Source organism: Brumimicrobium oceani, assembly GCF_003143775.1.
Classification (GTDB): domain Bacteria; phylum Bacteroidota; class Bacteroidia; order Flavobacteriales_D; family Crocinitomicaceae; genus Brumimicrobium; species Brumimicrobium oceani.
Window position 1 is genome coordinate 1 of record NZ_QFRJ01000009.1, and the last position, 115,343, is coordinate 115,343.

84 protein-coding genes (1 of these 84 running past the window's edge) are annotated in these 115,343 nt (G+C 35.9%); 26 read left to right on the plus strand and 58 right to left on the minus strand.

Going from position 1 to position 115,343, the window contains the following annotated elements; all coding sequences use genetic code 11:
• From DIT68_RS11270 to DIT68_RS11295, 6 genes are all read right to left on the minus strand, one after another.
• Positions 1–5,108 (minus strand): fibronectin type III domain-containing protein (locus tag DIT68_RS11270; RefSeq protein ID WP_199223419.1); only part of this gene is annotated, 5,108 nt, incomplete at its 3' end.
• Positions 5,105–5,434 (minus strand): hypothetical protein, encoded by a 330-nt coding sequence (locus tag DIT68_RS11275; RefSeq protein WP_146194199.1) that lies wholly within the window; start codon positions 5,432–5,434, stop codon positions 5,105–5,107. The genes DIT68_RS11275 and DIT68_RS11270, both read right to left, overlap by 4 nt.
• A 687-nt stretch (positions 5,435–6,121) precedes the next feature.
• Complete coding sequence (locus DIT68_RS11280; protein WP_109359911.1) at positions 6,122–6,904, minus strand: SDR family oxidoreductase; 783 nt, start codon at positions 6,902–6,904, stop codon at positions 6,122–6,124.
• A gap of 6 nt (positions 6,905–6,910) precedes the next feature.
• Positions 6,911–8,758, minus strand: a complete 1,848-nt coding sequence (glmS, locus tag DIT68_RS11285; protein ID WP_109359912.1) for a glutamine--fructose-6-phosphate transaminase (isomerizing) — start codon at positions 8,756–8,758, stop codon at positions 6,911–6,913.
• A 27-nt stretch (positions 8,759–8,785) separates the two neighbouring features.
• The gene (locus DIT68_RS11290) at positions 8,786–10,078 is read right to left on the minus strand and encodes a DUF4270 family protein (RefSeq protein WP_158276174.1); all 1,293 of its coding nucleotides are present in this window, start codon (positions 10,076–10,078) and stop codon (positions 8,786–8,788) included.
• Positions 10,079–10,110: 32 nt separating this feature from the next.
• The gene (locus DIT68_RS11295) at positions 10,111–10,935 is read right to left on the minus strand and encodes a glycogen/starch synthase (RefSeq protein ID WP_109359914.1); all 825 of its coding nucleotides are present in this window, start codon (positions 10,933–10,935) and stop codon (positions 10,111–10,113) included.
• 105 nt (positions 10,936–11,040) lie between these two features.
• Between DIT68_RS11295 and panC the strand changes: the two genes are divergently transcribed.
• Positions 11,041–11,895, plus strand: a complete 855-nt coding sequence (gene panC / locus DIT68_RS11300) for a pantoate--beta-alanine ligase (RefSeq protein ID WP_109359915.1) — start codon at positions 11,041–11,043, stop codon at positions 11,893–11,895.
• 13 nt (positions 11,896–11,908) lie between these two features.
• A complete protein-coding gene (locus DIT68_RS11305; RefSeq protein ID WP_109359916.1) occupies positions 11,909–12,490 on the plus strand; it encodes a riboflavin synthase in 582 nt (193 codons plus the stop codon).
• 210 nt (positions 12,491–12,700) lie between these two features.
• Here the strand turns inward: DIT68_RS11305 and DIT68_RS11310 are convergent, their stop codons facing one another.
• From DIT68_RS11310 to DIT68_RS11365, 12 genes are all read right to left on the minus strand, one after another.
• Positions 12,701–16,285, minus strand: coding sequence for a zinc-dependent metalloprotease (locus tag DIT68_RS11310; RefSeq protein WP_109359917.1), 3,585 nt, complete (start codon positions 16,283–16,285; stop codon positions 12,701–12,703).
• On the minus strand, positions 16,282–17,127 hold the full coding sequence (locus DIT68_RS11315) for a T9SS type A sorting domain-containing protein (RefSeq protein ID WP_109359918.1): 846 nt from the start codon (positions 17,125–17,127) through the stop codon (positions 16,282–16,284). Before DIT68_RS11315 ends, DIT68_RS11310 begins: the two co-directional genes overlap by 4 nt.
• 98 nt (positions 17,128–17,225) lie before the next feature.
• A complete protein-coding gene (locus DIT68_RS11320; RefSeq protein WP_109359919.1) occupies positions 17,226–17,798 on the minus strand; it encodes a hypothetical protein in 573 nt (190 codons plus the stop codon).
• 24 nt (positions 17,799–17,822) lie between these two features.
• Positions 17,823–18,791 (minus strand): T9SS type A sorting domain-containing protein, encoded by a 969-nt coding sequence (locus DIT68_RS11325; RefSeq protein ID WP_109359920.1) that lies wholly within the window; start codon positions 18,789–18,791, stop codon positions 17,823–17,825.
• Positions 18,792–19,305: 514 nt separating this feature from the next.
• Positions 19,306–19,851, minus strand: coding sequence for a hypothetical protein (locus DIT68_RS11330; RefSeq protein ID WP_146194200.1), 546 nt, complete (start codon positions 19,849–19,851; stop codon positions 19,306–19,308).
• 13 nt (positions 19,852–19,864) lie between these two features.
• Positions 19,865–20,815 (minus strand): methylenetetrahydrofolate reductase [NAD(P)H], encoded by a 951-nt coding sequence (gene metF / locus DIT68_RS11335; protein WP_109359922.1) that lies wholly within the window; start codon positions 20,813–20,815, stop codon positions 19,865–19,867.
• 73 nt (positions 20,816–20,888) lie between these two features.
• Positions 20,889–21,551: a 2-C-methyl-D-erythritol 4-phosphate cytidylyltransferase gene (locus tag DIT68_RS11340; RefSeq protein ID WP_109359923.1), complete on the minus strand. Its 663-nt coding sequence runs from the start codon at positions 21,549–21,551 to the stop codon at positions 20,889–20,891.
• 75 nt (positions 21,552–21,626) lie between these two features.
• Positions 21,627–22,676: a tRNA preQ1(34) S-adenosylmethionine ribosyltransferase-isomerase QueA gene (gene queA / locus DIT68_RS11345; protein ID WP_109359924.1), complete on the minus strand. Its 1,050-nt coding sequence runs from the start codon at positions 22,674–22,676 to the stop codon at positions 21,627–21,629.
• 127 nt (positions 22,677–22,803) lie between these two features.
• The gene (locus DIT68_RS11350) at positions 22,804–24,693 is read right to left on the minus strand and encodes a TIGR00341 family protein (RefSeq protein WP_109359925.1); all 1,890 of its coding nucleotides are present in this window, start codon (positions 24,691–24,693) and stop codon (positions 22,804–22,806) included.
• Between the two features lie 9 nt (positions 24,694–24,702).
• Positions 24,703–25,422, minus strand: a complete 720-nt coding sequence (gene truB, locus DIT68_RS11355) for a tRNA pseudouridine(55) synthase TruB (RefSeq protein ID WP_109359926.1) — start codon at positions 25,420–25,422, stop codon at positions 24,703–24,705.
• 16 nt (positions 25,423–25,438) lie between these two features.
• On the minus strand, positions 25,439–25,702 hold the full coding sequence (locus DIT68_RS11360) for a DUF3098 domain-containing protein (protein WP_109359927.1): 264 nt from the start codon (positions 25,700–25,702) through the stop codon (positions 25,439–25,441).
• Positions 25,703–25,713: 11 nt separating this feature from the next.
• Entirely contained in the window at positions 25,714–26,604 is an 891-nt protein-coding gene (locus DIT68_RS11365) for a cell division protein FtsX (protein WP_109359928.1), read from the minus strand.
• Between the two features lie 330 nt (positions 26,605–26,934).
• On the opposite strand from DIT68_RS11365, the gene DIT68_RS11370 reads away from it, so the two are divergent.
• Entirely contained in the window at positions 26,935–27,570 is a 636-nt protein-coding gene (locus DIT68_RS11370; protein WP_109359929.1) for a YceI family protein, read from the plus strand.
• 73 nt (positions 27,571–27,643) lie between these two features.
• Entirely contained in the window at positions 27,644–28,270 is a 627-nt protein-coding gene (locus DIT68_RS11375) for an HAD family hydrolase (protein ID WP_109359930.1), read from the plus strand.
• Here the strand turns inward: DIT68_RS11375 and mce are convergent.
• A complete protein-coding gene (mce, locus tag DIT68_RS11380) occupies positions 28,247–28,651 on the minus strand; it encodes a methylmalonyl-CoA epimerase (RefSeq protein WP_109359931.1) in 405 nt (134 codons plus the stop codon). The genes DIT68_RS11375 and mce overlap by 24 nt on opposite strands.
• Before the next feature lie 455 nt (positions 28,652–29,106).
• On the opposite strand from mce, the gene DIT68_RS11390 reads away from it, so the two are divergent.
• A complete protein-coding gene (locus tag DIT68_RS11390) occupies positions 29,107–30,834 on the plus strand; it encodes an ABC transporter substrate-binding protein (protein ID WP_109359933.1) in 1,728 nt (575 codons plus the stop codon).
• A 32-nt stretch (positions 30,835–30,866) separates the two neighbouring features.
• A complete protein-coding gene (locus DIT68_RS11395; protein ID WP_109359934.1) occupies positions 30,867–33,323 on the plus strand; it encodes a TonB-dependent receptor in 2,457 nt (818 codons plus the stop codon).
• Positions 33,324–33,559: 236 nt separating this feature from the next.
• On the opposite strand, the gene DIT68_RS11400 is transcribed toward DIT68_RS11395, so the two are convergent.
• A complete protein-coding gene (locus DIT68_RS11400; RefSeq protein ID WP_109359935.1) occupies positions 33,560–34,690 on the minus strand; it encodes a T9SS type A sorting domain-containing protein in 1,131 nt (376 codons plus the stop codon).
• A gap of 78 nt (positions 34,691–34,768) precedes the next feature.
• On the opposite strand from DIT68_RS11400, the gene DIT68_RS11405 reads away from it, so the two are divergent.
• On the plus strand, positions 34,769–35,071 hold the full coding sequence (locus tag DIT68_RS11405) for a hypothetical protein (protein ID WP_109359936.1): 303 nt from the start codon (positions 34,769–34,771) through the stop codon (positions 35,069–35,071).
• Positions 35,072–35,180: 109 nt separating this feature from the next.
• Here DIT68_RS11405 and DIT68_RS11410 read toward each other — a convergent pair whose 3' ends face one another.
• Positions 35,181–36,578 carry a pyridoxal phosphate-dependent decarboxylase family protein gene (locus tag DIT68_RS11410; RefSeq protein WP_109359937.1) on the minus strand — a complete coding sequence of 466 codons (1,398 nt, stop codon included), beginning with the start codon at positions 36,576–36,578 and terminating at the stop codon, positions 35,181–35,183.
• Positions 36,579–36,849: 271 nt separating this feature from the next.
• Here DIT68_RS11410 and DIT68_RS11415 point away from each other — a divergent pair, with 271 nt between their 5' ends.
• The gene (locus DIT68_RS11415) at positions 36,850–37,974 is read left to right on the plus strand and encodes a glycosyltransferase family 4 protein (RefSeq protein WP_109359938.1); all 1,125 of its coding nucleotides are present in this window, start codon (positions 36,850–36,852) and stop codon (positions 37,972–37,974) included.
• Positions 37,975–38,582: 608 nt separating this feature from the next.
• On the opposite strand, the gene DIT68_RS11425 is transcribed toward DIT68_RS11415, so the two are convergent.
• The 4 genes from DIT68_RS11425 to DIT68_RS11440 are packed head-to-tail and all read right to left on the minus strand — an operon-like array spanning position 38,583 to position 45,145.
• Entirely contained in the window at positions 38,583–42,059 is a 3,477-nt protein-coding gene (locus tag DIT68_RS11425) for an efflux RND transporter permease subunit (RefSeq protein WP_109359940.1), read from the minus strand.
• A 4-nt stretch (positions 42,060–42,063) separates the two neighbouring features.
• Positions 42,064–43,191, minus strand: coding sequence for an efflux RND transporter periplasmic adaptor subunit (locus tag DIT68_RS11430; RefSeq protein ID WP_109359941.1), 1,128 nt, complete (start codon positions 43,189–43,191; stop codon positions 42,064–42,066).
• 14 nt (positions 43,192–43,205) lie between these two features.
• Positions 43,206–44,531 (minus strand): TolC family protein, encoded by a 1,326-nt coding sequence (locus DIT68_RS11435; RefSeq protein WP_109359942.1) that lies wholly within the window; start codon positions 44,529–44,531, stop codon positions 43,206–43,208.
• Complete coding sequence (locus DIT68_RS11440) at positions 44,531–45,145, minus strand: TetR/AcrR family transcriptional regulator (RefSeq protein ID WP_109359943.1); 615 nt, start codon at positions 45,143–45,145, stop codon at positions 44,531–44,533. Before DIT68_RS11440 ends, DIT68_RS11435 begins: the two co-directional genes overlap by 1 nt.
• Positions 45,146–45,384: 239 nt before the next feature.
• Between DIT68_RS11440 and rnhA the strand changes: the two genes are divergently transcribed.
• Both rnhA and recJ read left to right on the plus strand, forming a co-directional pair.
• Complete coding sequence (gene rnhA, locus DIT68_RS11445; protein ID WP_109360025.1) at positions 45,385–45,843, plus strand: ribonuclease HI; 459 nt, start codon at positions 45,385–45,387, stop codon at positions 45,841–45,843.
• Between the two features lie 97 nt (positions 45,844–45,940).
• Positions 45,941–47,674, plus strand: a complete 1,734-nt coding sequence (gene recJ / locus DIT68_RS11450; RefSeq protein WP_109359944.1) for a single-stranded-DNA-specific exonuclease RecJ — start codon at positions 45,941–45,943, stop codon at positions 47,672–47,674.
• Between the two features lie 450 nt (positions 47,675–48,124).
• Here recJ and DIT68_RS11455 read toward each other — a convergent pair whose 3' ends face one another.
• From DIT68_RS11455 to DIT68_RS11510, 11 genes are all read right to left on the minus strand, one after another.
• Positions 48,125–50,632, minus strand: coding sequence for an N-6 DNA methylase (locus tag DIT68_RS11455; RefSeq protein ID WP_109359945.1), 2,508 nt, complete (start codon positions 50,630–50,632; stop codon positions 48,125–48,127).
• Positions 50,633–50,641: 9 nt separating this feature from the next.
• On the minus strand, positions 50,642–50,830 hold the full coding sequence (locus DIT68_RS11460) for a helix-turn-helix domain-containing protein (RefSeq protein ID WP_109359946.1): 189 nt from the start codon (positions 50,828–50,830) through the stop codon (positions 50,642–50,644).
• A 505-nt stretch (positions 50,831–51,335) separates the two neighbouring features.
• The gene (gene msrA, locus DIT68_RS11470; protein ID WP_109359948.1) at positions 51,336–51,830 is read right to left on the minus strand and encodes a peptide-methionine (S)-S-oxide reductase MsrA; all 495 of its coding nucleotides are present in this window, start codon (positions 51,828–51,830) and stop codon (positions 51,336–51,338) included.
• Positions 51,831–52,006: 176 nt separating this feature from the next.
• Positions 52,007–53,674, minus strand: a complete 1,668-nt coding sequence (locus DIT68_RS11475; protein ID WP_109359949.1) for a formate--tetrahydrofolate ligase — start codon at positions 53,672–53,674, stop codon at positions 52,007–52,009.
• A gap of 238 nt (positions 53,675–53,912) precedes the next feature.
• A complete protein-coding gene (locus DIT68_RS11480; RefSeq protein ID WP_109359950.1) occupies positions 53,913–54,749 on the minus strand; it encodes a DUF4190 domain-containing protein in 837 nt (278 codons plus the stop codon).
• Positions 54,750–54,857: 108 nt separating this feature from the next.
• Positions 54,858–55,613 carry a hypothetical protein gene (locus DIT68_RS11485; protein WP_109359951.1) on the minus strand — a complete coding sequence of 252 codons (756 nt, stop codon included), beginning with the start codon at positions 55,611–55,613 and terminating at the stop codon, positions 54,858–54,860.
• Between the two features lie 174 nt (positions 55,614–55,787).
• A complete protein-coding gene (locus DIT68_RS11490) occupies positions 55,788–56,939 on the minus strand; it encodes a mechanosensitive ion channel family protein (protein ID WP_109359952.1) in 1,152 nt (383 codons plus the stop codon).
• Between the two features lie 9 nt (positions 56,940–56,948).
• Positions 56,949–58,976 (minus strand): DNA primase, encoded by a 2,028-nt coding sequence (gene dnaG / locus DIT68_RS11495; RefSeq protein ID WP_109359953.1) that lies wholly within the window; start codon positions 58,974–58,976, stop codon positions 56,949–56,951.
• A gap of 6 nt (positions 58,977–58,982) precedes the next feature.
• Positions 58,983–59,396: a toxin-antitoxin system YwqK family antitoxin gene (locus tag DIT68_RS11500; RefSeq protein ID WP_146194201.1), complete on the minus strand. Its 414-nt coding sequence runs from the start codon at positions 59,394–59,396 to the stop codon at positions 58,983–58,985.
• Between the two features lie 174 nt (positions 59,397–59,570).
• Positions 59,571–60,893, minus strand: a complete 1,323-nt coding sequence (locus DIT68_RS11505) for a 1-acyl-sn-glycerol-3-phosphate acyltransferase (protein ID WP_158276175.1) — start codon at positions 60,891–60,893, stop codon at positions 59,571–59,573.
• Positions 60,894–61,156: 263 nt separating this feature from the next.
• Entirely contained in the window at positions 61,157–62,680 is a 1,524-nt protein-coding gene (locus DIT68_RS11510; protein WP_109359956.1) for a tail fiber domain-containing protein, read from the minus strand.
• A gap of 121 nt (positions 62,681–62,801) precedes the next feature.
• On the opposite strand from DIT68_RS11510, the gene DIT68_RS11515 reads away from it, so the two are divergent.
• Positions 62,802–67,916 (plus strand): HYR-like domain-containing protein, encoded by a 5,115-nt coding sequence (locus DIT68_RS11515; protein ID WP_109359957.1) that lies wholly within the window; start codon positions 62,802–62,804, stop codon positions 67,914–67,916.
• A gap of 194 nt (positions 67,917–68,110) precedes the next feature.
• Here the strand turns inward: DIT68_RS11515 and DIT68_RS11520 are convergent, their stop codons facing one another.
• On the minus strand, positions 68,111–69,157 hold the full coding sequence (locus tag DIT68_RS11520; RefSeq protein WP_109359958.1) for a sensor histidine kinase: 1,047 nt from the start codon (positions 69,155–69,157) through the stop codon (positions 68,111–68,113).
• Entirely contained in the window at positions 69,157–69,840 is a 684-nt protein-coding gene (locus DIT68_RS11525; protein ID WP_109359959.1) for a response regulator transcription factor, read from the minus strand. Before DIT68_RS11525 ends, DIT68_RS11520 begins: the two co-directional genes overlap by 1 nt.
• 245 nt (positions 69,841–70,085) lie before the next feature.
• On the opposite strand from DIT68_RS11525, the gene DIT68_RS11530 reads away from it, so the two are divergent.
• The gene (locus tag DIT68_RS11530; protein ID WP_109359960.1) at positions 70,086–71,297 is read left to right on the plus strand and encodes a porin; all 1,212 of its coding nucleotides are present in this window, start codon (positions 70,086–70,088) and stop codon (positions 71,295–71,297) included.
• Between the two features lie 542 nt (positions 71,298–71,839).
• Here the strand turns inward: DIT68_RS11530 and DIT68_RS11535 are convergent.
• From DIT68_RS11535 to DIT68_RS11545, 3 genes are all read right to left on the minus strand, one after another.
• Positions 71,840–73,975 (minus strand): Na/Pi cotransporter family protein, encoded by a 2,136-nt coding sequence (locus DIT68_RS11535; protein WP_233244188.1) that lies wholly within the window; start codon positions 73,973–73,975, stop codon positions 71,840–71,842.
• Between the two features lie 137 nt (positions 73,976–74,112).
• On the minus strand, positions 74,113–74,565 hold the full coding sequence (locus DIT68_RS11540; protein WP_109359961.1) for a hypothetical protein: 453 nt from the start codon (positions 74,563–74,565) through the stop codon (positions 74,113–74,115).
• 91 nt (positions 74,566–74,656) lie between these two features.
• Complete coding sequence (locus tag DIT68_RS11545; protein ID WP_109359962.1) at positions 74,657–75,430, minus strand: O-methyltransferase; 774 nt, start codon at positions 75,428–75,430, stop codon at positions 74,657–74,659.
• Between the two features lie 50 nt (positions 75,431–75,480).
• On the opposite strand from DIT68_RS11545, the gene DIT68_RS11550 reads away from it, so the two are divergent.
• The 3 genes from DIT68_RS11550 to DIT68_RS11560 all read left to right on the plus strand — a co-directional run bounded on the left by DIT68_RS11550 (position 75,481) and on the right by DIT68_RS11560 (position 78,288).
• Positions 75,481–76,893 (plus strand): DUF4301 family protein, encoded by a 1,413-nt coding sequence (locus DIT68_RS11550; RefSeq protein WP_109359963.1) that lies wholly within the window; start codon positions 75,481–75,483, stop codon positions 76,891–76,893.
• A 167-nt stretch (positions 76,894–77,060) separates the two neighbouring features.
• Positions 77,061–77,630 (plus strand): hypothetical protein, encoded by a 570-nt coding sequence (locus DIT68_RS11555; RefSeq protein ID WP_109359964.1) that lies wholly within the window; start codon positions 77,061–77,063, stop codon positions 77,628–77,630.
• A 46-nt stretch (positions 77,631–77,676) separates the two neighbouring features.
• A complete protein-coding gene (locus DIT68_RS11560) occupies positions 77,677–78,288 on the plus strand; it encodes a hypothetical protein (RefSeq protein ID WP_109359965.1) in 612 nt (203 codons plus the stop codon).
• A gap of 57 nt (positions 78,289–78,345) precedes the next feature.
• Here the strand turns inward: DIT68_RS11560 and DIT68_RS11565 are convergent, their stop codons facing one another.
• The 7 genes from DIT68_RS11565 to DIT68_RS11595 all read right to left on the minus strand — a co-directional run bounded on the left by DIT68_RS11565 (position 78,346) and on the right by DIT68_RS11595 (position 88,397).
• Positions 78,346–79,689, minus strand: coding sequence for a hypothetical protein (locus DIT68_RS11565; RefSeq protein ID WP_109359966.1), 1,344 nt, complete (start codon positions 79,687–79,689; stop codon positions 78,346–78,348).
• A gap of 16 nt (positions 79,690–79,705) precedes the next feature.
• On the minus strand, positions 79,706–81,331 hold the full coding sequence (locus tag DIT68_RS11570) for a cellulose synthase family protein (RefSeq protein ID WP_233244189.1): 1,626 nt from the start codon (positions 81,329–81,331) through the stop codon (positions 79,706–79,708).
• The gene (locus DIT68_RS11575; protein WP_109359967.1) at positions 81,328–82,041 is read right to left on the minus strand and encodes a glycosyltransferase family 2 protein; all 714 of its coding nucleotides are present in this window, start codon (positions 82,039–82,041) and stop codon (positions 81,328–81,330) included. The genes DIT68_RS11570 and DIT68_RS11575 overlap by 4 nt, the downstream gene beginning before the upstream one ends.
• 62 nt (positions 82,042–82,103) lie before the next feature.
• Positions 82,104–83,711: a 4Fe-4S binding protein gene (locus DIT68_RS11580; protein ID WP_109359968.1), complete on the minus strand. Its 1,608-nt coding sequence runs from the start codon at positions 83,709–83,711 to the stop codon at positions 82,104–82,106.
• Between the two features lie 3 nt (positions 83,712–83,714).
• Positions 83,715–85,055, minus strand: coding sequence for an NAD(P)/FAD-dependent oxidoreductase (locus DIT68_RS11585; RefSeq protein WP_109359969.1), 1,341 nt, complete (start codon positions 85,053–85,055; stop codon positions 83,715–83,717).
• Between the two features lie 486 nt (positions 85,056–85,541).
• Entirely contained in the window at positions 85,542–86,651 is a 1,110-nt protein-coding gene (locus DIT68_RS11590; protein WP_146194203.1) for a hypothetical protein, read from the minus strand.
• A gap of 156 nt (positions 86,652–86,807) precedes the next feature.
• Positions 86,808–88,397, minus strand: a complete 1,590-nt coding sequence (locus DIT68_RS11595; protein ID WP_158276176.1) for a S8 family serine peptidase — start codon at positions 88,395–88,397, stop codon at positions 86,808–86,810.
• Positions 88,398–88,562: 165 nt separating this feature from the next.
• On the opposite strand from DIT68_RS11595, the gene DIT68_RS11600 reads away from it, so the two are divergent.
• From DIT68_RS11600 to DIT68_RS11635, 8 genes are all read left to right on the plus strand, one after another.
• Positions 88,563–91,058 (plus strand): S8 family serine peptidase, encoded by a 2,496-nt coding sequence (locus DIT68_RS11600; protein ID WP_158276177.1) that lies wholly within the window; start codon positions 88,563–88,565, stop codon positions 91,056–91,058.
• A 61-nt stretch (positions 91,059–91,119) separates the two neighbouring features.
• A complete protein-coding gene (locus DIT68_RS11605; protein ID WP_109359973.1) occupies positions 91,120–91,563 on the plus strand; it encodes a DUF5606 family protein in 444 nt (147 codons plus the stop codon).
• A gap of 68 nt (positions 91,564–91,631) precedes the next feature.
• Positions 91,632–93,341: a M3 family oligoendopeptidase gene (locus tag DIT68_RS11610; RefSeq protein WP_109359974.1), complete on the plus strand. Its 1,710-nt coding sequence runs from the start codon at positions 91,632–91,634 to the stop codon at positions 93,339–93,341.
• Between the two features lie 250 nt (positions 93,342–93,591).
• Positions 93,592–94,725: a histidine kinase dimerization/phosphoacceptor domain -containing protein gene (locus DIT68_RS11615; RefSeq protein WP_109359975.1), complete on the plus strand. Its 1,134-nt coding sequence runs from the start codon at positions 93,592–93,594 to the stop codon at positions 94,723–94,725.
• Between the two features lie 547 nt (positions 94,726–95,272).
• Positions 95,273–96,100 (plus strand): hypothetical protein, encoded by an 828-nt coding sequence (locus DIT68_RS11620; RefSeq protein WP_109359976.1) that lies wholly within the window; start codon positions 95,273–95,275, stop codon positions 96,098–96,100.
• 522 nt (positions 96,101–96,622) lie between these two features.
• A complete protein-coding gene (locus DIT68_RS11625) occupies positions 96,623–98,155 on the plus strand; it encodes a carbon-nitrogen hydrolase family protein (RefSeq protein WP_109359977.1) in 1,533 nt (510 codons plus the stop codon).
• Between the two features lie 22 nt (positions 98,156–98,177).
• Positions 98,178–99,272, plus strand: a complete 1,095-nt coding sequence (locus DIT68_RS11630; RefSeq protein ID WP_109359978.1) for a mechanosensitive ion channel family protein — start codon at positions 98,178–98,180, stop codon at positions 99,270–99,272.
• On the plus strand, positions 99,269–100,366 hold the full coding sequence (locus DIT68_RS11635; protein ID WP_109359979.1) for a serine hydrolase domain-containing protein: 1,098 nt from the start codon (positions 99,269–99,271) through the stop codon (positions 100,364–100,366). The genes DIT68_RS11630 and DIT68_RS11635 overlap by 4 nt, the downstream gene beginning before the upstream one ends.
• A 194-nt stretch (positions 100,367–100,560) precedes the next feature.
• Here DIT68_RS11635 and DIT68_RS11640 read toward each other — a convergent pair whose 3' ends face one another.
• The 5 genes from DIT68_RS11640 to DIT68_RS11660 all read right to left on the minus strand — a co-directional run bounded on the left by DIT68_RS11640 (position 100,561) and on the right by DIT68_RS11660 (position 106,188).
• A complete protein-coding gene (locus DIT68_RS11640) occupies positions 100,561–101,133 on the minus strand; it encodes a PhnA domain-containing protein (protein ID WP_109359980.1) in 573 nt (190 codons plus the stop codon).
• A gap of 282 nt (positions 101,134–101,415) precedes the next feature.
• Positions 101,416–101,799, minus strand: coding sequence for a hypothetical protein (locus DIT68_RS11645; RefSeq protein ID WP_109359981.1), 384 nt, complete (start codon positions 101,797–101,799; stop codon positions 101,416–101,418).
• Positions 101,796–102,341 carry a hypothetical protein gene (locus DIT68_RS11650; protein ID WP_109359982.1) on the minus strand — a complete coding sequence of 182 codons (546 nt, stop codon included), beginning with the start codon at positions 102,339–102,341 and terminating at the stop codon, positions 101,796–101,798. Before DIT68_RS11650 ends, DIT68_RS11645 begins: the two co-directional genes overlap by 4 nt.
• 549 nt (positions 102,342–102,890) lie before the next feature.
• The gene (locus DIT68_RS11655; protein ID WP_109359983.1) at positions 102,891–104,945 is read right to left on the minus strand and encodes a dipeptidyl-peptidase 3 family protein; all 2,055 of its coding nucleotides are present in this window, start codon (positions 104,943–104,945) and stop codon (positions 102,891–102,893) included.
• A 364-nt stretch (positions 104,946–105,309) separates the two neighbouring features.
• Complete coding sequence (locus DIT68_RS11660) at positions 105,310–106,188, minus strand: bifunctional 5,10-methylenetetrahydrofolate dehydrogenase/5,10-methenyltetrahydrofolate cyclohydrolase (RefSeq protein ID WP_109359984.1); 879 nt, start codon at positions 106,186–106,188, stop codon at positions 105,310–105,312.
• A 419-nt stretch (positions 106,189–106,607) separates the two neighbouring features.
• Between DIT68_RS11660 and DIT68_RS11665 the strand changes: the two genes are divergently transcribed.
• From DIT68_RS11665 to DIT68_RS11675, 3 genes are all read left to right on the plus strand, one after another.
• A complete protein-coding gene (locus DIT68_RS11665; RefSeq protein ID WP_109360028.1) occupies positions 106,608–107,717 on the plus strand; it encodes an NAD(P)/FAD-dependent oxidoreductase in 1,110 nt (369 codons plus the stop codon).
• 109 nt (positions 107,718–107,826) lie between these two features.
• A complete protein-coding gene (locus tag DIT68_RS11670) occupies positions 107,827–108,300 on the plus strand; it encodes a hypothetical protein (protein ID WP_109359985.1) in 474 nt (157 codons plus the stop codon).
• A complete protein-coding gene (locus DIT68_RS11675) occupies positions 108,281–108,673 on the plus strand; it encodes a hypothetical protein (protein WP_109359986.1) in 393 nt (130 codons plus the stop codon). The genes DIT68_RS11670 and DIT68_RS11675 overlap by 20 nt, the downstream gene beginning before the upstream one ends.
• 208 nt (positions 108,674–108,881) lie before the next feature.
• Here DIT68_RS11675 and DIT68_RS11680 read toward each other — a convergent pair whose 3' ends face one another.
• The 5 genes from DIT68_RS11680 to DIT68_RS11700 form a co-directional block, all read right to left on the minus strand.
• Positions 108,882–110,243: an MATE family efflux transporter gene (locus DIT68_RS11680; protein WP_109359987.1), complete on the minus strand. Its 1,362-nt coding sequence runs from the start codon at positions 110,241–110,243 to the stop codon at positions 108,882–108,884.
• A gap of 170 nt (positions 110,244–110,413) precedes the next feature.
• Positions 110,414–111,277 (minus strand): cation diffusion facilitator family transporter, encoded by an 864-nt coding sequence (locus tag DIT68_RS11685; RefSeq protein WP_109359988.1) that lies wholly within the window; start codon positions 111,275–111,277, stop codon positions 110,414–110,416.
• A 63-nt stretch (positions 111,278–111,340) separates the two neighbouring features.
• Entirely contained in the window at positions 111,341–111,757 is a 417-nt protein-coding gene (locus tag DIT68_RS11690; protein WP_109359989.1) for a Fur family transcriptional regulator, read from the minus strand.
• 316 nt (positions 111,758–112,073) lie between these two features.
• A complete protein-coding gene (locus tag DIT68_RS11695; RefSeq protein WP_109359990.1) occupies positions 112,074–114,389 on the minus strand; it encodes a TonB-dependent receptor in 2,316 nt (771 codons plus the stop codon).
• A 2-nt stretch (positions 114,390–114,391) separates the two neighbouring features.
• Positions 114,392–115,343, minus strand: partial view of a DUF4249 family protein gene (locus DIT68_RS11700; RefSeq protein ID WP_109359991.1) — the 3' portion only. It continues 68 nt past the right edge of the window; the window shows 952 of its 1,020 coding nt (coding positions 69–1,020); the start codon falls outside the window, past its right edge — the gene reads right to left on this strand; its stop codon occupies positions 114,392–114,394.

The window sequence follows — 115,343 nt, forward strand, 5'->3', positions numbered from 1 at the left end:
TCAATCCAAGTTAAACTTGTACATGCTATTCGTGTGTCAGTTCCAGTAACGGCATTATTAACCGTTAAGTCTAAAGTTACAATAGAATCACAACCTGCTGCATTTGTTAAAGTATGCATTGCGGAATTGTTTGATGCAGTGTATGTATTTCCATCAATCCAAGTGTAAGAATCACATGCTACTTGAACATCTGTTCCAGTATTTGAATAGTTGAGTGTTAAATCTAAAGTCACAACACTATCACATCCAGCCACATTTGTTAAAGTATGCGTTGCTACATTGTTTGAAGCTAAATAAGTTACTCCATCAATCCATGTGTAACTGTCACATGCTACTTGCGTATCTGTTCCAGTTGTAGAATTATTGATTGTTAAATCTAAAGTCACAACACTATCACATCCAGCCGCATTCGTTAAAGTATGCGTTGCTACATTGTTTGAAGCTAAATAAGTTACTCCATCAATCCATGTGTAAGAATCACATGCTGTAATTACGTCTGTTCCTGTGTTTGAATTGTTGATTGTTAAATCTAAAGTCACAACACTATCACACCCAGCCGCATTTGATAAAGTATGCGTTGCTACATTATTTGACGCAGTATAAGTCACTCCATCAATCCATGTGTAAGAATCACATGCTACTTGAACATCTGTTCCAGTGTTTGAATTGTTGATTGTTAAATCTAAAGTCACAACACTATCACATCCAGCCGCATTTGATAAAGTATGTGTTGCTACATTGTTTGAAGCTAAATAAGTTACTCCATCAATCCATGTGTAAGAATCACATGCTGTAATTACGTCTGTTCCTGTGTTTGAATTGTTGATTGTTAAATCTAAAGTCACAACACTATCACACCCAGCCGTATTTGTTAAAGTATGCGTTGCTACATTATTTGACGCAATATAAGTCACTCCATCAATCCAAGTGTAAGAATCACATGCTACTTGAACATCTGTTCCAGTGTTTGAATTGTTGATTGTTAAATCTAAAGTCACAACACTATCACATCCAGCCGCATTTGATAAAGTATGTGTTGCTACATTATTTGAAGCTAAATAAGTTACTCCATCAATCCATGTGTAAGAATCACATGCAACTTGTGTATCTGTTCCAGTTGTAGAATTATTGATTGTTAAATCTAAAGTCACAACACTATCACAACCTGCTACATTTGTTAAAGTATGCATTGCTACATTGTTTGACGCAGTATAAGTTACTCCATCAATCCAAGTGTAAGAATCACATGCTACTTGAACATCAGTTCCAGTGTTTGAATTGTTGATTGTTAAATCTAAAGTCACAACACTATCACATCCAGCAACATTTGTTAAAGTATGCATTGCAGAATTGTTGGAAGAAGTGTATGTATTTCCATCAATCCATGTGTAAGAATTACATGCAACTTGAACATCTGTTCCTGCTGTCGCGACACATAATGTTGAAAAACTAAAAGGTCCAACCCAAGCACTTTCATCACCAAGACCACAGTCGGCCTGTACGAAAAAGTCATAAGCCGTATTTATGCTCAAACCAGTTAAAGCATAAGGATTACTTGTTGTTGAAACAGAAGTACCACTTCCTTGCGTAAATCCGTCAACACCGTATTCAACATTCCAAGTTGTAGCGGTACCATTCTCTGTCCAAGCTAAATCTGCAGAGGTACCTGTAATGCTTGATGTTATTAATGCAGAAGGATCTGCACAAGTAATGGCTGTTTTAATTTCAAAGTTATTAATGTATATATAATAATCTTCTGAATCAGACGTAGAGCCATCGCTTGCCCAAATACCAAACAAAGTATTCGTACCCGTATAAGCACTTAAATCAATAGAAATGTCATTGGCAGCCAATAACAATGGATTAGCGTTATTCCAAGTATGGATAACTGACCATGTTGTTCCATCATCAGTAGAAACAACAACCTGCAACTTATCATCTGAACCCATTCCACTAAAAGCAGTAGATGAACTCCAATCTGTTGCATTTGTATTCAGCACTAACTCATAACCACCAGCTGACAAATCAAAGGCTGGAGTTAATAACCAATCCTCACGACTATTAGAATATAGATTAATACGGGCGCTACTGCCAGATTGACCCCAATATCCAGTACCTAGCGACGAAGGTCCTGTTGCTGGACTACCTGCACCTGCCTCTTCCCAACAAGAAGGTAAGAAAGAACTGAAATCTGTTGAATAATCAGGTATTTCAGCTGCACATGGTGTTGTAAAGTTAAAAGGTCCTACCCATGGGCTTAAATCTCCACCACCACAATTTGCTTGCACATAAAAGTCGTAAGGGGTAGTTGCTGTTAGTCCTGATAAAGCATAAGGATTACTAGAAGCCGCAACAGTAGTTCCACTACCTTGAGTAAACCCAGACACACCGTATTCAACATTCCAAGCTGTAGCTGTACCGTTTTCTGTCCAAGCTAAATTTGCTGATGTAGCTGTTAGATTTGTTGCTGTTAAGGCACTAGGCGGAAGACAAGATGGTGATTCGTAAATAGAAATATCATCTAAAGAGATATACCAAGGTGAACCGTTAATTTCTCCTTTGATTCCAATGTAATAAACACCAGAGCTTGCTGGCGTAAAAATACCGTTAACCAGTTGGTAGGTTCCGTTTGTAAGCCCTGTAGATGGAACAATTGAGTTGGTCATTGATGCAGCATCATTTGCACTACCATAACTGATGGAGATACTTGCATTACTGGTGGTACTTCCATCTTGACGTGCATATACATCAGCTGTATAAGATGTTCCACCCACAAGATTTATAGGGATGAACATCCAGTCTGTATTACCATATCTTAATGTTGTATTCCAATTTCCACTATATGGCGACCTGTTATAAGTTGTATTTGTTTCATTGGCTGTCCAACTACCTGATCCTGATACCGACTCTTGGGATAAGCAACCATCAATGTCGGCATCGTGGGCGTATCCGTTTTCAAAACCTTCAAAATAAGGAAGGTTAAATGCCACACATGGTGTTGAAAAACTAAATGGACCAGCCCAAGAGCTTAAACCGCTTCCACCACAATCTGCTTGAACGTAAAAGTCATAAGCTGTATTTGCTGTTAAACCACTTAGAGAAAGAGGATTACTAGAAGCCGCAAAAGTAGTTCCAGCTCCTTGCGTAAATCCAGTAGCACCGTATTCAACATTCCAAGCTGTAGCTGTACCGTTTTCTGTCCAAGCTAAATCAGCGGATGTAGCTGTTATGTTTGTTGCTGTTAAGGCACTAGGTGCTATACATGAAGGTGCTTCAAATACTGAAATATCATCAAGAGCAATATCTCCTGCATAACCAGCACCCCTAACTCCCTTAAAACGAACCTTAACTGTCCCTGAATAGGCGCTTAGGACAATATTTTCAGAAATCCAAGCTTCATTTCCTCCGATTTGTTGCTGTCCAGACAAATTAAATTCAGTTGTCCATGTGGCTCCATTATCCGAAGAAACTTGAACACTAAGACTTCCCATATTACTACCATACATGTGATAATAAAAACCCAGAACTGGCACTGTTAAACTTGTCAAATCAATACTAGGAGTGTATAAAAATGCCTCATCTAAAGTAATTCCATTTGAAGCTTCTGTATAAAAGAATTTACTACCACTGTTTGGAGAATCAGGCCCTGTACCTGCTGAAGAAGTTGACCCACCAATATTCCATGCAAAAGCTGTAGAAGTATAACTAGGATTTGAACTCCAACAATCTTCAATTTCTGAACTTGTGGTTGTCGTTGCAGTCTCTACATCGTATGTCCATGGTGCAGAAACAGCTGTACAAAGTGTTGTAAAGTTAAAAGGTCCTATCCATGGGCTTAAATCTCCACCACCACAATTTGCTTGAACGTAAAAGTCATAAGCTGTATTTGCTGTTAAACCACTTAGAGGAAGAGGATTACTAGAAGCCGCAACTGTTGTCCCACTACCTTGTGTAAATCCAGTAGCACCGTATTCAACATTCCAAGCTGTAGCAGTACCGTTTTCTGTCCAAGCTAAATCAGCGGATGTGGCTGTCATGTTTGTTGCTGTTAAGGCACTAGGCGGAAGACAAGATGGTGATTCGTAAATAGAAATATCATCTAAAGAGATATACCAAGGTGAACCGTTAATTTCTCCTTTGATTCCAATGTAATAAACACCAGAGCTTGCTGGCGTAAAAATACCGTTAACCAGTTGGTAGGTTCCGTTTGTAAGCCCTGTAGATGGAGCAATTGAGTTGGTCATTGATGCAGCATTATTTGCACTACCATAACTGATGGAGATACTTGCATTACTAGTAGTACTTCCATCTTGACGTGCATATACATCAGCTGTATAAGATGTTCCACCCACAAGATTTACTTGGATGAACATCCAGTCTGTATTACCATATATTAATGTTGTATTCCAATTTCCACTATATGGCGATCTGTTATAAGCTGTATTTGTTTCATTGGCTGTCCAATTACCTGATCCTGATACCGACTCTTGGGATAAGCAACCATCGATGTCGGCATTGTGGGCATATCCGTTTTCAAAACCTTCAAAATAAGGAAGGTTAAATGCCACACATGGTGTTGAAAAACTAAATGGGCCAGCCCAGGCACTTAAATCCCCACCACCACAATCTGCTTGAACGTAAAAGTCATAAGTTGTATTTGCTGTTAAACTTGATAAATTGTGAGGATTATTAGAAGCCGCAACAGTAGTTCCAGCTCCTTGTGTAAATCCAGTAGCACCGTATTCAATATTCCAAGCTGTAGCAGTACCGTTTTCTGTCCAAGCTAAATCAGCGGATGTAGCCACTAGGTTTGTAACAGATAATGAGCTTGGATCTGGGCAAGCTTGAGATATTCCTATAAATTGAATATTTGGAATTGCTGTTCTCAATAAACCACTAGGCAAAACACCAGAAGGATCTGGGTTGTTGCTATCGCTCCTATAGGTCAAAGCTCGGTTCGAAGAGACTGATGAACAGAGAAACTCATCACTATTACCATCATAACCTGATCCATTTTCATCGACTGCAACAATTAGATTATCAGTTCCATTATAAACAAATGGTGTTGTGAATGTAATTGTTACCTGATCAGCGACAACACTTATCACTCCGTCAAACTTTGAGTTAAACCTGAAACCCAATCTGATGAACTAGTAAAAGAAGACTTGGTTGTATGTCCTAAATAGACCACCCAGTCATTTGAATTTGAAATAATTGTCCCAGCATCTGTATAGAAAGTGATTCCTGTGATTGAACCATTGGCGTTAATTTCTGATGCCAAGTAAATAGATTGTGAATATGAATATCCGTAATATGGCTCTATTGGTAGGGCTTGACCTGTTAGTGTACCTGTCCCAACATTAACTTGCGCATTTGCATTTAATGCAAACAAGCTAGTCATACAGAAAATTAATAATTGTAAAAAGTTTTTCATAAATATGGGTTTATAGGTTAATAATGAATTAGTAAGAAAGTGATTGGGAAAACTTTTCTCCAGCCCCTTTTTATCGGTGCTTATTTGAGAGAATGAGTTGGTAAAAGCATGCTTCATAAGGTGTTAGTTTTAGATTTACAGTATCACAATGTAAAAACAAAAAAATTGTTAAACAAGTGTTAATGCTTTTTTTACTAAAACTACACCCTTGCAAAACAAGCACTTACAAAACAAAAAACAAGTCATACCGCACTACCTAGGACCTTAAAAGCATATTTTTGACAAAAAAGAATTCATAGAAATACCTTAAGGTTAAAATTAAACCCATCTTGTACATATCGCATCTTTACTAAAAACCTACAATAGAGTTAATAAGCTCTTTAAATAATGAAAATTCAACACTAAGGCCCGACTAGACAAGCACTCTAAAGATAAAACTTGAGGAATACAATAAGGTTTAACGTGTAGGTATGGTTACATTTTAAATGCTTAATAAAAATCTTACCAGTGGGGTTTATGTTTTGTGTAAAGAAAGAACAATATACGGCTAGCGCTATTATCTTGAAATTATGGCGGCTTGATTCACAGAAGTAAGATAATAATACCATGAGTAAAAAGTTGTTGCTAAAACAAAAAAGAGTGTACCAAAGCACACTCTTTTTAATACAAAACAAAATATCTAGCAACCTATAAAGACTTCGTTCTTCCTCCGTCTACAGGAACATTTATCCCATTAATATAGCTTGCTGCAGGGCTTGCTAAAAAAGTTACTGCATTCGCAATTTCTTCGGGTTGTGCTATTCTTTTCATAGGTGACTGTGCCGCCATGTTACTCAGAATTTCTTCATAATTTAATCCAGAAGATTGATCTGCTTTATTTTCTGCAATTGACTGAAGTCTAACCGTATTCGTTGCACCTGGCAATACGTTATTTACTGTAATATTATACTGTCCCAGTTCGTTAGCCATGGTTTTACTCCAATTCGCAACAGCACCTCTAATGGTATTAGATACTCCAAGACCATCTAAAGGTTGCTTAACGCTAGTTGAAATTATATTAATAACACGTCCATAACCTTCATCTTTCATACCTGGATAAAGCGCTTGTACCAAAACGTGGTTGCAAACAAGGTGATTTGTGAAAGCAGCAGTAAATTCATCTACCTTGGCTTTTCTGATTGGTCCTCCTTTTGGTCCACCCGTATTATTTAGTAATATATGTGCTTTATTTTTAGTTGCCCAAGCTTTAATTTTTCGTTCTAAATCCAATGGATTAGAAAAATCTGCAACGATGTAGTCATTTTTATCATTAGGAGATAATTCAGCTAGAACCGCTTTTAATTTAGCTTCATTTCTTGCCACTAAAGTAATAGAGGCCCCTTGTTTAGACAATGCCAAAGCTGATTCTTTACCTATACCTTGAGTACTTCCGCACACCACTGCATGCTTTCCTGTTAAATCAATGTTCATAATATTTTATTCTACAGTTACAGATTTTGCTAAATTTCTTGGCTGATCCACATTAGCACCTCTCATTACCGCTACATAATAAGAAATTAATTGCAATGGAATTGTAGCCAATAAAGGAGCTAAATTCTCATCTGTATCTGGTATTTCTATGTAATGATCAGCAATAGCTTTCACTTGTGTATCACCTTCTGTAATAACAGCTATAATTTTTCCTTTGCGGGCTTTAACTTCTTGGATATTACTAACTACTTTTTCATAAGAAGGACCTTTTGTTGCAATCACAAAAACAGGCATTTCTTCATCAATTAAAGCAATAGGTCCATGTTTCATTTCAGCAGCTGGATATCCCTCTGCATGAATGTATGAAATTTCTTTCAACTTAAGCGCTCCTTCTAAAGCAACTGGGAAAGAATTTCCTCTTCCTAAGTATAAGGCATTTCTTGCATCTTTGTAAACTGCTGAAATCTCCTCGTGCTTTTCACTCTGCTCCAGAATTTTTGCCACCTTATCAGGAATCAACTCTAATTCAGTAATTATTCTTCTGAATTTAGTATCATCCAAATTTCCTTTCTTACGTGCAATAGACAGTGCCATCAAAGTAAGAACCGTTACCTGGGCTGTAAATGCTTTTGTAGAAGCCACTCCAATCTCAGGACCCGCATGCGTGTAAGAACCTGCATGTGTAATTCGAGAAATTGATGAACCAACAACATTACAAATACCAAGAATGGTTGCACCTTTTGACTTTGCTAAATTTAGCGCTGCAAGTGTATCTGCTGTTTCTCCAGATTGAGAAATCGCAATTACAATATCATCTTCATCGATAATAGGGTTTCTATATCTAAACTCTGAAGCATATTCAACTTCGACAGGAATTCGGGCAAGGTCTTCAAACAAATACTCTCCGACTAATGCTGCATGCCATGAAGTACCACATGCCACCATTATAATTCTTTTAGCTTTGGCCAATTTAGATTCGTAATCTTTGATTCCGCCCAGTTTTACCCAGCCTTCATCTACGTTTAGTCGACCTCTAAAACAATCTTTAATTGATCGTGGTTGTTCATGAATTTCTTTTAGCATGAAATGCTCATATCCTCCTTTTTCGATAGCCTCTAATTTTAACTCTAGACGCTGGATATAAGGAACTTTCTCTTTATCTTGAATGCTGAATATTCTTAATCCGTCGTTTCTATCAACAACAGCAATTTCTTCATCTTCCATATACACCACTTCATTTGTATATTCAATGATAGGTGTTGCATCAGACGCCAAATAAAACGCTCCATCTTTTCCAATTCCAACTACAAGCGGACTTGATTTACGGGCTGCTACTAGTTGATTCGGATTATCTTTACTCAAAACTACGATAGCGTATGCTCCAATAACACTATTAAGCGCTATTCGCACAGCCTCGGCGGTTTTAACCTGTTCATTTTTCTTAATATCGTCAATTAAATGAATCAGTACTTCTGTGTCGGTTTCACTTTTAAAAACATAACCTCTTGACATTAGCTCTTCTCTCAAAGAGTCGTAATTTTCAATAATTCCGTTATGAATTAGCGCCATTTCTCCATCAGAAGAAACATGAGGGTGGGCATTTATATTGTTTGGTAAACCATGAGTTGCCCAACGCGTATGTCCTATACCGACAGTACCTGTTGAGTCATGTTGTGCTGCAAACTCTTCTAACTCAGAAACCTTTCCTGAACGCTTGTAATTATTTAAACTTGAGTCATCATTTAAGACCGCTATTCCTGCGCTATCATACCCTCTGTACTCTAGTCTTTTAAGACCTTTTAATATAATTGGAAAAGCTTGTTCTTTCCCAATGTATGCTACGATTCCACACATAGTTAAATTTTATTAAGTTAATTATTATCAAAGCATTGTGTAAACAACACTTAATTTAGGCTTCTTTTTGTTTTGGGTGTTGGGACCATTAAAAATAATGCGCTCAACGGTTGTATTAAAGTTTTTAGGCGAAACAAATAACCCTGTGTTTGGGTATATGCCCTGAACCACGTTTTGTATATATTTCCTTAAATCAATAACATAAGATTTTTTTGTACTACTATATAACACACTTGCTGTTCCAGAATAGATAGAGGTTTTATTACCATCACCAGAGACATCTGTAGTTACAAATACTTCAGAACTAGGATAGAAATTACTTCCTTTGTAATAATCCACAGGCAATTCTAAAGTTGCTTGATGAATGATAATATCTTTTGGAAGTGAATCTAAACCACTCATCTCAATTTTCGCTCTTGAAGAAAATGATTGTGCATAAAACTCTTCTTGTCCGAATGAAGGGTCATTAATCACTTGCTCTACTCTTGTTCCTGCATAGTCGGTCTCCACATGATTATAGTCTACAGCAGAACCATTGACAATAAAATCATAGCTACCTTTTTCCCCATTACTGGCATAATACACAGTCAGTTTGGAAGCGGCTCTAGTTGTTGCAAGGTAAAGAACTGTTCCTTCGCCGGCAGACTGAAATCCGTTATTCACCTTAAAATGGAGTCCTTTAAAGTTTTGCAAAAAATCATCATCATTGGTAGCGTTTTGGGCAAGAGTCAAAAGATTTCTCCCGAAAATCGTATCTAATGGAATTCTCAGCTGTGGAGTAAGTGTATCAGAACCTACAATCGCTCCATTTAAAGGGTCAGGCAAGATGAGTCCTTCGTTATTGGCCGTAGGAACTAATTGTTGTGATGCGACATTAGATGTAGCAGACCTAAGGTAAGTAGAATCGCGTGTTAGTTCATCTGTAATTTCATAAACTTCAAACAGTTGCTCGGTTAAATCACCATAATAACCTCCATACTCGAAGGCCATAATTACAGAATCTATAGCTACTTGGTTTAAGTTACCGAAATCAGGGGAAAACCCAGACAATGTTAATTGCGTATAAAAGTTAGCATTAACTTTACCATAAATCTCATCATTATAGCTTCCAAGCAGATTAAAAGGACGATCCATAGAAGGAATGGAGTCTTCCTCTACCGTAGATGTCTTTAGCTGAAAAGTATCTACAACACTTGAATTCATTATATCATCCGAAGAAAGCGCACTCGAACCAACAGGATTTCTTTTCTTTTTACAGGAAGGAAATACAAGGCTTAAACAAAAAAATGCAGCGAAAAGAATTACTACTTTTCGCCACATTTTGAAATTATAAAATTTACTCTTATTTATTTTCATTGAATCAATGCTTCTTCATCTATAACTTTGTCGAAAAACTCACTCATCACTTTTGGCTGAACCTCTTCAGATTCGAATTCCAACTTAAACATTTCTGTTTCGTCAAAAGCTTTTTTCAATTCATCGTTAACAGATGCGCTCCCCATAACCACTCCATCAGAGTGACTTATAGCGGCTTTATTTAAACTGGTATAATCACCATTTTTTATCGAATCGACAATCTCATCGCTAAAGCCTTCAAACTTAAGTTTTTCATCAAACCTACCGCCCCAATTTTTGTTAAACTCATTGTCATAAAGCGAATAAATCACTTTTGTATCAGAAAAATGTGGGTCATTTTTGTAAATATCTTTAACGTACATAGGCATTAAAGAAGTCATCCATCCATGACAGTGAATAATATCTGGTTTCCAGCCTAATTTCTTAACAGTCTCCAATACTCCTCTACAGAAGAACATTGAACGTTCGTCATTATCTTCAAACTCTTCCCCTTTGTCGTTAGAGAAAACACCTTTACGCTTAAAGTACTCTTCGTTATCTATAAAATAAACTTGCATTCGAGCTGTTGGAATAGAAGCCACCTTTATAATTAAAGGATGGTCCATATCATCAACGATAAGATTCATTCCAGACAATCTAATTACTTCATGTAATTGATGACGTCTTTCGTTAATCACTCCAAATCGAGGCATGAAAACTCTAATTTCTTTGCCACTTTCTTGAACCCCTTGTGGAAGTTTTCGGGCTGCAGTAGATACTTCTGACTTTGGTAAAAATGGTTTAATCTCTTGCGAAACAAAAAGGATTTTCTTCTTCTCCATGAAATGTATTTTGGTAAAACGTGTACAAAAATATAAAAAAAAATTCGGAATTTCAGCATAAAAAGATAGTTTTGTTGATTTCGCTTTAATATAGTCTGAGAAATTTTGGTAAAACTACACAGCATAAAAGAACTTGAAGATCAACTTCAACCGCTTAGAGAAAAAGGCTATAAAGTTGGCTTTGTGCCTACCATGGGCGCTTTACATGAAGGACATATTTCATTAATCAAGCAAGCAAAGCTCGAATGTGACCATGTAATAGTCAGTATTTTCGTCAATCCTACGCAATTTAATAACCCGAAAGATTTAGAGCAATACCCAAGAACAGAAAGTGAAGATATAGCGCTTTTAAGGCAAAATGGTTGCGATTTCGTTTTTCTCCCTTCGGTTTCAGAAATGTATCCTGAAGGTCATAAAGCAGAAAAAGTTGATTTAGACCACATCGAAAATACGATGGAAGGGAAACACAGACCCGGACATTTTGATGGTGTTGTAAATATTGTTTCTCGATTTTTTAGACTTGTTCAACCCACAAAAGCATATTTTGGCAGAAAAGATTTTCAGCAAGTTGCAGTTGTAGTGGAAATGGTAAAACAATTAAAAATACCATTAGAGATAGTTGTCGTTGAAACAATGAGAAATCCGAGTGGATTAGCAATGAGCAGCAGAAATTTGAGGTTGAGTGAACAAGAACTCGAACAAGCTGTTGTAATATCACAAGTGCTTCATAAGGGGCAAGCTTGGGCAAAAACATATTCACCTGCGAATACATTGGGAAAAATGAAACGTTATTTTGAAGACAGTGCATTAAAGTTAGAATATCTACAAATTGTTCATCCAGAAACATTAAACGACCTTAATCAATATTGGGTTCCTGGGGCTACAGCTTGTATTGCAGCTTTCTGTGGAGAGGTAAGACTTATTGACAACATGGAATTGGTTCCCTTAGAAGAAAATTAAAACAACAGCGATTATGTTTACTGGAATTATTGAAGATTTAGGAGAAATAAAAGATATAAAGAGAGAAGGAACTAATATTCATTTCACACTTACTTGCTCTTTTGTTGATGAACTGCAGGTAGACCAGAGCTTAGCTCACAATGGTGTTTGCTTGACTGTTGTTCATATCGAAAACAACATGTACACAGTTACTGCAATTGATGAAACTTTAAACAAAACGGATCTTGGTAGCTGGGAAACTGGCGATAAGGTAAATTTAGAACGCTGTATGCCTGCCAATGGTCGTTTCGATGGACATATTGTACAAGGACATGTAGACACCACCGGCAAATGCATTTCGATTGAAGAAAAAGACGGTAGCTGGGTATTCACTTTTCAATACGCTTCTGATGACATGACGGTAGAAAAAGGCTCAATTACTGTTAACGGAGCGAGCTTGACGGTTGTAGATTCAAAAGACGACCAGTTTTCTGTTCATATTATTCCTTACACCTACGAACACACACAATTTCATTCACTGAAAGTCGGTGATACGGTGAATTTAGAGTTTGATATTTTAGGGAAGTATATTGCCAAACTGATGAAGAGGAATTAGGAATTCAAGGGAAAATCATCAATCGAAGATACAATGTAGGGACGATTACTCCCTTTGGTCATGAGATCGCTTCGCTAAGTTTGCAAAACGTCCAACTCCATTGTAAATGACAATCATTATTCAAGGATTTAAGCAATTAAAATAGCATACAAACCAAAAAATGCACACCCCAACCAAGGAATGTGCATTTCTAAATCTTTAAATATTCTTTTACTTCTCTTTATCCACAATTAGTTTAGAATTCATTTTCATAATTCCGTCGTTGTAAAAATTGATGATGTAAACTCCGTTGGTAAGACTTCTTGTGTCAATTACTTGTTCACCTTCATTTTTCTCAATTGCTCCTGATCCCATTTCGCGACCATTCAAATCAAAGATTTTGTAGTGAGAGTTGTTCAGTTCATCGTAAATCTCCCATTTGATGCTTGTGAAATCACTTGCTGGGTTTGGATAAACTGTGATATTGTACATGAGTTCTTCTAAAGTTGGTTCGTTACCTGATGGAGCTGGAATTGTTAACATTTTAGCCATTCCACCGCCTTCTGGCGCTTCCTTCTCGAAACAAATATCATAGAAGAAACACAAAATATTCTCAGCATAACCTGATGCTCTGCTGCCTTTTTCTGCCAAAGTCTCAAGGTATTGAACTTCGGTAGAATCCAATTGTGCTATATTACGCTCACCAAGACTAGATCTGAAAGTGATATAGCTATCAAAATCTTCAATCATATCTAGGCTACTTTGGAGAGTCTCATCATTTTGAATATCTTGCAAAACAGAATCTGCTCTAGACCATTCACTATTTTCTATAAAGAAATCCATCACACCTATTTTATTAGAAATACCTTCTCCCATCAAAACAGTTGCATGTCTTTCTGAATAAGTATGTTCATCTTTAGATTTCTCCAAATATTTAACAAAATTAGTTGCTGTAGCAATTTTAGATTTATAATACATCATTTCACCCTCTAATGTCGTTCTCACTGTTTCAGTATTCCAGTTGTTTCTAACATAATTAAGCATGTATTCTGGGAGGGTATTGTTGGTGACATCATTTAACTCAGCAATGAATTGCTCTCCTTTTGTTGCGTCAGGATTAGCTAAAAGCACTTCCAACAGCATCGCATTAGGCAAAATATTTTCACCCGCTGCCGTCAACAATGCTTCTGTTGAAAGATATGGTGATTCTTGCATCAAATTATTTCTCAATGTCCAAGCATCTGATGACCAATTATTTTCAATTTGTCCTTGAAGGATGTCTGTGTCACCATTGTCTATTAAAGAGATATAATTATAATTGAGAATATTGTAAGCTGCTTTATGATTTACAAGTTCAGTTTCATAATCATTCAATTTTGTCAAAAGTTCATGAAACATTACAACACCAGGTTTAAAACTTGTAGGACAAGCATTCTTGTTATTAACCAATATTTCTTGAACTGGTCCAATCACACCATTCGTCATATTGGGTAAAGTTATTCCACCTGAATGATAATAATTTATCTGATTAGCATAGTCTGCGATGTCAAGAGTATTAAACTGAAATGTATTTCCTGATGATGTTTGCGAATAGAAATCACCTTGGTTTAGCCTAACACCATGACTGTTATCTGAAGAATTAATTGCAATTGCATTTTCATTATTCAAATAATCATTACATAAAAACTGCAACCCATATTTTAAGTCTACGCTGCGATTAACTCTGTTCGATTTTGTTCCTTCAAAAAGGTTGCTTAATGTATTTTTATATACTTTATTGTCTAATGGACCTCCATAATCTACTACAATTCCAGAGGTTTTACCACTACTTAAAGTATTTAATACTGAATTTTCTTCAACGATATACTCAACGGAGTTATCAAGAAAAATTCCATTTCCTGAATAAGTACTATTACTATAGCCACCATTACCAATAACAAAATCATTCCTGTTAATGTTAACATTATCAAACTCCTTAACACGAACTCCCCAAATATTATTGGTAAAATCAGTTTGAGAAATAGTAACTGCTTCCGAAACTCCAGCTCCCGCAACTTGTATAGCATACTCAAGACCTTCGAAACTCGATTTCATCAATAAACCTGTTGGACAAGGCGTTCCATAAGGAAGTGGTGGAGAATCACATCGAGGAACAACCTTAAAACTAGCATCTAAAGTTGAAATTCCTTCGTTTGGAGAACTACTTAAAGACTTATTTGTCGTAACATTGTTAGCGAAGTGGCAATTCTCAAAAATAATACCATGCACCTTCCAAAGCGTTACATAAGGCTGCTGAGGATATCCTTCTATAAAATTATCATCCGTTAAAAACTCAGTATCTGTAAAACTGGAAGTGTTGTCACGATAAGAACCTGGATAATTCGGAGTAAAATTTTGATATTCCATAAATTCAACTCCTCTTCTGTTGTTTCTGAAAACACCGTTTGTTGATTTAATAACACCACCTATTTCACTCCATGATCCTTCATTCCAATTTGTAGCTGCTTTGTGAGCATTTTCTATTGTACCCCCATTTATTAGCTCTAACATTCCTTGGTGGGTTGGGTTGTTAATAGGGAATTGGTGTTGGTTTGATGTACCGTAGACTTGGACGCCTTGCCAGTATGTGTTGAGATATTTCTCGTTTGTAATTGTACCGCCATCAATTATTAATTTCGCTCCTTTTTCAATAATTAATTTCGCCTCTGGAACAAACTGTATTTCACATCTAACAGTAAGCGTAGTGCCGGAATTAATCCGAAGGTTGTTATATAATTTAATACTAAAATCCCAAGTTTCATCTTGACTTACTAATATTTCTTTGGAATCATCAAAATCATGCACTTTTACGTAGTTCCTAATTGAACCTAAAGATATAGCCCTATGCATTCGTTGGACTTGCTTTGGTGAAAAATATTTTGCACCATTGTTTCCACCTAAAATATTATTTGTACACGAATTAGTTGATGAGTATTCATCACAAGACCAACCTGCATCATGAGGACAAATTTTATTATTACCTAATCCAAAAACGTCATCCAAATAGTCAGGATCATTTTCATCACAAGCATTGAAATTGTTAGTGTAAGTATGATATAAATCTAAATTATGTCCAATTTCGTGAGCTAAATGAATGGCTAAAGCATCGGTGACATATATATTACTATCGAAGTTGGATGTGTGGTTCTTATTGTAAGTAACAACATAATGTTCGACATCTTGGTTGAATACCGGGAAACGTCCAAATCCAGTCCAAGGAGGAGTAGCACCTGTTATATGAATTTTAAAATTCTTACTAAAATTAGGGTACAAAGCATTAGCTTCAGAGTTCAGGTATTCAGCATCAGTTGGTCCAGCGATATTTCCTTTACCCCAACAAATAGTATTTTGATTAAAAAAAATACCATTCAATTTGATAACGATTTTTGTAGTTTCATAATCTACAACACCTGGTATTATATCAGAAGGATTTGCTATACTAGCATATATATATGCCACTTTATCCATAGCCTCTTCCATTATATCTCTGTTAAATATATTATCAGCATAATTACTTGAAAAATCATCTTTCTGCCAAACATGAATATCTATAGGTATTTCCACAACATTCCTTGTGTCGTATATATCTTCATAAAAAGTGTATCTTCCATAATATGGGTCAGAAATACCCGAATGATTATCTGAACACGTCGTTGCGCGAGGTGAATTCGATAAACTTTCTCGAACATCTGTTGGACATGAAATAATAGTTTGAGATAACAAACCACCAAAAGCGGCAGTACAAACTAATAAAGTTGTTATTAAAGACTTTCTCATTGCTTTTTGATTTTAAATTGATGAATAATATCCTCATTTATAAGTCGTAAGTTGTAGATACCTTTTTCTAGTCCATCGAATCCAATTTTATTATGAGAAACTTTACCTAGTTGAATTATTTTACCTGTCATGTCTTGTAAAACATACTGACCTTCAAATTCAACATTAACTAAATTATTGATTAAAGGATTTGGATAAATACGAACTTCATCTAAATCATAATTCGAAACATCTAAAGTATTATATCTGTGAAAAACGAATTGGACAACCCCAATTTCCTTTCCATCCTTCTCATAACTTGCTAATTTTCTACCCTCAAAATATAAGGAGGAGTCAATAACCAAACTATTAATGCTCCTAAGCATTATTAATCCTGCTGCGTCGAAGTGATAATGATCGTCCTGACCAAACAGAATTGAGTATTTATGACAGTTTTCTTCAAAAAGCTTATCATTCCAATTGATAGTTATTGGATAATTATCAGACGTAAACTGAATGGAAACCCTTTCAGAATAGTCACTTTCATCACAGTAAGAATTGATAATTTGTTTTTTCGATAAATACGAATTAGGCTGAATCCATTCTGAACTCAATGGTAGCCCTGAATACGTTTTATCACCAACGCGAACTTGTAATCCGTTATTCCAACTTTGATTAAGTAAATCATTTTCTCCAAAATTAGCATCTATACCATTATGTGCTAAATAATCGTAACCAATAGTAACTGAATCCCTGTTCCCCAAAGCATCTTCAAAATAGATCTCAAATTCAAACTCTGAAGTTTGCTGTCCAAAAAGTCCTCCCGACATAAGGAAAAACAGTAAAAAAAGTTTCTTTTTCATAGTGTATAGTTTTAATATTTATTTTAAATATAGATGAAATTATTGCTAAACCAAATATCTCTAAAACATTTAACATATTGAATACCTTGTAAATAGATTTAAAAACGCTTTGTAATTTGATTAACACCGAGAACTGGGAAATCAACATCATCAGTAACACACGACCAGTTTTGACCACCGTTAGTTGTTCTAAAAATACCTGAAGTATTTGTGCCTATCAAAAACGTATTTATGTTATTGGGATCATTATAAATTGAATTTGTCCAACCTCCTCCTTGGCCATGCGAACCATCAGGTAGAAAGCTTGGACCATCACTTGTCCAATTCGCTAGGTCTTCTTCAAAACATTTTAAAGGGCTATCATATATCCCTTTAATTGCATTTGAATATTGCGACAAACTATAGGTTACAGAATCTTCAATGTTGTACTTTGAAAAGACCCTATTCATCCACCGTGATGCTTTTATGTACTCATGATTTCTAATCGTGTCATCTATATAAGGATCCATTTTCATAAAAGCCTCATACACATCAGATACAGAAGGGATTTGACTCAAAGACGCCTTTATTTCCTTGGCGAGTCCTTTAGGTATACTTCCTAAATTTTGAGCTTTAAGGTTTGTAAATAATATAAGATTAATTGCCAATATTAAAAAGGTTATAAGTTTCATAAGATTTGATTTTTGGATTGAGAACTATTTAATAATAATTTTATGTCTGTAATATTTTGAATCACTGATTATTTCAACCACATAAAACCCTTTAGACAAATTAGGTGTTGAAACGTTACAATTATTAACTCCGTTAATGAAATATTTTACTTCTATTTTTTTTCCTAGGTTGTCGTAAACTTTAACTTCGTCAATTCTGGCATTTCCATCAGTTTGAATAGTAAAAATGTTTCCTGTCACAGGGTTTGGATAGATTTTAATATGTGGTTTTTTTTCAGTTTTTATCAAACTAGCCGTTTGACAAAACTGATAATTAGAGTCTCCACCAAAAACCATTGTGTCTCTTAAAACTAAAGTATCCGTAGGGCTTGCAAAAGTTGTCTCATACTTGCAAGTGCAAAAACCAAAAAAACCAGTATTCAAAAGTGGAGTTAAGGGATGTAAACCACCTAGTCCTTCTATTAGATAATCTATCCATTGGTCATCCATAGTATGAATTGAATACCTAACTTTGGTAACATTATTTATTTGAATTGTATCAATGCCAGCAATTGAGAAAGTCACGTTTTTTGATGAATTAGAAAAAGAGAGGGTATCTCCAACAACAGTTGTGTCTAGTACTTCAAAATCATATAAAAGGAAGTATTCATCTAGTGGATAATCTATTGTTTGGTTATAATAAGGAGAAAAAACACTTTGAGATATTACACCAATTTTATTTGAATCAAATTTCAACCAAGTTTTTCGGTTGTCTATCCATAAACTAGCGAAAACAATACCATTCTGATCTCCTACTCTTAAAGTATCAGAGATAGGGTCATCAGAAAACACTGTTAAGTATTCATATTGATCAAGTCCTTCCCAGTCATAAGCATGTGTACAAATTTCAGCTTTATAACTTGTGAGGTTAGTGAAAATACTATCACTTTGTGCACTTATTGAAAACACATTAATAATAGCTACAATCGAAATTAAAATTTTATTAGTATTCATAATAGTGGTGTTTTTTATTAAACATATTAAATTGTTAATACTTTTGAAAATAGATCATTAATATCAAAAAACAAAAATAGTATCACATTCTTTTTGCAATTAAGAATCATTCTCGTTGCAAGTTCAAAGATAAATGATAGCATGTTTGCTTCTCTTCTCAATGTTTTACGCCTAAAGCTTTCACAAATGGAATGGATTGAAAAAGAAAGGAAGGTTTCTGGGTATGTTCATGTTATTGGTAGATAATTACGAATGATTAATTATCAAATACGAATTTCGTTTGACTTGAAGTTGACTCAATTGATAGTTGAGAAATGAAAATTGATAATTTGCAGGGTGTGAAGAGTGTCATTTCAAGAGTTTTAACCGCAAAGGCACGGAGCTTTCGCAAAGTGCGCAGAGAGAAAACCCTCCAAAACTCATGAATTGTTAGCGATTCAAGAAAATCAACCTTATTAAATGGTAGATAAAGCATTTAGCTTTAAGCCTAAAACCTAATGCTTCCCTCCTATTTTCACAACCACTCCTTCTCTAATCTTTTGGCCACTTTTTTGAGTAATTTCTTCATTACAGCATCTTTTGAGCCGATTGTTCCGGTTTTGATTAGCTCATAATGAACTGGCTGCATGTCACGGTAAAATGTGAAAGAAAAAGTTACAGTTGATGCGCTTTCTCTGTACAGTGGATAAAGGTGTCCCGCATTTATTTCTTCTACGATTGGATTTGCATTTTCTGAAGGTTTGAATCTTTTGTTGTACCCTCTAATTGAAACCAATAAATAAGTATCAATTCCCTCAGATTTTAGTTGTTGATGGATTGAATCGTTCAATAAAATCTCATCAGTTCCTCTTTGTTTTATAACATTCAAAGATGCTTTTGACTTAACATTATAATCAGTAAACAATTGCAAAAGCCCAACTTCAAGCGTATATCGGTCAGACAAATCATCTTGTTGTCCAACGATTAAGACATTTTTCAAATTAAGTGGTTCAGCTTCTTGCGCTCCTGCGCTTAAGCTTAGAAACAAAACTGATAGTGTAGCTAAAAATAAATTTTTCATGTTTGTCATAATTTTAAAATAATTCAGAAGCAATTTTTCTTACTTCGGAAGAGTTGGTCATTGTGTAATAATGGATACACGGAACACCTGCGGCTTTCAATTCTTTGGATTGTTGAATTCCCCATTCAATCCCCACTTGTTTTACCTCATCATTGGTTTTACATTTCAATAGCTCTGTGGATAATTCCATAGGTAAATCGATATGGAAAAACTTAGGAAGAAATGAAATATGTCTCAAATTTGAGATTGGTTTTAGTCCTGGAATAATAGGAACTGTAATTCCAATATCACGGCATTTCTTAACGAAGTCGAAATACTTAGCGTTGTCGTAGAATAATTGTGTAACGATATAATCGGCTCCTCTATCCACTTTTTGTTTCAGGTATTGCAAATCTGTTGCCATATTCATCGCTTCGAAGTGTTTTTCAGGATATCCGGCAGCTCCAACACAAAAATCCGTCGGTTCTAAATGAATATCGTCCAAAGTGTATTGACCTTTATTCATATTTTGAATTTGCTCAATTAATTCTACGGCATAATTATGTCCATTCACTTCAGGTTTAAAAGTCGCCTCAGTTTTAATGGGATCACCACGAAGTGCTAAAACATTATCGATTCCTAAGAACTGTAAATCAATCAAGGCATTCTCTGTATCTTCTTTACTAAAACCACCACAGATAAGGTGAGGAACGGCATCCACATGGTATTTATTCATGATTGCGGCACAAATACCCACTGTTCCAGGTCTTTTACGAATAGAAACTTTTTCTAGTAATCCTTTGTCACGTTCCTTGTATACGTATTCTTCACGGTGATAAGTAACGTTGATAAATTTGGGTTTAAATTCCATTAAGGGATCAATTCCATTATATATAGACTGAATACTTTTCCCTTTTAGCGGAGGAAGTATTTCAAAAGAGAACAATGTGTCCTTCGCTTCTTTTATGTGATCAATTACCTTCATTAATGGATATTTTAGCAAACAAAAGTAAGAATAGCCTTTAGAATAACGGTGTTTAATTAAAAAATGAATGCAATTATTTTCCCATTAAAAATTCAACCAATTTTAAATCGATAGGGGTTGTAATTTTAATATTCTCTTCATTTCCTTCCGTAAGAAAAACTTGCCTGCCCATGGCCTCAACCAAACTAGCATCATCAGTAACAGAAGAGGAATATGGAATCTTATATGCTTCATTCAGTAATTCTAACTTAAAAGCTTGCGGTGTTTGCACAATCCAAAATTCTGATCGGTCTTGGTGCTGACTATTTTCACTATTACCTTTCCTCAAAGTGTCTTTCACTGGCAAAACGGGAATTGCTGCACCTTTTACTTCCGCTTGATCAATTACGTTTGAAATTGTTTGAAGGCTCACCAGAGGTCTTACCGCATCATGCACCATTACAATATCGCCTGTAACTTTTTTCAACGCATTTTTTATGGAATGGTAGCGTTCTTTTCCTCCTTCTGTAATTTCATGGGGAATTTTAAAATCATATTCCAAGCAGAGCTTCCTCCAAAGTTCAATAAAATCTTTGGGTAATGAAATTACAATTTGAATTTCGGAATTGAATTGATAAAACTTCTTGATGGTATGCATTAAAACCGGAAGTCCGTTCACAGGGATATACTGTTTAGGCAAATCGCTGTTCATGCGCTTTCCTATTCCACCGGCAGTAATAATTACAGATTGCTTCATGAAACGAAGTTAAAAGAAAAGTCGCTATTCAATATAGAATAGCGACTTAAAATTTTGTAAAATAACTTACGCTTGTTATATGATTAACATCGCGTCTCCGTAAGAGTAGAATCTGTATTTTTCTTTGATTGCTTCCTGGTAAGCTTTCATTGTAAGCTCATGCCCTAGGAATGCAGAAACCATCATCAATAAAGTTGAAGAAGGTTCGTGGAAATTCGTAATCATAGAATCAGCAATACTGAAATCGTAAGGAGGGAAAATAAATTTATTTGTCCAACCTTCATAAGGTTTTAGCATTCCGTCTGTAGAAACAGAAGTTTCGATGGTACGCATTGAGGTTGTCCCCACAGCACATACTCTTTTTCTGTTCTTTTTAGCTTTATTTACGATGTTTGCATTTTTCTCTGTAATTTCAGCCTGTTCAGAGTCCATCTTGTGCTTGGTCAAATCCTCTACTTCCACAGGTCTAAAAGTACCTAAACCGATGTGTAAAGTAATTTCAGCGAACTCAACACCTTTTAGTTCTAGTCTTTTCAACAATTGCTTAGAGAAGTGCATTCCTGCCGTTGGAGCTGCAACAGCGCCTTCCACTTTTGCATAAATGGTTTGAAAACGCTCAGCATCTTCAGGTTCTACCTCTCTATCGATATATTTCAACAAAGGAGTTTCTCCCAATTCGTCAATTTTGTTTTTGAATTCTTCGTAAGAACCATCAAACAAGAAACGTAAAGTACGTCCTCTTGATGTTGTATTATCGATAACCTCCGCTACAAGAGACTCATCGTCCCCAAAGTAAAGTTTATTTCCAATACGGATTTTTCTCGCTGGATCAACCAAAACATCCCAAAGAAGTGACTCTCTGTTAAGTTCTCTCAACAAGAAAACTTCAATTTTAGCGCCAGTTTTTTCTTTATTCCCATACAAACGTGCAGGAAATACTTTGGTGTTATTGCGCACCATAACGTCACCTTCATCAAAATAATTGATGACGTCTTTAAATAATTTGTGTTCTATTTCACCAGTCTCGCGGTTTATAACCATCATTCGAGATTCATCTCGGTTTGGAGCTGGGTGTTTTGCGATGAGCTCTTCGGGCAATTCGAAGTCAAACTCAGAAAGTTTCATTTTATTCAAATCGTACTCTTTTTTTAAAGGGATACAAATGTAACAAATATATCTATGAATCACGTGAATATACCACCAAAAGAATAATGATGCACTCTGTTCACCTGGAATAATGTGCTTATAGTCGCTATCTCTCTACTCTAATTGCTATTTTTAGCGTTACCTCCTCGTTTACCATTTTTTCTATCTCCTCCTTGATATAGTCAATTTCTTCAAGGCTTGGAGTTTCATCAGAGACAAAGTCAAGTGAGATAACCATCGGCTTTCTGGATTCCATCATTACTTTTTCAATAGTAATTCCTCTTATTTCGACGTCATTTAGCGATCGTATAATTTTATTTTCTTCCACAACCCTAAAGAAACCAAAGCCTAATGGAATACTAATTGAAAGCACTACAAACAAGGATACCAAAAGTCCTTTGCGCGCCAACCTGAAAGGACTGTAACCCGTAATTAAAAAGATGAGTGCCGCGGCCAAAACCATACCTGTAAGATTGGTAATGAGAAGAAGAAATGCTCCAAAGAAAATATCAAAATTAAGCCATGCAATACCAATTCCAGAAACAGCAAGAGGCGGAACTAGAGCAACTGCAATGGCCACTCCTGCAAGTGTTTTGGCAATTTCTTCTTTAGAATACGCATAAGCCCCTGCAGCTCCCGAGACAACCGCAATTCCAAGATCGATAATATTAGGCTCTATACGAGAGGTAATCTCTGAGTTGATTTGAGTAATAGGTGTAATAATTGTAAAGATTATGGCCACAATATACCCTACTCCTATCCCCACCATCATGGTGATAAAGCTATTTTTCATGAGCTGTCTATCCTGTCTCAAAACCCCCATAGAAAATGAAATAATTGGGGCCATTAAAGGAGCTAAAATCATTGCACCGATAATTACAGGAGAAGAATCGGCAAAAACCCCTAATGTCGCCAACATTACGGACAAAATCATTAAAACCACATAATTTTGTGTAGGTTTAGCGTTTTCCCTTAGCTGCTTAAACAATTCTTTATACTCATCCGCCGAGGCATGTGTAATGAAGGGTAATTTTTTTCGAACCATCTCCTTAATCAAGTCACCTTTTGGAAGATGCTTCGTCTGGAAAATTTTAGAACTGCTTTTGTTTTTAGTCTCAGATTCATACTTTATCGCATCACTAGGGATCTGCTTAAAAACAGACTTAAATGAAAACTGAAGTTTCGACTCGCTGGACCTTCTTCCGTCGATATGGCATTTAAATTCTTGTGAGGACTTGATGGTTAAATCTTCCGTTCTGTATCGGCTCAGAAAGTTGAAAGCCTTATTTTTTTGACCTGCACCCAAGAGCAATTTCATTATATAAGACCTCACCAATTGCAACACACTTCGGGGGGCAAAAACAAAGGTATTGAAGAGCTTTTCATTCGACAATTCGTTGTCCACATACACCCTTGAAACGACAGAATTATGTGCGTATTGAACAATTAAAATATCTGTAGCTGCGGTATCAATCGAATCTTTATCCTCCGCTGTAATAGTAAATGGCAAAGCTTGAATATCGACAAGACGCTTTAAGTAATTAAAGAACCTGGCTATTCTATAAACAATGCCTCCGCTCCCTGCTTTTTTAGTTAGAAAGGTAACGATCTCACCAATCACAACATAATTTAATATCACCTCATCGTTGCAACTTAAAATGCCAGTTTCCACAACACGTTTGGTATTCAGCAAATCAATAAACGCCTCTTTGGTATCTTTTGGAACTCTATATCCAGAGCGCGTTTGTTGCGCTTCGGGATGAGGCAGAAACCCTACTGAACATTTTAATTCTGCTAGAAGGGGCAAACAATTTTTTATTTCCTCATCGCTGAGATATAAGAAGACCTCATCGCTTTCTTTGAGTGACTTAATTTTAAATGTATGAAAATCTAGAATATTGGGACAATTCTCTTTGATAAACTCTTTTGCACTCTCACTTTCTTGATCTAGCGTTTCTAAATCTGCAAGTAAAAAGATATTTTCCGTTGTCGCCATGTTTAATTCTTAGTTTAACTCATCTATCATCTCATTTGCATCAATAATCTCTGTCCATTCTTCTACAGACTTCGCATTTTCAATTAAAAGCTTTCCCGATTGGGTTCTTCGCAAAGCAATTAGGGTTGCACCAGAATTTAGCGCTTTACCAAAATCATGAGCGATGGATCGGATGTAGGTTCCCTTCGAGCATTTAATCTCAAAATCAACTTCTGGGAAACGAATTTCCGTAATGTTAAAAGTATGTATAAAAATATCATTCTCCCTCAGCACAAGCTCTTCTCCCTTTCTGGCCGATTCATAAGCCCGTTTACCGTTTACTTTTTTAGCCGAAAAAATGGGTGGCCTTTGCTTTTGTGCTCCAGTAAATTCAAGAGCTGCTTTTTTAATCTTCTCTTCAGTGATGTGATCAACAGGGAATTCTTGATCAAATTCCTCCTCTAAATCATAACTTGGAGTTGTTTTACCTAAAAGAAATGTGCCTGTGTAGGTTTTATCTTCTGAGGTTAAATCTTGACTTAATTTTGTGCTTTTGCCTGTACAAATAATCAGAAGTCCGGTCGCTAGAGGATCCAAGGTTCCCGCATGTCCTACCTTAAATCTTTTGATCCCGTACTTTTTGCTTAACTTCCAACGCAGTTTATTTACCACATCAAAGGAGGTCCAGTTTAATGGTTTATCGACCAATAACACTTCACCTTTTCGGAACTCATAAATTTTATTCTCCATTCAGTTCAGTAGGATTTTAATTCTCTTTTGAATCTGTATCCTTTAGACTTTTAGGTTTTTTCATGATACTATAAATAATCACAGCATAACCCGCAAGAATTAAAATTGGAGCTACTGTCAATCGCACAGGAGAGAAAAGCTCATCTGCATTAAAGTCATTCAAGTTTTCTGCTGCTCCACCAATCATCAATAAAAACCCTCCCACATTAAGCACAACACCAATTATAAGTAGGCTATAGTTTGATTTATTGAAGAGAAATTTTGTTTTTTCTTTTTCCATAATACGTTTTTCTAATATAAATTATCGAGTCTTTTTCTCAAATATTTGTTCAATGCAAACCATGTTGAGAGCAGACTAATTAAGACGCCCAAGCAAATTAACACTCCGAACAAGATTAAAAATGTTTCAAAATTATAAGTTGAGCTCACAATGTCCATGTAGCTTTTCAGGGCAAAGAAAACCGCCATAAGCAGCGCCATTCCAATAAGGGCTGACAAAAATCCTTGAAAAATTGAATTCCATAAAAAAGGCCTTCTAATAAATCCTGATTTTGCCCCAACCAACTGCATTGTTTTAATGGTAAATCGTTTTGAATATAGCGCCAACCTTATGGTATTATTTATCATGGCAAAGGCGATAACAGTTAATAAGATACCGATTGCAACAAACAGATATATCCATTGAAGAAATCCCAGATTCACCTGGGCAACTCTATTTTCGTCGTAATTTACCTCTGCCACCTGCTTAGGGTAGGTTTCCAGAATTTTGTGTTTAATCGCGTCTAAACCTTGCTTGTCCACTATGGTTCCAACAGGATTGAATGACACTGAAGGAGGAAAAGGACTTTGATCGTTAAAAATTGCTTTGATTTCATTGGCTTCGACTTCATTGGATTGAAAAACCTCCAATGCGCGTTCGGGAGAAACAAACCAAACTGACTTAATATTATCCCATCCTTTCAATTCCTGCTCGATGAGCTTAATATCGGAGTCATTTAAATCTGGATTAAAGAACAAATCAATCTCAATATTTTCTTTTGCCGCATTCTGCGTATGTTCCAATCCAAAGTAGGCTCCCAACACCAGTCCCAACATAAAGAGCACCAGCGAAATTCCTACTACAACGGAGAGATAGCCTGATTGTAGACCTCGCCTCCCATATTTTTCAATATCTTTTCCCATTTAACGCACGAATTTAGGAAGATTTTTCAGAAATCAAGTTATTGTAATGCGATAAACTGTCCAGAATATCAATTTGGCCATATTTATCCTCAAGTTAGAAAGCTATTGCTTCTATTGCGCAGCAAATCTAAAGAAAGAATATTACAAGAAACCCATTTTGGTGGACATTTCCTATGCGCCATTAGCTGCAAACCAGTTCTATTGAAACAGATTGGTCAAAATTGAAACAATTAGCGTCTTAGTGGCTAGACAATAAACATTTACTGAATTAAATACCTTGGTATATATTTATTTTGATTATATTTGCACAAATTTAAAAAAAGAGAGAAAATGAAAAAAGTATTTTATGGAGTGTTGGCTTTCGCTGCAATTTCTTTAACATCATGTGGAGGTGCAGAAACTACAGAAGAAGTAGCTACAGAAACAGAAACGCAAGAGGTAGTTGTTGCTGAGTATGCATTGGATCAAGAAAACAGCAAATTAGAATGGGCTGGATCTTGGATCGGAGGTGAAAACGATGGTAATTCTCATAACGGAGTAATTAAAATCGCTGATGGACAAATGAAGCAAGATGGTGATAAATATAGCGGTCACTTTACTGTAGATATGAGTTCAATCGACGTACAAGATCTTGATGAAGCAAGTGGAAAACCAAAATTAGAAGGTCACCTTGCAAACGAAGATTTCTTTAACGTTAGCCAATATGCGGTTACTGATGTAAAAGTAATGGAGTACATTGATGGTAACGCTAAAATTATGTTGGTTGTTGGCGGTGTTGAAATGGAAAGAACTGTTCCAGTAACAATTTCAACTGATGATTCTAAAATGACAATTAAAGGTGATTTCTCTGTAGATTTTACAGATGCTAACATGCCAGGAATGCAAATTAAAGAGGACAAGCCAGAAGAAGGTGCTGTTTCTCCTACTATCGATTTCAAGCTTCACGCTGAATTGATGAAGAAATAAGTTTAGACTTTAAATTATAGAAAAGGGCGAACCGGGCAATCGGATTTCGCCCTTTTTTTGTTATATTCGATTTATGAAAATTAAGAATATCATTCTCGATTTAGGTGGGGTTCTTTTAAACTTGAACTACCAGCTAACTATTGATGCTTTCACGAATCTTGGGATAGAAGACTTTCAAAGTTTATATACTCAAGCCAATCAAAGCGACTTATTTAATCTACTCGAAAAAGGGAAGATCAGCAGTGATGAGTTTATAAAGAGAGTCAAAGGCTATTTACCGAATACAACAACTGACAAAGAAATAATTGATGCTTGGAATGCAATGTTATTGGATTTACCGAAGGAAAGATTAGATTTTCTACTTGAATTAAAATCTAACTATCCAACGGTTTTATTGAGCAACACAAACACCATTCACTTGGACTTCTTCCATAATCAACTCAATAGTGTGTATGGAGAAAAATCATTAGCTCCTTTTTTTAAAGAGGTTTACTTCAGCTGTGATATGGGTATGAGAAAACCTGATTCCGAAATTTTTGAAGCTCTTTGCAAAAAAGAAGGTTTTAAACCTGAAGAGACTTTATTTATTGATGACTCAATTCAGCATGTTGAAGGTGCTTCATCAATTGGTATTCAAGCGCATCATTTGGATGTAAAAAATGACAATGTTATTCGCTTAGTCCGTTCTCTCTTGGCATAATTCTACAAGCAGTCCTGCTGTTGACCTTGGATGTAAAAAGGCGATTTTCTTATTGTCTGCACCGTTTTTCGGAGTTTTTTGAATGAGTTGAAAATCTTGAGCAATCAATCTTTCAATTTCAGCTTCAATGTTTGTTACATCAAATGCAATATGGTGCATTCCTACTCCTCTTTTTTCTATAAATTTTGCAATTGGACTTTCTGGATTCGTAGCTTCGAGTAATTCAATTTTTGATTCTCCTACTCTAAAAAATGCGGTCTTTACTCCTTCTGATTGAACTTCTTCAATTTTATAACATTTGGTATTTAATAGTTGCTCGTAGATTTTAATGGCACTGTCCATGTCCTTAACTGCGATTCCTATGTGTTCTATTTTGTTCATTTTTTTGTGTGGGTTTATTTTGTGTTCGAATATAATATGTTTCTTGGGGATTGGTGTGGAAATGGGCAGAACTTTTTTTTGAGGGGAGTCGCTGCGCTCCTGTTTCTAACGTGGATTTTCGTAGGTTTACGCAGAAGTGGTTGGGTGATCGCTAGCGCTCGTTTTCTCCCGCAGATTTTCGCAGATTGCGCAGATGCTTTTGGTGAGCTGTGCTCTTTTTGGCTGACGCTGATTTTCGCGGGTTGTGCAGATGTTTTTTTGGATTCGCTGACGCTTAATTATTTTTTGCAGGCAGATTACTCCAATCTCGTTCTATTTATCACTCTGCAGTTTGATGCGGTTGGAGGAAATAAGGGGTTGATGGTGTAAATAATGGAATTATTATTTAAATTAGGAGTTGTATTTGTTTTTTTCCTATTCGAAAACCATTTAAAACAAACATTACTGCCATTTGTATGAAGAATTTATTAATCGTTTTATTGCTCATTTTTTTCACGTCTTGTAGTGAAAATGTCAAACAAAAAGAGTTTAAATATGCTGGTGGAACATTTAATTTTGCGATCAGTAATGCGCCCACTACTTTTATTCCTAGAAATGTCTCTGACTTATATTCCTCAACATTACTTAATCAAATCTATGAAGGATTGGTTGAGCTTGATCCAAAAACATTAGAAACAACGGCAGGCCTTGCAAAAAACTGGAGCGTTTCTGATGATGGAAAAACAATTAGGTTTGAATTGCGAGATAATGTTTTTTTTCATGCGCACCCCTCCATATCAGAAGAAAACAAGTTTACAGCAGAAGATGTAATTTACAGCATAGAATTGGCTTGTCGACCATATAAAAACGATTTTAGCAATGCTTACTATTCTATTTATAAAGGACTATTGAAAGGGGCTGATGAATTTCACAATTTGGAGGCCGATCATATTTCAGGGCTAACTGTGCGTGGAAATAGTTTAGAAATGGAGCTGTTAGAGCGCGATGCAAACTTTATAAATAAGCTTACACAGACAAATGCATTAATCGTTTCAAAAAAGGCAATAGAAGCTGGTCTTGCAGAAAATTTAATAGGAACAGGACCATTCAAATTTCATGAAAACAGGAAGAAAAACCAGCGAGAAGAAATTGTTTTGGTAAAAAATGAATTCTACTACGGTAAAGACAAAAATGGAAATAGCTTACCTTACTTGGATACTCTCGTAATGAAAATTGAGCACCAAAGAATTAAACAATTAGAATTGTTTGAGAATGAAGAGATTCATTTAATTGAGGGCTTACCTCCTGGAAAAGTTTCTGAAATGTTAGGTGAAGGCAAGATTGGAGATTTTAACAGCACACCACCCAAATTTATACTGGTCCGAAAACCATTACTTGCCACTCAATACTATTATTTCAATCTATTAAAACCAGAATTTCAAGATGTGCGCGTAAGGAAAGCCATCAACTATGCCATCAATCGCGATGCAATTATTTCAACTATTTTGAATTACCAAGCCTTTAAAAAGGGAGACGGTGGACTAATTCCTCCATCAGCGTTTAGCGGATATAAGTCAGAAAGTGTAGCAAAACATGGCTATGATTTCAATGTCAACAAAGCACAACGTTTGATGAGACAAGCAGGTTATGCCAATGGAAAAGATTTTCCTGAAATACGTTTAAAATACAACGAGGGAACCATTCATGCTGATGTAGCGAAAGAAGTTGCCAAGCAATTAAAAGAGAATTTAAACATCAACTTAATTTTACAGGAAGTTTCTTTTGAAGAGAAATTAAAAGATCAGAAATATGCAAACGGAGATTTATTTCGTTCTTCATGGTTTGCACAATACAATAGCCCAGAAAGTTTCTTGATGACCGCTTATGGAAAAACAGTTCCAAAGGATAGCACAAAGCCATCGATGACCAATTATTCACGTTATCAAAATGAAAGATTTGACGCTCTATTTGAACAAGGTAAGAAAAGCGCAGAAATAGTTGAACGATTCAATAGTTTTAATGAAGCAGAAACAATTTTAATGCAGGATTCGCCCTACATTATTCTTTGGTATGAGGAAACAATAAAGATCATTTATTCTAAAGTACGTAACCTGAAACTCAACGCTATGAACAGCTATTCTTTTAGAAATGTTTACCTTAAGGAATGGTCAAAAAAAGAATGGGAATCTAAGGAAAAACAATAAATGTGTATATTTTTAACCCCAAATAAAATACTATGGTAAAGTATCTACTTTTAATTTTCGGATTGGTATCATTTCCTTTGTTTGGTCAAATTTCTCAAACTTTAAAGGGAAGTGTCGTCGATTCTGAATCACAGTATCCATTAATCGGAGCTAAATTGACGTTAATTTCTTCTGACTCTAGCATAATTATGCGCAACATGACAGATTTAGATGGCTTGTACAATTTTCAGGAGGTGCCCATCGGAAAGTATGAACTAATAGCGAGTTACAATTCCTATTTAAATTCTTACACCACTGTTACCGTAAACTCTGGAAGAGAAAGTATTGTTAACATTAAATTAAATGAAGATGTTGTTACGACAGAGGAAGTGAACATTATCGGAAGAAAAGTAGGGCAAGTCAACAATGAAATGGCAACAATTTCTGCCCGACAATTTAGTGTGGAAGAAACAAATCGATATGCTGGCTCCAGAGGTGATCCCGCAAGAATGGCCAGCAACTTCGCAGGAGTTCAAGGCGCAGATGACTCAAGGAATGACATTGTGGTGCGTGGGAATTCTCCAATTGGAATTCTATGGAAAGTGGAAGGAATTGATTTACCGAATCCAAATCATTTTGCGACATCGGGCTCAACAGGTGGCCCAGTGGCTATTTTGAACAATAAGATTTTGGCCAACTCAGACTTCTTCATATCAGCATTTCCAGCAGATTATGGAAATTCAATTTCTGCGGTGTTTGATTTGAGATTAAGAAATGGAAACACTGACAAACATGAATTTACGGGTCAATTTGGATTTTTAGGAACAGAAGTTCTTGCCGAAGGTCCAATTAATCGCGACAAACGTTCGAGCTACCTAGTAATGGGGCGTTACAGCACCTTAAGCATTTTTCAATCAATGAATATTCGAATAGGAACAGATGCTGTTCCTGCTTATGGAGACGGAGCTTTCAAACTTTCTTTTCCATTGAAAAAAGGTGGACATATTGGGATTTTTGGAATTGGAGGAGCCTCTGATATTGCCATTAAAATATCTGATCAGAAAGAAATATCGGAGGAAGCTTTTGGTGAAGGAGATAGAGATCAATATTTCGGAACTGCAATGGGAGTTTTGGGTTTGAGTTATAAAAAACCAGTTTCCAGAAACACTTTCTTTAAGGCAACCATAGCCCAATCATACGACCAGCAAAAATCGCGTCATGATTTCCTAGAGCGAAGTATTGATACGAGCATAGTGGGCGGAGAGGAACAGTATGAAATCAGGACAGACTCTATTTATCAACTGATGGGTTACAAATTTAAAACCTATAAAACTGCTCTTTATGCAAGTATCAATCACAAAATAAACAACAGGAATTTAATTCGCGCGGGAATTAATGTGGATGGCTATTATATTGTAAATAATGATTCTGTTTTAGATGTTACCAAGAGCTTTTTTGAAACACGCCACGATTACGAAGGTTTTAGCACATTAATTCAGCCTTTTGTGCAATATAAATGGAAAATTAATGAGCGAATGGATTTTACCGCTGGAGTTCATAGTCAATATTTTTCGTTGAGCGACAGCTGGAGTTATGCGGAACCAAGATTAGGTTGGCAATGGAGGCTACAAAACGGACAACAGTTTAGCGCTGGAGCAGGACTACATTCACAAATGCAACCGACTTATCAATATACATATCAGCAGGTGAATACCGAAGGAGAAATGCGCAGGTTAAATGAAGACATGGATTTCACAAAGAGTTTTCACAGTGCAGTTGGTTATCAAAAGAATTTTAAAAGCAATTTAACCTTAAAGTCAGAAGTTTATTATCAACACCTCTATAATATTCCAGTAAACACTTATGCTTCCTCGTTTAGCTTAATCAATCAAGGTTCTGGATTCCAACGATTTTTCCCAGATGAATTGGTGAATGAAGGAACGGGTACAAATTATGGAGTTGAGGTGTCAGTTCAGAAATATTTTAATAAATCATTCTTTTTCTTAGCGACCGGTTCACTTTTTGAATCGAAATACAAAGGAAGTGATGGAATTGAGAGAAACACAGATTTCAACGGGAATTACGCTGTTAACTTTCTTGCTGGAAAAGAATTCAAGATTAATGATAGAAATATGATTTCTGCAGGATTTAAGGTGACTGCTGCAGGAGGAAGAAGATATGGTTATGTTGATATTGCAAAAACCGAAATAAACAGCGAACTGGTGTTTAAAGACTCTTTGTTCAACACACGTCAATTTAAAGATTATTTCAGGTTAGATTTAAAAGTGACTTACGTTCTAAATACAGAGAAATTAACGCACGAAATTGGACTAGACTTAGTCAACATTTTAAATACGGAAAATATCTTAGCCTTGAGTTATGCACCTAATTTAGCCGACCCAACTCAAGACCCGATTGCACAAAGATATCAATTGGGCTTTCTCCCGATATTTTATTATAAAGTAGATTTTAGTTTTTCTAAAGGACCACGGGGTGGAAGCTCGCGATAGATAAAAACTAAAATCAATTACGAATTAGAGAAATTACGAATTACGAATTCGGTGTTGTATTGAACCACTGCTTTGTAATGGTTGAGGAATTTTCTAACGAAAATTAAGTGAAGAAGATAGTGATTTTCTTCTAATATTCCAGGAGTTACAAACTCTCAGTAACACTCGCGGCAACATATTCGAAATTCCCCAATACGAAATTCCCGCATTCGTAATTCGTAATTCGTAATTCGTAATTATCTAACTATTGCTTTTTGAGTTGTTACTTTTCCTTTCGAATGAATCTTAACAAAATAGATTCCAGGCTTAACACTTGTGAAAGTAAGTGATTTATCGACATTGTTTAGCGATCTTAATATTTGCCCTTGAGCTGAGATGATTTCTAATTGATCTATGCTTTGATTGATATCGATATTAATGGTTCCGTTGGAAGGATTTGGATAGATGTTAACGATTTTATCTAATTGATTTTCTTCTTTGGCACTTAATAATTCAGCTGAATTAAATTGACTGAAAAATCTCCAAATTACAGTGCTGGCGTCAAAATCGTGATTAGTAACACCAATATCAAAAATAGCGCCTGGCCATGTATGACCTCCATCTACTATTTTGTAATGTTCAACTGTAGCGCCGTTAGTGCCATTTTCGTAGAGATAATGTTCTGCGGTGCAATTATCTGTTGGGTCGATGTCTGGTAGCTGCGTTACTACCGGGGATGTATTGGTGTTTGTTTGAGCCACCCAATGGTCTACCACATTCGGAACCGATGCAAAAGTAATGTTTCCATTATAAGGAACTACGGCGTCATCCGTACCATGAATCGACATTGTTGGAACAGGTTTTGTGGGTGTACAACCCGCTAGCTGACTAGCATCCATCGTTCCTGTCACAGATGCAATTGCCGTTATTTTATCAGATAAATTACAGGCTAAATAATAGCTCATAAAACCACCATTACTCATCCCTGTTGAATAAACACGATTTGTATTGATTTCATAATTCGTGCTTATTTCATCAATTAAATCAGAAAGAAAGCCCAAATCATCTGCTCCAGCGGGTACAAAGAAATTCCAATAGCGCTCTCCCGTTGGGTCCAAAGTCCCGTTGGGAACAGCCATTATAAAATTGGCCGTATCGGCAATGTCCCGAAATTCTCCATAGAAAATTTGTTCTAGCATTGACGAGCCATAGCCATGTAAATTGAGCAACAAAGGATATTCTGTTTGTCCGTCGTAAGCTTGCGGAACATACAAAATATACTCACGATTTATTCCATTATGCTCTAAGGTTAAATTGCTTTGCGTTCCTGTTTGTGCAGAAAGTATATTCGATAAAAAAAGTGAAAGTAAAAGGAGAAGATGTTTCATGTTTCAGTATTTATGGCAGATGAATATACAGCAAAAAATTAAAAATTCCATAGCTTTACGAGAGTAAAACGAAGAAAAATGCAGAAACTTACTTTATACGAAGATATTTTTGATGATTTAGAAAAAGGCAAGCGCACCACAATTCGAAAAGGCCGCAGGAATATTGAACTTGGTGAATTATTGCTTGAAAGTACTGATATCCAACGTAAAAAGATAGTTGACGTAAAAATGGTTTATTACTCACGACTGGAATCTGTAAAAAAGACAGACTTAGAGAATGACGGTTTCACAGACCACCAGGACATGTGGGAAAAAATGCAGCGTTTCAATCCTGATATTGGATTGGAAGACGAGGTTACCGTTGTAATTTTTAATGTTTAATTATTAATGTTTAACGTGGTTGGGGCGGCTGTGTGAATTAAGTATTTTGAATGGTAAATTACGAATTCGTGTTGTTGACCAAAATTCGTAATTTGTAATTAATTACTCTTTAGCACTTTTCACATATAGATTTATCTTTTTCGAGCTCTGTAAAATGTTCTGCTACGAAGTTTTCTAGTTTTTTGAAAAAGAGTAGAATGTCATCATGGCTATTTTGTGCATTGATGGTTACGAATCTGATAAATTCATCCTCTTGGAATCTTCCATAACCCACCATGAGTTCTGCGTGCTCATTGAGCTTTGTACAAATATCTTTTGCTGAAATGTTTTTATAATTGAAACACACAGAAATAGAATCATCATAGCTATACAATTGATAATCTGGATGATTTCTTACGTAATCTCTTGCGGTATCAGCCAAATCGAATTGATGATCAACAATTTTTTCTAATCCTTTTGTTCCCACGCTTTTCCATAAAGTCCAAAATTTCAAAGCATCATTTCTTCTACCGCATTGCAATGAAGTTTTCCCTGGATTAAATTCATCTTCATCGGTTTGGAAAAGGTATTCCGCATCATTTGCAAATGAATCTCGCAGGTGTTTTTTATCTTTTACCACAATAATGGAACAAGTTAAAGGTGTTCCAATCATTTTGTGTGCATTAAAACTGAAAGAATCGACGTTTTCAAGGCCTTTTAGGTGGTGCTTGTACTTTTCGCTAAAAATTACAGAGCCACAATATGCGCCATCTACATGAATCCAAACACTGTGTTTTTTACATACCGCGTCAATTTCTTCAACGTTATCAAAAGCGCCTAAAACCGTTGTGCCCGCAGTAACATTTACCATTACAGGATAAAATCCATCTTCAATATCTTTAGCGATTGCCTTATTTAATTCAGAGGGAATCATCTCCCCTACTTTGTTCACAGGAATATATCTTACATTGTTTCTTCCAATTCCAGAAAAAGAAGCATTTTTTGGAATACTGTAGTGAGATTCAATCGAAGTATAAACGGTCATTTTTTGTTGAACTCCTGCAAAGCGAATTTTCGAATTAAAAGCATCTCTTGCCATTAGCATAGACATAAAATTCGTCATAGAGCCACCTGTAGCGAATGTCCCATCAGCACTTTCGTCCCAACCGATTATTTCACAAACTTTTCGTAGAACAATTTTCTCTACTCCTACCTGAGCACCAGCAGCTTTATAAGTGTACATGCTATTATTGAGCAAAACCGCCAATAATTCTCCTAAAACGGCCTTCTCATTTCTTCCACCATATAATTGATTGAAGAATGCATTTGTTGCTGTTCTTGGAGAAGCCATCACCAGTTCTTTCAACTTTTGAAGATGGGTTTCATCGTCGATTGGTTGGTCTACAAGTGACAAATCTAGTTGATCAAACAATTGATCTGCAGGAATATAATCCACTACAGGATTAACTTTCTCGTCGGCTAATAAATCTGATGCTAATGATTGAAAAACGGCTAATGCTTTTTCCATAATATTTTATGCTGTTTCGGCGGAAACCCAGTAAAAGCTAATGTTTTATTGAATTCTCTCTAGCGAAATTTTAATCGTTATTGGGTTCTCTCTAAAATAAGGCACAAAAGTACGGTTTTTAGTTGAAAAACGATAAAAATAGTTTGTTCTTGAATTGGAATAAAAGTGAATCGCATATTTGTTTATTTCTGTTCTAAGAATAGCTGCTTTTTTGGTTGATCACAAACCCTATACTATTCGTAGAATATTAATATCTTTGCGCACTGGATTTATGAAAATAGGCGTAAACACAAGGTTTTTACTTAAAAACAAAATGGAAGGTTTTGGGTGGTACACCTATGAAACAATGTTGAGAATAACTCAGCAACACCCTGAACATGAATTCATTTTCTTTTTTGACCGACCTTTTGATCAAAAGTTTATTTTTTCAGATAACATTACTCCTGTGGTCGTGAGTCCGCCAGCTAGACATACCATTTTACAGAAGATTTGGTTTGACTACTCTATTCCGAGGGCATTAAAAAAATACAATTGTGATCTTTTTGTTTCTCCAGATGGGTATTTATCATTAAAGACAGATGTTCCACAATTGGCGGTAATTCACGATTTAAACTTCGAACATAATCCGCAAGACGTTCCTAAAAATGTTTTGAGGTTTTACAAAACTCGTTTTCCACTATTTGCTGAAAAGGCTGCTAGAATTTGTACTGTTTCTGATTTTTCTAAGCAGGATATCATGAAAACTTATGGTATTTCTGGGGACAAGATTGATGTGACGCATAATGGAGTTTCGGACGCCTTTCAGCTGGTTGAAGAGCGTAAAAAACAAGAAGTTCGTGCAAAATACACCAATGGAGAACCTTATATTGTTTTTGTTGGAGCTATCCATAAACGAAAAAACGTTCAACGCTTAATTGAGGCCTACAGAAATCTCAAAACAGAACAAAATATACCTCATCACTTGTTACTAGTGGGAGAGCCTATGTGGAATAGTGAGGCCATAAAGGTCGAGGAGGAAATGAAATCTTTTATTCATTTTACGGGGCATGTTTCTTTGGATAAGCTTGCCGAAGTGATGGGAAGCGCGACGTGCTTGGCTTTTGTGAGTTACTTTGAGGGTTTTGGTATTCCGCTGGTTGAGGCTATGCAAGCGGGTGTTCCTATTTTGGCGGGGAATAAAACTTCACTTCCTGAGATTGGTGGTGATGCTGTATTGTATTGTAATCCGCATTCTGTGTCCTCTATTCAAAATCAATTGCATTTACTGTTGACTGATGGAGAGTTGAGGGATGATTTGATTGAAAAAGGTAGGGAGAGAGCAAAGGATTTTTCTTGGGATTATACGGCTAGGGATTTGTGGAAATCGGTGTTGAAGGTGATTGGTGAGGGTCGCTGACGCTCGTGTTTCTCCCGCGGAATTTCCCGGATTTCGCAGATGTTTTTTTGGGTCGCTTCGCTCTTGTTTTTCACGCGGATTTTCGTAGATTACGCAGATGTTTTTTTGGGTCGCTTCGCTCTTGTTTTTCACGCGGATTTTCGCAGATTTCGCAGATGTTTTTTTGGGTCGCTTCGCTCATGTTTTCCCGCGGATTTTCGCAGATTTCGCAGATGTTTTTTTGGGTCGCTTCGCTCATGTTTTTCACGCAGAATTTCGCAGACTTTATTTTGGGTCGCTTCGCTCTTGTTTTTCACGCGGATTTTCGCAGATTTCGCAGATGTTTTTTTGGGTCGCTTCGCTCATGTTTTTCACGCAGAATTTCGCAGACTTTATTTTGGGTCGCTTCGCTCATGTTTTCCCGCGGATTTTCGCAGATTACGCAGATTTTATTTTGTTGGGTGATGGTGGGTTTGTGAAATGTTTTTCGCTCTCTTTTTCTTTCTGATATAGGGTGTTTATCTTATTATAACTCTGATAATTCTACATCAAAAAAAATGCGGTACTCCAATTCGAAGCACCGCATTTTTTGTAGTATAACTTTCAACCTTAAATTCTAAACAACTGAACTACACATTAGTTTTCAGTGTCCATTTCATTTTTTTATAAATCCAAACTTTGAATCTGTAGAGGCTCAAGTACATCGCCGGAACGATAACCAAAGTTAAGAATGTTGCGAATGTTAAACCGTAAATAATTGTCCATGCCATTGGGGAGAAGAACATGTTGTTGTCTCCACCAATGAAAATATTTGGTTTGTATTCGTTTAATAATCCAACGAAGTCGATGTTCAAACCAATGGCCAAAGGAAGCAAACCTAGAACGGTCGTAATTGCAGTTAATAAAACTGGACGTAAACGTACCTCTCCACCACGAATTGTGGCTGCTAAGACTTCTTCATCAGATTCTAAATCTGTTTCTTCAAGTCCGGCTTTATCACGGTTTTCTCTTCTAATGAGGTTGGTGTAATCAATTAATACAATTGAGTTATTTACTACAACTCCGGCCAAAGATATAATCCCAATCATGGTCATCATAATTACGAATGTTTGACCGCTCAGAGCTAATCCTAAGAATACTCCAATAAAGGAAAGTACTACCGAGAAAAGGATAATTGCTGGAGTTGAGAAAGAGTTAAACTGGGCAACGATGATCAAAAGAATTAAGAAAACAGCGATCAATAGCGCGTTACTCAAAAAGGCCATTTCTTCTGCTTGCTCATCTTGTGCTCCAGTAAAGTTGTAAATCACATCTTTCGGCAAGTTGTCTTCGTTGGCATAATCCATCATTTTCTCTTTTAACATGGCTACCACCTCATTTCCGTTAAATCCTTCTGTTACATCAGATGAAATAATCACTTTTGAAGTTTGATCTTCTCTGGCCACTCCTGTATAAGAAATGTTTTCTTCTGGATCTTGAATTACACTTCGAATTGGAATATTCAACAGTACTCCTTTGTTGTTTCTAAACATTAGTTTTTGATCCAACAAGGCATCTAAATCGTAACGGGAATTCTGTTGAAATCTCACGACCATGTCGTAATTTTCTTCATCCTTGGTGTAAGTTGCAATATCCTGACCTAGCAGTGCTTTTCTAATCGCCATTCCCACTTGTGTAGTAGAAGCATTTAGTTTTCGTACTTGATCTCTGTCTACAATAATTGGAATCTCTGGACGAGTAGCCTCCACGTTCAATTTTAATTCGTCGACTCCTTCTACAGCCTCACGGTCTAAATATTTCTTAACATCTGTAGCTACTAAAATCAAGTCTTTGTATTCACCGCTTGCAGTATTTATCAACTCAATATTAATAGGAGCTTGTTGTGGCGGCCCCATTTCGTTTTTCTTCACAGAAATCTGAACGTCTGCCGGTAATATTCCTTTCAACTCATCTTGAAGCTTTTTCAACACATAACCCGTGGCATTAATAGAATCTCTGTATTGAAACTCGGTAAAGTCAATGGTAATTCTCGCCTTGTGTGGCGTATCTCCCATATCCATTCCTTGCTCACTCGTTCCTTTTCCTACTTGTGCAATGATAGACTGAACAAAGTCAGACTTCTTCACATTGTTAAGATCTGTTCCTTCCATGTATGGTGCTAAGATCTCATTGATTTTTTCTTCAATGATTAATGTAGATTTATTCGTCTCCATAATATCTGTTCCAATCGGATGCGTGATAAAGACATTCGCAAACTTGGCTTGGTTAGACGGGAAGAACTCTACCTTTGGTTGATTTAAAGCAAACACTACCACAGATAAAATCAGCATTATAAATGTCCCTACAATGAAAAGAATTGGTCGGTGACCTTTTAGAGCGAAAGTCAAGAAGTTTTTGTACCACCTTTCTAAAACAGGCAACAATTTTTCTTGGAAAGCAATTGTTCCTGGGAAAAATATAAAGGTATTTAACAGTCCGATTAAACCGATCAACATAATTATATTTCCTAACAGAACAGCATCTAACATTACCACAAGGAAACCAACGCCCAAGAATGCGACAGCAGCAATGAAAGACTTCATTTTTTTAGGTTTACTCTGTTCAACCGTCATGTATAGAGCTGTCAGCACTGGATTTATCACCAAAGCCACAAATAAAGAAGATCCTAAAACGATCATAAGTGTGATGGGCAAATATTTCATAAACTCACCAAAAATACCAGGCCAAACCGCTAGCGGAACGAAAGCCGCTAAAGTAGTTGCTGTAGAAGCAATAATTGGCCAAGCTACCTCACTTACCCCATGAATCGCTGCTTTGAATGGTGGGTATTTCTCTTCATCCATGAAACGATAGATGTTTTCCACCACCACAATTCCGTTATCTACCAACATTCCCAATGCGAGAACCAAGGCAAACAATACAATCGTATTTAGCGTTACACCCATTGTTTGCAGAATCATAAAGGACATCAACATAGATAATGGAATCGCTACACCAACAAACATTGCGTTTCTTGCTCCTAAGAAGAACAACAAAACCAATGTTACCAAGATTACTCCAAAAATAATTGAGTTTTCAAGGTTAGAAACCATGTCACGTGTTTGATCCGATTGGTCATTGGTAATTGAAACATTAACTCCTTTAGGAATAACGTTATCATCTTTAGCTTTTTGAACAAGCGCGTTAATTTTATCTGCGGCATCCAACAAGTTTTCTCCACCTTGTTTGATAATATCGAGCATTACAACTGGCGCACCAAACTCACGAGCGAAAGAAGTTGTATCTCCATCACCAAAATAAACATCAGCGATATCCTTCAACTTCACAGGCATATAATCTTCCTGTTTTACGATTACTTCGCCTAACTCTTCGGCACTTTGAAATTCACCATCAATCATAATGGTTTTACGCATTCCATTCATTAGGATTTCACCACCAGAAATTGTAGCATGCTCTGCAGCCACGGCATTTTCAATATCATCAAGAGAAACCTGAACTGCTTCAGCTTTCAATCTATCCACATCAATACGCATTTCTTCCTCTTGAACTCCACGAATATTTACCTCATTAATTTCAGTTAAATCTTCGACTAAGTCCTTTAGATCTTCGGCAATGTCTTTCAACACCTTTGGGCTATTTCCACTCAAGTTAATGTTCATGATTGGAAAATCACTCGGATTAATTTCGAAGATATTTGGTTCAACAGGCAATTCTGGGAAATCTGTTTCAGCTCTCGCTTGATCTACCGCGTCTTTCACCTTATTTAATCCATCGTTGACATCAATTCCGAAATCAAATTTCACACGAATAGTTGTATAACCGTGTTGAGAATCTGAGAGGATTTCATCTACCTTTTTAATTGTCTTTACCTTTTTTTCAACTGCTTCTGCAATCTTTTCAGACATGTATTTTGGAGACGAACCAGGCTTGGCAATTCCTATGTAAATTTCAGGAATTTGTAATTCCGGAAAGTTTTCTTTTGGCATCGATTGGTAGGAAAACATCCCGCCAATAAAAAGGATAGCAATAATTAAGAAAACTACTTTGGAGTTGTTAACCGCCCAATTCGAGATTCCAAAAAGTTTTGTTTTATTTTTCTCTTCCATTACTTTATTTTGATTCTATTCGAACAACATCACCATCAGAAATTCCACGACCTCCAGCAGAAACGATTAAATCTCCAGCGTTCACTTCACCATTCAACACTTCAATTGCTGCTTTTCCATGGTACTGACTAATTAAGTTCACCATTACTTGGTGTGCTTTGTAATTTTCACCGTCTTTTTTCAAAACGAAAATATAACTCTCATTCTTTTGTGTTTTCAATACAGAAACAGCAGGAACCATTAGCGCACTATCGATGACTAAATCAGTAATCAACATTTCGGCTAGCATGTTTGGCAGCAACTCTGTCTCTCCTTCTATATCCGCATTTACTCTGAAAGTTCTGTTTGTTGGATTGATGTATTTCCCCACAGAAGAAATTTTCAAGTTGAACGTGTCTCTTAGAGTGGGAACAAAAATTTCTACCTCAGTTCCTTCTTTAACAGTTTTCAGATAATGCTCAGAAATGTTTCCTGTAACGCGCATTTCATCATTATTCACTAATCTTAGAATTGGAGATTGAGCACTTGCCATCTCTCCAACGAATGTTACAATTTCATCAACGACACCGCTGTATGGCGCTCTCACTGTTGATTTCGAAGATTGCGTTTGAACTGTATTTAATTGTGAACGTAAAGCTGCTACTTGATTTTTAGCTGACTTCAATTCAAACTCTGTTCCTACTCCTCGGTCAAACAATTGATTTTGTTTTTCCAAATTGTATTCAGCAAATTCTAATTGGGTTTGCAATTCTTTAATATTACTTGCCAAGATTTCTGTATCAATTCTTGCTAAAACTTGACCTTTAGAAACTTTTTGTCCCTCTTTAACAAGGATAGATTTTATTAATCCGCTTGCTTCCGCAAAAATCAATGCTTCATTATCCGTTTCTATATCCCCTTGAACATTAATTTTGTGCTTGAACGTTCCCGTTTCAGCAGTCATACTTTCCACGTAAGGAAACATAACCACTTTCGCCGTATCCATGCTTTTAATTTTCTGGTCAAGATCTGCTAATTCAACTTTTAAAGAAGCCCTTTTCTCTTTTAACTTATCCAGTTTAGATTCTGGACTACATGCAACTACTGTTGATATTATTCCTAATACTACCAGTGATTTAAAGTATTTTCTCATCGGTCTTGTTACTGTTATTTTCTGATTAATTTATTGTATAATTTGTCCAACTCAAGCTTCTTGTTAAAAACCTCCACCATTGCGCTAACATAGCTAGTTTGTGCTTGAACCAGTTGATTGTATTTCTGAGTTACCATGATGCTATTTTCCTTCCCTATTTCTGCCATAATCATGGAGTTGTCATGAATTTTACGTGCTAAAGTGACGTTTTGCTTTTGCAGTTCAAGATTTGTTCTGGCGCTTCTTAACTCATTTTTAATTTGAATTTCTTGTCCAGAAAGTGAACGTTGATACTCTTTTATGGTTAAATCATCTTGCATCACGGCTATTTTGGCTTTCTGAATTTTCGCCCATCTCTCACCACCAGCAAAGATTGGTACAGTAAGTTTTACTCCCCAAACGGTTTGGTCAAACCATTTCTCATCAGTTCTGAAAAAATTAAACTCACTTCTAAAAGCATCATATTGGTGTTGAAAGAACGCTGATAATTGAGGGTAATTTCCCATTTTTACATTCTTCAAGTCATATTCGGAAATCATTCTTTGTTTTTTCAGAATATCCAACTCCAAATTATCTTCATAAGAACCAGACAAATCTAATTGTTGATCCAATAGTAATTTATCTAAATCTTCTGTTAAAGTAATCTCACTATCCATAGGATAAGACATTGTCATTTTCAACATGACCAATGCATTTTCATAAGTGGTTGCAGCAGCTACTTGATTTGCTCTTGCCGATAATAATGAAAATTCTGTTTGATCAACTTCTTCTTGCGTAATGAAACCAACATCATACAATTCTCTTTGTTTGTTAATCAACTTCTCTGTCACATCGACCAAAGTATCCACAAATCGCTTATTTCTAGCGCTCACTAAAGCCATTTGATATGCTTGAGTTACATTAGACAAGACATCTTGTTGAGACTTTTTGATACTTGTTGCCACAAATTCTGTGTAGAACTTAGAAACTTGCAGTGCGATAATATAAGAGCCATTAAAAATCAATTGATTTGCTGAGATCCCTGCATTTGCACCGAATTCCTGCCCAAAACTAATTTCGACATCCTGACCTGGTTGGCCCATTAACGCTCCATCCAAGACTTGTGTAGGCAAATTAATCAACTGTTGGTAGTTTACCTCTCCATTAATTTGGGGCAGACCAATAGCACGCGTTTCTACAACTTGTTTTTCTGCCGATTCTAAATCTAATTCAGAACGTTTGATTTGTTCTGCATTTTCCAAGGCATATGATTGGGCCTCAAAAAGTGTGAACTCCTGTGAAAATGCCGATTGACTTATCAACAAAACCACTGTAATCATAAATGTACTTATACGATTCATTACTTTTCTTTGTTTTTCATGTTTTTAACCATTAACTCTCTTCCTTTGTCATTTACTATTCCTCGCAATTGAAATAGAATAATTTGCTCTAATAATTCACCAAATTGATTCGCCTCTACTTCATATACTTTACCTTCAGTTAGCATACTTACAGTCGACAGATGAATTGCGGCCATAATTTTCGGATCTAATTCAGATAGATAAATACCCTCTTTTTGCCCTCTAATAATGTTGTCTGTAATTTGATTAATCACAAATTTCAACCTATGCTCTCTTACGACTTCCCACGCTTCAGGATAGTATTTTTGAAGGTCAAAAAATACAGAAGTATGAATTTCAGTAAACAATCGGGTTGAAAATTCACTAATACTCATTAAGGCTTCAATTGCATTTTCAGACCTCAATCTACTCGCTTCACAAGCCACTTGATTCTGAACTATTAAAGTGCTTACAATTTGTTTCACCAACTCGTCTTTATCCTTAAAATGATTGTAAATCGTTTTTTTAGACATTGACAATTCTCTGGCTAAGTCGTCCATTGTCACAGATTTAATTCCGTGACGCAAAAAAATCATCGCTGATTTCTCAATTATTTCTTTACGTTTTTTATCCATTGGGGTGCAAAAGTAGTAAATTAAAAACGATGGAAACTATTTACACGTTAAAAGTTTCCATCGTTTTAACAATTCTTTTTAATTTTATTTTATTCCCAAAAGAGCAAAACCACTTAACATTGAAATACAACCGTTTAAACTGGTTTCAAACCCACCCACAACATATCAAAAATCCGCTTCTAAAAATAAAATTTAGGAAACCCTATCAAAATTATAGGCAAAAACTTAGATTTGTTCTTATGGCAATTTTAATTTATACGGACGGTTCAGCAAAAGGAAATCCAGGAAATGGAGGTTATGGTGCAATTCTGAAATTCATGGGATTCGAAAAAGAATTATCAGAAGGTTTTCGTTTAACAACCAATAACCGCATGGAACTTATGGCAGTAATTGTTGCCTTGGAAGCGATTAAAACAGATAAACATGAAGTAATCATTTACTCAGATTCGAAATATGTGGTGGATTCTGTAGAAAAAGGCTGGGTTTTTAATTGGGAAAAGAAAGGCTTTAAAGACAAAAAGAATGTTGACTTGTGGAAACGCTATTTGAAATTACACGCTATTTATAAACCGAAGTTTGTTTGGGTAAAAGGTCATGCCGGACATGCGGAGAATGAAAGGTGTGATGTTTTGGCGGTGAATGCGGCGGATGGGAAGAATCTTTTGGTGGATGAAGGATATGAGAATAGTATTAAGTGAAAAGTTACGCTAATCAACTACTTTTCATTTTTAATTTACTAGTTTATCTCAATATTATTCCTAACTTAAATAAGACCACTAATAAAATCACAGAATAATGAATACGAAATGGCTTATTAAAGACGCACCAGATGCGCTTCAGGTTGAAAACTTGAAAAACGAAATGAATGTTTCTGAAGTTGTGGCTTATATGCTAGTTCAACGTGGAATTACAGAATTTGATGATGCAAAGTCATTTTTTCGTGCTACGCTGAAAGAATTACATGATCCTTTTTTGATGAAAGATATGGAGCGCGCAGTTGAGCGGGTGAATATTGCTTTGGAAGAAAATCAGAAAATCTTGATTTACGGAGATTATGATGTTGATGGAACTACAGCTATTTCTATCGTTTATGGCTATCTTTCTCAATTTACCTCATCGGTTGCTTATTATATTCCAGACCGATATGAAGAAGGATATGGTGTCAGCGAAAAAGGAATTCGAAATGCGCATGAAAACGATTTTTCTTTAATAATCACCCTAGATTGTGGAATAAAAGCCAATGAAAAGGTTGATTTAGCGAATTCTTTGGGAATTGACATGATTATTTGTGATCACCATACGCCTGGAAAGGAATTACCAGATTGTATTGTTTTAGATCCTAAAAGAGAAGATTGCAATTATCCTTATAAAGAATTGTCGGGAGCGGGAGTTGGTTTTAAATTAATGCAAGCTTTGGCTCAAACGAATGATTGGGATGAAGGAGCATTGTTTGAAAATTTAGATTTATTGGCCATAAGTATTGCCGCAGATATTGTTCCTGTTACAGGAGAAAATCGATTATTAGCACAATATGGATTGAAACAATTGAACGAAGACACAAGACCAGGAATTGATATTTTATTGAATCTTGCCAAGAAAGAAAAACCGTTGACTTTAACGGATATTGTTTTTACCATCGCACCACGAATTAATGCTGCTGGAAGAATTGACGATGCCAAAAAAGCGGTTGTCTTAATGACTTCCAATGACGAAACTGAATTAAGAGAAATTGCTAAAACAATTCATGAATTCAATGACGAAAGAAGAACTTTGGATAAAGAAATTACGGAACATGCCTTGGCTATTGTAGAAGAAGATCCTGATTTTGACAAGAAATGTACAACTGTTGTTTTTGATGAATCTTGGCACAAAGGTGTTATTGGAATTGTGGCTTCTCGATTAATTGAGAATTATTATCGTCCTACAATTGTCTTAACGCAATCTGAAGATGGAAAAACTTGGACGGGTTCTGCTAGAAGTATAAAAGGCGTAAACGTGTATGATGTTCTAGAAAAATGCAGTACTTATTTGGAGAAATTTGGTGGACATTATTTTGCCGCTGGAATGACTTTAAAAAATGAACAACTCGATGATTTCGTAAAGCGTTTTGATGACGAAGTGCGAAAAGTTATAGGAAGTGAATCTTTAATTCCTGAGCAGATCATCGAAAAAGAATTGCCTTTTGACAGCCTATTCAATATGGGTGAATCTGTCTTTGAAGTTCCAAGATTGATGCGTGTACTTAACCAATTTGAACCGCACGGTCCCAACAACATGAAACCCCTTTTCTTAGCGAAGAATGTCTATGCGCACGATGCCAAACTATTGAAAGAGGTGCATTTAAAAATGAAAGTGTATCAGCCTAATTTCCAAAAACACATCGAAGCCATCTATTTTAAAGCTCCAGAAGCCTTAGAAATTGTTCAGAATGGCCCTTTTGACATGGTCTTCACTTTGGAAGTGAACCAGTTTAAGGGAAGGACTACTCCGCAGTTGATGGTGAAAGATGTTAGGCCTCATCGGGGATGAGGACAAACATCTTTGGGAGAGAATTGTATAGGGAGAGGTTTTTTAGGGAGAGTGTTGTATAGGGAGAGGGATGAGAAATGGTGGGAATGTAATGGATTTATCGAGGGAGTGAAATTAAGGTTTGATGAAGGAATGGACTAACGGCCGTAAATAGGCACATGCGGCTAACACGTGTGAACGTTCGTAGCTTGGGCTTAATGCACCACAACGGTTAGTATATGAAAAGTAGGCGATTTCGAAGCACGAAACTTTCGTTTAAGCACAAACTTTGATACGAGCCAAAACTCTTGATTTTATTACTATTTCGCCTATTTTTTATATACATTGTTACCTGCTGGCTTTATTTTTTCGTTCGTCTGTTAGCGTTGGCAAAGACATACTCTTTTGCAATTTTTGGCTTGAGCATTGGCTGGTGCGAATTGCAAATGTGTATGGCTTTTAGCGTTGGCTTTAGGTTGTCAAATCACCAAGTTCATCTTTTAATTTTTCTAATTGCTCAACTGCTTTCCATTTATTTTGAATAACACTTTTAATTTTAGTAGAAATCATTTTGCGTTGTTCTTTATCTTTTGAAATTGGTAACATTAATTCATTCCATCTATCGCCAATATTAGGCAAAGTTGTTTCAATTAAAACCTTATTAAAAGACTGTAATTGAGTTAAACTATGAGACAGTAAGTATAATAAGTAGTATGAATCTAAATCATATTCGTTATTTTCTTTTATAACTCTTAAAACTAAAATTTCTCTTGTCAAAAGTGATTGAATATCAAATGGTGAAACCATAGCGACACTTCCAATTCTATAACTTCCTCTACGAACATAAACTACATCACCTTCAATAAGGTCTTTCTTTTTACCTTTTTTAGCTAAATATATGTCTTCAGGTATTTTAGAGGTTGGGTCTTTGTAAACTTCCCAATTAACAATGTCTTTTACTCTCACATAGGTAACTTCTCCTCTGCCTTTATATTCTGCTGGTGGCGAACCGTGACCATCAAAACATTTCAATATTTTTTTAGAAATTAAGTCTTTTATTGGAATTAACTGTAAATTCTCTTTTTCAGCAAGATTTTTAATTTCCTCTATTTTATTTTCCCAATAATAACGTGGAACATAAATATGTTTTTCTAAAGTTTTGTTGAAATCAACCTTAAAACAATATTTTTTAAATCCTGTCTTTATTTCCTTAATTACCAATGGTGTATCATCCCAAAGTTCGCTTCTGTCGATAGATTTTGTTTCAAAATCCCAACGATAAATTTCCTTGCCTTGGTGGTTATGACCTATTTCTTCAAGAACAGCCATATTTACCTCTTTTTGTTGTTTTACGCCTTTTTCTATTACAATTGCTAAACACTTTGCGTTATTGTGAGGTCTAAATGAATTGTGAGGTAAATCAATAACCCAACTCAAATTATTGCCTTCTAGCATTTTATGTAAAACATATCTTGACCTTGGGGCGTGAAAAAATGTTTCAGGTAAGACAATACCCATTCTACCACCAACTTTTATTAATTGTAAACATCTTTCAATAAATATAATTTGTGGTGTTTCAACGTCTTTAAGTTTATTAGTTCGCTCAAAAGTATCTCCTGCCGTTTTCCATTTATAACCTAAATCATATTGATTTAATAAGTCTGTGCCTTCTACTTTTATATCTTTTCCAAATGGTGGATTCGCTAATAGTACATCAAATTGACCAAGATTAACATTTTGTCTCGTTTTAGCTTTCCATTCTTTTGGCATATCTAAACTGTTTTCGCAAAAAATACCGCCTTTACCATCTCCGATTATAGCCATATATGCTTTAGCTACTTTGCTTAAAAAACTATCTTTTTCTATACCTCTTATTTTATGAATTGCAGTAGCAGTTTTTTCTTCATTTAACGCTAGTTCCGACCATCCATATTCTTCTGCTTGCTTATCGAGTTCTTTCCACATATATCTTAAACTCTCAACTAAAAAACCTCCTGAACCACAAGCTGGGTCAATAACAAGTTCATCAGATTTTGGGTCTACAATTTCAACTAGTAATTTTACAATGTTTCTTGGTGTAAAAAATTGTCCTTGTGCTCCTTTTAGTGCATATCCAATAAATGTTTCAAAGGCTTCTGCAATTACATCTCTTTCAGATTCAATTAAAGTATAGTTTTGCAGTTCTCCTATGACATAAGCAATAGCGTTTTCGTCTAAACTAATTGTATCACTAACCTCAATTACTTCTTTATATTTGGTTTTTACTTTTTCAAAAATTTCAAGAGTTCTCTTTTTTACTTCTTTTTTATCTTCTTCAATTCCAATGCGGAATTCGACAATATCATCAGGTCTAGTAAATTTCTCATCATATATTTTACAGAAAATTAGGTTGATTAATTCTCTTGCCAATTCTTCATCTCTTGTCGCTCCTGTAAAATTACCTGCAAGGTGATTTCTAATAGTTTTGAAAATCAATTTTAAATTGTGGGGAACAATTAAATCCTTTCGTTTAAACATCCCAATATCTTCAAGCCTTTGACCTGATTTTGGAATATTTGGGATTTCACGAAATAAAACCTTGCCTGACTTTTCAATCTTTTTAATAAATAATCTCTCATCACCATTAAACCAAACACCTAATTCGGCTTTTGAAAGTCTCAAGTAATCTTCTAGTTGTGTTTTCCCGTCTTTTCTTGTCTTTTTTTTACATTCTACAATTATGTAAACATCATCATCTTTTTGACTTTTATCTTTGAAGATTGCAATATCAACAGGATATTGTTTAGTTGTATCAGACGGTCTAGCTTTTACTCTGAATTGTGGTCTAGTTTGTATTAATTCTTTAGGATAACCATAATCTTCCACTAACTGAATGGAAAAAGGTTGTACTGCATCTACCTCTTCTGGTGTAGCTTTTATTTCCTGACCCGATATATAATCAAATAAATATCCTTCCTTTGGTAATGAATCTTCTGTCATTATTTTATTTTATTTTTCAATTAGTAAGTCCTTTGCCGAAACTTTTAGAATTTCAGCAATTTGGTATAAGTCTTCTAAACTAGGTTGTCTAACATTTCGAGCGTACTCGTTAATTGTGGTATAACTTTTCCCTGTCTGTTTGGCAAGCCAAGTCTGTGATATTCCTTTGTCTTTTAGAACTTCTTTAATTCGGTTCATTTGAAACCTAAATTTATTAATTCGGTTCAAATATAATAAAAGTTCGCTATTTTATAATGAAAAAATTCACTATTTTGTCGTGGGTTGGAAAAAGGCAAGCTCTTTTGGTTTTTCAGTTTTGGGTTTTAGCGTTGGCAAAAACCAAATGTGCTTGACCGAGCGTTGGCTTTTTTCAGCTTGCAGGTAACAATTGGCTATACGTATTACGTATATTTCGCCTATACCATTCCCTCCAAATATAACAATAATCCAAACAGAAAGCCTAACCACACCAGCCAATTTCAATAGTTCACAGAAAGAACACAAGCGTTGAATGATTCTCATACCCGTATAATTATACGAATAATATACGTTTAATTATACGGCTAATATTTTAAAACAAATAAAAAATTTAAGGGATTCCGAAAAGCTAAATAGCGCATAATTCTATGGAGAAAAGCAGTGTTGAGTACTCAATACTCCACCTGTGCCGATTTTTATAGGCATACCCTAAACTCATTTCTGACTAAATAAAACTCTCCTCAAACCTCTCAAAATGGCAAGTATATCCATTTGGATGCTTTTGAAGGTAATCTTGATGCTCGGGCTCTGCAGGCCAAAACTTCGTGTAGGGCTCCAATGTTGTGGCTACTTTACCGTCCCATTTTTTGGATGCGTTTACTATATCGATGACTTCTTCAGCTATTGCTTTCTCCTCTTCGTTTTGGAAGAAAATAGCTGAGCGGTAACTTGTTCCTTTATCATTTCCTTGTCTATTGACTGTTGTAGGATTGTGAATTCTATAAAAATAATCTAAGATTTCCTTAAAAGAAGTTTGATTTTCATCGTAAGTGATTTCTATTCCTTCTGCATGTCCAGGGTGATTTTTATAGCTAGGATTTTCATTTTCTCCTCCGATATATCCTACTTCGGTATCCAAAATTCCTTTTCTATTACGAAATAAACCTTCCATTCCCCAGAAACAACCTCCTGCTATATATGCTTTTTTTGTATTGCTCATTTTTTACTATTTAGTCTTGCTTATTCAAACAACTAATATATTATTCTTGTTCGAATTAGAACATAGATGCCAAAAAAGAAATCATATAACCAAAGATGTTTTGTTTCAAAAAATAAAAATGAGCGACAAATCTATATTTATCGCTCATTCGCTTTTAGTCCATCTAAAAACGCTTTTTAAAACAGTCCAGAAATTTCACCTTCTCCATCTATTTCAATCCTTTCCGAAGAAGGAGTTGCGGGCAATCCTGGCATTCTCAACATATTTCCTGCAATAGGAATGATGAAACCAGCCCCTGCAGCTATTTCGAACTCGCGGATATGAATATCAAAATTTTTAGGGCGACCAATTAATTTCTCATTATCGCTCAAACTTTTCTGAGTTTTCGCCATACAAATTGGCAGATTACCATATCCTAAATCTTCAAAACGCTTTAGTTGATTTTTTGCTTTTGCAGTGAGTTCCACTCCATCTGCACCATAAATCGTTTTACAAATCTTCTCGATTTTATTGAGCGGTGCATCTTTTAAATCGTATGTTGGCGTAAAATCAGACGCACAAGACGCGGCTGCTTCAACCACTTTTTCCGCTAAATCGGTGCAGCCTGCCCCTCCTTCGGCCCAACCATTACTGATGGAAACAGGAACCCCAAGTTTTTCACAGTGGTCAAAAATCAATTGCTTTTCTGCATCAGTATCACTGCTAAATGAATTTACAGAAACCACAACTGGTAAGCCAAAACTCTGAATACTTTCAATGTGTTTTTCAAGATTAGGCATTCCTTTTTCTAAAGCTTCAAGATCTTCATTTGTTAATGCGTCAAGTGATTTTCCTCCGTGGTATTTTAATGCCCTAATCGTGGCCACTACAACCACAGCTTTTGGCGACAATCCTGCTTTTCTACATTTTATATTCAAGAATTTTTCTGCCCCTAAATCTGCGGCAAATCCAGCCTCTGTAATTACATATTCACCTAAACTCATTCCCATTTTCGTGGCAATAATGGAGTTGGTTCCTTGCGCGATATTTGCAAATGGCCCTCCGTGAATCAGTGCAGGATTTCCCTCCAAAGTTTGCACTAAATTTGGCTTGATGGCATCTTTTAAAAGCACGGCTATTGCACCAGAAGAATTTAATTCTTTAGCATAAACTGCTCTACCGTCGAATGTGTCACCAATATAAATGTTCCCGCACATTTCCTGAAGGTCGTTTAAGTCTTTACACAAGCATAAAATGGCCATAATTTCAGAAGCTGCGGTGATATTAAATCCTGTTTCACGCGGAATTCCACCTGTTTTACCGCTTAAACCCGAAACGATATTTCTGAGTGCTCTATCGTTCATGTCCATACATCGTTTCCAAATCACCGATCTTGGGTCTATGCCCAAATTTTTGGTTTTACTTTGTAAATTATTGTCAATTAATGCAGCCAAAAGATTATTGGCCATTGCAATCGCATGGAAATCTCCTGTGAAATGTAAGTTAATATCCACCATGGGAATGACTTGACTGTGCCCTCCACCGGCTGCACCTCCCTTCATTCCGAAAACAGGGCCTAAACTGGGTTCTCTAATAACAACAACAGATTTTTTCCCGATTAAATTTAAGCCATCGCTTAAGCCAATAACATTGGTTGTTTTCCCTTCTCCCGCAGGTGTTGGTGTTATGGCGGTAACCAATATTAAATTGCTTTTATCTACTTTTTCTTCGTCGATTAGATCCAAAGGCAATTTTGCTTTTTCGTTTCCGTAATATTCTAATTTATCTTCGGTAATTTCCAGTTTTGCGGCAACTTCTCTTATGTGCTTTGCTGTAACTCTTTGTGCAATTTCTATATCTGTCATGTTCTTATTTTGTATTGTAAAATTGACTTTAGAAAGTCCTCCAACAAAGATAACAGATGATTATATAAGGGAGTTAGGAAAGCCTTTATTGCTCACAAAATATGGTGATGAATCATTTTAAAAAGAAGAAAAACACTGTTTGAAATGAGATAGGTCATATTTTGAGCTTATACTCAGAACGAATAAAAGTTTATACTTAGCTCGCAAACAACAACACGCTTCTGGCTATAATAACAATTTAATACCCTACAAATGCAAGCACCACAGCTAAAATCACTAAACCAACAATAGTTCCTAAAACACCTAACACCGTCCCAGTTATTGCCATTCCCAACCCCCTAGAGTTATGCGCTTTTCGCCTTGAAATTCCAACAATACCAGTTATTAGGGCAGGAACTAAGATGAAAAAACCAAGCACGGGGTTAAGGAGAAGCATGAAAACCATCCCAATTACACCAAGTATTAAACTTATAATAGAAAAAGGTTCTACAGTCACTTTCTCTTCTGCTTGTGTGGGCTCCTTCTTCGCTTCAGTTACCTTCTTCGCTTTGAAAACATCTTTAGCTCCATTTGCATATTTAATCATAAAGACTTCTGCCATTTTTGCGGTATAGCTAGGCCCCTCAAGATGATCACATTTTTTATATTTAATGGTAGATTCCCCAAATTCTAAAATCTTCACTGTTCGTTCATCTCCATTTCTAAATATTAATGTATCACAGCCTTCAATCTTATTGAATATCAATTCATTTGATGTAGGAAAACAATTGGTTTTCTCATGATCAGCTAAGGACATTGCTTTTTCTGCTGAAGATTCATAAAGACCTAGCTCATCTAAACCATCATCAACAGAAAGTTCTCCCGCGTCTTTAAAATTCAATTTTTCATTATGAACTTCAGCTTCCAAATTTAACTTAAGGTCTTCATCGATCGATGCTGCTTGGTTGCTTTTAAGACTTTTGTTGAATTTAAGGTGATAACCTCCTGTATGAAGTCGCTTTTCAATTGAACAGGAAAAGCCAATGGAAACCAATAATAATATGGATAGATAATTTATAAAATTGAAGTTTTTCATAATTGACTTTTTAAATTATTCTCACGAAAACTTTCTGACAGAGAGATTAATGGCACAACTAAATAAGACCCAGCCCTAAATAGTGTGTTTCCTTATTCAAAATGCGTTTTATCCCTGTGAAAGTCCTACAATCAAAAATATCAATCCTAAAATAAGGAAAAGTAGACCTATTAAGATAGAGATGAAAAGCAGTAATAAAAAACCTACAACGAGAAACACGATTCCTACGACTCCCAATCCTGACATACCGTCGGACTGAGCGGTTTGATTAGGCTCAACTGACTTTATAGGTTCTGTTTTTACCTCAGTTGCTTTGGTTTCATTTTCCTCATTGAAAACATCCTTTGTTCCATTGGCATACTTAATCATGAAAACCTCAGAAATTCCAATGGAATATATTGGACCGTTCAAATTATCACACTTTTTGTATTTGATTCTTGTTTCATCTATTTCTAAAACCTTGAGTCTTAACTCGTCTCCATTCTTTTTATAGAGCACATCGCATTCTTCCTGGGAAACCGTTTTGCTTACTTGAGTGGATTCTTTTGGAGGTTCAGCCATAAAATCGCTTAACTTATTTACTGGAGTGGATTCTTCAAAATTTAATTGATCCGTAATTGAATGTTGGACAGTCGAATTTGTGTTTTCGCTTCGCTTCTCAGTATATTGTTTCTGTTCTTCATCACGCTCTGAAAATGCTAAATGATTATTTCGATCATTAGATTTAACATCAGATTTTATTTTGTTTTTATTCAGCTTTACGTGATAACCACCTGTGTGTAAACGTTTTTCAATAGAACAAGAAAAGCCAATCGAAAGAATAAGCAAAAGGACAAAGTAGTTTTTAAGTTTCATTTTCTTCATAAGTTATAGTATAAGTAGGATAAATATAATGAAATTTTAAAACTAAGGTGTGGAGTAAACGCTTAACTTATGTATTAAGAAATACAAATACTTAGCACACTCGAAATAAAGAAATTAAAAGTGCTTTAAAATAGGGTGAAATTTCCTGAAAAATCAGCGTTACGAATCAGAGGCTTAGCCTTCAATTCCTTCTTTGGGTTTATCATAATCTGGTCTATCTTCTGGAGCCATGTGAATCGTCCTTTGAGGAAAAGGAATTTTAATACCATTCTGTTTAAATAAACGGTCTATTTCGAAACGTATTTCCGATTTATAGTATTCTGCAAACCACTTTTGATTGGCCCAAAAAAGCAGTTCCATTTCTAAAGCGTATTCTCCAAAATTCAAGATTCGTACTGTTACAGGTCGTTTCTTACTCACTTCTGGATGACTTAAGGCAGCTTGTTTTAAAAGTTTTTTCACCAATTCGGTGTCTGTTCCATACGCCACTCTCAGCGTGATATGAAAACGTGTATGTCCTGCGCTAAATGACCAGTTTTCTATTTGGTCTTGCGTGAGCAAAGAGTTGGGTATAATTAATGTATTTCCGTCGCGGGTTTCCACTTTTGTTGTACGCACATTTATTTTGAGAATTCGTCCTATAATTTCCTCTCCAGTTACTGGACTGAATAACCTCACAATATCTCCCACTTTTATGGTTCCTTCAAAAAGCAAAACAATTCCCGAAACCATATCTCGGAACATTCCTTGAAGACCTAAACCCAATGCCGCAAAGATAGCAGCAGAACCCACCAAAAGTCCACTTAAATCGGTGAAAACAACTTGTAGCGAAAAGAAAGTGGCCAGCACATAAATGATGTATTTTGCGAATTGAATGTAAACAAATCGCGTTCCCTCATCGAAGTTGTCATTGTCTTTAAATCTGCGATCGATAAAAAGTCTAAAAAGGTTAATTAGAAAACGTGAAATTGCAAAAACGAAAATAATGGTGAGTACATCCATCATGCTCAAATGGAACTGTTCATCGGCTAATTTTGGAACGATGTCATAACTCAAAAACTCTCTGATGGAAATTTCTTCATTTTCTAGTCGAAACGCCTGAAAACCGGCGATAAAAGCTCCAGCAATCAGCACTTGATTCAGTACCTTAAGAATAGTGATTCTTGTTCCCTTAATTTTGATGTTCGGCTTTTTTAAATGCCTTTTGAGCATTCTTTTTATGAACTTATTCAAAATAAGCGTTAGGGCTATAGTAACCAACCAGATCAATACAATCCAGAAGGATGCAGTGTAAGGACCTATTTTAAATTCGAAAAATAATAACATCTTACTAAATTAAACGATTATTCTGCCTAATTGATGTGCGAAGGAACTTTTTATTTTCTCAAGTAACATTTGTTCCTTTAGCAACTCCATCAATTTATCGCTTTCATCATTGCCTATTCCTTTTAGCTCCTCCTGAATATCTTGGATTCTTCGCATGACCACAGAGTTTTTGAAAGCATAAAGCGACTCCTTTACAGCTTGTGCCAATTTATGAATCTCTTCGGTTGTTTCTATTTTGTAGGTGTTTAACCACTGACGGCTTAATTCGTATCTGGGCGACAAAATATCTGTAACGAATTTCACTATCTCAGGGTCTTCATGTCTTAAAAAACGGGCTGCTTCATAGAAAATATTGTCCTTTAGTCCTTGCTGACACAATTGATAAATCTTTTGAAATAATGGATTATGAAATCCTAAATCATCTCGTTCCAATTCTGAAATAATTAACTCCGCAGCACTCACATCAATTGACTCTTGGGCATCACTTTCAGCCTCTCCTTCTATCTCAATGGCACGACTTCCATACAACACCAAAATGCGAATTAAATCTAACTCTTGATCATAGAAATGGCGTTTGTTTGGATCAACTTTTTTTATCGCTTCTCCCGGAAATTCTCCGAAAGCTTCCATGGGCATCTCTCCTTCGTCCTCATAGTTTGGTGCACTTACGGGTGAAGGTGAGGGAGAAGGAGAGGAAGGAGTTGTTCTTTTTCTCGGGTTATTCAGTGCTTTTCGGCGAATCGCATTGAGCTCGTTGAGTAAAGTTTCTTCTTTAAAGTCAAATTGTGCCGCCGTTTGTTTGAGGTAAACAGACCGTGTAATGCTGTCTGGAATTAAGGCAATGGAACCCACAATTTCCTTAATTAAACCAGCGCGCTGAATAGGGTCATTTTCTGTTCCTTTCAGCAGTACATCCGTTTTAAAACCAACAAAATCTTTTTGATTCTCAGCTAAATATTTTTTTAATTCATCTGTTCCCACACTTTTCGCAAAAGAATCAGGGTCTTCTCCTTCTGGAAAAAGGCAGACTTTAACCGTCATTCCTTCTTCCAAAAGCAAATCTATTCCTCGAAAAGATGCTTTGATTCCCGCAGGGTCACTATCGTAGAGAACAGTAATATTTTGCGTATACCGTTGAATTAATTTTATTTGCCCTTTCGTAAGTGAAGTTCCACTGCTGGACACCACGTTTTCAACCCCAGCTTGCGCCATGCTGATGACGTCTGTGTAACCTTCTACCAAAAAACAATTGTCTTGTTTAATGATTTCACTTTTGGCAAAATAAATTCCATAAAGCACCTTACTTTTGTCGTAAAGAATACTTTCTGGAGAGTTAAAATATTTGGCTGTTTTAGAATTGGTTTGGAGTGTTCTACCACCAAAACCCAGTACTTTTCCAGAAACGGAATGAATTGGAAACATAACCCTTCCGCTGAAAAAATCGAAGCGTCTATCATTACTGGTTTTTGTTAAACCAAGTTGTTCTAAATATTTTTGTTTGTACCCTTTTTCTATGGCCGTTTCAGTGAAAGACTTTTCATTTCTGGGACAATAACCCAATTGAAATTTATCGATAGTACTTTCTGTAAAACCTCTTTCTTTAAAATAAGAATAACCTATCGCCTTGCCTTCGGAGGAGCTTTTTATACTTTCTGCAAAGAAATCTCTGGCATAAGAATTAATTATCTGTAAACTTTCTCTTTCGGAAAGTTCTTGCTGCTCCTCTGGAGTTAAAGGCTTTTCTTCTGGTAATTGAATATTGTATTTGTCGGCCAACCAACGCAAGGCTTCGGGATAGCTGAACTGCTCCAATTCCATTAAAAAGGAAACCGCTGTTCCTCCTTTTCCCGTCGAAAAACATTTGAAAATTTGCTTGGCCGGACTTACCATAAAAGAAGGTGTTCGTTCCTCCGTAAATGGACTTAACCCTTTAAAATTTGATCCTGACTTTTTTAATTGCACATACTCACCAATCACCTCCTCGATGCGAGCGGTGTTCATGATTTCATCGATGATATGCGAAGGAATTCTAGACATTATAATTTACAGCTTAGAATAATCTTTAGTTTCGGTTAGCTGGCCTTCCTCGTTATAGAACTTCCAAACTCCTATAGGTTCGTCATTCAAATATTCACCTGAATAATGAACAGCTCCATTTGGATGCTTCACAATGGTATGTCCATCTTTCAAGCCATCCTTATAAACAACGATTGACAATTCTACGCCAAGTTCCGAAAAATATTTCCAAACCCCAACGCGCTCACCATCTTTGTTTTTTCTTCCTGTAATTTTCAATTGCTTATGCCCAGGATACCATTCCGTATACCTTCCATTATCGTCTTGTGAAACCAAAGGTCTTGTTTCCATCTTCACCTCTGGCCTTTTCGGTTTTTCGGCTTCATCAGCACAAGCTGACCAAACCATTAAAATTAACACTAAAAAAAAGTACTTTTTCATCATTTTACTGTTTCCGATTATTGTTTACAAAAATACGTTATTTATTGAATGAACTAAAGCTACATCCTATTTTGCTTAAAAAGCTAAGGTTAAAATGTTCTTTGTGAAAGTGATAATTTTCTAAAAGACACATAGCACTAACGAAACTTTCTCTATGGAAATAATTAGGGTATTCTAATCTTCGAATAATAACTCTTTGACCTGTTTTTTCTCGCTTTGTAATTCATGAAGCGCTTCTTTATGGTCTATCATCAAGAACATATATCTCCATTTATAACTAATATGGGTTAAATATTTAAAAAACCAGTAGGTAAACATTCCGATTAAAGGCATTAATAAAACATAAATAAGCATTAAACCCCATGAAAAGTCAAGTAGATAGTGCACTAAAAGAGCGAATCCTGTGTAGCTTAATGGGTATAGCACTATTCCTACAAGAATAGCCAATGGCGCATAATATTCAATATCTGTAGACAATTTAGGAACCAACCAATCGGTAAAAAGGTATTGCAAATAATTATGAATCAGACCAAAAATGGCCAAAGGAAGCGCAACTAAAATAAAAACAACAGAGGTGAAAATCTGTCTCAAAAAAAGTCTAGATCTGAATTTCCTATCTAGAAAATCGGCTCGAATTTTCATTTTCTCTAACTTCCAATCCATGGATTTAATGCGCTGCTTTAATTCATCTATTCTCCAAGGCTGAACCAACTTCAATTCATCTATTTTATTCTTTATCTCCTTGAGCTCACTCACTTGCCGTTGAACTCCTTTTTCATCTGAAGGAATGTATTTGGTATTCAGAACTTTATAAATATCATCCAATAACTCTTCTTCATCCTTGGTTTCTGTGGTAACCAATACTTTTTCTAATCTGTCTCTAAATTGATCTGTTAAACTGCGCACCGCTTTTCTCTTATCCTTTAAATACAGCTCGTAATGATCCATGACACCTCTGGGCTGGTCGATATCAATCAAAATATTACTTCTGAATTTTTCAGGTTGAGAATAATTAATTCCCACAGCAACAACTTGTAAATCTAGATTACTATCATTTAACCTTTCCGTTTCTAGGGCTATTCTTGCCGTACCAGTTTTCAACTCACGAAGAACCTTCTCTTTGTAGGATGTTCCTTCAGGAAAAATCACTAAAGTTTTTCCTTCGCTTAAGACCTTATAACATTCGCTTAAAGAATCATTATTATCTACGCCATCAGTTACGCCTTCACCTCTTCTATTGATGGGAATCATCTTTAAACTGCGCAGTAATTTCAATTTAAATTTCGAATCAAACAAAGTGGCTTTAGCCATGTAATAAATAGGCTGATTACATATCATACCAATTACCCAAGCATCCATTAAGGTATTTGGATGATTGGCAATTATGATCATTGGCTTCTTTCCGTTGGATAGATTCCCTCTGTTATTCACCCGTATTTCTTTGTAATACAAGCGAATTCCAACACCAATTATAAATTTTAATATGCGATAGAGCATGTGTTTTTTTTTGGACAAGTTAATGAAAAAAATAATTACACATGAATTAAGAATACTCTCAAAAATAGTCTCCATCAAAACATTGAACAAAGAGATAATGTAAGGACGATTCGCAATTGCCCCTTCTAAATCATCAAAGCAAAAACCCAAAAACAAAAAAACCTCCAAAAGCCAAAACTCACGGAGGTTTCTATTATGAAAAAATACAATTTAAAATTATCAATTATGCCACCCTATCGCGTTAAACACTAATAATTAATTATTTACCTAACAATCATCCGCTTAGACATAATCTCCTGTCCATTTCTTGTAAGTGAATAAATAAACATTCCTTTACCAATCTCAGATGCTAAAACTGTAACTTCTCCTTTGTTTTCGTTAATTGGATAATCCTTCACAAATCCTCCATTCAAGTTGAAAATAGTAATTGAAGCTTGATTAACCTCAGCCGCCAATTGATAACGAATCACCGTTCTATCATTAAAAGGATTCGGGATATTTTGTTCCATAGCGTAGTCTGAAACTTCACGACTGTCTTGAACTAGACTTTGTCTAATTTTGTCGTTGGCTTTGTATTCTGCTAATTCTTCGCTAACAGTTGTTAATTCCTCTCGAACTGATGCTATTTCATTAACTAGTTCCGTATTTAACTCTTGAATTCCTGCTGTTAAAACAGAGATTAAACCAGTGTAGTTAATGGCTTTGTAAGAAATATCAGAAGCTATTTTACCATTTTCGTCAAAAATTGGTTGAGTTACGTCTTTCGTCAATTCAGGGAATACCTCTGCCATTTCTTGCGAAATGAAACCGTGTTGGTTTGTCTCAGGAAGTGCGATACCGTCTGTTTTGTTATACGAGTAAGTTACTGGACGCAATTGGGAAATTCTTTCGAGTGCGCTTTTTTCATTATTGATATTGTTTTTCAATTTCTCGTCTGAGGGAAGAAAAGCCCCTGCTGTAGTGACAACATCTCCATTGAAATAACCTGCATGACGATTATTTCCAGATGCTTGAGCATCTCCATAAATTGCAGCACTAAACTGGGTGTTTGGATGTGTTTTTCCAAGAACTCCAATTGAGTTTTGTGAACTACTAGCGTCTACAAATATACCTGTTGAGCTTTGATTTCCATTAACTGCAATAATCATTCCTGTACCAAAATCCAAATGCTCCACTGTAATCTCCGCACCGATATTCGGCGCTCCTAGGCTCGTTTGATTTACACTTCTAATCGAAAAGCCTTTTTGACCGAACTGGGTATCAATACCAACCTTGGGAGAATCCGCCGGGTCGTCGCCAAATGGATTTGATGTATCGATGTTCTCTCCAAAATAAGTGTTTCCATTAAGCGGTGTCATTGAAGCCACTAAAATGTTAACCTGCGGATTATTCGGGCTACCAAAACCTCTCCCCACACGAAATTCTAGATTCCGAGCAGTTGAGCCCCCATTGTGAATCCATTGAATACGAGGTTTAGCTGGACTTGCATCTGTATAACCCGTCACAAATGCACTTTCCCTATACTGAAAGCGAGAGCCATAGAAAACTTGACTTCCAGCATCCACCTGACCTAATGACATCCATTGATTATTCAGACCAAAATCAAAATTAGATCCTTGATTAAGTTGAGTTATTGCTCCTGTTTTAAAACGAAATACCTCCTGAGTGCCTAGAGAAGATCCTAAAGACCCCATAACCTCAGTGATGCTGTTCTGACTTAGATTATTACTTTGACCAAAAGCAAACGGTATTGTAAATAAACTTGTGAATAAAAGTACTTTTTTCATAACATAATGATTTTGTGAAGTCTAAAGCTCATAAAAAAAAAACAGATATAACAAAATAAAAAACGACTATTTATAGTTTTTCCTTTTGCGAGTTCACCAAATTAATACTACATTTGAAGCTATGGGTGTAAATAAACACATACTTATTGGGCTAACGCTACTTGTATTATTGGTTTCAAACAAGCTTGTTGGGCAAGTCGTTATTAGCACACCTATCACGCTTTACCAACAATTCAATGGCAAATACGATTACACCGTAATTGGTAATACTCATAATACAGCAGATAATTGGCAGCTAAGTCCTCCTACTCCCTGTCAAATGTTAACAACGTCCTCTGCATCACTAAATTTATCAACTGGACAATCTGTGGTTGGCGCCTATTTGATTTGGAGCGGTATAGGTGACGGGACGGGAACAACTGTCTCTTTGAATGGCAATTCAATTTTCCCTGATATTTTAAATCTTGGAAATGCACAACCCCCTTTTTTCACATACTTTTCTGCTGTCAAAGACATCACAAGTTATGTTCAGAATTTTGGAAATGGTATTTACCAAATCTCGAATTTTGACTTGAATCCGATTATTAGTGGTTATTGTAGTAATTGGGTATACTATTCAGGATGGAACATAATTGTGGTATATTCTGATAACACCCTACCTAATAATCAATTAAATATTTATGACGGGTTTCAATTACTTTTTGGTAGTTCAAACAGCGCTATTACTTTCCCAATTAACAATCTAAATATAACAAACACCGTCAATGCTACCCTTTCATGTCTTTCTTGGAATGGAAGTCCTAATTTATTTTTTGGAGAATCATTTGCTATCAATGGAGACACCTTGAGTAACGCACAAAACCCTGCCAATAACCTTTTTAATGGCACAGATAGCTTTTCAGGAAGTAATATAAGTTGGAATAGAGACGTCGATAAATTTGATATTAGCAACTCTATCAATATTGGAGACTTATCAGCGACAATTGATGTAACTTCTCTATACCTGCGATTAATCTCCAACATCATTACCTCCATCCCCTCAGAACTCCCAGACGCCACAATCAATATAGACACCATCACCGGTCAAGACCTCTGCAACAACCAAAACCTATCAATAGATTTCAAAGTGCTAAACGTAAATTCCAACGACACTCTGCCTGCAGGAACTCCTGTTTCACTTTATGCCAACAACACTATTTTTTTAGGAACTGTTCTCACGCCCTCAGAAATTCTAATCGGAGACAGTTTAGCCATGTCGGCAAGTGTTACAATTCCTACAAATATTGCTAGTCCTTTTGATTTAAGCATTATCGCCAACCAAAACGCCACACAATTGGGTGTTGTTCCAGAAAGTAATTTAAACAATAATTCCGCAGATACAACCCTAAGTTTAATTCCAGTTTTGATTCCCATTTTTGATTCAATACCGCCAGTCTGTCAAGGAACAAATGTCGCTTTACCCACTACTTCTAATAACGGAATTTCTGGAATTTGGTCGCCTGTTTTTAATTCTCAAGCCACCACAACTTATAATTTTTCGCCTTCAAGTGCATTTTGTGCAGACACCATTCAAATCACGGTTCAAATCGTACCGCAAACTTTACCCACTTTCACTTTACCAGATTCTATTTGCATTAATGATGCATTGACTTTTCCTTTGGTTTCTAATAATGGAATTTCAGGCACTTGGTCGCCTGCTTTTGATAACCAAAACACTACAACTTATACTTTTACGCCAGATTCTTCGGGGGTTTCGGCGGGCTGTCCAGTAAGTTTTCAGCAATTAATTGAAGTTATTCCGCAAACTGTGCCTAGTTTTTCATTTTCTGATACGCTTTGTCCGAGTGCTGTTTTTACTTTGCCATCAATTTCTGACAATGGAATTTCAGGAACTTGGTCGCCAGTATTTGACAATCAAACAACAACGAATTACACTTTTACGCCAAATTTTAGTAATCTTTCAAATGGGTGCGCAGCGAGTACTTCAGAAACAATCACAATCAGTGATTTAATTAACCCAACAGGAACAGCGCCAGCGGATTTAGTTTTGCAGTGTGTTGGAGATGTTCCTGCCCCAGACATAAACGCAATCACAGACGAAGCCGACAATTGCACCACAAACCCAACAGTTACCTTTGTTTCTGATGTTTCAGATGGAAATACCTGCCCAGAAATCATCACTAGAACCTACAACATTGTAGATGACAATGGAAATAATATTGATGTCATTCAAACCATTACAATCAACGATGATACCTCTCCAACAGCAAGCAACATCTCCACAACCGTCCAATGTTTAACCGACGTTCCAGCCGTTGATATTTCAGTAGTTTCAGACGAGGCCGATAATTGCACCGCAAATCCAACAGTCGCTTTTGTTTCTGAAACAACAGACGGAAATTCATGTAACGGAGAAATCATCACAAGAATTTACAGCGTAACTGATGATTGCGGAAATAGCATAAATGTCACCCACACAATTTTAGTAGATTCCTACACGCCAAACTTTACCGTTTCAGGGCAAGGAACAACTTCATGTGATGGAAGTGATGGAACAATTACCCTTTCTGGACTTTCTCCAAACACATCTTATTTGATGAATTATGATGGCGGAACAACAAACGCTATCACCACAAACGCCGCTGGTGATTACGTAATCACTGGCTTACCTGCGGGTTCTTATACCAATTACACAGTAACAGATGCCGATTGTCCATCATGCACCACAACAGAAAATGTTTCGATAAACATCAATGACCCAACTGCCGCAGTGATTGGCGCGGGACCTGATGCAGAGTATTGCGAAGGAACAACGGTGATTTTAAATGCTTTTAATCCTGAAAATGCAAATATTACTTGGGATAATGGCGTAACGGATGGTCTTGGATTTGTGCCACCTGTAGGCGTTTCTTACTACACCGTAACTTCTGAAAGGGTAAACTGTTTTTCTTCTGACCAAGTGATGCTCACCGTATCGCCAGCAATTACAGACATTTCTTGTCCAGCGGATTTAACTACAACTTGCGCTATTTCAGAACAAGCGCCTTATGCTGATTTTAATGCATTTATCACCGCTGGAGGTTCAGCAACAATTCCCGTTGGTGGAGTTATTGATTCTGCTTCTTTTACTTTACTCAGCGAAGTTTCTGATGGAGTAATTTGCCCTGAAACAATCACAAGAACATATCAAATTGCAGATACTTGTGGCGTTGAGTTGACTTGCACGCAGCAAATTGTGATTAGCGAAATTACTCTTCCAACAGGAACAGCGCCAAATGATACAACGGTTCAATGTATTGGCGATGTTCCGCTGCCTGATGTGAATTTAATCACGGATGAAGCCGATAACTGCACGGCCATTCCAACAGTTACTTTTGTTTCTGATGTTTCCGATGGAAATACTTGTCCTGAAGTTATCACAAGAACTTACAACATTGAAGATAAATGTGGAAATAATATTGATGTTGTTCAAACGATTACCATTAACGATACTATTCTGCCAACAGCAAGTAATCCTGATACAATATTCGTAGATTGCTTGGCAGATGTTCCACTTCCAGATATTTCTGTGGTAACAGACGAAGCAGACAATTGCACGGCAAACCCAGCAGTGGCTTTCGTTTCAGAAAATTCAGATGGAAATACGTGTAACGGCGAAGAGTTAACGAGAGTTTACAGCGTAACCGACGATTGTGGAAATACGATTGATGTTACGCAAACAATTGTTGTTGAGGTGTTTGATCCAGTATTTACGCTTTCGAGCACAAATCCAACAACTTGCCAAGGAAACGAGGGAACAATTACAATTTCAGGATTAAATCCATCTTCTAATTATGAGATTACTTACAATAGCGGAACTCCTTTTTCTGTGACTACCGATATTAACGGAGAACACATCATCACAGGACTTATCGAAGGAACTTATACTGGTTTTACAGTAACCGAACTGCTGTGTTCAACGTGTAGTACAACAGAAAACATTTCTATCACTTTAACTGACCCAGTTCCACCAGTGGTAAGCGCAGGAACAGATATCGAAGCTTGCGAAAACTATACCATCACTTTAACGGCGTTTAATCCAGAAAACGCAAACATTTCTTGGAATAATGGCGTAAGCGATGGCGTTGGATTTGTTGCTCCTGTTGGAGTTTCTACTTACACCGTGACTGCGGAAAGAGTGAATTGTTTTTCAACGGATGATGTGCAAGTCACCGTAAATCCGCTTCCAATTGTAGATGCAGGACCTGACTTCACCGTTTGTGATGGCGATGAAACTACACTTTCTGGAAGTGGTGCAGCTACTTATGTTTGGGACAATGGAGTTGTTGATGGCGTTCCGTTTACACCGGGTTTAGGGCTTACTTACACCGTGGTTGGAACTTCAATTGATGGATGTGTAAACACAGACCAAGTGGATGTTGAAGTCATTACTTCACCAGACATTTCATTTACCACCAATAGAACGGTCGGTTGCGCCCCGCAAGAAATCAACTTCATTAGCACTTCACCAGGAGTTGGAAATCAGTGTCTTTTCACTATTAGCGATATTGGTCAAGTTTCGGGCTGCAACGTAAATTATGTTTTTGAAGAAGCGGGATGTTATGATGTCACGCTGCAAGTTGAACTTTCAAACGGCTGTATCGATGATTTTACAGTTTCAGATTACATTTGCATTGACGATTATCCAATTGCAGATTTCACAGTAAATCCAGAAGAAATCACCAACATTTACAACGCGGTAGAGTTCACCAACACATCTTCTGGAGCAACAGCTTATGAGTGGAATTTTGGAGATGAAAACATTTCAAACGACATCAACCCAACGCACGAATATTCGGTAAAGGCCATTAAAGAAAAAGCTATTTTTGATGTTCAACTCATTGCCACGAGCAACTTAGGTTGTCAAGATACTTTCAATTTAGATTTGCCCTTTTTCGAGGAATTGGTCTATTTTATTCCAAACTCATTCACGCCCGACAGAAACAAATTCAACGAGACATTCAAGCCCGTTTTCACCTCAGGATTTGATCCTTTAGACTACAAATTGCAAATCTACAACAGATGGGGAGAACTGATTTTTGAAAGCAATGACGCAAATTATGGTTGGGACGGCACTTATGGAGCGAGTAAGATAAAATTTGCCCCTGAAGGTGCTTATGTTTGGAAAATTAGCTATAAAAAATTGCGAAACGAAGAAAGCAAAGAGATCATTGGGAGTGTGAGCTTGTTGAGATAATCGGATCATCATCCCACCAAATATCATTGATCGAAGAGATAATGTAAGGACGATTTGTAAATCGTCCCCACCACATTATCAAAAAGAGATCATTAATCGAAGAGATAATGCAAGGGCGATTTGCAATCGTCCGCGCCCATCATCAAAGAATAATCCTCTTTAAAAAAGCACTCCTCATTATTTTTACACCACCATCAATTCCTACTACTCTTTTTCAAGGAAAAAGAAAACGTACTTCCCACTCCTATTTTACTCTTCACGGCAATGGTTTCGTTATGCGATTCTATGATGTGTTTACAAATGGCTAAACCCAGTCCTGAACCGCCTTCGTTTCTGTTTCTACTTTGTTCTACGCGGTAAAAGCGTTCGAACAAACGGGGAATATTTTTTTCTTCAATCCCTATTCCATTGTCCGCCACTTCGGTCATTAAGGTGTTGTTTATTTCATAAAACCGAATTGTAGTTTTACCGTTTTCTGATGAATAATTCAAAGAATTGGCAATTAAATTCGTGATTACTTGAGCTATTTTTGATTTATCGGCATTGACATAGATGGGCTCGTATCGCTCTGCCAATTTCACTTCCACTCCTTTCTCTTGGCTTCTTTCTTCAAACGAAAGTATAAGGTCCTTTGTTAAATCAACAATATCAAAAGCTTCTTTTTTAATTTCAACCCTGTTGACTTCCAGCTTCATGATTTGATCGAGGTCTTCTAAAATTTCAGACATTCGTTCCGTTGAGAAAGCGGCACGTTCTAAAAATTTACGGTTAACTTTTTCGTCTTCTAATCCACCTTCCAACAAAGTCAAAATATAACCTTGAATACTAAAAACTGGAGTTTTTAATTCATGGGCTAAGTTCCCCAAAAACTCTCGTCGAAACGCTGCTTGTTCTTTCAATTTAGCGATTTCAACTTTTCTTGCATTTGCCCAATCGACGGAAGCTTTAGCTGCTTCACCAATAGGATCCTGGCGCATTTCTATTTTTGGTTGGTCAACATTGATATTCGTTCCGTGGTCTATAATTCTAAAAATTAAATCTAAGCGTTCTTGAATATATTTCTTAAAGAAATAAAAGCTTAATCCGAAAGAAATCAAACCACTCAAGAGCGCAATAGCCAAAATATTTAAAAGGGGAAGAAAAGCAACATAACTTCGGTAAAGAAACAACAATACAACAAGTATAACTACTTGTGCTACTGCTCCAAAAAACACAATTTGTATTGGTTTAAGATTCTTCATTATGCGTTAAATGTGTAACCTACTCCTTTAATTGTCCGGATATAATTATCTCCAATTTTCTCTCGTAATTTTCGAATATGAACATCCACGGTTCTCTCTCCTACAATGGTGTCATCTCCCCAAACCTCGGCCAAAATTTGATCTCTATTGGACACAACACCTGGCCTTTTCATCAAGAAAGAAAGCAATTCGAATTCTTTTTTGGGTAAATATAACTCATCTCCTTTGAAAAGTAGAAGATAACGATCAGTATCTAAAATCAAATCTGGATTTATCTCAGCCTGCACCTCTGCAGTTACGCCTCCCCCTGCTCTGCGTAAAAGAGCTTCAATTCTGCTCAATAAAACCTTTGGACGAATGGGTTTATTGATATAATCATCTCCTCCGGCATTGAAACCCGCAATTTGTGAATAATCTTCGGCACGAGAAGTGAGGAAAGCAATGAGCGGTTGTGTCTCTAAATCTGTTGCTCTAATTGCTTCACAAACTTGAACACCGTCCATTTTGGGCATCATTACATCCAACAAAACTAAATCTGGTTTAATTCTCTGACATTCTTCCACCGCCTCTTGTCCATTCACAGCAGTTATCACTCGATAACCTTCTCTTTCTAAATTATAGGAAATCATTTCCAAGATATCCGGATCATCATCAGCAAAAAGTATTGTTGCTTTATTATTCATAGCTTTCTCTATTCTTTACAAAAGCAAAGTTAATCTCAAAAATCTGCTCCCGCATGAATTCTATTTTACTCTTAAGTTAACAAAAAGAGACCAATGTTAAGACATTATTAATTCCTAATTAAAATACTATGATTCAGATACGCAAACAGTATATTTGTCCACAAATTCAAAGTACATAGCTTCATAAAAGCATTAAAAACGAGTAGCTTAGTGGAGCTGTTTAATTGTTATCAATTATTTAATATATGTTTAAAATAAAATCCGTTCTTTTTCTAGCTTTCATCACATCACTTACCTTTTATGGCCAAACACAGGTAAAAGAATATAGCTTTGGTGATGGTTTTCGTTTCACCGCCAAAGATTCTACCCTTGGCGTAAAAGTATCGGCTCGTTTTCAAACTTTATTTTTAGGAAATTGGAGTATTCATAACGATGATTTTTCTGATGTAGGCCAATTTAATTCAAACTTCCTAATTCGAAGAGCAAGATTAAAGTTTGATGGATTTGCTTACTCACCTAAACTGACCTACAAAGTTGAATTAGGGCTTTCCAATCGCGACCTTAATCATGGTGGGCCTGAATATTATGGTGAGGGAGGAAATTTAGTGCTCGATGCCTACTTAAAATGGAACTTTTTCAAAGCTTTTTCAATAAAAGCAGGTCAATTTAAACTTCCAGGGAATAGAGAAAGAATTGTTTCCTCTGCAAATATGCAGTTTGTAGATCGTTCGGCTCTTAATAGCAAGTTCACTTTGGACCGTGATATTGGCGCGAGCTTGCATTATGACAAAGTTTTAGGAAAACAGTTTGGCTTGCACCTAACAGCAGCATTGTCGCAAGGTGAAGGACGAAATGTGACCATGGGAAACTTGGGAGGTTATAAATCTTCTTTTAAACTAGAAATAATGCCATTTGGAGCTTTTGCTAAAAAAGGTGCTTATATTGGTGCAGACATTTACCGTGAACAAAAACCTAAACTGGCCTTGGCTTTTATGTTTGATATCAATGGAAAAGCGGTAAGAAGCCGAGGAAATAGGGGCGAATTCTTATCTACCGATGCAATTTATAAAGATCTCTATACTGGCTTTATCGACTTCATGTTCAAATATAAAGGATTTTCTGCCATGGGTGAATACGCCATTAGAAGAACAGCCGATAACAATAGGTCTTTAGTAGACGCTGAGGGAAATTCTGTGGGAGCTTATGATTTTGGTTCTGCAATCAATTTACAGGCAGGCTATTTGTTTAAAAGTAACTATGAAATCGCTGCTAGATTTACAGAAGTATCCTCAATTCCTGGATTTTCTGGATCCCCAAACCAGATTTATTATACACTTGCAGCTTCCAAATACATTAAAAACCACAGTTTGAAGATTCAAACGGATGTGAGCTATATTGAAAATAGATTCTTTGACGATGCCTTGCAATGGCGAGTTCAAATTGAATTTGGGTTTTAACCTTATTTAGAATTGCCCCCCCTTACAAAAGCGATGCATTATGTGTCGCTTTTTTTTTGCGATCTAAATGACCAAATAAACAATCAGAAATAAAAAAACTAACTATCTGTACATCCTCCATTAAACAAATTAGCGACAATTCTTAAGGTTCATAAGTTAACTATCATTCCAGCCAAGATAGAATTCCAGCTATTTTATGTTGTTGATTGAGAAATCTTTCTTGATTCGGCGTTATTCTAATAGCTCATGCCTTATTCAATAATTTTGATGAAGAGGGTGTGAAAAGAGATAAAATTCACTCGGTAGAGCGGCGAGATCTTCCCGGTGTTTCACTTTATTGTTACAACCGGTGATTGGTTTAACAAATCTATCAAAATCAATACATTGCGTCATCATTAAACCGCTAAAACAATAGTTATTTCATATTCTCAAAATTAACTCTAAGAAGGACCATCAGTTATTATTTAAACAAGAAAAAACAAGTGCAATAAAAAAGACTGCTCCGATAACTCGAAACAGTCTTTAAAAAATACTTTAGTTTTTTAAACCTTACCTACAATTCCTTCTGAAACGTTTATGATGTGATCTCCTACTTTTTCTAATGAAGCGAAGATATCGTTATAAATAATTCCTCCCTTCATGTGTACCTCGTCGTCTTTTGAAAGGGCATCAAGGTATTCGCTACGAATTTCATCACGTTTTTTGTTGATGCGTTCTTCTACTTCGTTGGCAACAGTTAAATCTACATCGGCTGAGTGTTTTTTCAGGTTTTCACACATTACAGCAAAGGCTTCATCCACGAGATCAAACAATTCAGCTAGGCGCTCCCTTTGATGTGGTGTAAACCAAATTTTATCCTCAGACTTGCGTTCTAAACTTTTTGAAATTTGGTAGAAAACATCTCCGATACGCTCCAAATCATTCACAATACTGTTCATTCCTCGAATACGAATTGCGGTATCAATACTCAACTCCCCTTCTGATATTTTACCTAAGTAATTCGCTACCTCAACCTCTACTCTATCGGTAATCTCCTCATATTTAGCAATACGGTCAATTAATTTCTTTTGATTTTTTCTACTTTTCTCGAATAACAAATCACGAGAGAAACGAGACATTCTACTTGTTAATTCACCAAACTTAGCGATTTCTTTTTTGGCTTCAAGCATAGATAAATCTGGAGTTGACATGTAACCCGCTCCAATATAGTCCAAGTGAAACTCTTCATCTGCTCCCCCCTTAGATTTTACTGTTCTTTCTGCTACACGAACAATATTTGGAACAAACCAAATCAATATCAGCACATTGAGTAAGTTAAAAGCGGTGTGGAAAATCGCAATACCTGTATTGGCATATTCCTTTGGATTTTCGAATGGGTTTCCTGCTCCAATAGATAGCATAAAGTATTCGATTCCTTGAAGAATAAATGGGAATAGCAGAATAGCCCAAACCACTCCAATTACATTAAACAATGAGTGAATTCGTGCAGATCTTTTTGCGTGAACGTTACCTATCGTTGAAGCCAACTCAGCAGTAATTGTTGTTCCAATGTTTTCTCCTAAAATCATCGCTGCTGCTACTTCAAAAGGAATAATTCCACCTGCAACAAGGGTCATGGTCAAAGCCATTGCCGCGGAGGAAGATTGTACAATTAGGGTAACTAAAGTTCCTAAGAACACAAATAAAATTGTACTTAAAAATGGAATATCTTTAAAATCGATAAAAAACTGCACCAAAGCAGAATCGGGTCCCAATTCAGGAACAGCATCTTTCAAGAAACCTAATCCCATAAACAACAAAGAGAATCCAATTATTGCACTAGACCAGGCCTTCAATTTTTGCTTACCAAAGAACATCATTGGTGCACCAATGGCTATTAAAACTAAGGCATAAGAACCAATACTTACTTTAAATCCAAAAATATTAATGATCCAACCTGTAATTGTGGTTCCAATATTTGCTCCCATCATAACTCCTGCTGACTGCACCAAAGTCATTAGTCCGGCATTCACAAAAGAGACGGTCATTACAGTCGTTACTGAAGAGGATTGTACAATGGATGTGATTCCAAAACCTGTCAGCACACCTTTTACTCTGTTGGAAGTAATAGACCCCAATAAATATCTCAATCTGGATCCGGCGGCTTGCTGCAATCCTTCACTCATGATTTTCATACCGTAAATGAACATTCCAAGAGAACCAATCAGCACCAAAAATCTGAAAATCCCCCAGCCTCTTTCTGTATCCGCAGAGTTTTTACTCGACCAATATTCGTTCTCACCATTCGTAAGCCCTATCATGTAAACATAAGACTCCTCACCTACCAGGCTATCAATTGAGTAACTTGTCGCGTGAATATCTATTCCATCAATTACTGTCCACTCTGAATTACTGTAACCTTTTTCAAAGCGTTTCGCTCCAATTTTGGTATTGTACTTTATAGAAATCGAGTAGTTTTCCTGTTTCAATTCTTGAAAAACTTCATAATTCAGATTCCAAGAAGTTGTAAAAGCTTCAATCTGTGATGTCGATGATATATTTTCAATGGTTTTTGAATTAATCGTTTGAATTAATTCATTGGGCGCAGCTTTCTGATTGTTTTCATCTTGGGCATTCATGTTGAATGTTAAGAATGAAACGAATAAAAGTGCAAGCGATAAAACGAGTTTATTTTTCATTAAACATAATTATAGTCTGGGGCAAAAATAATAGGCTAAGCAATAGTAAAGTTGGGTTCAATGTTAAGGAAACATTAACTTTAGTTAACGCACAGTTTACCTATGCGAATTCAACACTTTATAAAGAAAAACATAGATTAACTGGCCATATCCTCATACTTTTTACATTGACACAATTCTGCGCCGAAGGGACACGTATCATGGTCATAGTCACAAAATTCAAGAATTGTAACCTTTGCATTTGAGTAGGTTGTCTCCTCATCCAAGGCGTCTAAAACCATTAGATATTTCGTTCTCACATCGACATTATCTGGAAAATCTAAAAAGAAATTATAGTTGTCTAAAACACACAAAAGGTGCGTGTAAACAACGGTTACTTGATCATCTGTTAATTTCTCCTCGGGAGGGAAATAACATCGATCAAATCCAATTATTTTTGATAATGGTGCTGTGTTATCAGTTCTTGGAATTCCATCCTCACATTCACAGACTTCGCTTTCGCCTAAAATATCTAAATGACTGCGAATAGCAATTTGATTTGCAACTGCTATATTCATGTCATCAACAAGTTGTTCTAAGTATCGGTTCATTTTGGTAGCTGTTTGAACATACAATATATATAAAAATATTTAATACTTTTTAACAACTTCGCATTTTTATTACCAAAAATATTCTTGATGCTCAATATTTGATTACAAATCCTTCCTTTTCTTGATGCGATCTTTTCATTATAATCCCGAGTTTAAAAAGGTCTATAGTCAAATGATAGTACGGATTACGGACCAATTCCTTCCAAGCAAAAAGCATATCTTTAGACCATCGAATATCATCCAAAACAATAATTGTTTCATCATGAATGTGCGGCGATAATAATTCAAGTTGTTTAAACAGGCTTTCACTTTTATGATCGCCATCTATAAAAATTAAGTCAAACACGATGTCATTTTTTAGCTTCTCCAGAAAGCTGAGAAAGTCATTGTTTACAAAATCTACTTTAATATGTTGCGAGGAAGGAAAGCTTCTTCTGGCCATTTCGTACGTATTTTTACACCCTTCTACGGTAGTGATTTCCACTTCTTCAGACGCCGAAGACATCATATATGTCCCTAATCCTAAAGATGTGCCAAGCTCCAAAATCTTTTTAGGCTGATAATGCGCTACTAACCTAAAAAGTAATTTTCCATACTTCCCATTGCTGCCAGATACGCTGGCTATTTTAGAAATACTGCGCTGTTTTTTTAGTTTTCTAGAACCCGCGCCTAAATCTGTAACTTCAATACTTTCTCGATTATTTGCGTAGGATTTCTGTAATGCCTTAAAAACACTATACTCAAACTTAGGAATAGGGAGTGACAAACATTTATCATTAAAGTCGTACACAAATGGAGAGTGAATTCCATGTCTGTTTTTTGCAATCAAACAATATTTTATATATTCACGAACTAAATAAATCATAAACACCTTTATTCTTCGTTAAAAGTACATAAACTTAACATTCAAATTTCATGGATCCAAAAAACAATGAAACTATTATTGCCAAGCACAAGGAATTGGTTTTTCAAAAACAACCTGAGATAAACCTTGTTAGCCCTTGCAGATTGAATGACGGAATTATTCGACACTCTGATTTTGAAAAAAATAGGTTTAAAGTTAAATTCAACAACGGTAATCAGAAGATTCACTTTTTTATTCCCGCTTCTGGAACTGGATCGCGTATGTTTAAATTTTTGTACGAATTTTTGGCAGACCCAAACGAGGAAACAAGAAGTAAAACAGAACGCTTTTTAAATGCAATAGAATCCTTTGCATTTTTTGAATTATTGCCATTCTCTTTAAAAAGAAAAGTTCGCGAATATGATATAAGTTTAGATGATTTTGTTTCTTACTTATTAAAACCCAATGGACTTGGATTGGGAGTTATTCCAAAAGGTTTAGTCCCTTTTCACCGCTCTCGTAGCTTTATTTTAAATGCATTTCAGGAGCAACTGTTGCAAGGCTTAAGAATAAAAGAGGACGAAATCAATTTCCACTTCACGATAAACAAAGCGCATGAAGAAGAAATAAAAGAAGCCTTAGACTCCATTCGACAATTAACAGGTAGACAATGCAATATTGATTGGAGCGAGCAAGATCCTTCAACTAATTCTATCGCTTTCGACAAAGATAAAAATGTGGTTTTAGATGAAAAAGGAGAGGTACTCACTCGTCCTTCGGGTCATGGTGCTTTGCTCAAAAACCTGAATGCGATTGAAAGCGATATCATTTTCATCAAAAACATCGACAATATTCAGCATGAGGCACATTCTCAGGCTTCAATAGAAAACCTCAGGTATTTAGGAGGAATGGTTGAAGTCGTAAAAACAGAATTAAAAGAAGCGCTTGAAAGCGAAAACCCAAGAGGTCAATTGGCAGCGCTTAACCTTCTTTACCATTTCACCAATCCAAGTCTAGACTTTGAGAAATTATCGGACGATGAATTGCATGCGCTTATTTACCGTCCTATCCGTATTTGTGGAATGGTGCGCAACGAAGGACAGCCAGGTGGTGGACCATTTTGGGTAGAGGAAAATGGAAAACAATCGAAACAAATTGTTGAGAAATCACAAATTGGAAAAGATGGAAACCAATACAGATTAATGGTTCAAAGTCAATATTTCAATCCTGTTTTAATGGCTATTTCTACCAAAGATATCGATGGAAAAAAATTGGATTTAAATGATTTTGCTGATCCAAATAAATATTTCATCGTTGAAAAAACCTATAAAGAAAAAGACATCCGCTTTATTGAGCGTCCAGGCTTGTGGAATGGAAGCATGTCGGACTGGTTAAGTATCTTTGTTGAAGTTCCTACAGAAACGTTTACCCCAGTGAAAACTGTCTTGGATTTATTGAATAAGTCTCATATTGAACAAGCTTAAAAAAAAGGGGTGAAAGTATGACAAACTGAAGACTTTAAGGATTCAGGGAGTATAACCTACTGACTAATAACAATATAATTTCCATTAAAATTTATACCGACTAAAATATATTTTTCTTAAATAATGTTAACTAGTTCTACTCTTTTTGTACTTTAGTACTGAAGTTTATGAAACGGAGCATTTATTATATATTTCTCACGCTTTTTTTAGTGGGTCTGCTTAGTCTTGAAAAAGAGGACAGGTTGCTTTACAGCGGACCTGATCGTGTTTCCTTTGGTGTAAAAATAGGAATTCTACCTACTGGCGGACTCACACAATATTCTTTATTTTATTTCAAAAACAATCGTTTGGCAGGAAATCAACCTGTTGGACTAGATCAAATTGTTAAAATTGGAACCGGACAATGGCCTATTCCTAGGTCAAATGTTTTTAGCAAAATTTTCGAAAAAAACGGTATCGTAAATGACACCCTTTCTGATGGAAGAATTCTAGATTACAACTCTGCATTCGACTCCTTATGGAAAATAAGATTTGATGCACATCCTTTTGAGCATGAACTTGGTGAAGGATGGAGTAATGGGGAAATGCGCCCTTCGCTGAAACAGCAAGCGTATATTGTAGAGCGCTATGGCGTAAGAGGCTATGACCAGGAATATTTTGTAGATTCTAGTTTTTTTAAATTATTGAGAGATGTTTTAGATCCCGCTTGGATTAACAATTATAAATCTTTGAGGTAAACAAAAGAGAAAACGATAAAGACGTAAACACCTAAATATTTACACCATGAATTTTTCACTATCCAACAAACGTTCAAAAGAAGAGAAATTTTGGAATTGGTTTTCTAAATCTCAAGACACTTTTTATCATGAAATAGAAAATCTTGAGGTACGAGATGAAATACTCACCGATTTAAAGAGTGAATTAAATAAAGTCCATCCAAATCTTGTTTTTGAATTTAGTCCCATCCATGAAAATGGGGTACGAGAATTTACCATTTCAGCCGAAGGAGTTAAGGACTTTTTCCCTTATGTAGAGGGCTTGATTGAAAAAGCACCCGAAATTAAGAATTGGCAATTCAATGCCTTCAGACAAAGAATTCCAGGTGATGATCTTCAAATTCAATATGGAGATTTAAACATAGGATATTCTGACATTTATTTCAGATACCAAGATGGGAAATATGGTGAAATTGGAATTGAGTTAAACATTCGAGATTTTGACGAAAGTCCACAAACTCAAAATGCGATTTATATTTTGTTGGATGGACTTATTGGAGAATATGACATCACACTAGGGCCAGACTGGATAGAATGGGTTAAACTCGATGAGTCAAATATTGAGAATCTAAATCCAATTACTAGTTTAAGAGGATTGATTGATGAAAAGAAAAAGTAGGTACTTCATTAAAGAAGAGTATAAAATAAAAGTGCGTTAATTGATGATACGAACCACTCAATCCAAATTCAAGAAATCTCTAATTCTGTTTAAAACAAAACTACTTGGAAACAACAAGAAATAAAGTAGCAGAATATACTCAATTGCAATTAAGGTATAACCAATTGTAGCATTTCCAAAAGCATAAAATCCATAAGAAAGCATGATGAGGAAAGACCAAAACAACACACCTAAATTAGCAGAAAAAATCGCAAGTCCGAGCGGGAGAATGACATACCATGGGTGAACAGTTGTGGCTAATAAAAGATAAACAACATATCCCCACATCATTCTTTCCAACCATTCTTTGTTGGAATGAATAGGCTTATGAAAAGCAATAAATAATATAGACAAGAAAGCAATAATCGACAATGCTGGACCGACAATTAAGGTGGGATTTCCTTCAACAAAGAAGGAAGTAATCCATTTTACGAGATAAAATATTCCAGCGTTAAATTCAAAGTTATCGAAGTACAATTCTATGCTTTGCATGAAATTCCAGAAGACGCTTGGCCAGAGATAAATCAATAAAAATCCTCCCGAGAAAAGGAAAGTGAAAATATAGAATTTTAGACTTGTTTTAAAGCCTTTAAAGCGAAGTAAAAAGGGCAATAATATCAACGGAGTCAGTTTTATATTTATTGCAATTGCCCAAAAGAATGCACTTTTTAGCCACTTGTGTTTTAGCATGAAATAAATCCCTACCATTAACCAAGAAAGCATAATTCCCTCGAAATGAAAGTTTCCTATTACTTCGATGATTAAAATAGGATTAAGCAGAAGAAAGACACAATTACTTAGCGGAATAGAAAGAATTTCAAGCGTTTTTAAAAGGTATTTAAATCCTATTAAAAGGGTTAAAAACATCAAGATTCTCAATGTAATTAACGAGACAAATAGATCATTGCTCATTAAAGCAGTAATCAAAAAATAGAATTGATTTACTGAAGGATAAATAGAGAAATTGCGTTGCGAGAGTTCCGTGATTTCAGCATAAAGTAAATTCATATATTCCGAATCAGCCACCAAACTATTATTTGCAATTAATTCATTTGGAATAGCTGAATAAGGATGAATTCCCAGAGTAGTCAATTCCCCGTCCCACAAGAAGCGATAAACATCCGGAGATAGTGAGGGAAGAGAAAATAATGGAATCAGAAACGATATAAATGCAATAACTTTCCAAGTTTGAATGGAAAAATTATTTTTTACTCTGATGAAATAAAGGAAGGCCGCAAAAGAAACAGTGTATGACGCAAAACTAAGAACAAAATCTTCTTGCTGCGAAACATAAGAAATCAAAAAGAGAGGTATTACGTAAAGCAAAATTGCTCCAAATAAACCTCTCCAATTCGATTGCATGCTAATAAATATCTAGTTACGCATTCACGTTACTTGTTCTTGTACTAAATTTGGGAACAAAGGAAAACAACGCTGGTCTAACTTCCGCAATGCTGTAGAAGAATACCGATCCGTATCCAATTGCCAACATTAAGTGAAAAGGAACCATTCCTAAATCACCAAACGCCAACCTGTTAATGGCAGTAAATCCGAAAACTAAAAATAAGATTCCTTCTCCAATAGTAATTAAAGAAATTGATTTCTTATCGTATTTGTTTTCAACTTTCCCTTCCTCTTTTGCGCCAACATTAAATTTTGGTGTTCTCACAAACGAACTTTTAATCCCCATGTAGCCTTCAATAACTGCAACCGCATTACTTAAAGAAAGTCCCATTGAAATAGTAAGGAACTGAAAGAACCTTTTACCAAACTGTAGCAAAGATTTTGGTTTATCCTCTGTTTTATCTCTGTAAGAGTTCCAGTAATAGAACATCAAAAACAAAGTAGACATGATAAATATGCTTCCAAATTGAATAAAATAGTTCAAATCTTCAAAGCTGTCTTTGATGTGCAAAACCGGAAGACTCAACAAACTCATCACCAAAATAAAGACAAAAACTGAAGAATTAAACAAGTGGGATAAGCCATGAATTTTATCACTTGGCCTAACATTTTTAGCCGTTAATATTCGTTTGTTCATTTTGATGAAACACTCTGCTCCACCTTTCATCCAGCGGTGTTGCTGTCCTTTTAAGGCACTCATCGTGATTGGTAATTCTGCTGGAGCGATAACATCTTCTAAATAGCTAAATTTCCAACCTTTAATTTGAGCTCTGTAGCTTAAATCAAGATCTTCGGTTAGAGTATCGTGTTCCCAACCTCCTGCTTCTTCAATACATTTGATTCTCCAAACACCACCCGTTCCATTAAAGTTAATGAAATGTCCTGCTGCACTTCTTCCTCCTTGTTCAATAGCAAAGTGACCATTCAAACCAAAAGCTTGCAATTCTGTCAATAAAGAATAATCTTTATTAATGTGTCCCCAACGGGTTTGCACAACTCCCACTTTTGGATCACGGAATTGCGGCATTGTTTTTTGTAGGAAATCAACATCAGGAAGGAAGTCGACATCAAAAATGGCAACAAACTCACCTTTTGCATCAGGCAAGGCACTGTCTAAAGCTCCAGCCTTATACCCTACTCGATTTGTTCTGTGAATATGTTTAATGTCCACACCATATTTTTCACGAACTTCTTTTACTTTTCGTGCGATTACATCAACTGTTTCATCAGTTGAATCATCTAGCACTTGAATTTCAAGCTTATCTAGCGGATAATCCATTTGCGCCACACGTTCAATAACACGTTCAGCAACGTAATATTCGTTATACATAGGCAGCTGAACTGTCACATAAGGAGTGTTTTCAGGGTCAAATGTAGGAAGTGCCTTTTTCACTTCGGATTTACTGTTTTTGTATTTTACCGCCAAGGAAAGTTGGAGAATACTGTAAAATAAGATCAACACGAGACTTATACCGTAAACAATTAGGATTAGCTTTGCGAGCAAGTGTGCAAAGTAATGTTCGAAGCCAAAAGCGTCTCCCCAATTAAACATCCAAGTTGGGTCGCCAAGGGCGCTGTCAAGAATAATTACCAAGTTCATTTAGTAAATTTGTACTTAAAAATTGCAAATATAATTTTAATTCCTGCCATTACCGCACCTTTTATTGTTCCACTTACTTTTGAAACTCCAATTCGGGCTTTATAATTGACTGGAACTTCGCAATATTTCATCTTTTTTTGAGCTGCTTTTATCTGCATTTCAATTGTCCAACCATAGGTTTTATCGCTCATCCCGAGCTTTTTATAACTTTCAAAACGCATTGCTCTAAAGGGACCAAGGTCGGTGTAATTTACACCATAAAATATTTTCAACAATTTTGAAGCCAACCAATTACCAAAATGCTGGGGAAGCGTCATTGAACCTTTTTCTCGATTTCCTAAAGCACGTGAGCCAATGACTAAATCCATGTTTTTGTGATAGATAGGTGCAACAATTTCAGGAAGCTGTTCTGGATAATCTGAATAATCTCCGTCCAGAAAAACGATAGTTTCCCCTTTCAACTCCTCAACCAATGCACATCCTTTCAAACACGCCCAACCATAGCCTTTTCTGGCTTCAAATAAAGCGGTTGCACCTAAAGACTCTACCACTTTTTGAGTATTGTCTGTAGAGTTATTATTGACTACAATTACGTTTTTTCGAGGAACAAGTGGAATAGCTTCTATTACTTTTCCAATAGACTGCTCTTCATTAAAAGCAGGAATTACAACAAAAACTTTAGTGTAATCAATTTCATTGATTTGTGTCATTTAATATTGAAGTAAGTTTAGTTTAAACCGCAAACATAGCAAATATCCGACAAGTCAATTGCTTATCTTCGCAATGTTGGATGGCCTTCATGCCCAATGATTATAGGATTGTCATTTACTCGTCCTTCCTCTGGCCCGTTTTCTAATTTCAAAACTCCTCGCGGACAAACTGAAGTACAAACACCACAACCAACACAAGCGGCCCTCACAATGTTTTGACCTTTTTGGGCATAAGCTCTCACGTCAATACCCTGCTCGCAATAAGTTGAACAGTTTCCGCAAGAAATACATTGGCCGCCATTGGTTGTAATTCTAAATCTTGATTTGAATCTTTGTATGATTCCCATATACCCCGCCATTGGACAACCAAATCGACACCAAACCCGATTTCCGAGTAAAGGATAAAAGCCGACTCCAACGATTCCAGAGAAAATTGCACCAACGAAAAATCCATATCCTTTTTTGATGGTATTGCTGTTTATTCCAAATGCTTGAGAGCTGTTTCCGAGATAACTGAATAACATTGAAATGATCATCACCATTCCAATTACAGCGCCCACCAGCATGAAATTTCTTGACTTTCCTTTTCCTTTAAAATACAAGAAGAGGAATAACAAAACCGCCAATCCGAGCAATCCGAAAAGCAAACTATAACCTACCCACGCTGGGAAATACATCATGAGTTTAAACTCTGATTTAGAAAAATAGGAATACATTACGGCAACGGTCATTAACATTACAAAAACCATAATTGAATGCACCAACCACCTTTCAATTTTCCATGCTTTTATAGATTTATCCGACAAGTGCCTAAAATTATCTCCAGCTGTTTCTGCCAATCCACCGCAACCGCAAAACCAAGAACAATACCAACGTTTCCCCACGAGATAAGTCACAAAAGGAGTCACAATTAAGAAGAGAATTATTCCCCAAACCATATAGGCTACTCCCAAAGGTTGATTTTCTGGAGCAATTCTAGCATCAATTCTGTATCCGGTGAGAAAATCCGAATTTAAAGGCCAAGCATTTACTGGGTTTAAAGAATAATAACCTCCAGCCGTTGCATTTAGCCCTTCTAAAACATAAGGTAAAATGTAGGCCAAAACCAATTGTGAAAACATGACCACCACTGTTCTGATAAAATGGTATCTGTTTTTTCGGTATTTATACATGAACTTCACACCTAAAAATACAATGGCGACAGTATAAAAGGTTCCGTATAAAAACCATTTATCTGCTGGAGCACCTCTCATAAATTGGCTCAAAGGATCAAACAAAGCAACAGTTCCTTCGTTGGCTCCTTTTGCCCCTGTTCCATCTCCAAACCAATCGCCATACCAATACAAGCAAACATAAAATAAGGTCAGAATTATTGCACCTATCCAACCTAAAGCACCTCGATTGGTGAGCGAATTAAAATAAACGCCGTTATTTTTAATTCCTGCAGGAAGTCCTTTATATGTTCCGATAGCGTAGAGCACCGGTCCAGCTGAAAATCCAAATAAAAGGATGAATAAATACAACCAATTCGGAGTTAATGTTAAACCCGTTAACCAGGTCAAAAGAAGAATAAACAAGGAAATTGCACCTAATGTTAAACCCAGTTTTTGCATCAGGTTTAAATTCTGTGTTTTATCTCCTGCGATAGAGTAATTTATTGTCGTTCCCATGATTTATACTTTATCTTTCATTAATTTTCCCCACCATTTCTTTGGTGCAAGCTCTACTTTTTCATCAAACTCTTGATTAAAGGATTCAACGATTTCTTTCTCGAAATGCTTAAAGAATTCGGGTTCAAAATTGGCAGTTTTTAGGTATTTCAAAACATGTTGAATAGTCGCTTTTTCATTAAGCCATTTTTCAAATAACTCATGTCTTAACCGCAATCCGAAAGTATTTATCCCTTTAAATTCTTTTGAATCCTTATCAAATACGAAATGCAATAGCACCTCTTCTTTGTCATTTTTCCAGATAAAACTAGTTTCATTATCTTTGGGTTTTGCCCAAACTCTGCCATAGGTCTGGTACTCTAAATCAAAGAATTTAGCGGAATTAAACCAATGACTAGGCTGATAATTGAGTTTGTTCCCTACAATTGTTTGTGCTACAGTCTCTCCCATCATTCGGCCTGTATACCAAACTTGTTCTACCGGACCTCGGTCGTTAATGGGTGTTCTAAATTGTGCGCAATCTCCAATGGCATAAACGTCTTTTTGATTGGTAGACAAATCTGGATTGACTAAAATCCCTTTGTCTGTTTCCAATTCGCTTTTTTTTAAGAAATCAATGTTTGGACTTACGCCCGCAGCCAAGCCTACAAATTGACAAGGAATTATTTTTCCTGACTTGGTTTTAATTTCTTTTACTCTTTTGGAATTATCGGGAATAATTTCGTCTAGCTCTTCCTCAAAAAGCAAAGTTAATCCGTGATGCCTATTTAAATGTTGGGTTACAAAATTACTATCGGACTCTGGAAGTGCATTTCCCCAAAAAGTTTTTTCACGAATTAAAAATGTAACATTAATGTTTCTAGAAAGTAACATTTCTGCCATTTCTACACCAATTAATCCGCCTCCCACTAAAACAGCTTCACTTATTCCTCGGGTGTTTTGTTCCATCAAGTCCAAATCCTTTTTGGAATAAAGTCCTTGAACACCATGAAAATCTTGTCCTTTCCAACCAAATTTGTTGGGCTTAGAACCTGTGGCTAAAATTAATTGGTCGTAATGAATGGGAGGAGTTTGAAGTAATTTCAGGGTTTTAGATTGAAAATCTACCTCATCTACATAGTCTTCAATTAAATCGATTCTGTTCTTTTTCCAAAAATGATTTTCATAAGGCTGAATATCTTCAAACCGCATGTGTCCCATGTAAACATACATAAGTGCAGTTCTGGAAAAAAAGTATTTTGATTCTGAGGAAATAATCGTAATTCTTTTATCCGATTTTTTTCGGATATGCCGAGCAGCTGTCACCCCAGCAATTCCATTTCCAATTATTACGACATGTTCCATGATTATCAATTTTATTGTGACGAGAGAATCTACATCCTTACAATATTAGAATAAAAAATGGAAAATGGAAGTTTGAGCTAATTATTAACTAGGAAAGTCTTTAAATAAACAAAGTACATGATCGTTCAGTTCCTTCTAAGTCTAAAAAGGAAATTATTTTCGAAACGAATTCTATACAGTTAAAGCAATTCAGCAAATTATTTACAAAATTGGAGTTTAGGTTTTAAGAATCAAGACTCAATCAAAACCATTTGAGTAAGTGCCAAAATGTTACATTTTCACTGTATTTGGTACAAATTCAAACACAAATGAGTATGTCAAAAATGGTTGTTGCTAGAATATGAGAAATTTATACAGGAATTCTTACAACTTGGGGATTAACTGAAAATAAATACAGCAAAGCGATAGTGACAAATAGTTTAACGAAGGATTGTTTGTTTGCATTGTAGAGACACAATGCATTGCGCCTCTACAATGCAAACAACCCTACTCCTGATAAGTAAATCCATTTTTAAAGAAAACATAATTTCCTTTGTTCACCTGAACACGTACGGTATTTCCATTCACTTCAAAAGGCGCTCCTGATAAATTACTCACTATTTCCACTTCATTATTGTGAAACACTGAAACTCCACCATTTAAATTTCTGAATGCCACAATCCCCTCTCTGATCTTGTATTCATCAGGAATATAGTTTGCGATTTCGTAGCGTGTACCGTTATTGTAGGTATACAAAACCCCGTTTTCTCCCCAAACTACCATGGTTCTAAAAACTTCATAAAACTGCGGATAAGAACTCAGTGTTATTAATTCGCCATCAATATAGGCCTTGAGGTTATTGTTCCTGTCTGTGTAAACAAACTGGTCATACCCTGCTTTATAATTCATCACCATTGTAGGCTCAACATCGAGCACTTCATCTTGAAAAGCAACGGCAAAAGACTGATTAAATGGATCATTAAAAGTAACAAGATTTGCCCCCGCAGCAAAGTTTATCGCCTCATTAAACACCCCTAATTCAATAATTTCTCCTCGAATAAAAGCATAATGAACATTCCCATTTCCACGAAAGGCTACGGTATTACTGCCTATAGTTTGAGGAAAATACAAATCAGAAATACTATAAAATAAATCATGAATTTCACCTTTATAATAAACGCGGATTACGTTATCTCTTAGGTCTTCAAAAACCACCAAACTGTCGGAAACTTCATAATTTCTTCCAAACAATGTTAGATCATAAATTCGTCCGTTATCCCAAACAGAAACAACAGGCCCCGTATTCCAAGCGACTAGATTTATTCCAATCTTGTAATCATTGGCAAGTCCAGTTAATTTTTCATTTGTTTTTCCATCATAAACAAACAAATCTCTTTTGTTATCTATGAAAGCAATTAATTCCTCCGAGTATTTATAATCAATCGGTTTTAAATGATCCAATTGTCTTGTTTGGCCCTCATGAAAACTTTTAAAATAATCTCGATTGTCCAAAAGAGGAAAAACCCTTTGGGCATTTAACTGAAAAGATATTAAAATAAGAATAAGTAAACTGCCTTTTTGAATCATAATTGTTTGAGTATAAAAAAGGGTGCTCATTAGTGAACACCCTTTTAATATTTAGTTTTTGTCATCTACTGATTTCTTTATTTCAAGAACCAATGGATTAAGATATGTCAGGAATGAATCCTGAGTTTTTCAATGAAACTGTACCTAATCATAAGCTTAGCACAAACATCGAAATCTTAAGACAAACTATTTCTTTTCTGTTGTTCTCTCTTTTGCCAATTCAACAGCTGCTTTTACGTTTACAACTTTTCCGTATCTAGACAAATTATCAAACCTCACTAAATCATCAGATCCCGGTACTTTTTGGTAAGTATCTCCAAAGTAATCTCCTGAATCAAGAATGATTTGACGAACTTCAGCCATTGTTAAAGAAGGGAAGTATCCTTTCAACAAAGCTGCAACACCTGCTACCATTGGAGAGGCCATAGACGTCCCGTTGATTGCTTGGTATTCGTTATCTGGGAAAGTATTGTAAATTTCATAACCTGGTGCAAAAATATCTACTTGGTCTTTACCATAGTTTGAGAATCTTGCCGCCAATTCCTCTTCATGAACACGAGTAGATGCTCCAATGGTCAATAAGTGTGTAAATGGATATTTTTGGAAATCATATTTCACTGCTGGGAAATTGCTATTTACTGCCAAATCATTTGCAGAGTTTCCTGCAGCGTGAACAAAAAGAACATCGTTTTCTTGTGCATACGTGATTGCTTCATAAACTGCTACTGGAAGGCTTGAGTAAGATTTCCCAAATGAACCGTTAATGATTTTCGCTCCATTATCTACCGCATAACGAATAGCTAAAGCGATATCTTTATCAAACTCATCTCCATCTGGAACAGCTCTCAAAGACATTAAAACAGCGTTATCTGCCACACCGTCTCCTCCTAAATCATTTCCGCGAGTTGCCGCTACAATACCACCAACATGAGTTCCGTGCAATGCATCCGGACCTTCGTAGTCATTGTTACCGTAATCTGTGTCAGTGATGTCATAAATATCATCTCCAATTAGCGCTCTTTCATCTAAATCTGGATTATAATGCCCATCAATCATTCCTTGTAGCTGATTGATTTGTTTGTCTAAAACCTCTGCATTTAAATCTCCTGAAAGCAATTGAAGACCAATTTGCTTCATTTGCTCTTGCTGCGGTCCATCAGTTTTCCATTTTTTCAATGACTTTTCATCATATTCTTCCACTTCCATCATGTTAGCAATCATTCCCGGAAGATTAGGAAGCATTTGATCTCTGAACTGCTCAGTTTGTTCAATAATCGATTTATATTTTTCTCGATTAGATTCTACTGATTCTTTTGTCTCTAAATAAAGCGCGTAATCTTCAGCGTCTTCACTTTTTACATCTGAAGAATCTACATCCTCAAATCTAGGCTTTAACTCAGCGTAAATTCTAGTAACATTTAAACGTGCTGTGTTTATGTTTTCACCGTCCTTGTTTCCAAGAAAATTCCATCCGTGAATATCATCGATGTAGCCATTATTGTCATCATCAATTCCGTTTCCTGGAATTTCACCTTTGTTTACCCAGATTTTCCCTTGTAAATCTTCATGTTCGACATCAATTCCTGAATCGATAATCGCCACGACAACTGTTTCTGGTGTCATATTCTTAAGCTTCTTATAAGCTTTGTCTGTCGACATTCCAGTTTTACTAGAGTTGTACCAGTTTAATACTTTTTTATCTACTTGCGCAGTTGCTGTAGAAAAGTAAGCTCCTAAAAGAGCAGGAAGCATTATCCTTAAAAATATTCTTTTCATATTCATTTTTATTTACCCGTTGAAATTAACGCAAAAGTTGAAATTAATCCACAATTTTACGATATTTATTGTTTGTAAGACGATTTTCGTCTCTTAATAGGTCAAATACTTAAACAAATGGTATTCCAAAAAATTATATTCTGCGTATTCTTAGTACTAAGTCCCATGGCTGTTCTTTCCCAAAAGTTAGGCTTTAAGGAAGTTGCAGAGAAAAATCCCAATTTAAAAATTCCTTTTACGCTTGAAAATACAAACGAAAATAGAGGCTTTTTAGAAAGGGAAGGTATTGTTATTAAAAGAAAAACAGACAATTGGATCTATATTACAGCATCTGCCGCTTGGATTTCGAGAAACTTGAAAGCAAAGAAAATCAATGATTTTTACTTCGAATATGCTCCGCCCTCTTTACTAGATGATACCGCACGTGTGATGCACGATGTAGATCCCGTGCACAACGGCAACACTCCTCTCATCGACAGTTATACTGGAAAAGGTGTGATTATTGGCTTGGTCGATGCTGGATTAGACCATACACACCCCGATTTTACAGATGTCTATGGAAACAACAGAGTTATTCGCTATTGGGATCAGTCCGTAACTAACCCTACAAACTCTCCTGCGCCCTATAATTATGGGCAAATATGGTACGCCAATGAAATTCAAAATGGAACAATCACAAGCAATGAAGAGTCTGGTGGTCATGGTTCCTCTGTAACGGGTATTTGCGCTGGAAACGGATTGGCCAACGGAAAAAATAAAGGAATGGCTCCTGAGGCGGATATTATATTCGTTGAGACTAATTTTAACCTACCCAATTGGACATTAACAGTAGCTGATGCTTGTGACTTTATTTTTAAGGTAGCCGACAGCTTGAACAAACCCGCTGTGATCAATTTAAGCGTTGGAAGTTACTTAGGTAGCCATGATGGTAAAGATCCCGCAGCAGAATTAATGGATGTTTTGCTCAGCGAAAAAAATGGACGAATTATCATTTGCGCAGCAGGAAATTCTGGAAATACGGAAGATTATCACGCCCAGCAAACGATGAATGTCAGCGATACAAATTTTATTTGGTTTGAAAATAATCCCAATGGAAATCTGGGAAACAATACAGCTTTTTTCGATTTATGGTCTGATGTTTCCGACGCACAATTCAGTTATTCCTTTGGTGCAAATAGACCCGGACCTTCTTATGCCAATGCAGCAGAGACCGTTTATCGTTTCGCGCAAATAAATGTTGGAACCCCTATCTTTGACACCTTATACAGCAGCAACGGAGATAGAATAGCCACTTTAGAAATTTACACAGAATATGTTGCAGGAAATTATCACTTACAAGGCTTTTTCTCCAACATCGACTCAACGGATTACCTCATGCGCTTTAGCACAACAGGAGCAGGAAAATACGATCTTTGGAGTGGCGCTTGGATGGGATTGAGCAAAATTGTAAAAACGATTCCTACAACGCTCGAATATCCGCCCATCGTTAATTATGTTTCTCCTGACAATGCACAGAGTATTGTTTCTTCATGGAATTGTTCGCCGAATGTGATTTCAGTTGCCAACTTAAGGGGAAGATTAGGGCACATTACAAATGCGGGAACGCAATACTATCCGGGTGACATGACCACTCCAGGGAATATTTCACCCACCTCAAGCCGCGGACCTTCAAGAGATGGTGTAACTAAACCCGACATTAGTGCAGCAGGCGATGTAACTTTGGGGAGTGCGCCAATGTTTATGGTCGGAAATCCAGCCTTTGATACACAACTTGGTGTAGGAGGTTTTCACCTCAGAAATGGAGGTACTTCTATGGCCTCTCCTGTCGTTGCCGGAATTGCAGCCCTTTATTTGGAAAGATGCAAAAACAGCTCGTCGGCAGAATTTATGAATGACTTATTCGCAACAGCGGAGAGTGATTTGTTTACAGGAAGTACGCCAAATAACAGATTTGGTTATGGAAAGGTGAATGCTTTTGACTTATTAACCTATAAAAACGGAAATCTTCAAATTTTAGGAGATTCTGCAATTTGTCAAATGCCAGTGCAACTCACCGCTAATATATCAATGCAAAATTATGAATGGTCAACAGGTGCGCTTTCACCAGAAATAATCGTTTCGCAGCCAGACACCATTTCCTTAAGTGGAAGAGATCAGCAAGCTTGTAAGATTTATTCCGACACCCTCATTATAGTGCAAGGAAGTCCCTTACAAAATCCGACGATTCAGCAGTTAGGAAATTCCCTGATTTCTAGTAATGCCCCAAATTATCAATGGTACTTGAACGACAACCCCATAAATGGCGCTACTTTACAAACCTACACTCCCGCAGAAATAGGTTATTATAGCGTTGCTGTCCAAGGGCCAGATAATTGTAAAAGTTTTTCTAACGCTTTGGAATGGACATTGAATATTGAAAAAGAACATAAAGCGGACATACAATTGTATCCTAACCCAGCCAAAAACTCTTTTAATATTCATGCAAAAGGCACAATTATTCGAGGAATTGTGATTACTTCAGCAACAGGGCAAATAATTAAATCTCAACAAACAAATAATTCAAAAATACAAGTAGAAATAGGTACTTTATCCAGTGGTGCTTACCTCATAAAAATAGAAACAGAGTATGGAAGTAAAGTCTTACCGTTTTTTAAACAATAGTAAGGCTTGAATTATTATATTCTTTCTATTTTTGACAATCTAAAAAAACAATAGATTATATATGGATTTATCAGGAGTAATTTCGATTTCAGGAAAACCTGGATTATTTAAAGTAGTAGCGCAATCAAAAAACAATATTATTGTTGAATCGTTAATCGATAACAAACGTATACCCGCTTATTCTACTGATCGTATTTCGGCATTAGAAGATATTAGCATTTACACTTATGAAGAAGATGTTCCTTTAAAGCAGGTTTACATAAGCTTGGCTAAAAAGGAAGACTGTAAAGCAGGTCCATCTCATAAAGAAAGCTTAAATAAACTAACTGCTTATCTAGAAGAAATTCTCCCAGACTACGATCAAGATCGCGTTTATCCTTCTGATATCAAAAAGTTGTTCCAGTGGTATAACATTCTTCAAAAAGCAGGATTAATCACTTTGGAAGAAGAGAAAGAAGAGGTAAAAGAGGAAGAAACAAAAGAAGTTAAGGAAGAGAAAAAATAATATATGTAGGGGCGATTTGCAAATCGTCCTTACATTACAATCATTTTTTTTGTAAACCGAACATCACCATGAAAGTTACACGACCAGAAAGAATATTTTTACCAGACAATTTTATTATTGATGAGTGGAAAAATGTAGAACCTTATTTTATTGATTTAGAAAATCGTTCTATCGATACTAAGGAAGAATTCGAAAAATGGTTAAAAGACCAAAGTGAGTTAGAATCAGTTATTTCAGAAGATTTAGCGTGGCGCTATATTAAAATGACGATTGATACCAAGGACAAAGAGTTGGCAGACGCCTATGCTTTTTTTGTAAAAGAAATTCAGCCTCATCTTGAGCCCTATTCTTTCCGTTTAAATAAAAAACTGTCTGCTTCCCCATTCAAATCTGAATTTAAGGACGAAGCCTACAAGATTTATTTTAGAGGTGTTGACACAGCAATAAAATTATTTCGTGAAGAAAACATTCCTTTAAACACGGAATTGGCTGAGAAAAGTCAAATTCATGGTGCGGTGAGTGGAGCGCAATCTATCGAACACGACGGTGAGAAAATCACGATGCAAAAAGCGAGCTCTTTATTAAAAGAAAACGACGAGGCATTAAGAAAGTCGGTATTTGATAAAATGGCTGAACGAAGAGCTGAGGACACAGAAAAACTAGACGATTTATTTACGGAACTGATTCAATTGCGTCATAAAGTGGCTACAAATGCGGGATATGATAATTTCCGTGATTATATGTTCGACGAATTGGGGCGTTTCGATTATACAAAAGAAGATTGCTTTGACTTCCATCAGTCCATTAAAGATGAAATTGTTCCTTTGGTGAAGCAATTTAGTCAGAAAAAAGCTGAATTGATGGGCAAAGACAAGCTTAAACCTTGGGATAGTCAAGTTGATCCTTTAGGGAGAGCTCCTTTGAAACCATTTAAAGACGGCAAAGAGTTGTTGAGCAAAACAACAGTTATTTTCGATAAAATAGACCCTTATTTTGGCGATTGTCTCAGAACTATGGATTCCATGGGCTATTTAGATTTAGATTCAAAAGATGGGAAGTCTCCTGGAGGATATAATTATCCTTTATATGAAATTGGTGTTCCGTTCATCTTTATGAATTCTGTGGGTTCTCAAAGGGATTTAATTACAATGATTCACGAAGGTGGTCACGCTATTCAATCTTTCTTGACGAGAGATTTGGAGCTGACATCTTTCAAAAGTTTCCCTTCAGAAATTGCTGAATTGGCATCAATGAGTATGGAAATGCTAACCATGGACTATTGGGACGAATTCTATGACAATCAAGAAGATTTACAAAGAGCGAAAATTGAACAATTAGAAACAGTTTTAGAAGTTTTACCTTGGGTAGCCACAATTGACGAGTTTCAACATTGGATTTACGAAAACCCAACCCATTCGAAAGCAGAAAGAAAAGAAAAATGGATTTCTTTGCTGGACGCGTATGGAACGGGTACTACTGATTGGACAGGTTACGAAGAAGTAAGAGCATACTCATGGCAAAGACAATTGCATTTGTTCGAAGTTCCTTTCTACTATATTGAGTATGGAATGGCGCAATTAGGAGCTTTAGCCATTTGGAAAAACAGTAAAGAGAATTTCGAAAAAACGATAGCAGATTACAAAAAAGCAATGGCTTTAGGCTATACAAAATCGATTCCTGGTGTTTATGAAGAAGCGAATATTACCTTTGATTTTTCGAAGAAGAATATTAAAGAATTGGCGGAATTTGTAGGAGAAGAAATGACAACTTACAGTTAAAGGTTTATAGCCCTTGTGCACTGAAATTTATATCAGCAAAATATTTGGTCTGTACCAAGGCTTGTTTGAAGAGAGAAATGTATTTCATTTTTGTTCAAATTTCTGACTTTTCATGCTGCAGAATCTCGGCCTTTGAAAGAGAACTTTACATCTTCAAGTAGCGTTTAGGTCCCAGTAAAGGTTAGTGATTTATTCATTTGAGTGCATCTTTTTGTGAATAAAAATAAATAATTATCGGTATATTTGACTCATGCGGAATTACTTAAAGTCAATCGAGAAGCTTTCTAAAAGTACAAACATACATAAAGGTGATATTATTGATTTCGCCAAAGAGTTTTTAATAACGGCAACCAAAACAATGGATTGCAGCCGCGGGAGTGTTTGGTTATTTGAAAGTAATCAGACCGAATTAACTTCTCTTATTTCCTATTCTCGTTCTGATCATAAGTTTACTCAACCAGAAGGTTTAGACATCACGCAACTGCCTCGGTATTTTAAATATCTCAAGAAAAATGAAATTATTGTTACCAATGATGCTTTGAACAACCCGCTTACCTCTGAGTTATTACAAAGCTACATCATACCCAACAAGATTACATCAATGGTCGATATACCTATACGGTCAGAGGGAAAAATGATTGGTGTAATTTGCTTCGAGTATCAAGAAACAGAACACTCCTGGACAGAAAACGAACAAATGTTCATAGAGTTCTTGGCCCAGCTATTTGCTCTCGCATTAGAAACAAAAAAGAAAAAGAAATATCAAAATGAACTAGAGAAGACCATCCTACAAAAAGGGATTTTAATTTCGGAAGTGAACCATAGAGTGAAAAACAATATGGCTGTTATCATTAGTTTAATTAATCTACAAAAACAGAAAACAAAAGATGTTTATCACTCTTGGCTATTCGAAGAAATCAACAACAAGGTGCATGCAATGTCCATGATTCAAGAACAACTGAATGCCAAAGGAAATGTAGAAAGTATAAACTTAGGATTGTTTTTAGAAAGATTAATCTCTAGTCTTAACGCATCTTACGGTCAAGACAAGGCAATAGATTTAAAGCTTGAACTAGACACCGTTGCGTTAGACATTTCTAAAGCCATACCCTGTGGCTTAATTGCAAATGAAATACTCACAAACTCATTTAAATATGCTTTTGATTTGAGAAATGAATTTCCTGAGCTTTTGGTTTCTTTGAAAAAGTACAAAGATAGGATTGAATTGAGCTTTAAAGACAACGGTTCAGGTTTTGATATTGAAACACCACATTCTGGTATGGGCATAGAATTAATTAAAGATTTATCCGAACAAATAGACGCTAAAATGTCTATACATACCGATAATGGAGTGGAGATCAAGCTTCGCTTTCCTATTACTTAGACCAGTAAAAGAAAGTCACCAACATCCGTGGAAGGCCATTAGAAAATAATAAAGCCTCATTCTAAATCGCTATTATCCAATTAAAGTAAATCGTTTGGTGTGAGTTATAAGCAATCAAAAGGACGCAGCTCATTTCATAAGTTTCATGCATACTTTTCTCGGGGCTATAAAATCGAATCGTCATCAGTGATGAAAGGTAAAAGCTTTTTCCCTGCATGATGAAAAAATCAAGCGAAAAGTAGGACTGCTAAGAGGACAACAAGTATATAATTTTTCAACAGTGGAGTTTAATTGTTGTAATACAGTTCTCTTTCAAAATAAACTCCAAGCACTAGCTTTTTAGTCCTGATCAAAGACTAAGACTAAAAAGAGAAAACCAATACAACGTGCTGATTTTAAACACTTTAAAACGATGACCTATGTCATACAGAATCATGATATAAGTCAGTCCGAAAAAAATATTTAAACTACTTTATGTCAGTAGATTTGTAGTACTAATTAGTAGGCGCGCATAACAAAAATCATATATTAACTAAAACTTAGAATCATGTTAAAAACAAGTGTAAATTTTTTGATCTTTATTTTAATGAGCTCTTTCATGTGGGCTCAAGCTCCAACTCAAGAATGTGTATCGTTTAGAGATGGCTTTGAGAAATTTCCTTTACCGGGAAAAGGTGAAATCACGTTGAACAGTGGTGAAACTATCGAAGGTGAATTCAAACAGGGAATGACCATTAAAATGAATAAATGGCAATGGCATGGAAAAGATGGTAATCTTCACGAAATCAAAGAGGTTGATGTAAATCGCGTAGTTTTTTATCCAGATATGCAATTTGTTGATCAGGATATAACAGTAGATGTAAACATCAGCATAGGAGACAAAAATCTATCACAAGTAGTGGATAAAGATCTTCCTTATGACATTCCTCAATTCTCGACATTTGATAAAGAAGAGCACTACAAGCCTGTAATACTGGAAAGGGTGATAACAGATATCTCTAAAAAAGGTAAAGAGAAGTCGAAACTAATGGTTTTGGTAAACAATGGATTTGATGCCAAATACAAGGTATATGTAGACCTTGGAGGAGCTAGACAACTTACTTTTGGACAAGATGTTACAATGGTATCAATGGTAAAAGGAGGTGGAGAAATGGGAAGTTACTATGATGCTTTCCGCGTAGTAAAGCAAGGCGAAAAAATGAGTCAACTCATTAAAAAGCCAGGAATGGTTTCTTTCTTAATCGGAGGATTTAGAAATAAAGAATTTGTTCAACTATTTGGCGACAATCCTGAGTTTATGGCTTGCTATCCAAAGTCAATGAAAAGAAAATTCAAATATACTCCTGAGTTTTTCTGGGTATACAACCACAAATAGAGTTCCCTTTCCATAAAGGAACTTTGAAAAGTGAAAAATGAATTTTGCTTTTGACTGAGAGAGAAAACGATGAAAAAAAAATTATCGTTTTCTCTTTTTTTATTCAAGTTAATACCTTTCAGATACTTTACCCGCAAATAAATCTAAGCAATCACCTGATTAAGCGGTGAATTAACAAAGTGCTTCAGAGAATAAAAAACTGATTTTTATGATGTTCACATCAAGGATGTCAAGGTAAATAGTTTTAGAGGTAAAAATCAGGACTTGGAAGCATCTCTTCTGATCCATTTATTATCGAAACTCTTTACAAGAACAGACAAATAGGGTGAACTATAATGTTTATTGTGATTTAAATGGATAACCTTACCTTCTTTTTCTATTGATTTTATAACTCAGAATAACACATGAGTTTAAATTATCACGCGATATATCAACCCTCCATAAGCACGTTAAAAATTAACAACTAGAATCATCAATCTCAAAGATTAATCCTAATTTTACTTTCTTATTTTAATAAGAAAAATGAAAGTAGAAGACATCGATAACATTACCCTAAAATATTTGGACATTGATGATTATCAAGAGTTAAAAGACGTAATGGTTTCCTCCTATCCCAACTTGGAAATGTATTGGAAAGAAAGTCATATTGAGAAATTATTGACGCTTTTTCCTGAGGGACAAGTTGTAGTAAAAATCAACGGAGAATTGGCCGGTTGTGCGCTGTCTATTATTGTAGATTATGATTTATATGACGACAATCACACCTACAAAGACATTACAGCAAACGAAACTTTTTCTTCACACAATCCTGACGGAGATGTTTTGTATGGAATTGATGTTTTCATTAAACCTGAATTTCGTGGTTTAAGATTGGGTCGACGTTTATATGACTACCGAAAAGAATTAACAGAGAAATTAAATCTAAAAGGAATTGCTTTTGGAGGGAGAATTCCAAATTATCATAAATTCCAAAATGAATTAACGCCAAAACAATATATTGAGAAGGTAAGAAACAAAGAAATTCATGATTCTGTATTGAATTTTCAGATTTCTAATGACTTCTTTCCAACCAAAGTTTTGAAAAACTACCTTAAAGGAGATGTAGATTCTAATGATTATGCTGTTTTATTAGAATGGCGAAACATTTATTATGAAAAACCATCAAAAAAGGCCGCATCTAAGAAAACCGTTGTTCGTTTGGGCTTGGTTCAATGGCAAATGAGACCTTACAAAGACACTGAAACATTCTTTGAACAGTGTGAATTTTTCATTAGTTCCTTAGCTGGTTATCGTTCAGATTTTGCGCTATTCCCTGAGCTTTTCAACGCTCCATTAATGGGGAATGACAATCATTTATCAGAAGCAGATGCCATTCGTGCCTTGGCGGAATTCACCCAAGAAATAGTCGATAAATTCTCAAGTTTTGCCATTTCCTATAATATCAATATTATTACGGGAAGCATGCCAGAAATGATAGACGGTGTGCTTTACAATGTTGGCTATTTGTGTCGCCGAGATGGAAGCTTGGAGCGCTATGAAAAAATTCACATTACGCCAAACGAGGTGAAATACTGGGGAATGAAAGGTGGTGATAAAATCAAAGTTTTTGATACGGATTGCGGAAAAATTGGTATATTAATCTGTTATGATTCTGAATTCCCAGAATTAGGTAGATTGTTGGCAGACCAAGGAATGGAAATACTTTTTGTACCTTTCTTAACAGATACACAAAACGGCTATTCCCGTGTTAGACATTGTTCGCAAGCCAGAGCAATAGAAAACGAGTGCTATGTAGCCATTGCTGGAAGCGTAGGAAACTTACCGAATGTACACAACATGGATATTCAATATGCGCAATCCATGGTATTTACACCCTGTGATTTTGCCTTTCCCACGAATGGTGTAAAAGCAGAAGCCACTCCAAACTCAGAAATGATTTTGATTGCAGATGTTGACTTAGATTTGTTGCGTGAACTAAATGAATTTGGAAGTGTTCGTAATTTGAAAGACCGAAGAACAGACTTATTTGAGTTAAAAAAGAAAGTAGCTAAATAGAATTTTAATAAATAAATAAATCATGAATGAGTTTTTTGAAGACTACCAGTATGAAATAATTTACATTATCGTTACAATTATTTCTGTTGTTGCATTGCGATTTCTCACCACTTTTATTCAAAAAAGGGCCTTAAAAAGAAGTGTCGAAAAACTTCATTATCAAAGTGACGGAACCCTAAAAACCGTAAGGCGAATATTAAACACCTTGTGGTTAGTTTTGGGAATCATTGCTATTGCATTGCTCTTTGTTTCTCCTGAAGTCAACAAAACTTTAATCGACAACTCAAAATTCATAATTTACAGTGCAATTGTAACGATTTCCACCGTTGTTCTTGCTTCCACCACAAACAAATGGTTTAAGTGGAAAGTGAATAAAAAGAACGATGAACATGACGATCCCACAAGTTTAAAGTTTCTTCGATACATTGCTATTGGGGCTATTTATACGACAGGAGTATTGCTGATTTTATTGGTACTGCCTGGATTTAAAGGAGTAGCACAAACTGTTCTAGGAGGTGCAGGGGTAATCGCCGTAATTGCGGGGATTGCCTCGCAAGAAGCCCTTGGAAACATCGTGAGTGGACTTTTTATCGTTTCTTTTAAACCTTTTAGAATTGGCGACATTATCAAAATAGAAGGTGGAATGGCAGGAACAGTAACTGATATTACCTTGCGACATACCGTGATTCAAAATTTCGAAAATCAAATGATTGTTGTACCGAACTCTGTCATTAACAAAGAGAAATTAGTCAATTACAATTCCGTCGATAAACGTATTTGTGTACGCTTAGAAATTGGAATTTCTTATGAAAGCGATATTGATTTAGCCAGAAAAATAATGAATGAGGAATGTGAAAAGCACCCGTTGATCATTGAGAAAAGAACCCTAAAAGAGATAAAAGATAATGTTCCAAAAGTGAGGGTTAAAGTGGTTCAACTTGCCGAGTATTCGGTAATTCTAAGAGCTTATGCCTGGACTGCCAATCCTGATGATGGCTGGGATTTGCGCTATGACTGCTTAGAAAGTATCAAAAAAAGATTCGACAAGGAAGGTATTCAAATTCCCTTTCCTCAACAATATATTCATTTTAAATCCCCATTAAAAACCGAAGAATGAGACTCTTTTACTATTCGATTATAACACTTTTAATTTTCAGCTTTAGTTCCTGCAAGGTGGGTCGATTTTTTGTGCACAATGTGGCCAACATTACCGATCATAAAATTTTCCCTAACCACCTGATTGAAAATGGAGATTCTGTCTTTTATTTTACTGAAGGAAGAGAGAAAAAGCCAAAAACCATTGAAGTAAACCAACAAGAAGTGGAATTTGAAGCGTTTTTAAAGGATCAAAAAACAGTATCTTTTTTAGTAATTAAAAATGATTCATTAATCTATGAACGTTATTTCAAGAACTACGGGGAGGAGGATATTGTTGCTTCATTCTCAATGGCGAAATCTGTAATTTCCATTCTAATTGGAATTGCAATAGACGAAGGAAAAATCGTGTCAGTAGATGAACCTGTCACAAATTACATTCCTGAATTAGCGAAAAATGGCTTTGATAAAGTAACGATAAAGCACCTGTTACAAATGACTTCTGGATTGGATTATAACGAAGGTTATTTCAATCCCTTTGGAAATGTAGCCTCGTTTTATTACGGAACAAAATTACGAAAAGAGACCATTAATTTGAAGTTAAAACAAGAACCTGGAACCAAATTCGAGTACCTGAGTGGAAACACACAAATTTTAGGTTTAATCCTGGAGCGTGCGCTAAAAGACAAAACTATTTCCAAATACCTAGAGGAAAAGCTCTGGATTCCTTTGGGAATGGAATATGATGCAAGTTGGAGCACAGATAAAAAGAAAGATGGAATTGAAAAAACCTTTTGTTGCTTAAACGCAAGGGCCAAAGATTTCGCCAAGATTGGGCGTTTGTATCTCAACAAGGGTAACTGGAACGGTAAACAAATTGTTTCGGAAGAATGGGTGAAAGAATCCACAAAAGTAGATCGCTCAGACGGCAGCGTTCGTTTTTACCAATATCAGTGGTGGCTTCCTTCAGAAGATGGAGATTTTATGGCCCGAGGAATTTTGGGACAATACATTTATGTGCACCCCGAAAAAAACCTCATCATTGTTAGATTAGGTAAAAATGAAGGCAAAGTGAGTTGGTTTAGTGTTTTGCCAGTGATAGGGAAAGCTTATTGAGCAAGCTGTCACGAGATTAAATCCAGTCACGAGAAAAAATCTCGCGACAGCATAAAAAAAATCTCGCGACAGCATGGGGCACTGAGCTTGTCGAATGTGGCGCTTGTATTTTTTAAATCCAAGGAGTTGACATCGGTCAATGGCTGATTTAAAAAATATAAGCAACGCCGAGAATGAGATTTATAATCCAAAAATTAGGATTTCTTTACGAATTGGGTGAGTATCACGATCTGCTGACCATCAACTCTTCCTTCAATGTGATTGGCATTATCGCGATCCAAAGAGATACGTCTAACGGCAGTTCCGCGTTTAGCGATCATGCTTGATCCTTTTACCGGAAGATCTTTGATTAAAACCACAGAATCTCCTGCTTCAAGCACTACTCCGTTACTGTCTTTGTGAACTATTTTTTCTTCTTCATCGTCCGAAGCTCCTTCTTTCGCCCAGGCTAATGTTTCGTCTTCGAGGTACATCATATCAATTAAATCTGCGGGCCAACCTTCTGCACGCAATTGATTTAGCATTCTCCAAGCTACAACTTTTACGGCTTCAACTTCACTCCACATGCTATCGTTCAAACATCTCCAGTGATTCGGCTTAACTTTCTCAGGGTCGTTGAGTTGAGTATTGCAAGTTGCACAAACTAAAATAGAATTTTCTTCGCTTTCTGTGTCGCGTGGTGGAACAGTATAAACCGTTAAATCGTTTTTCGAAGCACACAATTCACATTGATTGTTACTTCTTTCTTGAAGTTTTTCTTGAATCATTTTATTGGTATTTTAAAAATGCAAAGTTAGTTTAATATTGGGAAGATTAACCGCAAAGATGCAGGAGGTTTGCGCAATGGTCGCAGAGAGAGAAAAAGGAGTGAAAAGAAATGAATAATGCTTAACGGGAACGTTACCAGCTATTTAATATACTACAATAAAAAGTACTCTCTTTAACCAGGCCAGATCCTTCCAGAGTTAAAAATTAAGATTTTCAACCCTGGTCAGGATGACAGTTGTAGGCGCTGGGAAGCAAGTGAGAGGGGAAAGGCATTAAATGAATTATTTTTTTCTCAATAAAGAAATCGCCCATACTGGTAAAAAACACAAAGCTGCAGTTGTTCCTAAAGCTCCTCCAAATCCATCGAAAAATGGAGAAGTGAACAAATAAATAAATGTAAAGAGTAAGCCAGCAATACCAATTAAAAAATAGGATGAAAGCACTTTATTGGAAGCCATTCCTATGAATGCTGCACCGTAAAATATAACTGGTGATTCTGTGAAAAAAAGAGCAGGCAGATAAGTTTCGAAAGGTAAAATTATGAGTGCGAAAATCAAAGAAGGCAAGGCTGAACCCACAACAATTCCCATTTTGAAGTTGTTATTCAAGACGAAAGCTACAAGTGCTGCAAGCGCTCCAACAAGGTATAATGATAATACGATCATCTTAACATAAATAATAAAACAGTGGCTAAAACACCGGAAAAGGCAACAGAACCTAGCTTTCCTCCGTACCCAATTAGCAGACCTCTTGTGTAAATGTAGAAAACTCCTGAAATTGCACTAGCGATAAAAATATAATAGATTTCATCGAAAAGAGATGTGCTGGCCATTCCCACAAAAGTTCCACAATACATAGCTATTGCAACAGATTTCAACTGTTCGGAAGAAGGTTTAATATAACGCAATAATCCACCCACAAGTCCTACAGCTGCAGAGGCGATAACTGCTCCCCATCCCAAATAATTATTCAGATAGAAAGTCAGCAAGCTCCCAATAACTAAAGTAAGAAACTCTAATAAATTTCCTTGTGCATTGAATTTTTCTCGAAAAAGTTTTGTGTAGCTAAACAGCAATAGCCCCAATATGATTAGAAATAAAACTACAGAAAAATTAAAATGAGTAGTATCTATGACACATTTCAATAGGAAGAAAACATGCAAAAAAAGAAATAATGCATAGCCAATGATGGAAGAATTTTTTCGCATAGGTGGGCAAAGATAGTTGGATTTTTAAAATACAAAAGCTACCACACAAAATTGCGTGGTAGCAACTGCCACCACGAGATAAAATCTCGGAATAACAGTTTAGAAAAAGGATTAGAATCAAAAAAGTGGGATAATAAATAACAATTGAAAATGGTACTCTCTTTAATTTGACAAGGTCCTTCCATCGTTGAAAATCATAATTTTCAAGGATGATCAGGATGACAGTTGTGGAAATTAGAGGGCAAACGAGGGAGAAAAACAAAAGCACTCTGACGCTTTTGTTTTTTTCCCTCGTTTGAAATATGCCCGAACCCAATGCCATCCTGAAGAAAATTTCTTTTTCAATTTGTTGAAATAGAAATTTACGAAGGATCTTGTCAGCTCATCGCTTAATCTCAGCTACCAAAAGATTTTACCTCGAGATCTGATTTATACACCGCATATTACCCAATTAGCAAATGTTTAAAACTAAAAAAAGCTACCCTTTCCACAAATTTATAAAGATGTGGAAGCAAGTAGCTTTTTTAATTGGCATTCTCTTATATCCTTCTACTTCAAGAAGCTATACTCTTTAGCGTATTCCAACATTTGCTCTTTAAAACTAGAAACATAGTTGATTTTAATATCGGTAATATTTCCATCTTCATCCATTTCTGGAACCAAAACAGGATTTACAAACCCGCTATATGGGGGAATGTTCATTGGTTTAACACGTTCTAAGACCTCGGCATGAATTTCTTGATTTATATTTACAGCATAAGTTTCAATCAAGTTTTTACCTGCTTCGAAATCACCTTCAGATTTTATGCGCTGAATTTCTCTCAACAATTCCCCAAACAAAGCTTGTAGTGCCTTGTAATCACGAATCTTGAAATAGGTTTTCCCGTCTTCTTGAATCTTCTCAATTACATTGTTTTCCTTGCCTTTCTCATAAACCCAGGAAGCTACCAACTGACGATTTCTCATGTGAGATTGCTCGATGTTTTTACCCAATTCAACACGTTGTAATTGCGTCATCAAACCGTTTCTTAAATAAGCGTCATATTCCGCTTTTCCGACCTCTAAAGATTCCACTAAACCATATTCAATTAATTTCTCATCCATTAAGAAATAAAGAGAAACTAAATCAGCACGCGCTTCTTCCAATGCACTTGCATAATTTTTTAGGGTTTCCTTTGGTGTTCCAACTCCAGGATTCAATTGACCACTCGCATGTCCAACGACCTCGTGAAGGGAAGTGTGCAATCGAGATGCTTTTGCACCATACTTTTTAGCACGCTCTAGTTCTTCATCATCATAAGTAAACTCTTTAAGCATAGAACCTCCAGCAGCATTTTCGTAGGCTTCAACAATATTTCCTAAACTTACCGACTTCGAACCGTGTTCTGCACGAATCCAATCTGCATTTGGCAAATTTACTCCAATTGGCGTAGAAGGAGAAGCGTCTCCAGCCTCACCTATAACATTCACCACTTTGTAAGTTACCCCTTTAACATTTGCTTTTTTATGTTCGTCCATGATTGAAGAATTGTCCTCAAACCATTGTACATTTTCTTCCAAAACCTTCATTTGTTCTGAAGCTTCGAAGTCTTTCATTTGAACAATTGTTTCGTAAGTTGCTCTGTATCCTTTGGCATCACCATAAACTTCGATAAATCCATTGATGTAGTCAATGTCTCCATCAGTCGCTTCTACCCATGCAATGCTGTAGGCATCCCAATCTTTTAAATCACCAGTTTCATAATATTTCACCAATAATTTAAGCGCATCGCGTTGAGCGTCATTCTCAGCTACTTCCGCTGCCTTCTCTAACCAGTAAGCTACCTTCTCAAGCGCTGGGCCGTACATTCCTCCAATTTTCCAAGTCACTTCCTCTAATTCCCCATTGTCGTTTAAAATCATTTTTGAATTTAAACCGTAAGAAATTGGAGTTTTATCATTTGGATCTTTGATTTTAGCATAATACTCATCTACCATTTTTTCGGTAACCCCTTCACCATAAAAGTTGTTGGCGCTTCCTTTGATAATTCCCTTTGAAGCATCCAAGTTTACTCCTTTTGCATCCACATTTGGATCAAAAATAGCTTCTAAGGCTTCATCGCTAAGTTTAGTATCTGTTTCAGCCAATAGAGTATTGAAATATTCTTTATCAAATTCAGGTTGAAATTTATCTTTTGAATAATGGTGGTGAATTCCATTAGCAAACCAAACTTGTTTCGTGTATTGCAAAAACTTGTTCCAATTTTCACTTTCTTCTCCTTCATGATTCGCAACAATATGATCTAGCGCTTTACGAATTTCAAGATTGTGTTTGTAATTTTGGTCGTAAATAATATCTCGCCCGCTTAAACCTGCTTGCGTGAGATAATAAGCCAATTTCTTTTGGTCAAGCGTAAGCTTATCAAAACCGTTAATTTTATAACGAAGTACACGAATATCCGCAAAGCGATCTGCTTCCCATTCAAAAGCTTCGTTATCTTGTTTTTCGGTTTGCTCAACAGGCTCCTTTTCTGTTTTTGTCTGACTTTCGTTTTGACCACATGAAAATAAAACTCCTGCAGCAATTGCTCCCACTACTAAACGGGAATTAATAGTTTTTTTCATTCTCTCTTTTTTTTGAAAACCTAAATTAAGAATAATATCCTAATAGATAGGATTTACTGAAGGAGAATAAAATAGACAGAGAGGGAGAGGGAATAGGTAAGAGAAGAATTACGCAAAGCGCTGCACTGAGCCTGCCGAATGTGGTTCGCAAAGGGGCAAAGATTCGCAGAGAAAAAAAGAGAAGGAAAATGAGGATTGATTACTTTTCATACGAGTACTTCTACTTTAACGATAACAAAAAGTATTCTGATCAAGCTTTAATGGAATGAGAAACTGAATCCTTTAACGAAATCGCCATTCGAAATCGCCTCAACCTGTGCCAATTTTTATCGGTAAACTCTCTACTCTCCCGCAACACTTTAAATCATTTCTGATTTATTTCCATTGCTTTTAAAGTATTCATCATCAAAGAAACAATCGTCATTGGACCTACTCCACCCGGAACTGGCGTAATGAAAGAAGCTTTTTCAGAAACACTTTCGAAGTCTACATCACCCACAATTCTGTAACCGCTTTTCTTTGAAGCATCTTCAAGGCGTGTAATTCCAACATCCATCACCACAACACCTTCTTTTACCATATCTGCGGTAAGGAAATTTGGTTTTCCAATTGCTGAAATAATGATATCTGCTTGCAACAACAATTCTTTCAAGTTTTTAGTGCGCGAATGCGTTAGAGTAACTGTTGAATTTCCAGGATAAGCACTTCTTCCCATCAAAATACTCATAGGAGAACCTACGATATGCGAACGACCAATCACCACACAGTGTTTTCCACAAGTTTCAACATCGTACCTTTTGAAAAGCTCTAACATTCCCGCCGGAGTTGCAGGTAAGAATCCAGGCAAATTCAAAACCATATTTCCTAAGTTCGTTGGGTGAAAACCATCTACGTCCTTTTTAGGGTCTATTGCTAAAGTAATTTTCTTTTCGTCGATGTGTTTTGGAAGTGGCAATTGAACAATAAACCCGTCAATCTCATCATCGTTATTGAGTTCGTGAACCTTTGCCAACAATTCGTCTTCAGTAATGGTATCTTCGAGATGAAACAGTGAACTTTCGAAACCAATTTCTTTACAAGCCCTAACTTTCGCACCAACATAAGTGAGTGAACCACCATCATTACCAACTAAAACTGCTGCTAAATGTGGAATCTTCTGACCTTTTGCTTTTCTTGCTTCAACTGCTTCTGCTAATTCCTGACGAATTGCTTTTGAAGTCTCTTTACCATCTAAAATCTGCATGACGAATAAGTTTTTGCAAAGATAGAATTTTAAAGTCAATTAGGAAGGGAGGAATTACGAATTGTTAGATTTCAGATTTAGAATTTGGTAATGATGAACGCCTTAGTTATGCTGAATGTTGGGGTTGGGATTGGATCGCGATGAATTTGGTGGAATTATGAATCCGCTTCATGAATTAATCACAGTGCGAAGATACAAGGTAGGGACGATTTGTAAACTTAGCGAAGCAATCTCATGACCAAAGGGAGTCATCGTCCTATTCGTTGGTAGAAATTCATTTGATTCAAAATTTTAGCATCCAAAAGGCCCCATTCCAATGCCACCATTCGTTAAAAATAAAAAATCAAATCAATTCCACATTTGCAATTTTAATCCGTATTTTTAGTAGCTTGCAAAGTGAAAACAACAGAAATATCGACATGAACTACAGCTACTGGGAATTAAAAGAATGGTTCACAAACATTGATTTTACGATTGTTGGAAGTGGAATTGTGGGATTAAATTGTGCTTTGCAATTAAAAAAGCAATATCCACATTCAAGGATTCTGATTCTTGAAAAAGGTATGTTACCACAAGGTGCCAGTACAAAAAATGCCGGATTTGCTTGTTTTGGTAGTTTATCTGAATTAATTGACGATTTAAAATCACATAGCGAGGAGGAGGTTTTTAACTTGGTTAACAAACGTTGGCAAGGGCTTCAACTTTTACGACAAAATTTAGGTGATGAAAACATCGATTTCCAACAAAATTCAGGATTTGAATTGTTCCAAAGCAAGGAACTTTATGAAGAATGTCTTTCTAAAAAAGAGTACGTTAATAAGCTTTTAAAACCCATTTTTAAGGAAGAAGTTTTTTCAATTGCAGAGAATTCTTTCAGCTTTCAAAATATCCATGAAAATTACTTCGAAAACAAATTTGAAGGTCAGATAGATACTGGGAAAATGATGTTTGAACTACTTAAAAAAGTTCAAAAAGCAGGAATTAGAATTTTAAACAATATTGCAGTTGAGGCTTTTACAGAAAATCAAAATCATGTTGAAATAAAGACCAGTGAAATAACTTTCAAATCCAATAAATTAATTCTAGCAAGCAATGGTTTTGCTCGTCAACTTTTAAAAGAAAACGTAAAGCCAGCACGAGCGCAAGTTTTGATTACAAAACCAATTGAAAACTTACACATCAAAGGCACATTTCATTTGGATGAAGGATATTATTATTTCCGAAATATCGATAATCGCATTTTATTGGGTGGAGGAAGAAATCTCGATTTTAAAACTGAAGAAACAACTGAATTTGGTCAAACTAAAATCATCCAAAATGAATTGGAGAGAATATTAAAGGAAATCGTTTTGCCTGAAACTAACTTTGAAATTGACCAGCGCTGGAGTGGGATAATGGGCGTTGGAAAACAGAAAAAAGCAATCGTAAAACAGCTTTCTGATCATGTATATTGTGGTGTGAGATTGGGTGGAATGGGAATTGCAATTGGGAGTTTGGTGGGGAAAGAGTTGGGTGAGATTGTTGGGTGAGGAATTTCGATTCCCAAGAGAAAAAAATACATTTCATTAACAAATTAAACAATAATCAATTCAATTTAATCTGGATTTTATTCTATATTAGCTGAAAATTCATCATAAAATGAGCGAAGCACAAATTTTCCAAGATGACTTACTTAATTCACTTACGAATCCAAATTGGAAAAATGAATCTATAGAAGTAGCAAAGAGCAAAGCCTATAACGATGGTTTTAAGAAGGGAATGAATGTAAAGGAATTAGCTTTAAAGAATTTTTTCATTTCCAACATTGAAAAGGCCACACTTATAAGTGAAGAAGTTTATAAAAAATTCAACGAATCAGGTTTCATTTGTAAACAGATGATTTTAAAAGCTATTGACTTGAAATCATTTGATGTATTGTGCATAATTGACAAAGAATCATATTTATCGGAAGCTCGAAAGATTGTATACAAATCAATCAGAGAGATAAAAAAAGCCAACAATTCAAATGAGTTTTTTATTAACTTTTTAATGATGCCTGATGGTGGAGAAATTGATTACAGTCTAATTAAAAGTGAAGGATTTACATTAAAATATGAGCCTAAAACACGCTAAACACAACAAAAAAGCTTGTGAGTTTTTAAGAGAATCTGGTCACTTTAATGATTGGGTCATTACTACTGCTTATTATTCTGCCCTTCACTTTATGCAAGGCGATATGTTCCCTGGGAGTTTCGAAAACCCAATAAATGGTCAAATTAAAAAGTATCAAAATTTCAATCAATACCACCATGATGTTAACGGACCAAGCAAACATGGGTTATTATTAAAACTAGTTGAAGATTTGGGAGATGATGATGTAATTGACGCTTTTACTAACCTAAAGGATTTGTGTTGGTCTGCTAGATACACAAACTATTGTTATGACAAGGAAGTAACCGATCTTTGCTATGATAGTTTAAATATAATAGAAGAGTTTTGCACCTAGTAAAATAAAATTGAAAAGCTACTTATTTTCTAGCAGCGTTCATCCAAATAAAACTGGATAAGATTGTTAGGCGAGGTTAGGAGTTGTAGTCTAACCCAGATGATTTGGGTTTACCCAACAGATTACATGTATCATGGATTTTTTCATTTGACCTGAAAAAATAAACAAATGGCTCTTATTCTAGTGCGTGAATGGTGCAAAGACAAATTCAGATCTTTTTTGCTTTCATATTTTTGAAGCTTTTCAATACAATTATTCCTAGCCATATTGTTATTACTACATCAATCAATGTAGAGGCTATATACACCCCGCTAACTCCAAACCATCTCGGAAAGAAAAGCATAACGGGGACATAAAAAACAATTTGACGTGCTAGGCCGATAATACTAGCATATTTTGGTTCTTCAATTGCTGGCAAATGGGTTAGTGACATAAAAACGAAAGGAAGAAATGGGATAATTGCCATGTAAATTCTGAAATTGAGTATTTCGGCTATAGTCATAATTCTGTTTGGTAAAACCAGTTGTATAATCATTCTTGGGAAAATCATAAAGATTAGCCAAAAAGGAAGCACTATCCAAAATCCTGATTTACAGAAAAGCCAAAAAGCTTTTTCAACGCGTTGCAATTGTCCCGCTCCGAAATTAACACCCGATACAGGTTGTAAAGCCCTCATAAAACCGAATAAAGGGGTCATCATAAAAAGTAAAATTCTATTGGCAGCCGCAAAGAAAGAGAGATCGTCTTCTGTGCCGTAAGCAACCACCGCATTAAAAACTACGATTGCTTGAATTAATCCCATTAGACTAAGAATAAAACCTGGAAAGCCCAATTTTAAAATACTTTGGAAAGTACTTTTATGAAAAGTTAATGCATTAATGTTGGAAGGAAATGAGCCTTTACCCTTTTGATAATACAAATAACCCATGCCACAATAAATCAACATTCCAAAATTGGTTGACCAAGCGGCTCCATCCACTCCCATATCACAATATAGAATCGCAACAGGTGTCAAAACTAAATTTGCAATTAGCCCGAAAGCCATGATGAAAGCGGCAGTCCACATTTTGCCTTCTGAGCGCACTATCATATTTAATTGTAAAGCATAAATCCATAAGGGCGTTGCTAAAACAGTTATTTTGAAATAACTCACTCCATATTCTAGTACCTCACCAGTTCCACCCATCATTTTGATGAGTGGTTCAGCGAAAAGGTATGCTGGAACTGCGAATAAAACGGAGACCATTAAGGTAAAAATCGTAGCGTTTGGGATTACTCTTTGCAGATTTTTAGTATCGTCTTTACCAAGAAGCACACTAATATGATTTCCTGCACCTGTTCCTACCCAAGAGCCAAGTCCCAACATTATAGATGTAAGAGGATAGGCTAAGGCTACTCCTGCAAGAGCTGTTTCATTGAGCAATTGACCAATATAAATGGTGTCCATAAAAGCGTTTAAACCATATAAAACCATTGCAAGAATTGCCGGTAAGGACAGCTTCCACATCACTTTTTTTAGGTTTCCGTTGAGAATGAATTGCTGCTGTTTAGATTGGACTGGAGTTTTCATATCTTATGTTTAGCTGAAGTATTTCGCTGATAAGTACATTACTGATGAGTACTTTACAAATATAATTATATTTATCTAAATATTAATTTAGTCTAGTCTAAATATTTGATAAATTTACCAAATTACAAGTAAATAAACGTGCATTACTTTACTTCTTTTGATTAGTAATGTCATTTTTCTGCTCCCTCACAATTATTATCTTCAGTTTCTAGTTGCAGCGTCTGATGATGAATACCTTGGTTTTTCAATACGCTTTGGATGCTTGGCAGCAAATCTGAATGATTTTTTTCTATCACAATATGCGAAGAGAAAACCAAATTTTCCTCATCCAATGACCACAGGAGGGTTTGATGTGTTGAAATAACATTTTGGATTTCTAAAATATTTTTTTCAATTTCATCTAAGCTTATATTTTTCGGAACGGTCTGGGCCAAAATAAGGAAACTCTCTTTAAACCGGCCCAGAACTTTATAGCTGATGAAGAGGGCAATTGCGATAGACAAAAAAGTATCAATCCAGTACAATGGATAAAAAGACATAACGATACTTCCTATTAAAACTGCCACCCAGCCCAACACATCTTCTAGCAAATGCCATGAAATAGTTCTTTCATTTAAGCTTTTACCGCCAATTACTTTCCATGCCCCAATAGAGTTCACAATAATTCCCAGTATAGCCAAATACATCATCCCCTGGACATCCACAACTTCAGGATTCATTATCCTTTTAATCGCTTCAACAATGATTATAACAGAACCCAGCAGTAAAATAATGCAATTGAGAAAAGCACTTATGATTGATAATCGACGGTATCCAAAAGTGAATTTTTTATTGGCTTTCTGATTTGATATTTTTTCTAGATACCACGAAGATCCTAAAGCAACGGAATCGCCCAAATCATGAATTGCGTCAGACAAAATTGCCACAGAATTGGTAAGAATACCACCGATAAATTCAATTATGGTAAAGGAGAGATTTAGAAAAAAGGCTACACCGATATTTTTTGTTGCTTGGTGATGATGATGATGTCCCATATTTTGTGCGTTGTCTTTAAATTGTTTGTTTATGGAACAAAACTAAGTCAATTTTACTGCAAGTCAGTTGCAATTTGAACAATGCCCTTTCAACACAAGGTTTGCAGACTGCACCATAAAGCCTTTGGGTAGGTTAAGCGATTGGGGTTTTAATGATTTTAGACAGAATGTTTCATTACAGTTAATACAATGGAAATGATAATGTTGAAAATCGAAAGAGCAATCACAATCTTCTGTACAAAGTCCAAATTTCGTAAATCCTGTTCCATCTTCTATCCTGTGAATCAATCCCTTTTGTTCAAAAGTAGTTAGGGTTCTAAAAAGTGTGCTTTTATCAGCATGATCAAACTTTTCTTCTAATTCTGTCAGAGATGTACAATTCTTTTCTTCCAAAAAATAGCGTAAAACAATCATTCGCATTGCAGTTGGGCGTATTTCTCTTTTATTTAACTCTGATTCTATTTTAGTGTTTGAATTCATTTTTCTGCGAAGATTAGTTTTTATGTGTACAAATATAAAACTCTATTTTTGATAGTTGTTTTTATAATTTAATGCATAATCTAAAATACTGCCTACTGATAGTCAAGAAGAGTGATGTATTTGAACTTTATGGAAGGTTGAGCTAAAGAATAAAAAGACGAAAAGTGTATTTAGAAATTTCATAGAATATTAGTTTTAAATCGTTTAACGTTATTAACGTGCTACTGAATTAAATTGCTGGTTTACAGAAATAAAAAAAAGCAACTACCTTTCGATAATCGCCTTTCTAAAAATTCATTAAAGTTTTATTTGAAACTTATTTCAACTTAAAACTATAACTAAATGACGGAAAGAATCCAAAGAAACTTTGCTGATAGAGTTTTAATTCTCCTTTTTCGTATGAACTACTAAACTCATTTTGAACAGGAATTAAATCATGCTGATAAAAGTAATAATAAGGATTTCTTCTTCCATATAGATTAAAGATACTAATTGTCCAAGTCCGCTCACCCCATTTGGTTTCCTTCGTATGATTAAAAGCGACATCCATGCGGTGATAATCCCTCATTCTGTGATTATTGATTCCATCAAAGTTATAAATATCATCTCCATCAAAAGTATAAATTTCATTGGCTAAAGTTAAGGGGTACCCAGTACCATAATTCCAAGTTGCTGAGAAATCTATCTTCTTATTCAATTGATAAATGGCTACCACATTAATACTCAAAGGCCTGTCATATTTAAAAGGAAAAACTCTCCCACCATTTAATGTTTCATATTGTAATAAGGATCTAGAAACGGTTGCACTTATCCAACCACTTAATTTCCCTTTCTTTTTTTGAGCTAAGAATTCAATTCCATACGCTCTATTTTCTCCATTCTTCTCCACTAAATCCTCCCATTCATCAACATAACCCATCAATGATTTACCAGGTTTGAAGCTAATCACATTATTGGCAGTTTTATGATAAGCCTCTAGACTTAATATGTATTTGTCTTTCTGGATTGATTTATATAAACCAACCGAATGCTGAACCCCTCTTGATGGAGGAATCTTTCTATTTGTTGGCATCCAATAATCCGAAGGCAAACCCGTTCCGGAATATGACAATAAATGAATATACTGATTCATCACCGTATAGGAGTATTTTAAAGACCAAGTTTTAAGAAAATTCAGACTGGAAACTATCCGTGGTTCAAGGTTATGATAACTTGTATCTTGAACAGTATAGTTGGAATAACGAAGACCTCCTTTGAGAGAAAACCAATTGTAATCTAACTCTATTTCAGAGTATCCACCGCTTTCAAAAGTGAGTAATTGTGAGAGTTGATTGCGTTCTAAATCTTCGATATCATTCCCTTTCTGACTATATTCGATGTCATTGGGTCTAAAAGCATGGTAAACTGCATTCACTCCAAAATGTAAATTTAATTTGTCATTGATGAAAAAAGAGTAGTCATTTTTAAAGCCATAATCTCTCACTCCAGTAGTTAGCTTATTATTTATTTCTTGATTTGAATCCTCAGTTTCTTCTTTAAAGCGAAACTTCTCATTGTAATTATAATTCGTAACATAAATAGTCGTGTTACTAAACAATCTCGATCCAAATTTGTGGTTCCATCTAAAAGCCAACATTGTATTTCCCCATGAAAGCTTATTGTCTAGGGTAGAAAGTCCTTCATTATCTGAATTAATTTTTAGATTATCTCGCCCTCGATAAAAGCTAAGGAAAAACTTATTTTTATCCGAAGAATTAAGGTTGATTTTGGCATTCAAGTCATTAAATCGATAATCTATTCCCTCACCGAATATCCTAAAAATAGGCAAAGGATTAATCCTTCCAGAAACGATAAATGAGGCTTTATTTTTAATCAACGGACCTTCAACTGCCAACCTAGTTGATAATAGTCCAACAGCCCCTTGCGTTCGAAATTCCTTCGAGTTTCCTTCCTTTGTTCTCACATCTAAAACAGAAGACAATCTACCAGAATATTCAGCTGGAAAACCACTTTTCATCAACTTCGTGCTTTTTATGATGTCAGCATTAAATACAGAGAAAAAACCTCCAAAATGAGCTACGTTATATAGCGGAACATCATCTAATAACATTAAGTTTTGTTCTGCTCCTCCTCCTCTAACATAATAATTACTAGAATTCTCACCTCCCGACTCTACTCCTGGTGTCAATTGGTAGGTTTTAATAATATCTACTTCCCCAAATAAATTGGGCAACCTCCTTATATCCTCCATCGCAATTGAAATAGAACCCATTTCATCCTCTTTAATTTCACTCTTTTTGCCGAAAATATCCACCTCATCAAAATTGGTGACTTTACTTTTCAAATAAACATTAAAAGAACCTGCCACATTAATTGTAGCAATAGAGATAATGGTGTCTTGAAAACCATAAGCTCTCACCTTAATAGTAGAATCACCTTTTTCTAAACTCAAACTATAGAAACCATATTCATTCGTTGTTGAACCATTTTTGGATTGAAGGCTAAATACAACTCCGCCAATGATACTCTCATTTGAGGATTGATCGAAAAGATAGCCGCTGATGACCCTATTTTGAGAATTAACAATACCACAAGCAAAACTGAATAAAATGAAGAGAATTAATCTAATCATAATTAGAAGTTAATGGTTCTCTCTGGAAAGAAAAAATTCTTTTGAGAATGATTATAAACTCCAAAAACTCCTAAGCCGTTTTCTACATTACTTGAAACATTTTGTGGTTCAGAAGCCCCAAACAAAAAATTAACGTCGCTCGTAATTAAATGAATCCTTTTATTTGTCTCAAATTCATAATATTCCTTCGAGACATTTCTAAGATGATAATTTAATTTTTTATGGGGGAAATCCACAGGGCCATTGCCCATATATGCCACCATTGGGAAATAGAAACTTACAGATTTTTCTTCTCCGCTAAATGTTTTGTCTGTAAAAAGTAATGATTTGGAGGTAGAAGGGGGGCCTCCATTAAAACTAGAGGAGTAATGGCTTAATCCTGTTATAAAGGCTTCGTCTGTTCTTAAAGAGTATTTAACTAACTCTTTATCAGGGGGACTTATTTGAGTAACAACTATTTCATAATAATTATCTTCTCCTGGAGGATCTTGGAAAGTTAAAGTGGAAGAGCCATACAACTCATTTTCTTTGATGAATAGTGCATATACTGAGGATGTGTCCACAGATTTAATTGGAACTTTATTGGGCATTTTAGACTTACTTGAAACGAATTGATCACCACAAAACACTTCTATTTCTAACTCATCTCCGGCTTCTGGAAAATCTTGTTCATTTTCAAATAGTGCATAGTATTCTTTTGTCTGATCATAAAATATAGTATCGTAAGCTATGCTGTTTTTCATGAGGACAACTTTACAATTCTGTAAATTTTCTTGGGGCTTATCATTAACCGAAGAACTCAGTCCCAAAATTAAAAAATTCGGGACTTTCTGAGGATAAGCTGAATCCCAGTAAATAATTCCAGGTCCTGTATCTAAATCCTCAGGCCAATTGGTGATTTCAGACCTCATTACTAATCTGGGTTCTGCCTTTTTAACATCAATTATTACTTCT

Excerpts from the sequence above, each read along its gene's own strand:
- DIT68_RS11275 (WP_146194199.1), bottom strand. The coding sequence starts at position 5,434 with ATGAAAAACTTTTTACAATTATTAATTTTCTGTATGACTAGCTTGTTT.
- DIT68_RS11280 (WP_109359911.1), bottom strand. The coding sequence starts at position 6,904 with ATGAACATTGATTTAACAGGAAAGCATGCAGTGGTGTGCGGAAGTACT.
- glmS (WP_109359912.1), bottom strand. The coding sequence starts at position 8,758 with ATGTGTGGAATCGTAGCATACATTGGGAAAGAACAAGCTTTTCCAATT.
- DIT68_RS11290 (WP_158276174.1), bottom strand. The coding sequence starts at position 10,078 with ATGTGGCGAAAAGTAGTAATTCTTTTCGCTGCATTTTTTTGTTTAAGC.
- DIT68_RS11295 (WP_109359914.1), bottom strand. The coding sequence starts at position 10,935 with ATGGAGAAGAAGAAAATCCTTTTTGTTTCGCAAGAGATTAAACCATTT.
- DIT68_RS11305 (WP_109359916.1), top strand. The coding sequence starts at position 11,909 with ATGTTTACTGGAATTATTGAAGATTTAGGAGAAATAAAAGATATAAAG.
- DIT68_RS11310 (WP_109359917.1), bottom strand. The coding sequence starts at position 16,285 with ATGAGAAAGTCTTTAATAACAACTTTATTAGTTTGTACTGCCGCTTTT.
- DIT68_RS11315 (WP_109359918.1), bottom strand. The coding sequence starts at position 17,127 with ATGAAAAAGAAACTTTTTTTACTGTTTTTCCTTATGTCGGGAGGACTT.
- DIT68_RS11320 (WP_109359919.1), bottom strand. The coding sequence starts at position 17,798 with ATGAAACTTATAACCTTTTTAATATTGGCAATTAATCTTATATTATTT.
- DIT68_RS11325 (WP_109359920.1), bottom strand. The coding sequence starts at position 18,791 with ATGAATACTAATAAAATTTTAATTTCGATTGTAGCTATTATTAATGTG.
- DIT68_RS11330 (WP_146194200.1), bottom strand. The coding sequence starts at position 19,851 with ATGAAAAATTTATTTTTAGCTACACTATCAGTTTTGTTTCTAAGCTTA.
- metF (WP_109359922.1), bottom strand. The coding sequence starts at position 20,815 with ATGAAGGTAATTGATCACATAAAAGAAGCGAAGGACACATTGTTCTCT.
- DIT68_RS11340 (WP_109359923.1), bottom strand. The coding sequence starts at position 21,551 with ATGAAGCAATCTGTAATTATTACTGCCGGTGGAATAGGAAAGCGCATG.
- queA (WP_109359924.1), bottom strand. The coding sequence starts at position 22,676 with ATGAAACTTTCTGAGTTTGACTTCGAATTGCCCGAAGAGCTCATCGCA.
- DIT68_RS11350 (WP_109359925.1), bottom strand. The coding sequence starts at position 24,693 with ATGGCGACAACGGAAAATATCTTTTTACTTGCAGATTTAGAAACGCTA.
- truB (WP_109359926.1), bottom strand. The coding sequence starts at position 25,422 with ATGGAGAATAAAATTTATGAGTTCCGAAAAGGTGAAGTGTTATTGGTC.
- DIT68_RS11360 (WP_109359927.1), bottom strand. The coding sequence starts at position 25,702 with ATGGAAAAAGAAAAAACAAAATTTCTCTTCAATAAATCAAACTATAGC.
- DIT68_RS11365 (WP_109359928.1), bottom strand. The coding sequence starts at position 26,604 with ATGGGAAAAGATATTGAAAAATATGGGAGGCGAGGTCTACAATCAGGC.
- DIT68_RS11370 (WP_109359929.1), top strand. The coding sequence starts at position 26,935 with ATGAAAAAAGTATTTTATGGAGTGTTGGCTTTCGCTGCAATTTCTTTA.
- DIT68_RS11375 (WP_109359930.1), top strand. The coding sequence starts at position 27,644 with ATGAAAATTAAGAATATCATTCTCGATTTAGGTGGGGTTCTTTTAAAC.
- mce (WP_109359931.1), bottom strand. The coding sequence starts at position 28,651 with ATGAACAAAATAGAACACATAGGAATCGCAGTTAAGGACATGGACAGT.
- DIT68_RS11390 (WP_109359933.1), top strand. The coding sequence starts at position 29,107 with ATGAAGAATTTATTAATCGTTTTATTGCTCATTTTTTTCACGTCTTGT.
- DIT68_RS11395 (WP_109359934.1), top strand. The coding sequence starts at position 30,867 with ATGGTAAAGTATCTACTTTTAATTTTCGGATTGGTATCATTTCCTTTG.
- DIT68_RS11400 (WP_109359935.1), bottom strand. The coding sequence starts at position 34,690 with ATGAAACATCTTCTCCTTTTACTTTCACTTTTTTTATCGAATATACTT.
- DIT68_RS11405 (WP_109359936.1), top strand. The coding sequence starts at position 34,769 with ATGCAGAAACTTACTTTATACGAAGATATTTTTGATGATTTAGAAAAA.
- DIT68_RS11410 (WP_109359937.1), bottom strand. The coding sequence starts at position 36,578 with ATGGAAAAAGCATTAGCCGTTTTTCAATCATTAGCATCAGATTTATTA.
- DIT68_RS11415 (WP_109359938.1), top strand. The coding sequence starts at position 36,850 with ATGAAAATAGGCGTAAACACAAGGTTTTTACTTAAAAACAAAATGGAA.
- DIT68_RS11425 (WP_109359940.1), bottom strand. The coding sequence starts at position 42,059 with ATGGAAGAGAAAAATAAAACAAAACTTTTTGGAATCTCGAATTGGGCG.
- DIT68_RS11430 (WP_109359941.1), bottom strand. The coding sequence starts at position 43,191 with ATGAGAAAATACTTTAAATCACTGGTAGTATTAGGAATAATATCAACA.
- DIT68_RS11435 (WP_109359942.1), bottom strand. The coding sequence starts at position 44,531 with ATGAATCGTATAAGTACATTTATGATTACAGTGGTTTTGTTGATAAGT.
- DIT68_RS11440 (WP_109359943.1), bottom strand. The coding sequence starts at position 45,145 with ATGGATAAAAAACGTAAAGAAATAATTGAGAAATCAGCGATGATTTTT.
- rnhA (WP_109360025.1), top strand. The coding sequence starts at position 45,385 with ATGGCAATTTTAATTTATACGGACGGTTCAGCAAAAGGAAATCCAGGA.
- recJ (WP_109359944.1), top strand. The coding sequence starts at position 45,941 with ATGAATACGAAATGGCTTATTAAAGACGCACCAGATGCGCTTCAGGTT.
- DIT68_RS11455 (WP_109359945.1), bottom strand. The coding sequence starts at position 50,632 with ATGACAGAAGATTCATTACCAAAGGAAGGATATTTATTTGATTATATA.
- DIT68_RS11460 (WP_109359946.1), bottom strand. The coding sequence starts at position 50,830 with ATGAACCGAATTAAAGAAGTTCTAAAAGACAAAGGAATATCACAGACT.
- msrA (WP_109359948.1), bottom strand. The coding sequence starts at position 51,830 with ATGAGCAATACAAAAAAAGCATATATAGCAGGAGGTTGTTTCTGGGGA.
- DIT68_RS11475 (WP_109359949.1), bottom strand. The coding sequence starts at position 53,674 with ATGACAGATATAGAAATTGCACAAAGAGTTACAGCAAAGCACATAAGA.
- DIT68_RS11480 (WP_109359950.1), bottom strand. The coding sequence starts at position 54,749 with ATGAAAAACTTCAATTTTATAAATTATCTATCCATATTATTATTGGTT.
- DIT68_RS11485 (WP_109359951.1), bottom strand. The coding sequence starts at position 55,613 with ATGAAGAAAATGAAACTTAAAAACTACTTTGTCCTTTTGCTTATTCTT.
- DIT68_RS11490 (WP_109359952.1), bottom strand. The coding sequence starts at position 56,939 with ATGTTATTATTTTTCGAATTTAAAATAGGTCCTTACACTGCATCCTTC.
- dnaG (WP_109359953.1), bottom strand. The coding sequence starts at position 58,976 with ATGTCTAGAATTCCTTCGCATATCATCGATGAAATCATGAACACCGCT.
- DIT68_RS11500 (WP_146194201.1), bottom strand. The coding sequence starts at position 59,396 with ATGAAAAAGTACTTTTTTTTAGTGTTAATTTTAATGGTTTGGTCAGCT.
- DIT68_RS11505 (WP_158276175.1), bottom strand. The coding sequence starts at position 60,893 with ATGCTCTATCGCATATTAAAATTTATAATTGGTGTTGGAATTCGCTTG.
- DIT68_RS11510 (WP_109359956.1), bottom strand. The coding sequence starts at position 62,680 with ATGAAAAAAGTACTTTTATTCACAAGTTTATTTACAATACCGTTTGCT.
- DIT68_RS11515 (WP_109359957.1), top strand. The coding sequence starts at position 62,802 with ATGGGTGTAAATAAACACATACTTATTGGGCTAACGCTACTTGTATTA.
- DIT68_RS11520 (WP_109359958.1), bottom strand. The coding sequence starts at position 69,157 with ATGAAGAATCTTAAACCAATACAAATTGTGTTTTTTGGAGCAGTAGCA.
- DIT68_RS11525 (WP_109359959.1), bottom strand. The coding sequence starts at position 69,840 with ATGAATAATAAAGCAACAATACTTTTTGCTGATGATGATCCGGATATC.
- DIT68_RS11530 (WP_109359960.1), top strand. The coding sequence starts at position 70,086 with ATGTTTAAAATAAAATCCGTTCTTTTTCTAGCTTTCATCACATCACTT.
- DIT68_RS11535 (WP_233244188.1), bottom strand. The coding sequence starts at position 73,975 with ATGAAAAATAAACTCGTTTTATCGCTTGCACTTTTATTCGTTTCATTC.
- DIT68_RS11540 (WP_109359961.1), bottom strand. The coding sequence starts at position 74,565 with ATGAACCGATACTTAGAACAACTTGTTGATGACATGAATATAGCAGTT.
- DIT68_RS11545 (WP_109359962.1), bottom strand. The coding sequence starts at position 75,430 with ATGATTTATTTAGTTCGTGAATATATAAAATATTGTTTGATTGCAAAA.
- DIT68_RS11550 (WP_109359963.1), top strand. The coding sequence starts at position 75,481 with ATGGATCCAAAAAACAATGAAACTATTATTGCCAAGCACAAGGAATTG.
- DIT68_RS11555 (WP_109359964.1), top strand. The coding sequence starts at position 77,061 with ATGAAACGGAGCATTTATTATATATTTCTCACGCTTTTTTTAGTGGGT.
- DIT68_RS11560 (WP_109359965.1), top strand. The coding sequence starts at position 77,677 with ATGAATTTTTCACTATCCAACAAACGTTCAAAAGAAGAGAAATTTTGG.
- DIT68_RS11565 (WP_109359966.1), bottom strand. The coding sequence starts at position 79,689 with ATGCAATCGAATTGGAGAGGTTTATTTGGAGCAATTTTGCTTTACGTA.
- DIT68_RS11570 (WP_233244189.1), bottom strand. The coding sequence starts at position 81,331 with ATGAACTTGGTAATTATTCTTGACAGCGCCCTTGGCGACCCAACTTGG.
- DIT68_RS11575 (WP_109359967.1), bottom strand. The coding sequence starts at position 82,041 with ATGACACAAATCAATGAAATTGATTACACTAAAGTTTTTGTTGTAATT.
- DIT68_RS11580 (WP_109359968.1), bottom strand. The coding sequence starts at position 83,711 with ATGGGAACGACAATAAATTACTCTATCGCAGGAGATAAAACACAGAAT.
- DIT68_RS11585 (WP_109359969.1), bottom strand. The coding sequence starts at position 85,055 with ATGGAACATGTCGTAATAATTGGAAATGGAATTGCTGGGGTGACAGCT.
- DIT68_RS11590 (WP_146194203.1), bottom strand. The coding sequence starts at position 86,651 with ATGAGCACCCTTTTTTATACTCAAACAATTATGATTCAAAAAGGCAGT.
- DIT68_RS11595 (WP_158276176.1), bottom strand. The coding sequence starts at position 88,397 with ATGAAAAGAATATTTTTAAGGATAATGCTTCCTGCTCTTTTAGGAGCT.
- DIT68_RS11600 (WP_158276177.1), top strand. The coding sequence starts at position 88,563 with ATGGCTGTTCTTTCCCAAAAGTTAGGCTTTAAGGAAGTTGCAGAGAAA.
- DIT68_RS11605 (WP_109359973.1), top strand. The coding sequence starts at position 91,120 with ATGGATTTATCAGGAGTAATTTCGATTTCAGGAAAACCTGGATTATTT.
- DIT68_RS11610 (WP_109359974.1), top strand. The coding sequence starts at position 91,632 with ATGAAAGTTACACGACCAGAAAGAATATTTTTACCAGACAATTTTATT.
- DIT68_RS11615 (WP_109359975.1), top strand. The coding sequence starts at position 93,592 with ATGCGGAATTACTTAAAGTCAATCGAGAAGCTTTCTAAAAGTACAAAC.
- DIT68_RS11620 (WP_109359976.1), top strand. The coding sequence starts at position 95,273 with ATGTTAAAAACAAGTGTAAATTTTTTGATCTTTATTTTAATGAGCTCT.
- DIT68_RS11625 (WP_109359977.1), top strand. The coding sequence starts at position 96,623 with ATGAAAGTAGAAGACATCGATAACATTACCCTAAAATATTTGGACATT.
- DIT68_RS11630 (WP_109359978.1), top strand. The coding sequence starts at position 98,178 with ATGAATGAGTTTTTTGAAGACTACCAGTATGAAATAATTTACATTATC.
- DIT68_RS11635 (WP_109359979.1), top strand. The coding sequence starts at position 99,269 with ATGAGACTCTTTTACTATTCGATTATAACACTTTTAATTTTCAGCTTT.
- DIT68_RS11640 (WP_109359980.1), bottom strand. The coding sequence starts at position 101,133 with ATGATTCAAGAAAAACTTCAAGAAAGAAGTAACAATCAATGTGAATTG.
- DIT68_RS11645 (WP_109359981.1), bottom strand. The coding sequence starts at position 101,799 with ATGATCGTATTATCATTATACCTTGTTGGAGCGCTTGCAGCACTTGTA.
- DIT68_RS11650 (WP_109359982.1), bottom strand. The coding sequence starts at position 102,341 with ATGCGAAAAAATTCTTCCATCATTGGCTATGCATTATTTCTTTTTTTG.
- DIT68_RS11655 (WP_109359983.1), bottom strand. The coding sequence starts at position 104,945 with ATGAAAAAAACTATTAATTCCCGTTTAGTAGTGGGAGCAATTGCTGCA.
- DIT68_RS11660 (WP_109359984.1), bottom strand. The coding sequence starts at position 106,188 with ATGCAGATTTTAGATGGTAAAGAGACTTCAAAAGCAATTCGTCAGGAA.
- DIT68_RS11665 (WP_109360028.1), top strand. The coding sequence starts at position 106,608 with ATGAACTACAGCTACTGGGAATTAAAAGAATGGTTCACAAACATTGAT.
- DIT68_RS11670 (WP_109359985.1), top strand. The coding sequence starts at position 107,827 with ATGAGCGAAGCACAAATTTTCCAAGATGACTTACTTAATTCACTTACG.
- DIT68_RS11675 (WP_109359986.1), top strand. The coding sequence starts at position 108,281 with ATGAGCCTAAAACACGCTAAACACAACAAAAAAGCTTGTGAGTTTTTA.
- DIT68_RS11680 (WP_109359987.1), bottom strand. The coding sequence starts at position 110,243 with ATGAAAACTCCAGTCCAATCTAAACAGCAGCAATTCATTCTCAACGGA.
- DIT68_RS11685 (WP_109359988.1), bottom strand. The coding sequence starts at position 111,277 with ATGGGACATCATCATCATCACCAAGCAACAAAAAATATCGGTGTAGCC.
- DIT68_RS11690 (WP_109359989.1), bottom strand. The coding sequence starts at position 111,757 with ATGAATTCAAACACTAAAATAGAATCAGAGTTAAATAAAAGAGAAATA.
- DIT68_RS11695 (WP_109359990.1), bottom strand. The coding sequence starts at position 114,389 with ATGATTAGATTAATTCTCTTCATTTTATTCAGTTTTGCTTGTGGTATT.